Origin of the sequence: Prevotella sp. 20925_1_30 (assembly GCF_041433025.1) — a bacterium.
GTDB classification, from domain to species: domain Bacteria; phylum Bacteroidota; class Bacteroidia; order Bacteroidales; family Bacteroidaceae; genus Prevotella; species Prevotella vespertina.
Genome location: NZ_JAPWAR010000001.1, coordinates 57672 through 173014, shown reverse-complemented (window position 1 = coordinate 173014; position 115343 = coordinate 57672). Strand labels below are relative to the sequence as shown.

Sequence of the window (115343 nt, the reverse complement as noted above, 5' to 3'; positions counted from 1 at the left end):
TATTGCGGTAATTGTCGCCTGCTACCCAATGGTGGTTCTACAAACGACTTATCTAATAAGGTGCTTCAGCGTAAGAAGAAGATGCTTGAAGGGCGCAATATCATGTTTGTAACGTGTAGCAAATGGCTCGAAAAGGAGGCAAGCAAGAGTGCTATTCTTGCTGGACAACAAGTATTTTCAATCCCCAATCCAATTGATACACATGTTTTCCATCCCAAAGATAATAAACAGGCTCGCATAAATGCAGGACTTCCTTTAGACAAGAAAATTATTCTTTTTGCATCACAACGCGTAACAAATGTAAACAAAGGAATATCTTATCTCATTGAAGCCTGCCATAAGTTAGCAAAGGATTATCCAGAGATAGTCAATAAAACAGCCATAGCCATACTAGGTGGTCATGCAGAGAACCTAAGAGAGGAATTCGACTTTGAAGTCTATGAGTTGGGATATATCAACGACACTCAGCGTATTGTAGATGTCTATAATGCTTCTGATGTTTTCGTTTTACCTTCTCTCTCAGAGAATCTACCTAACACCATTATGGAAGCAATGGCGTGTGGTGTACCCTGTGTAGGCTTTAAGGTGGGTGGTATTCCAGAAGAGATTGACCACAAGGTAAATGGTTATGTTGCAAAGTATCGTGATGCTACAGACCTCGCACAAGGACTTCATTGGATTCTAGAAGAAGCCGATTACCAAGACCTCTCCTCATCAGCAATAACAAAGGTACAGCGTAGTTATTCTCAACGTAGCGTCGCTTTGCAATACATTAATATATATAATGAGGCAATGGCCTTTAAGAATTATCGATTATGATTACGTTTTCTGTTGTCACAATAACCTATAACGCAGCTGCTGTCTTACGCCCTACTCTAGACAGCGTATTGATGCAGAACTATCCTCATGTGGAACATCTTATTATTGATGGAGCGTCAACTGATGAGACAATAAGTATTGCCAAAGCTTATCAAAAGCAATCTGATGACGCAGAGAATGGGCATATTGTAAAAATCCAAAGTGAGCCAGACAAGGGACTCTATGATGCAATGAATAAGGGGTTACAACTAGCAACGGGAGACTATATTGTCTTTATGAATGCAGGTGACCGCTTTCCTGATGCAGAGACATTAAATAAGGTAATGTTAGCAGCTGTCGTGGGAGATGGTGAAGAGCATCCAGCTGTCCTCTTTGGAAATACAGATATAATTGATGACAAGGGTAATTTCTTGTATCACCGTCGACTCAGTCCCCCAGAAAGACTTACTTGGCGTTCTTTCCGTCAGGGCATGGTGGTATGCCATCAAGCCTTTTATGCACGTATGGATATTGCTCGCTCTCTTCCTTATGACATATCTTTCCGTTATTCAGCCGATGTTGACTGGTGTATAAGAGTTATGAAAGAGGGGGAACGGCGACACCTTCTTCTACGTAACATACATGCTGTCGTTGCTAATTATATGGAAGAAGGACAAACAACCATTCATCATAAGGATTCTCTCAAAGAGCGTTTTGATGTGATGAACCGCCATTATGGCTTATTAACAACGGTCTTACTCCATGCGTGGTTTGTTGTTCGTAAAGTATTTAAATAGCTTTTCTCCCCCTTTTAAAGGCCTTTAAAGCGTACTATTGTTTGTTAAGGATTATAATTTACAATGCTCATTTATCGTTTAATTAGTAAGTTATAAAACGAAAGACTATGGAACGAATGAAAACGAAACTTATAGTTGTTTTGTCGCTGATAAGTCTATCAGCAACAGCACAAACAGAGTATAGTGGAATTGCAGGCGCATCTCCACATTTGGTTAAAGCACGCCAGAAAGCAGAGGCAAGAGCACACACTGCAACTCCAACAAAGCATCTTACGCCTGCGCCTCAACCATCTTCTGCAACAAAGCCTACTAGCAGCAAGAAGGTAGAAACCGATAGAGTTGAACGAAGAGACTCTGGCGAGACAGAGGTAAAAGATGGTTTGCGGACAATGTCACGTGGCATAGGTCGTGTTGTAAAACGCGAAGTGAAGACTATGGGCGAGGTAACCCGCAAGATAGGAGAAGGTGGTAAGAAGTTCTTTAAGAAGCTCGGTAAAGGCATCTCCGACTCATTCAAGAAAGATAGTACTGACAATCGGTAAGTACTTGCCGTGCTATTCCTTTCAATAAAAATCACACCCACTTTGGGTTACATAAAGCCCTAATTTAGTTTTAATATTAGCTGCTGTCACTTTTAGCACTTATAATATTATTCTGTAATCAGTATGTTGTGCACACGAAAATGATGACAGGAATGACAGCAAATTACAAAAGCTATCCTAATAAAAAACACCTCGTTAGAATAAAATATCTAACGAGGTGTTTTTGTATTATCAATTAATTCGTTTACTTACTAATCTTGAGAATCCATCCTTTGTCTACCTTCGTGTATCGACCTAGACGATTCAAGCGACATAACTTATCAATCGTTACACCATACAACTCAGCAATAGACTCAATAGTCTCACCTTCTTTTACTGAGTGATAGATAATCTGACCAGTACTACTTGTAGCTTCTGTGCGTGGTGTGTGATTAGAGAAATCAGTATTGTAAGCCTTCTCTTGACGAGTAGAAGAACTCTGTCCACGTGTGCCTTGAATGTTTTCACGAGAATAACCAAGGCTTGAAGAAGTACCACGAGCAGCTGTTGCTTGTTCTGACTCTTGTGCTAGTGTACTCTTATGGAACACATAGTAGTCGCCAGTAACATCCTGATGAGCAAAGTCGAAGAATAAAGCTGGGTTCAAAGCAACGCCAGCAAGACGTGTTTCAAAATGCAAGTGAGAACCAGTAGAACGACCAGTATTACCACCTAAAGCAATCGGCTGACCTGCACGAACTGTCTGGTTAATTGAAACAAGCTGTTTTGATAAGTGTCCGTAGATAGTTTCAAGACCATTGTTATGGCGTATTACAACATATTTTCCATAACCATTTGCATCGTACTTAACAACACGAACCTTTCCAGAGAAGGCTGCGCGGATGGTATCACCGATGTAGACTTTAATGTCCATACCTAAGTGGCGACGTCCCCAACGGCGTCCGAAGTTACTCGTAATGACGCGACTAGGAGTTGGCATATGGAATCCGCGGAGGTCAATCTTGTATACATCAGGGAGGTTACCACCCCTATGTGCATAATTGTTATTCCAATCGTTGTAGAGTTCAGATGCTGGTTCTTCAACTTCCTCAGATTCACGTAAGCGACTAATAACCATTGTATCAAGTGCTTTAGCTCGTCTATCAATTGGTGCCTGACGTGCAAGCAAGTCTTGTGCGTTAGCTGTGTGGGCTGTTAGGGCGAATAGAGATGTAAGTGCGAAAGTCCTAACAATTCTTTTAAACATCATAATCAAGTTATTTTATTTCTGTACTATGAAGCCTAAAAAGGCCGGAACAAATTGTTAAGTTCCTATCTCTTGACATGTTGAAAACTTATAACAAAGAATCGAACTAAGTATCAAAAGACTTCGCAAAGATAAGGAAAAAATGACAAAAAGACAACAGGTTAACAGTTTTTATAGGCTGTTTAACAAACGACTTTTATATCTCTTGATTCGTAGATGATATATGTCAAGCCGTTTAGAAGTGCATATTGTGAGAGCTTTCGACAAATTAATTTTAAGAGATCGCAGCCCAGTTTATGTTAGTCTTTCTTAACGCTTTAAGTCTATCCCATAGTAATTTATATTCATTCTTTTGGCAGGTTGGGTCACTGTCAATTATCTTTTGTGCTTCTTCACGTGCCATTTGAACAAGCTGACCATCACGTGCTATATCGGCAATCTTTAAGTCGAAGGCTATACCACTTTGCTGTGTACCTTCTAAATCACCTGGACCTCTTAGCTTCAAATCGGCTTCTGCGATCTCGAAACCATCATTCGTATCACACATAATGTCAATTCGCTTACTCGTTTCCTTTGTGAGTTTGCGATTAGTAACAAGTATACAATAACTCTGTTCGGCACCTCTTCCGACACGCCCGCGCAACTGATGGAGCTGAGAAAGCCCAAAACGCTGTGCATCAAGAATAATCATTACACTCGCATTCGGTACGTTCACACCCACTTCTATCACTGTTGTAGCAACAAGGATTTGCGTTTCTCCACTGACAAACATCTGCATTTCTGCCTCTTTCTCCTTGTCCTTCATCTTACCATGAATCTTACTTAACTTGAAGTCAGGGAATATCTCACACATAGCAGCGTATCCGTCCTCGAGGTTCTTGAGGTCAATTCGCTCACTCTCTTTGATGAGTGGATATACAATATACACCTGTCTGCCAAGCTTTATCTGCTGTCTTATACCCTGATAGAGGCTCGTCATCTGGTCATCATACTTGTGTATCGTCTGTATGGGCTTGCGTCCTGGAGGCAACTCATCGATGATACTCACGTCTAAGTCACCATATATCGTCATGGCAAGGGTACGTGGTATAGGAGTAGCTGTCATTACGAGGATGTGAGGAGGATTGTCACTCTTACTCCATAACTTTGCTCTTTGCTCCACACCAAAGCGATGCTGCTCATCAACAACAGCCATCCCGAGGTTTTGGAATTGCACCTTATCTTCTATGATAGCATGCGTTCCGACAACAATATGTACACTTCCATCCCAAAGCCCAGCAAGTACTTCCTTGCGTTTCTTGCCTTTCACAATGCCAGTCAGCAGTTCTATGCGTAGGTTCATACCCTTGAGAAACTCCTTGATAGTCTGTAGGTGTTGTTCTGCAAGTATCTCCGTCGGTGCCATCATACATGCTTGATAGCCGTTATCGATGGCTATGAGCATAGACATAAGAGCTACGAGCGTCTTACCCGAACCTACATCGCCTTGCAAGAGACGGTTCATTTGTTTGCCAGACATCATATCTGCACGTATTTCATGCATCACTCTCTTCTGTGCACCAGTAAGTTCAAAGGGTAAATTATGCGTGTAGAACCAGTTAAATTGTGCTCCAATACGATTGAAGATATAACCCCTATACTTGCGACGATGGTCACTTGCATAGCGAAGAATATTGAGTTGAACATAGAAGAGTTCCTCAAATTTAAGGCGTACACGTGCTCGCTGCGTATCATCTACCGTCTTTGGATAATGAATCTTACGCATGGCTGCATCACGAGAGATGAGGTGTAAGGGACTAGTAATGAATGAGGGAAGGGTCTCGTCAAGCGGAGTTGTGAGCTTACTAAGCAGTGTTTTCGTTAGTTTCTCCATTGCTCTAGAGGTGATACCAGCCTTTTTCATCTTCTCAGTCGTTATATAGAAAGGTTGCATACCCATGTCATTGAGCTGCAACTGACTGGCATCGTCGATATCAGGATGGCTGAATTGAAAGCGTCCGTTATAGTAGCTTGGCTTCCCAAAGATGATGTATTCCTTATCTAATTGATAGTTTTGATAAATATACTTAGTACCATTGAACCACACAATATCGCATATCCCATGACCATCCGTAGCGTGCGCCACTATTCGTTTTCGACGCTTCCCGACTTCAAACTCCTCGTAGCTTAGTATCTTACACTTCACTTGTACGAAGGGCATATCAGCCGACAACTCAGAGAGAAGATATATCTTTGTGCGGTCAACATACTTGTAGGGGAAATACTCCAAGAGGTCACGATAACTCCAGATGCCAAGTTCTTTGCTTAGAATCTCTTTCCTTTTCGGACCTACACCTGGTAGATACATGATGTCTTGTGATAGTATATCCATGTGTTACAACAACTTTTGAGAATCTCAACACAGCTACTTAAAGCCTCCCCAAGCCCCTCCAAAGGAGGGGATGTAGCCTAACGGAAGCTAACAAGAGAGGCTCTCTTTTGAAACCCCACCCAGCCTCCCCTAAGGGGAGGAGTGCCTAACGGAAATCAGTTTGAATCGTTATGTCCATTTAACAAGAGCCTTTCTTTGATTTAAAGAGGGCGTTTCTTCGATACAAGGAGAGGCTTTTTTCAATACAAGGGAACGCCCTTCTCAAATTGTTCTGATTATAACTTATAATTATGAATCTTGTATTATGAATTACACGTGGGCGTAAGCTTCTGTGGATTCTATTGTTCCGTAAGGAACTCTGTGTCGCCTTTAGGCTTCGTGCCATCCGTGTCTTCTGTGTTAAGAAAAGCCTCCCACCTACCCACCTCCCAATGAAGAGGGGGAGTAAATAGCGTTGTTTGAAAACAAAGAAAGGCTTTTGTTAAATGGGCATAATGCCCCCCACTGGCTCCCGTGAGGCACTCCTCCCCTTGGGGGAGGCTGGGTGGGGTACCGGAATTGAGCCTCTCTTACACCAAAATCTCCGCTACTTTCAGATCGAAGGGGGTAGTGATTTTTATATTCTCACGATTCCCTTCCACCATAGTGACAGCCTGTCCAATGCTTTCAACAACGCTAGCATCATCAGTAAAGCTGGTACTCTCGGGTTGGTTATATGCTTTTTTGAGGAGTTGGATATCAAATACTTGTGGCGTCTGAACCACTCTGTAATCACTTCGCAACACATTCCTCCCCTTATCGGAATCGCCCACAAAGCGCAAGGTGTCTGTCACGGGCAATACAGGAATCACTGCCTTCTCTTTCTCTGCAGCGTCATAACAACGTGAGATAGCCTCGTTTGAGACGAATGGACGCACACCATCATGAATTCCAACGAGCCCTTCTGTATCATTGGGTATCATTGACAAGCCATTACGGCACGACTGGAAGCGACTAGCACCACCATCTGCAAGCTGGTAATCTTCGATGAAATGATATTCTTCACAGAGCTGATTCCAATACTCCTGTTGCTCTTTTGGAAGGACAAGGATGACTTTTAAGTGCTCATCATAGGTATGAAACCTACTGATAGTGTGCATCAGAACAGGCTTACCAGCGATGGGAAGGAATTGCTTAGGCACCTCTGTTCCCATTCGCAAGCCCTTTCCTCCTGCAACGATAATAGCGTATCTTATCATCTTCTGACGATGTTTTAATGCAGAGCAATGAGTTCGTTGATCAACATACCTTCCCTGATTTCGTTCGCTTTCTCTACTGATACGAGTTGTTCTAATAGCTTGAAACCATAAACGAAGGCAGCAGCAGGACCTTTACCTGTTGTCACATTGCCATCAATAGTGCATAATTCCTTGGTGTATTCTGCGCCAGTAAGAAACTTCTCAAAGCCTGGATAGCATGTAGCACGCTTGCCCTTGAGGATTCCCAAAGCACCGAGAACCATCGGTCCAGCACAGATTGCGCCCACACGTTTACCACTCTCCACCTGATGAAGCAGTGCTTTTCCAACACGCGCATCGTCCTTCAAGTTCTGTGCACCAGGCATTCCACCCGGTATCAAGAGCATATCTGCATCATCAATAACGCCTAAGTCTTCTATTTGTAAGTCGGCTTTCACCATCACCCCATGCGATGATTCAACGAGCGGGGAGCCTGTTATGCTCACAGTCTTAACCTCCACGCCACCTCGACGTAGGATATCTACGGGTGCTAATGCCTCTACCTCTTCGAAACCATTAGCCAGAAACTCATACACTTTAGCCATAATTTATTTCGTATTTAAGTCTACAAATCCAATTAAAAACCTTACTTTTGCAGAAGTAAAGTACTTGCAAATATACTAATTATTCGTCGTTTAGTACCGTTTGCAAGGCTAAAAGATATTTAAAAGGTATGTTTTTATGGCTGAGAAGAAACTGAGTTTCGCCATTTTTGGTAGTGCTTCTAAAGCTTTAGAGTCCATTCGGATAAAAGAACTGTTGGGTTATTTGACTCAACACGAGGCTGATATTTACTTAGAGCAAGGCTTCTTTCATGCTTTAGAGAATAAACTTCAGGGGGATTTAAAGATAGCTGGTGTGTTTGAGGGGGTAAACTTTGATGTTGATTACGTTATCTCTCTCGGAGGCGATGGGACGTTCTTAAAGGCGGCAAGTAAGGTTGGTCCGAAGCAAATACCTATCATTGGAGTGAACATGGGACGCTTAGGATTCCTTGCAAGTGTGGTTCCTGATGAGGCAAAAGACATCTTAGATGCTATCTTTGCAGGCAATGCCGAGATTGAAGAACGTGCCGTTATGCAATTAGAAGCACTTGGGGAACCATTGGAGGGATGTCCGTATGCGCTGAATGATATTGCGATTTTGAAACGAGATAACGCTGCGATGATTTCTATTAAGGCAACTATTAATGGTGAATACCTCACCACTTATCTTGCAGATGGACTCGTTATCAGTACGCCAACAGGCTCAACAGCTTACTCATTGTCCGTCGGTGGACCTATTATAGTCCCTCAATCGGACATCTTTAGCATGACTCCTGTTGCTCCTCATAGCCTCAACATTCGTCCAATTGTTATCAGTGACAAGGCCGAGATAACCTTAGAAGTAGAGAGCCGAAGCCACAACTTCTTGGCAGCAGTTGATGGACGATCAGAGAAACTACGTGAGGGTGTGACGCTAAAGATAAGGAAAGCCTCTCATAAAGTGCGTATCGTAAAGCGAAGGGAACAGCATTTCTTCTCCACACTACGCGAGAAACTCATGTGGGGAGCAGATACTCGTAAGTTCTAACGGATTGTTATCATGTCCTAACCACTAACTCTCTTTGTTTGATAAAGACCGAGACATAAACCACAGCTAACGAAAGATTATACAATGATTGATAAGATAAGAAGGCTCTTCCAGATACCTAACACACGCTATACTACTAAGGAGATATTTCATTGGTTATGGCTTGCGTGGCGCGGAAACCATAAGCAGGCAATCCTCAATGCATTGATAGGTCTGCTCAGTGTGGGGGTATCTTTGGCTACAGTATGGGCTGTCCAGAATGCTATCGACGTTGCTTCTCATGTTAAACCAGGCAGTATTTACATCGCTGTTAGTATCATGGGAGGCTTGATTCTATGTGACTTTGCATTGAGTATCGCCTCTGTCTGGGTGCGAAACCTGCTGGGAATAAAGGCGCAGAATAGGATGCAACAGAACATGCTAGACCGTATCTTGCGCTCAGAGTGGCATGGTCGGGAACGTTACCACAGCGGAGATGTATTGAACCGATTGGAACTTGACGTTGCAAATGTCGTCACTTTCCTCACCGAAACCATCCCTAGTTCTATCTCAACATTGGCTATGTTCCTCGGAGCTTTCTGTTACCTCTTAACGATGGATTGGCGACTTGCACTCTTGATTGTCGTCATCATACCATTGTTTGTATTGGTTAGTAAGGTCTATGTTCGTCAAATGAGACGCCTCACAAGGGAGGTTCGTAACTCTGATTCTAAGGTACAAAGTGTACTCCAAGAGACCATTCAACACCGTATGTTGATTAAGACTCTTGAGAGCGACGAGATGATAGTTGGCAAGTTAGAAGGTACACAGAAAGAACTGCGACAGAAGGTTGTTAGCAAGACAAAGTTCTCTGTTTTCTCTAACTTAGTATTGAACTTTGGCTTTGCATTTGGGTATCTGGTCGCCTTCACATGGGCGGCTATTCGTATGTCACTTCATACATTGTCATTTGGCGGAATGACGGCTTTCTTGCAGTTAGTGAATAAGATTCAAAGTCCTGCCCGACAACTAACAAAGCTTGTCCCAGCCTTTGTCTCTGTCTTTACAGCAGCCGAACGACTGATGGAACTAGAGGAGAATCCACTCGAAGAACAGGGTGATCCGATTGAGTTATCATCGCCTTGCGGCATCCGATTGAAGGGTATTAACTATCGTTACGAGGATGGTGATCGGGAGATACTAAGGGACTTGAACTTCGATTTCTACCCTTGTTCGTGTACCGCCATATTGGGTGAAACGGGAGCAGGAAAGACTACTCTCATCAGGATGTTACTGGCATTATTGAAGCCAACAAAGGGCAAGGTCGAGATTTATAATGCGCAGGAAAGTAGAGAACTATCCCCTCTCATGCGTACAAACTTCGTCTATGTACCACAGGGGAACACGCTCTTGAGTGGTACAATACGTGAGAACCTCCTACTTGGAAAGGTAGATGCTACACAAGAAGAGATGGAAGAAGTGTTATGCAAGAGTTGTGCTGATTTCGTGTTCCACTTGCCTCTTGGACTTGATACTCCATGCTCCGAACAAGGCGGCGGATTGAGTGAAGGACAGGCACAACGCATTGCCATTGCCCGTTCCCTACTGCGTAATCGAAGTATAATGATATTCGATGAAGCTACTTCGGCACTAGATCCTGAGACCGAAAAGAAGCTCCTCAAGAACATACTCTCTACACATGATAAGACGGTGATATTCATCACGCACCGTCCAGCAGTTGTGGAGTATTGCGACCAAACACTGACAATTGAAAAAATACAATAGGTCTTGTGTTATTGAAAATAAGATAGTATATTTGCAACATAACCAACAGACCTAATACAAATAAGGTGAAGTAAGAAAACAGCAAGTAGATAAGTAACGATATGAAAAAGATTTTCTTAGCAGCTGCATGTGCGTTCTTTATGGCGGTTCCAGCTGCTCTCGCACAAACAAATGATACCATTCAAGCCGCAATAGACTTGGATGCAAAGTATGCAACTAACATGTTGAAACCAGGTACGAAAGCCCCAGAGTTTACCTTGAGAACCTATGATGGGAGGGATATCAAGCTGAGTCAGTACCGAGGAAGTTATGTTGTTTTAGACTTCTGGGCGAGTTGGTGCCCTGATTGTCGGCGTGATATTCCAGCCATGAAAGCACTCTATGAGCAGTTCCGTGACTATGGTGTGCAATTCGTTGGTATCTCTTTTGATACCGACCGAGAGGCTTGGGCAAAGACATACTGGAATCGTTATCAGATGAATTGGACACAGGTAAGCGAGCTGAAGAAGTTTAGGAAGAATACATTTATCGACAAGTTATATAAGATTGATTGGATTCCTTCGATGTACCTCATCGATCCTAACGGCAAAGTTGTTATGGGAACGGTAGAGATCAACAAGTTAAAAGCGAAGCTAGAGTCCATCGACTTGCAACCAAAGGTTAGTAAGGCGGATGTTCTCCCGACGTTTGAAGGAGGGCAGGAAGCCATCGCCAACTATTTTGCACGCAATCAATACCATAGCATTCAGGCTATTCGTTCGAAGGTACATGCCGAAATGACCGTCTTATTCAACGTCGAAATAGATGGTTCCGTGACGGGTGCTCGTGTCGTAGATGTTAAGAATGTGCAGGGCACAAGTAAGCATTTTATGAAGTTGGATGCGGCTAAGCAGAAGCAAGTACTTGCTAATTGCGTGGAGTTCTACAAGGAGCAAGCGGTTCGATTAACCAATCGCATGGTGGGATGGAAGCCCGCTATGCAGAACGACCGCCCTATACAAGCACGCGTAACAGTGCCTATCATCTTTCAACCCTAACGGCTTTTCAATTCAAGATACAAGCCTCACCCCAAACCCCTCTCCTACAGAGAGGGGCTTTTTTTACCCTTATCTCACCAGTTAAAAGGCGTAGAGTAAGGATTAATAAAAATCATTTTCTATTCTTGCTAATACTCATCTCGTATCTTCTTAACCACAATCTTGGTCTTTAAAAGAGCCTTTTGGGTATCTTCCTGAAGTCTTACAGAAATATTACAAAGGGCTTGTAATACTATTACAGAAGGCTTGGAGAAGTATTACAGAAGCCTTGTAATAACCCTGGAGAGCATAAAGTGCTTCAAAGATTGTCATGAACTCTGATAGAGCTATCAGTTAATAGCAACTTAAAAGACGATTATTTGGAGGCAAACACATTATTGTGTATCTTTGCAACAGGCATATAAAGGAATAGTTATGGATGGTAATTACACATTAAATAGTGGGCGGATTCCGTATTGGAACATCCTTAAAAACCTAAGTGATAACGTTAAGTTGGAACTGATTTCTTTGTTAAGTGACTCGTTACTTCATAGGGAAGTAAAGGCGAAGGATGAGCATTGGGCAGACCAGTTTGCTGGTCTTTGGCGTGATGATAGAACTACAGAAAGCATTATAAAGGACATCCGGACGAGTAGAACTAAGAATAGAGTGATTGAATCATTATAATCTTCTATTAGATAATTATCATTCTTTTGCTTATTAGAACAGATGAGGAAGCCCGTTTATTTATGTGTTGTAATCGCCTTGATAGGCATTAGCTGTTCCAAAGGAAACCGAGTGTTGACGGCGAAGAATACGTCAGAAGCGTATGACTCCGTCGTTATTGAGTCACTTCCAGGCTATGTTATCAATCCTAAATACATTACTTGGATAGTAGATAAACAGGGTCGTTCGTGTAAGTATATACAGCATAATGTATCGGTGAAGGGCAAGGTGAAAGACACAACAGACATAGTTCAGGTTAGTGACGAGCGCAGTTTTCGAGTCAAAGAACTCGTGGATGACATATACGTCACAGGCTCTGCTAAGGATGTGATAGCCGTTAAGAATAACGATTTTTGTACTGATCAAGGGAGCTTATTTGTGACTATCTATTATCCAGGAAAGCATATTCGTCATGAGTACGAATGGGGTAAGACGGATGTAAAATACTCCCCCGAGTTCAAAGAATTAGTACAGTTAATAGGTCTGCAAATGTTTGAGTAGAACAAAGAAAATAAATAAACAAACAGCAAGAAGAGCTTGATTGCCTTCTCGCTGTTTGTTGTTTATGGGCTTAGAAACTGAGTATCATCGCCTGACGATGCCCCAGTGGGATGTCCTTTGTGAGGTCGATTGTCTTGCCAGTCGTGATGTCTGTGGCTGTAGTATGTTGACCAATCACCTCTGCATAACGTGCTATTTCCACCTTATTATCAGCCTTTTTGCCATTGAGAATGGTGAGAACAGTCTTGCCATCAAGCTGTCTTGCGAGCACATAAACACCATGCCAAGGGATGAATTGGGTTTGTTTTCCCTTGCTAATCACCTCATTGTTTTGTCGCCAATGTAGTATTTTTGAAGTCCAATCGAACATGGCGTTCTCTGCAGTTGTGCGCCCTTCACGTGTGAACTTATCGGCTTTATCACCAGGAAAACCACCTGGGAAGTCCTTACGGACATTGCCATCTGTGATCTCCTTCGTACCATTCATGAGTACTTCCGTACCATAGTAAAGTTGCGGAATACGATTCATTGTGAGCAACAAAGCGTAAGCCTGCTTCAGAGCCGTTGTGTCCTTGCCATTGCCAAGGAACCTGTCTGTATCGTGATTCTCGATGAATGCCATCACAGAAGATGGGTTCGTATAGAGGTAATCATAGCACAATGAGTTGTAAATACGGTTCAGTCCCTTCCACCAATCATCGGTTTCTTCGTTCTTCGCAAGCGTTAGCTTATCAAAGAAAGAGAAGTCCATCACCGTCTTCAGATAGCTGTTAATATCAGAGAGCTTGCTGTCCTTCTGCCAAGCAGCTGTGTAAGCAGGTTCTGTAACCCACGTTTCTCCAACGGTATTGAAGTTTGGGTATTCTGCATCCAATGCCTTCATCCATTCAGCCATAGCCTTTCGATCAGCGTAAGGATAGGTATCCATGCGTATTCCATCTATACCCACTGTCTCTATCCACCACATTGAGTTCTGGATAAGATACTTGATAACGTGAGGGTTGCGTTGGTTCAGATCGGGCATGGAAGCGACGAACCAGCCATCAACAGTCTCCCTCATGTCCACCTTACTGGCGTATGGATCGAGCACAGGAGTTAGTTTATAGCTTGTTTGCAAACCATAGTTTGGGTAATTAAACCAGTCCTTTGAGGGCATATCTCGGTTCCATGTGTGATAGTCTCCACAATGGTTAAAGATCATATCCATAACTACTTTCAGTCCTTTCTGATGACATTCAGCAATGAGCTTCTTGTACTCATCGTTTGTACCAAAGCGTGGATCCACCTTATAATAATCGGTTGTTGCATATCCATGATACGTACTATTCTTCCCGTTATCGGCTGGTCTATCGTTCTCCAAAACGGGTGTGAACCATAGAGCTGTTACTCCTAAACGATTGAAATAATCGAGATGCTGACGTATACCTTCTAGGTCTCCTCCATGTCTGAGGCTCGGTTCGTTGCGGTCGCATAGTTGGTCTTGCATACCCTTAACAACGTCATTCTTCGGGTTACCATTAGCAAATCTGTCAGGCATGAGCATATAGAGAACATCCGAGTTATCGAATCCCTTGTGGGCAGCACCAGCCATAGAACGAGCCAAGAGTTGGTACTTTCGTTTGATAACTTTACCATCCTTGCCCTTAAATGAGAGCGTCATCTCACCCGGTTTAGCATCTTTTAGATTGAGATAAACCAGTAAGTAATTAGGCGAATCAAGCCTAACAAGTGAGTCAATACGCACATTCTCATAATCAGTTGATACGTCAGAGAACTTGATATCCTTACCATAAACCATCAACTGAAGTGTTGGGTCTTTCATACCAACAAACCAGTTTTCTGGTTCAATGCGTGTGATATCCACTTTCGATACCGATTGATTCTTAGATACGGACGTACTGTTATGAGCAGTCATAGCTGTTGGAACGATGAATAAAGATAATAAGAATAAGCTGCTCCATAGCCTTCTTGCGGAACAAAGAGCTGCTTTGTTGATTGTTTGTTTTAGGTTCATTGTTATTCGGAAAGCTCCCCAATCCATTGGAAGGATGGGGAGACTTGTTGAAAAGTTATACTTCTGGTACTACATGCTAGCCTCTTCTTGCTAGCAACCCTACCCTTTTAAGGAAGGGAGGAGACGTGTTTAATCATGTAAGATCAATGCCGATTGCGCATCAACCATTACCTCTCCGCCTTCCATCTGACCCAATCCTGCTTCGCTGATATCGCCATTTGCACATACAATCGTGTAGTTCCCTTTAGGGATATTGACGGTTCTTAGACTTGAATTAGCATTGAGTATGACGTAAATATTGTTCCACTTATCACCACCGGCATGGTCTTTTAGACGGAAAGCAACCAAGCAGTCCTGTACTGGAAGGAACTCCAAATGCTTGCGGACAAGGTCTGCATTGCCTAAACGGAAGGCTGGGTGGTTCTTACGAAGACGGATGAGACGACTGTAATATTGGAACACTTGCGGGTAAGCAGTTAGGTTGTTCCAATCCAAGTGATTGATACTGTCAGGTGAATTAAACGAATTGTGAACACCTTTCTTATCGCGTAACATCTCCTCACCAGACAGCATGAAAGGTACGCCTTGAGATGTGAATACAGCCGTTTGAGCCAATTCGTCCAATCGAATTAACGCATCCTTATCATATACCACTTCGGGTATTGAAGCCTTTAAACGGTCTACTAAGCACAAGTCATCATGGCAACTTACGTAAGAGATCATCTGTGTTGGCTCTATTGCGTATGGTTTCTTCGAATAGTTCACCTTGTTGTAATCAACCTGTGGGTGGGCTATCATACCTGCAATACCAGCCTTTATGCTCTCCTCCAAACCTTTCACACCACCCAAGAAGCCAGCTTGGTGATCATCAGAGAATGGTCCACGCAAAGCGTCGCGGATGTCATCAGAGAACGCAGCAATGCCTGGCATTTGTGGAATAGCAGCCTTCATCGCCAGCTTATCATGCGGATAAGCACAAGTTCCAGCGCTCCATCCCTCGCCATAAACGAATATCTCGGGGTCAATAGCATTGAGTTCACGACGGATATCATTCATAGTTTGAATGTCATGAACGCCCATGAGGTCTACACGGAAGCCGTCGATGTGATACTCTTTGACCCAGTATTTCATTGACTCAAGCATAAACTCATGCATAAGCGACTTCTCACTTGCCGTCTCGTTACCACAACCTGAACCATCAGAAGGCGTTCCGTCAGCCTTATAACGATAGTAGGCTTTAGGGAAAGTACGCTCGAAGTTGCTGTTAGCAAGGTCGTAAGTGTGATTATAAACAACGTCAAGAATCACCCTAATACCAGCTTTGTGCAATGCTTGTACCATCTGTTTGAACTCCATGATACGACGAGTTGGCAGACTGGCATCGTATGAGTAACTCCCTTCGGGTACGTTATAATTCAACGGATCATAGCCCCAGTTGTATTGAGGAACATCTGGTTTCGACTCGTCGATAGAGGCAAAGTCGAAAGAAGGAAGAATGTGAATAGCATTCACCCCCAACTTCTTCAAATAGTCAATAGCCTTCTGCTCCGTCAGAGCAAGGTACTTCCCTTTGTTTACAAGACCAGATGACTTATCTATAGAAAAGTCCCGATGATGTAGCTCATATATAATAAGGTCGGCTGGACTCTTCGTCGGAACGCGTCTATCCGAGTCCCATCCAACAGGGTTCGTGTCCCTCATGTCCACCACAGCTCCACGACTACCATTGCAGCCAACAGCCTTTGCGAAGACACCAGGAGTTTCTCCCTTACCAATATCAAAAGTATAGAATTTCCCTTTTAAGTCGCCTTTCACGACCACAGACCATGTATTATCACCACTCTGTGTGAGCTTCACCTTCTTATAAGCCTTACCACCAAGTCCCTCATCATATAGCCTTAGTACAGGTTTTGATGGTGCATTGAGACGGAAGGTTGTAGCCGATGGTGTATAAGACACCTCATCGAATCTCTCTTGTGCAGAAACCCCTTGTGAAAGCATAAAGGAAGCGATAGAAGCAGCCAAATAATACTTTATCTTCATTGTTACGTTAGTATTCTTAATGAATAGTTATAGATGGTTTTATTGATAATAGGCGATTATAACCGCTTGTCAAAGCATCATAATCGCCTAATAGAATTATCTTCCAGCTTGGTTAATCAAGTCAATTACTTGTCCATTAAAGTCCTTGTTCTTCATTAACTCTTCGATACTTACATGCATACGATAGCGCCAGTAGTGCTTAGGATTAGCCGGGATGTTAATGCGTTCGGCGTCAGGATCAGCTAATCGGAGCGTTTCGTCAATACTCATCCAGTCTTGAATGCCTAAGATGCAGAGCATACTTGGTGATGTCAAATGGCGACTAACGATGTCACGAGCAAGCCATCCAGGTAATGGGTGAGGTGCTGGTCCACCACGATGAAGCATACTATTGAAGTAATCCTGCGCCCTTGCCCAGTCTTCATCCCACCATTGTCGAAGTGTAGCCATGTCATGTGTGGAGATAGTACTTACACTTCTGTATGGGTTCTGACCCAAGTGTCCGAATCGAACATGCGGGTCTTTCGGCATACTCTGTATCTCCAAGCTAAGGATACGAAGCTCATTCATTACCCAAGCAACGCAATCAGGCACCATACCTAAGTCCTCGGCACATACCAACATACGTGTTGCATTCACCAACTTAGGCAACTTCTTCATTGCTTCCTGATACCAGAACTGGTTATTGCGACGATAGTAATAATCATTATAAAGCCTGTTGAATACTGCTTTATCACTATCGTAAAGGCTCTCATAGATGAATGCGAACTGCACACTAATGCGTGGATGGAAGCGGTTAGGATCCTTATGATCACGCACAAAGAGCACATCGCTAATCAGAGAATATAGACCATCACGTATCCAAACATCAGTATCTGAGGTCTTACCAGCAAATACCTTTTCCACCTTACGTTGCGTATCGAAGGCTGAACGCATCTTGTATCTGTCACCCCAAATATGCTCAACATACTTTTGACGAACCTCATCTGCATGCTCTCTGAATACACGATCTAGAATCCAATCAGTGATGAATGGCTCGGTAAATAACTCCTCTTGCCAGTGTAAACCATAGCCCTCAATCTCCTCACGACTCATTCCTAACGATGGAGCAAACTGTCCTAACAGACCATGAACAGCACTTATTGGAATCTCCCATATACGGAAGAAGCCTAAGACATGATCGATTCGGTAGGCATCAAAATACTTCGACATATTCTGGAAACGACGTATCCACCACTTGCAACCATCGCTTATCATCTCCTCCCAGTTGTATGTTGGAAAGCCCCAATTCTGCCCATTTACAGAGAAATCATCAGGTGGCGCGCCTGCCTGACCATTAAGATTGAAGTATCGAGGTTGCGTCCACACGTCACATCCATAACGGTTTACTCCGATAGGAATATCGCCTTTCAGGATCACTTTATGCGCCTGTGCATACTCATGAACAGCCTTTAGTTGACTGCTGAGGATATATTGCACGTAATAGAAGAAAGCGACCTCCTTGTATGCTTTCTCCTTTGGTGACGATAGCTGTTTACGCTCAGCTTCATCCCATTGGTTATGGTCGGACCAACGTGAGAAGTCAGCTGTTCCATTCTTATCACGCATGTAGCAATATTGAGCATACGGCACTAACCAGCTCTCTGTATCGATGAAGAAGGCTTTAAAAGCATCACTCGTGAGCACCTTCTGACCCTCTTGTTCGAATAGTAAACGTAGATATTCTGTCTTCGCATCATTGACTCTTTCATAGTCAATCTGCGGTAAGGCGTTAAGTTCTTTACGCAAGGCTTCGAACTTATCACGCTGCTCTTTATCCTTTAAAGCAGGTAAGGCGTTGAGATCAACATACTGCGGATGAAGTGCAAAGATGGATATACAGCTATAAGGATAGGAGTCCGTCCATGTGTGAGTGATGGTTGTATCGTTGATTGGAAGAATCTGTAGTGCACGTTGTTGCGTCAGACTTACCCAGTCAATCATCTTCTTTAGGTCGCCAAAGTCGCCTATTCCGAAGCTAGACTCCGAACGGAGAGAGAAGACAGGGACTAATGTTCCGGCTATGCGAACGGCTGGAAGTGGGAAAAAAGCCTCATCCAACTCATAGACCATGACGTCACCTTCATCCATTGCAGGCAGTTCTACGATACGATTATCGCTGTATTCCCATACGATAGCATCGTTATCTGCTTTGTTCTTAATGAAGAACTTCACTTCTAAACGGCTGCTTGCCAACTTTGCACCATCAATAGTTACCATCCACTCATTGATGTTGTGCTGTGTCATCTTCAGTGCTTTCTTTTCGTTCCAAGCGCCTAATGCTGGTTCAGCACCAATGAGATAGAGTTGATCTTCAGCCCTTAACTGTGGCGCACGCACCTTGAGTGTAACCGATTTGTTGAAGTTGTTGAGTTTAACCTTCTCTTGCTTCTTACCGACAACACAATCAGCAATAGCAGAAGAGTATAGGTATGAATCCTCAGGAATATCATTCCAGTGGTCGTAAACACAATAGTTTAAACCGCGTTCAGCATCGAAGTTCAATCGATGACACATGACGCTCCATTCCTTTCGCTCCTCGTTATCGCCACGAAGAACACTATAGAAGTAATCAATCTGCGTCCCTGGCTTCACGTCCTTACGTACTTCTACGCTCCAGTGATAGCCATCTAAGGTGTGCATCCTGTACTGTGAGGTCTCATTCACCCCGTTGTGTCTCCCTGTAATTATGCTCAAGACAAGTTCTTGACCATAGTAGGTTTGATAGTTTATGTTAAACTGTATGTTCATAGAGTTGGGTAGTTATTTTTCGTCAAAGTTAATAATAATAATGTGAATAAGCAATAGCTCTTTGCATGATTTATATCAATTTATGCGTAATCGTTTGCACTTTCAACCCTAACTTATAGGTTATCACTTGCTTAGTCTCTCATTATTAAGCCTTTACAAGGTATTCTTTGAAAGACAAAGAGGGTGAGAGAAGTACCCCAAAAAACAAAGAACAGCACAAAAGAAGGGATGATTGTGAGAGATAAAGAAGGTGCACTTCTTTAGTTACAAACAAGGAGGTGCAAGAAAGTAAATATTCTTCTCCATTTAAAGAGAGCCTTTCCTTGCCATGAAGAGAGCCTTTCCTTGATACAAAGAGAGGCTCTCTTCCTCCTTAAAAGAGCCTCTTTTAATTTATAACAACAGCTTGTCACAATTAAAGAAAAATATTTGTATCTTTGCACATAACCAATGGATCCATCATAGCCTATGCGCAATCTGAGCTATTATATTGCTTATTTAGACCTTTACAAGGCTGAAATTATAAAAGTAATTCTCTATGTTTTGGTTGGTTATGCATTCTTCTACGATTGCTTAAGGGACACTCGTTCAGAGTACATAGCGTATCTTAAGGAGCAAACCTTCGACTTCAAAGTGGTGTCCTTTAAGTCTTCTAGGGAATATCAAGTAGAGGGTGTCGACCGAGACGGACGCACACGTGTACATGAAATAACGAAGTTCTGGGCAATAACCGATAAAGACCTAAGGGCTGGAAACAGGATTGTGAAGCAGAAAGGAAATACAACTCTTACAATCATCCAACCCGATACTATCCGTCGCTTCCCACTGTCGTTTAGTGATGGAGATGAGGTTTGGTAGGATTGAAAAGTTGTACATTCAAACAAGAAGAAACGACGAGTAATAAAGAACCAGCAATAGGGTTTCTATGCAAGAAACCAAACCTAAAAACCTATTAATATGATTTCTAAAATTGTAAAAACGCTTTTGCCCATCACAGCTTTTAGTTATGTGCAAGGCAATGCCACAACTCCTAAGAAGCAACAGAAGCCTAACATTATATATATAATGTGTGACGATATGGGCTATGGCGACCTCGGTTGCTATGGTCAAAAGTACATCCTTACGCCTAACATAGACCGAATGGCAAAGGAAGGAATGCGCTTCACGCAGGCTTATGCAGGTGCTCCAGTGAGCGCACCATCACGTGCTTGCCTAATGACAGGGCAGCACTCGGGACATACGGAGGTGCGTGGAAACAAGGAATATTGGCAGAATAGCAAGCCTGTTTACTATGGGGAAAACAAAGACTTCAGCGTTGTTGGACAGCATCCATACGACCCTAATCACATTATCTTACCAGAGATAATGAAGGACAATGGCTATCGAACGGGGATGTTCGGTAAGTGGGCAGGAGGTTACGAAGGCTCTGTTTCAACACCTGATAAGCGAGGGGTGGATGATTTCTATGGCTATATTTGTCAATTTCAAGCCCATCTCTATTATCCAAACTTCCTCAACGAATACTATAAAGAACGAGGAGATACAGCGGTGAAACGTGTTGTTTTGACAGAAAACATCAATCATCCAATGTTTGGAGACGAATACTTTAAACGCACGCAATACTCAGCTGACCTCATCCACCAGCATGCCATGGACTGGCTGAAGGCTCAAACGAAGGATAAACCATTCTTTGGAGTATTCACTTATACGCTTCCTCATGCTGAACTTACACAACCAGACGACTCGTTAGTGGCGTTTTATAAGAAGCAGTTCTTCACTGATAAGACGTGGGGAGGGCAAGAAGGCTCACGATATAACGCCGTTGTTCACACGCACGCACAGTTTGCTGCAATGATAACACGCCTTGATTCATACGTAGGAGAGATTCTCAAGCTATTGGATGAGAGGGGACTTGCGGACAACACGCTCGTTATCTTTACCAGTGACAATGGTCCTCATGAGGAAGGTGGGGCTGACCCTTCGTTCTTCAACCGCGATGGAAAGCTAAGAGGTATTAAACGACAATGTTACGAAGGAGGCATCAGAATACCTTTCATAGCTCGCTGGAATGGACATATCAAGGCTGGTGTAGAGAGTAATTTGCCCTTTGCTTTCTATGATCTCATGCCTACTTTTGCAGAAATGGTAGGTGTAAAGGATTATGTACAACGCTATCGCAATAAGAAAAAGACTATCGATTACTTCGATGGAATATCAATTCTTCCTACGCTCATAAACGATGGAATCGGACAAAAGAAGCACCCTTATCTTTATTGGGAGTTCGCTGAAACGGACCAAACAGCTGTTCGAATGGGGGATTGGAAACTGATTACTATTCATGGAATACCACATCTTTACAATCTAGCAAACGACCTTCATGAGGATCATGACATAGCAAATGAGCATCCAGAGATCGTACAGAAGATGATAGAAATTGCTCAGAAAGAGCATACGAATAGTGAACTTTTCCCTGTTACAATGCCTTCATTGGATAAAAGATGACAATTAAGCAAATGTAGACAAGGATAAGTAAGATAAGAAAAGACACATAGACATGAACACAATAGCGCCATTTTCGCACCCTTTATATATCATGCTAAAGCCCGTCGGGGCTTCCTGCAACCTCAGATGTGAGTATTGTTATTATCTTGAAAAGGCGAATCTCTATAAGAATACACCAACTCGCATACTGACAGAAGAGCTGTTAGAGCGATTCACAAAGGAATATATCAATGCCCAAACCATGAATGAAATACTCTTTACATGGCATGGGGGAGAGACGATGATGCGCCCACTATCATTCTTCAAAAAGGCAGTTGAACTGCAACGGAAGTATGCTAACGGGCGCAGAATAAGCAATACTATACAAACAAATGGTACGTTATTGACTGATGAATGGTGTGAGTTCCTACGTGAGAACAACTGGCTTGTTGGTGTATCGATTGATGGTCCACAGGAATTTCACGATGAATACCGACGCACAGCACGCAATGGTCCATCATGGTCAAAGGTTATGATGGGGATTAAACAGCTCCAGAAGCACCACGTGGAATGGAATGCTATGGCTGTAGTAAACGATTTCAATGCTGATTATCCGCTCGACTTCTATCACTTCTTCAAGGAGATTGGATGCCAGTTCATACAGATTTCTCCCATTGTAGAGCGTATCATACAACATAAGGATGGGCGACATCTAGCTACATTAACCGATAAGGAAGAGTTGCCAATAGCAGACTTCTCGGTTACACCAGAGCAGTGGGGAGACTTCTTGTGTGCAATCTTTGATGAGTGGGTACGCAATGATGTGGGGCAAACCTACGTGGAGATATTCGATTGCATATTGGCTAACTGGGTGGGACAAACACCTGGAATCTGTGTGTATGCAAAGGAGTGTGGACATGCTGGAGTAATGGAGTTCAATGGAGATGTGTACTCTTGTGACCACTTTGTGTTCCCTGAATACAAACTTGGTAATGTAAAAGATAAGACATTGATTGATATGCTTTATGGGGAGAAACAACGGCAGTTTAGCAAACTCAAGCATGCCTCGCTCCCACTTCAATGTCGTGAGTGTGAATGGGAATTTGCCTGTCATGGAGAGTGTCCAAAGAACCGATTTATAAAGGATAAGTATGGTAATCCTGGTCTTAACTACCTCTGTAAAGGGTATAAGAAGTTCTTCCAACACATAGCTCCATATATGGACTACATGAAGAACGAACTACTGAATCAACGTCCACCAGCCAATGTCATGAAGGTTGTTGATCAATTGGGTAGAGAGTAAACACACGCATCCCTTAAGACAGAAGAGCCGATACTCTTAACGAGTACCAGCTCTTCTACGTTAGTATTTATGAAAAATTTGAGAGAATATTGAGACCTCACGGCCTCGAGTTGTTTTACTTTTAAATGATTATTTATTGAGAAAGCATAGAAATTGTCTTACTTTGTTATGGATGACACAGATGTCTGTATCTTATGTTGCAAGGTGTCTACCTTTACAGAATCAGCTTTAGCAACGGAAGGACCTTCATGGGGTTTGTCTACGGCAGCAGTACTTGATACTGCACGTGAGGCGTCTTCATCAGAGAAAGCAACTTGCATTGCGTTCCCCAACGTGAGGATAATTGCTACTATAGCAGCAGCCTTAAAGAGTGGCATAAGACGATGACGCATCGTGATGACACGTGCCTTCACAGGCTCATCCTTCTCTATGATCCCCAATACCCTTTGGTCAAAGTCACTGCCCAGTACGCTCTCTTCCTTCTCGTTCTTACTATATGTAAAAAGGTCGCAATAAGGTAGTAAAGCTGCTGGAATGTCCTCTTGAGAGAAGAACGCACGTAGAATCTCCTCTTCTTGAAGAGAAGTTTCACAGCGCCAATAGCGCTCCAGTAACTGTTCAATGTACTTATAATCCATAATTATCTAGTTTCAAATATCTTTGTTTGACCGCCTGTCTTGCTCGGAAGATATTAACCTTCACTTGCTCTTCAGTAATATCCAATATGACAGCTATCTCTTTATAAGATTTACCTTCGAAGTCTCTTAGCTGCATACAGCTTCGTTGTTTCTCAGGAAGTGAATCTACTATTTGTCTAATTAAATTCACCCTGTCAGCTTGAATCATTCGGTCTTGTGGATTAGATGAAGATAATGGTTCTACTCCTTTTACATCTTCTAAAGAGTTGTTATCATTCTCTTTTTTCTTGATGCGATCGAGTGAGAGATTACGACATATCGTCAAGCTAAAAGCTTCAATAGAGTCTATGTCCTCCCAATCAGAGCGACGATTCCAAACCTTTATCAGCGTATCTTGCACTATATCTTCAGCCTCAAACCTGTTGAGTGTGATACGAAGTGCAAGCCGGAAGAGTTGATTCTTCAACGGCAAGATATCATCTCGAAAACTGATATTTTTCATCTTCTCACTATTTAAATGACGATTATATATGACTAAAAGTTACAGAGAATAGTACGAAAGAGTATCTATTTAACCTTTAATAACACATCATTTATGATTATCACCTTATTGTTTACGACAACACAATCTCAATAATCAAGAGTATATTATATTAATAAATCAAAGATTGCAGAGCATACTTTTGTTTCCAACTAAGTATTAAGATTGCATGAAATCGCATTTCTCATTAATTCGCCAAGTATGCTCTACCTCCTCTAGGAAATCATAACCTATTCCAAGTATGTGTAACCATAAAGTCCACTACGATAATTGCTAAGGAATTCCTTACCTTCTTCTAGAGAGATCTTACCTTGTTTAACACTCTTTGTTACCCATATTTCCAATTGGCGAACAAGCTTCTTCGGATTGTACTGAACATATTCCAGAACTTCTTCGACAGTCTCACCATCAAAGATCTGATCGATATGATACCCCCCATCTTTCACTGAAATATGTACAGCATTGGTATCGCCAAAGAGATTATGCATATCACCAAGAATCTCTTGATAAGCCCCGACAAGGAATACACCAAGATAATAAGGCTCATTTGACTTTAACGGATGAACTGGTAGTACATGACTGCTACGCCCCATAGCAACAAAGTTTGATATCTTTCCATCACTATCACAGGTTATATCTTGCAATGTCGCATTACGGCTTGGACGCTCATTGAGACGCTGAATAGGCATCACTGGGAATAATTGGTCTATAGCCCAACTATCTGGAAGAGACTGGAAAAGGGAGAAGTTACAGAAATACTTATCTGCAAGAAGTTTATCCATGTTACGTAACTCATCAGGAACATGCTTCATGTTCTTTGCTAAGTTATTGATTTCATGGCATACACTCCAATACATTGCTTCTATCTCCGCACGAGTACGAAGGTCAACCAAACCATGAGAGAATAATTCTAAGGCTTCTTCACGAATCTGTTCTGCATCATGCCAATCCTCTAACATATTACGAGCATCAAGATTATCCCATATATCATAAAGGTCTTTTACTAGCTGGTGATCGGTCTCTTTTGCTTCAAATTCCTCAGACATCTCTGGTAAAGATGCAGTTTCAAGAACATCAATAATAAGAACCGAATGGTGTGCAGACAAACTTCTACCACTTTCCGTAATGATATTTGGATGTGGAATCTCGCTCTTGTTAGCAGCATCAACAAACGTATAAACGCAATCGTTGACGTATTCTTGAATACTATAATTCACAGAACTCTCACTACTGGATGAACGTGTACCATCATAATCGACTCCAAGTCCACCACCACAATCAACAAAGTCTACGTTATACCCCATCTTCCTCAGGTTCACATAATACTGTGCTGCTTCATTTAGAGCCGTCTGAATACGACGAATCTTTGTTATTTGCGAACCTATATGGAAGTGAATTAGACGCAAACTATCATGTAGACCTTTTGCTTCAAGCGTCTCTAAAGCCTGAAGAAGTTCAGAGGAAGTAAGACCGAATTTCGATGCATCACCACCACTTTCAGCCCATTTTCCAGAGCCACTAGATGCTAATTTTATACGAATACCAAGGTTAGGTTTAACGTTAAGTTTCTTTGCTGCACGTGCAATAAGATCTATCTCGTTGAGCTTCTCAACGACAATAAAGATACGTTTGCCCATCTTTTGCGCCAATAGAGCAAGCTCAATATAACTCTGATCCTTATATCCATTACAGATAATAAGGGAATCACTCTGGCATTGAACAGCAATTACAGCATGTAATTCTGGCTTTGATCCTGCTTCCAAGCCTAAGTTAAACTTACGACCATGAGAGATAATTTCTTCAACAACAGGCTGCATTTGATTCACCTTAATAGGATAGATTATGAAATTCTCAGCTTTGAAGTCATACTCTTTTTTTGCTTTTTCAAAACAAGAAGAAGTCTTTTCAATTCGATTATCAAGAATGTCAGGGAAACGAAGTAACACAGGAGGTGTAACATCGCGTAAGGCTAGTTCATCCATAACATCACGTAAATCAATTTGAGTATTATCTTTACATGGTGTTACATAAACATCACCTTTACTATTAATACCGAAATAAGAAGTACCCCACCCCGATGTGTTGTACAGTTCTGTAGAATCTTCTATCGTCCACTTTTTCATTGTCGTTTCCTAACCCTTGTATATCTTTTTCAAACTATAAATAGAAATTATGAATCTTCACAACTTACCGTTTAACGTCGTATCTAACGCTAACAACTGACAGACACCACCTACAGATATTTGAATCTTCTCATAGTTGTCCATTAAACTAACATCTAATGTATGCTTTGCCTTGGTGTAGAATGGTTCACGTTCTTGCAATTGTCTACAAACAAACTGGCATACCTCCTCAGATTTCTTATTTAATAACAGAGGGCGAACAGACTTTCCCATCTGCAAATGACCATATAACACTTCAGGACTAGCTTTCAGATATATAGTCTCTCCCTGAGTATTCATATAATCCATATTATCAAAGAAACAAGGTGTACCACCTCCACAAGCTAGAATAACATTCTCAAACTCTGCCACCTCATGAAGCATTGCTTTTTCTATCTTTCGGAATCCTTCTTCACCTTTTTCATCGAAAATCTGCTTTATAGATTTTCGCATCCTACTCTCTATATACCAATCTAAATCATAGAAAGGAATGTTCAACTCTTTCGATAAAGCTCGCCCAATAGTAGTCTTTCCAGACCCCATATAACCGATAAGAATGATACGAAGCGGTATGTTTCCAGCCTTGTTATCTGACATACTCACGAAATTTTCATATATCATTACACACTTTCTATGTCGTAAGAAAAAGTGTGATCAACATTATATTATAAAGGAGAGATCAGCTATCTTACTTTTTTCTCTTTGGCTCTGGAGCATTCTTAACAATATCCAAGCATTGTTCGTAAGTCAATTCAGAAGCCTTATCATAAAGAGCTTTCGGCATACGATAATTCTTACCATCATAAGCAACGTATGGACCATAACGCCCATTCATCACCTCCATCTTAGCATCTTCTTCAAAAGTCTTCAAGTGACGCTGTGCTTCTTGTAGACGCTTTTTCTGAATAAGATTGATAGCAGCATCAAGCGTTATTGTTAATGGATCTTCTCCCTTTGGTATTGATGTATATTTTTTATCATGGAGTACATAAGGACCAAAGCGACCTGCTCCAATAACAACATCTGAGCCTTCAAACTGCCCCAATGTACGTGGTAATTTGAACAATTCTAGCGCTTCTTCTAGTGTAATGGTCTCCATACTTTTTCCTGTAGGGAGTTGAGAAAAACGTGGTTTATCCTCATCATCTGCACTACCTATCTGCACAACGGGACCAAAACGACCTATTTTAACAAATACAGGTTTACCACTTTTCGGATCTATTCCTAATTCTCTTTCACCAGCTTTATGTTCAGAGCGAGCATTCATAACCTTCTCAACTTCTGGTTCAAAGTTCTGATAAAAGAGTTTCATCTCTTTATTCCACTCCACTTCACCTGCTGCTATCTTATCAAATTCTTGCTCAACTTTAGCTGTGAAGTTATAGTCCATGATGTCTGGGAAGTTCTCCATTAGAAAGTCGTTAACAACTATACCAATATCAGTTGGAATCAACTTTCCCTTGTCTGCACCAGCCATTTCCTTCTTGCTCTTTGATGTTATTTTCAATCCAAGCAAGGAATCAACAGCATATTTGCGCTCTTCACCTTTACGATCACCTTTCTGAACATATTCACGTTGTTGAATAGTTGAAATTGTTGGAGCATAAGTTGAAGGACGCCCAATACCCAGTTCTTCCAATTTGCGAACCAGACTAGCCTCCGTATAACGATTTGGACCTTGTGAATAACGCTCTGTTGAGACTATTTCACGACGCTCCAACACCTCACCTTCATGTATCACAGGTAAAGCATGTGATAATTCCTCATTCCCCTCTTCATCATCAGTTGACTCAAAATAAACTTTCAAGAACCCCTCAAAAGCAACAACTTCACCGTTTGCAACAAACTGCAAATCAGTTTGAGAAGAACCATCTTCTGAACTCAACGCTATATTAACTGTCGTTTTCTCAATCTGTGCATCAGCCATCTGAGATGCTATAGTTCGTTTCCAAATAAGGTCATAAAGACGTTTCTCTTGACTTGTTCCGTCTATAGAAACATTCTCCATATAAGTAGGGCGAATAGCTTCATGCGCTTCTTGAGCACCCTTACTATGCGTTTGATACACTCTTACTTTACTATACTCTGTGCCATACAAACGTTCTATTTCCGCCTTACTTGTATTAATGGCTAAAGCCGACAAGTTAACACTATCAGTTCTCATGTAAGTGATACGTCCTGCTTCGTACAATCTCTGGGCTATCATCATTGTTTGACTAACCGTAAATCCAAGTTTACGAGCAGCCTCCTGTTGTAAAGTTGATGTAGTAAAAGGTGGAGCTGGTATACGTTTTAATGGTTTCTTCGTAATCGATGAAACCGTAAACTTTGATTGTTTGCACAATTCCAAGAATGCTAAAGCCTCTTCATGCGTCTTAAATCTTTTATTCAGTTCTGTCTTTATCTCGTTCTTTGAGCCATCTTCACTAGTAACAGCGAAGATAGCATTCAGACGATAATAAGGCTCTGGTTGAAAATTTTGAATCTCTCGTTCACGCTCAACAATCAGACGAACGGCAACACTTTGCACACGACCAGCACTCAAAGCAGGCTTTACTTTTCGCCATAAAACTGGTGAAAGACAAAAACCCACTAAACGATCTAACACACGACGAGCCTGCTGTGCATTTACCAAATTCATATCTAAATGACGTGGAGACTCAATAGCCTTGAGTATAGCAGGTTTGGTTATCTCGTGAAAGACTATACGACTCGTATTCTCCTCGTCAAGCCCCAACACTTCACACAAGTGCCAACTAATAGCTTCTCCCTCACGGTCCTCATCGGAAGCCAACCAAATCTTCTTAGCCGCTTTAGCATTCTTCTTCAATTCGCTGACAACCTTCTTCTTCTCTTCTGGAATTTCATAATCAGGATTCAACGTATCGACGTCAATGCTTAGTTCTTTCTTCTTAAGGTCACGAATATGTCCATAAGAAGACATCACTTTATAGTCTTTACCAAGAAACTTTTCTATCGTTTTAGCCTTTGCAGGACTCTCTACTATTACCAGATTCTCTTGCATGATTACTAATTGTACATTTTTTCAAGGACGCAAAAGTACTTAAACTTTTTGCTTACACCTTATATAATAGATAATTTTTCTACTTTTTTAAGTATTCGTCACGCCTTTGAAGAAAATCACGAAGAGCTTGTCGGATGGAACGCAACCCAAATTGTTCTGTATGAACTTCATTCAAAGGGGTCCATATAGCACTTTCTACATCATCCGCAGGACTCAACTTTTCCTCATTTTCAACCTTACAAACAAAGAAAGCATCAAGTGTTGGAATGTCAAAGCCACTATAACGATACTTATTGGGAAGCGAACAGAAATAATACTTCTCCTTAATAACGAGGTTCGTTTCCTCCATTACTTCACGTGCTAAAGCCTCTCCTATCGTTTCACCAATATCACAGAAACCACCAGGAAGATCCAACGTTCCACGTCCAGGATCAAACTTCCTTCGTGTTACTAGCAACTCTCCTTTATCATTCAAAATAAAGGCGGCTACGGCAGAACTAGGATTAAGAAAATATTCAAAGCCGCAACTCTCACAACGTTTACTCTTTTCATTCTGTTCAACAAAATGCTTACTTCCGCATACAGGGCAATACTGAAACTTCTCTAATACGTGCATAAAATGATTATTGGAGATGAATTATTAATTGAGAGAAAACTGATATATCCAATACCAAAAGAACAGTTGTTAACATAAAACTCACAATCATTAAAATACCTTTAGACTCAATGCCTTTTACTTCTTCAATTTGCAAATATACTAAAAACTCTAAACTTCCACTAGTTTAATCCTATATTTTTGTTAACTTTGCGCCAATAGGCTACAAATCTGCTTGTAACCAAGGAGGCATTACCTCCAGCATTAATAAAATTTTGATTATTACATCTTAGCGGATAAGAATCAAATAAACATTATATTAGAATGAAATTAAGAAAACTTTTTCTTGTAGCTGGATTAGCTGCTATTGCAATGTCAATGTCAGCTCAGAGGGCTTTTGATGTTAAACTCTATAATGGTCGTCCACCCTATGACAACGGCGACTCACAGGATACTGCAAAGGTTCGCGTATACCTTCCAATAGAAAAAGAAGCCACTGGGCGTGCTGTTGTCATTTGCCCTGGTGGCGGATACACCTCTCTTTCTATGGATAAAGAAGGTTATGATTGGGGGGAGTTCTTCCAGAATCAAGGTATAGCTGCTATCGTTCTAAAGTATCGTTTACCACATGGTGATCCAAATGTACCTATTTCTGATGCTGAACAAGCAATGAAGTTGGTACGTATGAATGCTACCAGTTGGAAGATTAACCGTAATGACATTGGTATCATGGGATTTTCTGCTGGTGGACATCTTGCAGCAACTATTGCAACATGTAGTCAAGGTGAGGCAAAGCCAAATTTCCAGATTCTTTTCTACCCTGTCATTTCGATGGTAGAAGGCTATGGGCATGAAGGTAGTCGTATCAACTTCTTAGGTAAGCGTCCAAGCAAGCGTGACGAGAAGAAATACAGTGCAGATATGAACGTTAGTCGTGTTACTCCTCGCGCATTCATCGCTCTTAGTGACGATGATGATACTGTTCCACCTGCAAATGGTGTCAACTACTACACAGAACTTTATCGCAATGATGTTCGTGCTTCACTCCATGTTTACCCTGGTGGTGGTCATGGTTGGGGTAGTAAGATTGGTTTCCGTTATCACGAAGAACTAATGATGGATCTCAAGGCATGGTTGAAGAGTTTCTAAACTCTCACCGAACATTATCCATAGAGACAACTGTTAACAACATATTGTTATCTGGAAAAACTTAATTAGCTTATAATTCTTGCGGGGTTGCCTTTACAGAGGTAATTTCGCATTTATTTTTGAACATCGAACTATTAATCTATTAACACTAAGCTTTGAGCCTACTAACACTAACCTTTGAATCGACTAACACTAATCTTTCTGAACTTTGACTATTGAACTTGGAACTTTATACACTTGATGCTGTTCTCCATTTAGCAAAAGACCATAAGGTTAAAACCAGGGGTCAAAGGGTAGAGGGTGAGCCTGCTTTTTTCTTTTCCTGCTGCAAAGATAAGCAGTTTTAGATAGAAAACAATGGGTTTTCGGGGTACAAGACTAACAAGTATTGCAAACAACTATGTAAGGCACTGTATTACAAGAAGATAAAAGTTCAATATTCAATGTTACTATCTAACAATCACACAAATCACAAAATCATAATAAGGAATTTCAATACAAAGAAAGGAGAGTTCATATAATATAATACCTTATTAATAAATAATAATATATAATGTCTTTCATTGGTATCAGTAAATACGAAAAAACCTTAATATGATTTTGTGATTTGTGATTGTGATTACTAATCACACAAATCACAAATCACAAAATCATAATAAGGAATTTCAATACAACGAAAAGGAGAGTTCATATAATATAATACCTTATTAATAAATAATAATATATAATGTCTATTTAAATTATGAGAGAATACGAAAAGAACTAAATGTGATTGTGATTGGTGTGATTTGTGATTTTAGTCTCTAACAATACAAGTATGTTTTTAACTTTACTGTCACTTTTACATTACTCGCTTCTAACATACTCCCAACGAGATACAAAGTTTAAGTTGTGACAGGAATGACATCAACGACAAAAATGAGATTTTTTATTCTCATCATTGTTCTTTATTTATCTTACAAAAAACTAGTGGGGATGCACAAGTATATGTACATCCCCACTAAGATTACTGTCTTTTTTATAATAGTTTCTCTATTTCTTCACTCAAATTCTGTATCTGTGATGGATTTTTTACAACGTTATTACCACGATCAATGAGATAGATGATTGGCATAGTCTGCGCAGGAGCAGTATATGCACGACTGATACCCGAATCATCATAAACGTTGATCCAAGGAAGACTGGCTACTTGTTCTTTCCAGAAATGAGCGTTATTATCGAGAGAAACCATGTATATCTCTAATCCACGATCATGATACTTGTTATAAAGTTCACGCATTTTCATAATATACTCAGTTGATCCCTCAGTCGCAAAGACATGAAAGTCAAGCAGAACAACCTTTCCTTTCAAATCAGTAAGATGATGTTCTACACCTCGATTATCGCGTAATGGCAAATCAATAACGCCCATCTCCTTCGCATCGACCTCTACAGGCTTACTTTGAGCTTGCACAATTCGCTCGTCTTTCATACCCTTGATGGTGATATTATGCAGGTTCTGTGTACGATCCGAACCAGGATAATAAGTGTCCCAACTCGTTGCAACTGCCCCAAACACCTTGTTATCCTTGGCATCCTTAGTAGGATCAAATATCAAACGAGCCTCATTTCCAACAACAATATACTGAAACAGAGCGAAATAACTATAAGCTCGCATTGGCTCCTTGAAGATGTAATTACGTGACACGTCTTGCTTATAACCACTAACAAGAACATTCACTAAAGAGTCGGCAATATCTGGTCGCTCGGCATAAATAGTTTGACACTGAGCTTGTAAGTCAACTTGCTTCAACGCCAACTCTTTTATCTTCTCATTCTCATAAGAACCTTTTACAGAATAATCTGTTGCCATCTGCGGATAAGTAGCTTGCACATTTACCGTTTCAGTAGAGTCTATAGCGATATTAATAATCTGCCCGGCTATACGTAATCGGTAGAACTCTGGGTTATCAACCTTATCTGAAGAGAACGAAAAATTGCCCTTTTCATCGAGTTTTACAGAATCTATTGTAGAGAAACCCTCTAGACCATTATGCTCAAAATAGAGCACAGAATCTTTTGCATTAGCAATTAAGCCATTAACATGAAATTGTTCTCCAGCACAACTAGCAAGCACAATTACCCCCACTGCTATTATTCCTGCAACGAATATTCTTTTAATAGTATGCTTCATTAATTAATAGATATTACGTTTTTAACTTTTAAAGTTTCGTGCAAAGGTAACGTAAATTGATAAAACAGCAAAGCAATTAGTATCAAATATTATCAAAGTGATATATAAAAAACAAAGTATTCTCCCCCTAAACTTCTGACTATTCCATTTTTCTTTCCTACGCCCCATTTCTACCTCACAAGAAACTTTACGTCAATCTACACAACCACCAATAGGTTTAGAAAGAGATATTCTCTTTTAAGCACATAAGGCTATTTTATTTGCTATAGTATTATCCTCTAAGTAAAAGAGCATCAGCCGAAAATAAATAGCTAATTATTTGTCTGTTACATATATAATAGGTAAATTTGCACGGATTAATTTTGAAGGGATGCGTGAAAAGGGACGTTAGAAGGTATCAAACCTTACGTACATATCACTTTTTGTTCCCTAGATGTTGGTCAAAACAATAAGTATTTTTAATTTTAGATGAACGTAATTACGAAAACAGTTCAATTGCCAGATGGAAGAACCATCTCAATTGAAACCGGAAAGGTTGCAAAACAGGCAGACGGAGCCGCAGTGCTCCGCATGGGCAACACAGTACTTCTCGCCACTGTTTGTGCAGCTAAAGAGGCAGTTCCGGGAACAGACTTTATGCCTTTGCAAGTTGATTATCGCGAGCAATATGCTGCAGCAGGACGTTATCCAGGTGGGTTCACCAAACGCGAAGGCAAAGCAAATGACGATGAAATCCTTACTTCACGCCTTGTGGATCGCGTACTTCGCCCACTATTCCCATCAGATTATCACTGCGAAGTTTATGTACAGGTAATGCTGTTATCAGCCGATGGCATTGATCAGCCAGACGCTCTCGCAGGATTTGCAGCATCAGCAGCTTTAGCAGCTTCTGACATCCCTATTGATTATCCTACATCAGAGGTGCGCGTTGCACGTGTTAATGGTGAGTATGTCATTAACCCTACCTTCGAGCAGATGAAACATGCAGACATGGATCTCATGGTGGGTGCCACTAAGGACAACATTATGATGGTTGAGGGTGAGATGGATGAGGTTTCTGAACAAGATCTTATAGGCGCATTGAAGGCAGCACATGAGGCTATCAAACCTATGTGTGAGATGCAGGAAGAGCTTTCTAAGGCATGTGGTACAGACGTGAAACGTGAGTATGACGACGAAATCAATGATGAAGACTTACGCGAACAGGTACGCAAAGAGACATACGATGCTTGCTATGCAGAGGCTCAAAGCGGTGATAACGATAAGAAACATCGTGAGGAAACCTACGAGAAGATTAAGTCTGACTTCATTGAAGCATACGATGCAGCACACACAGACTTAAGTGAAGACGACCTCGAAGAAAAACACGCAGAAATAGAAAGATACTTTGCTGATGTTCAACGTGACTCTATGCGTCGCAGTGTACTTGACACTGGTAAGCGTATGGATGGACGTGCAACGGATGAGATTCGTCCAATATGGTGCGAGGTAGATTCTCTACCAATGCCACACGGAAGCGCTATCTTCCAACGCGGTGAAACGATGTCTTTATCAACTTGTACACTCGGTACCAAGATGGACGAGAAGATGGTTGACAACGTGTTAGATAAGAGCTATCAACGCTTCCTCTTACACTATAACTTCCCTCCATTCTGTACTGGTGAAGCTAAGGCGCAACGTGGTGTTGGTCGTCGTGAGATTGGTCATGGTCACTTGGCATGGCGCGCTTTGAAGGGTCAGATTCCAGCAGATTTTCCATACACTGTACGCTTAGTTAGCCAGATTCTTGAGTCTAATGGTTCTTCTTCTATGGCTACCGTATGTGCAGGAACATTGGCATTGATGGATGCAGGTGTTCCAATGAAGAAGCCTGTATCTGGTATTGCTATGGGCCTTATCAAGAACCCAGGTGAGGACAAATATGCTGTATTGAGCGATATTCTTGGTGATGAGGATCACTTAGGAGATATGGACTTTAAGACTACAGGTACTAAGGATGGTTTGACTGCAACACAGATGGATATCAAGTGTGATGGTCTATCATTCGAAATCTTGGAGAAGGCTTTGATGCAGGCTAAGGCTGGTCGTGAGCATATTCTCAACCTATTGACAGAGACTATCGCAGAGCCACGTCAGGAAATGAAACCACAGGTTCCCCGTATTATCCAATTGGAGATTCCAAAGGAGTTCATCGGTGCTGTGATTGGTCCTGGTGGTAAGATTATCCAGCAGATACAGGAAGAAACAGGTGCTACTATCACTATCGAAGAGACAGAGGGAATTGGTAAGGTACAAGTTTCTGCGCCTAACAAGGATTCTATTGATGCTGCTCTTGGTAAGATTAAGGCAATCGTTGCCGTTCCAGAGATTGGCGAGGTATATGAAGGAACAGTGCGTTCTATCATGCCATACGGTTGCTTTGTAGAGATTCTGCCAGGTAAGGACGGCTTGCTTCACATCTCTGAAATCGACTGGAAGCGTCTTGAGACGGTTGAAGAAGCTGGTATCAAGGAAGGCGACAAGATTAAGGTTAAGTTGCTCGACATCGATCCTAAGACTGGTAAGTACAAGCTTTCTCGTCGTGTATTACTCGAGAAGCCAGAGGGTTATGTAGAGCCTCAACGTCGCCCAAGAGGAGAACGTCGTCCACGTCGTGATGGTGAGCATCGTCATGAAGAGCGTCGTCCACGTCGCGAGAATAACGATGTAGAGAATAACGACTAATCGTTCTTTTGAAATCATACGATAATCCCCCAGGAGTCGATTAATAGCTTACTGGGGGATAAGTTTTTTCTTCTTTCCCTTGCTCATTCCATTTTATCTTTTTACCTTTGCCGCTGTGAAAGAATTAGCAATGACATATCAAGTGAATGAAGTACTGCAAAGAATTATTCGATTCTTTGCATCTTTTTGCACTTTATCTTTGGTCAATCCAAATAATTTGCTAACACACACACACACACTATGCGCACCTAGCGTACAATAACACATTTTTTCTTCTCGCATACGCGCGCGCGAAGCGTGCCGTAACCCCTGTAAACAAAGGACTTCTAGGAGTTTCCTTTGTTCGCTTTTTTATGCCCTTTTGCGAACTCAATTTTAAGCAAAATAAGAACGAAATAACAACTATTTTAATCAATGAAGTAATGAGAAAAAAGCAAGTAAAGAAGAGTTATTCTGCACCAGCGTGCATGATAATTCAAGTCAATGAAGCCACTTATTTGATGGATACGTCTTACCCCAGTCAGCACAGAAAGGCAAACCATGCTACTGGTCCAGCTGCTGCCAAATCAGCAGGCTTATGGAATGATGAAGACGTAGAAGATGAGAGCGCATCTTCATGGGAAGACTAATAGAGAGTTATTAACTAAAAGAACAAAGAAAAGATGAAGCAAACAATGAAACAACATTCATTTACATCACAACTAAAGTCCTTGGCACTCGTATTTGGTGTAGCCTTGGCTTTCGCATCTTGTGCTAACGAGGACGTAGCGCAGAACCCAACTAACCCAAATGATGATAACGACAAGAACCTCACTACCTTCGTTGCAGGTGACGAGACAAAGACCCGCACATCTATGGATTACACTACTGGTGACTTCTATTGGGAGGCTGGCGACTATATCTACGTAAAGGACGACGACGGTACATGGCAGAAGAGCAGCAATGCTCCAACAGAAAAGACGGCATCCTTTAAGTATAAGGTACCTGGAAAGTTTACCGCAAGTGCAAGTTATAAGGTTTATTATCCAGGTAAGAACAGCAGTAACGATCAAGTAAATATCCCAACTGTCCAGACACAAACGGCACCGAATAATACCTCTCATTTTGGCGAATCAGGTGATTGCGGAACTGCAACGGCTACTGGTACTTTAGGAGGAACATTATTTAGTTTCACCCTAAATCATCATGCTGCAGTACTTGTCTTTGAGCCTTATACAACAAATAGTGTATTTCAGCGTTGCTTTCTCACTAAGGTGGAAGTCTTGTCTGATAAAGATATAGCTGGAACTTACACACTTGACGCTACAACAGGAGAGATAAAAGGTACTGGAACAAGCAAGAAGATAGTTCTTAATACTGTAGGTACTGGAAGCTATGCTGATGGTTTTTCACTTAACAGCAGTTCTGCAAATCCAACAATTAATGGAGCTTACATGGTAATTCAGCCAGGTACGCATACTCTTCATATTCGTTATTGGATAAAAGATAAAGTGACTGGGCTTTCTGGTTCAATTACAAAAGTCTTGCCTGCATTTAATTATAAAGGTAACTACTATTATGATTTGGCTGCTAATTTTGATACACGTGTTTATAGTGGACGAAATTATTATGCAGTGGATGCAAAACAAAATTTGTGGTATGAGCATGAATGGGATTCTGCTGACCCTTGGCAACCAACAGCTCTTGGTGAGCTACCACATACCCCAGCAGGCTCTTATCCGTCTATGGAAACTTTTCCTAATTATAGTAGTGATGCAGCTCAAACTCCATTATTTACAGACTCCAGATTCCCCACTTTGAATGGAATTGCATGGTATATCAAAAAAGGAGATCCACGTTGGGATTCTGATGAAATATGGGTTACAATGGGACATATTTATAAAGGTGGTATTTGGCTCAAAAAGAAAAATAATATTTCAGGCTTCAGTAATACAGAAGCTCCAGATGGATTAGGTGATCTACGGAATTACAATTCTATTCCTTATCCTGCAACTCTACCAGAGGTTGTAAATAATACCTTTAATTCAGGTATTCCTCAACTTAACGAAATAGATCAATATTTTTATTTACCAGCATTGGGAGCATACATGGGTGGTAGTTATGGTCCATTGACAGATATTGGAACGAAAGGATATTACCATCTTAATGGACGATATGTAGATGCGTGTGCTCATCATATGGCAGATTATTGTTTATTTGAAGAAGGAAAGGTTGAATTACTGCAGGGCGGTGATCATATAGGATTGATAGCACAGTTTTTTGAATAATAATCTGGTGATATCTATAACATCGTAAATGTATACTTTATGCCTCTGCGGAGTATGATGTAGAATAACGAGTCTCAAAGGTGTTTAACACCTACGGTCAAGGGTGTTTAACACCCTTGGTCAACAGTGTTAAACACCCTTAGGCGACAGTGTTAAACACCCTTGATGAAGAGTCTTAAACACCCTTGGAATGAGGTGCGAACACCAATGAAAGAGTTAGTTTTAATAACATAATTATCAACCATTTAATAGTAAATACTATGGTAGAATTTGAGGTAAAATCAAAGAAGCAAACAATCGGGAAGAAGAAGGGGCAGACAGTGTATTATGCTGTGCCCAAGAGTAACCAACACATGACGCTTGATGCGCTTTGCGACATGATTATGGACGAGACCTCGCTCTCGCGCGGTGACGTGATGAACACGCTTATCACGTTGGGCAAGATGGCGTGCCGATCGTTGAAGATGGGTGCCAGTGTTGACCTCGGCGACCTCGGTTCGCTCCGTGTTTATTTCCCTCCAAAGATGATGGACAATCAGAAAGATGTAACAGCCGCCACGCTGAAGAAACCAAAGATTGTCTTTACTCCTAAGAATAGGATGCGCGATGCTGCAAATGCCGTGGAGGTGTCAGTGGATAATCCAGCTAGGAAGAAAAGTCCCACGCCCGATCCTTCTCCTAAGGACAAGGAGAGTGAAGATCACTCTGGACCAGTGACAGAGGGATAAAGAATAATATCTTTCCAGGGGGTGCATTACTTCGTATAATGCCCCCTGGGAAGTCAATAGATTATGGCTTTGGAGCCTTAAATCGTTTATTAGAGCTAGACGAAGAACACCTCATAAATCCTTTGCTATTCTATTGTTTGCAAATCTTCTCTTTTGTTAATAATCATAAAAGAGAAACCTATTATTTGCTTTGTTACGAAATAACAAATATCTTTGCCACGGAATTTCAAAGGCTTTTAGATGGCTAAGCAAAACCAAAATACGAGACAGATGCTTATTGCATGGCTACTGTTGGCACTCTTCATGTTGCCAATGGTGGTTAAGTCTGTGCATGTATGTCAGGTTGAAACTGAGCTTGCTAACGGTCATCACGCAACAGGACAACAAGGTCAAAGCCACAATCCTGATTCTTGTTCCATCTGTCACTTTACCTTTTTCAACTTTGTAAAAGGTGCGGATGTCTTGCTTGCAACAGCAACCCTTATCTTATTGGGCTTCCTCTTCCTTTTTACGCACATCTCTTATGTACGCCCAGAGGTAGAAGTCACCAGCCTTAGAGCTCCCCCTGTACGCTTTTAAAGGGGACGTTCATAAATGATAATCACTGTTATTAGTCTTCCTGATTATCAACTTATTATCCTTTATTAAGCCCTCTTTCCGTCATCACGACAGGGATTATAGTGTAATATTGCATCCTCTCGTATAGGGGAGAATACGCCTTATTGTAAGTCTATAATCTGTCGTCATGGCGCACAAACACCCTCTTTTATATTGCTTCCAACGCATATAAAGGAGAGCTGAAACAGCATTTTTTATTTAAACATTAGAACAAGTGATAATGAATAAAGCTATTTTAGCTTTCGTTCTATCACCTATTTGTGTGACAGCAGTAGCCGTACAACACACATCAATAGTCGTTCCAGCGAAAGAAAAAAACGACGTTGATAGTAGTATTGTTATGCAAAATGTCACCGTATTAGGCGATCGTCAGAAAGAGACACAAATGTCATCTTCTGTCAATACTGTACGCATTGACAAGTCGTATTTACAGACAAACTTCACGGGAAGTCTCATGCAATCACTCAGTGGAATACCAGGAGTTAAGGCAATGAGTATCGGTTCTGGACAATCGAAACCCACGATACGTGGACTCGGTTTTAATCGAATGGTTGTAACCGAAGATGGCATCAAACATGAAGGACAACAGTGGGGAGATGACCACGGATTAGAGATTGATCAGTTCGCTATCGACCGTATCGAAGTGATTAAAGGACCTGCTGCCCTACTCTATGGATCGGACGCTATTGGTGGAGTTATCAATCTTTACACCAACTTCATACCTACCAAACCATTTGAAGGAAGTGCCTCTCTCTTCACCAGAAGCAATAACGCATCTATTGGAGCAGCAGCCCGTTTGCAAGGAACTGGTAAGCATTTCTATTGGAAAGCAAACGCAACTTACATTGATTATGCCGATTACAAAGTACCAACCAATAGTATTCAGTACTTCTCTTACGACATCCCTCTCTATAAGAAAAGACTTCGTAACACAGCTGGATTAGAGCGTGATGGGAGCGTAACCATTGGTTACAAGCATTATAACTTCCATACTGAGTTGAAGTTTTCTGATACATATTCAAAGAGCGGATTCTTTGCTAATGCACATGGTTTGGAGGTCAGATTGTCAAGCATTGACTATGATAAGTCACGTCGAGACATCGACTTACCCTATCAGAGTGTGAACCATTTTAAGGCAATGAGCCACACTGTTTATCAACATGGTAACCTAGCTCTTGAAGCCAACATAGCCTATCAGAACAACCATAGAAAGGAGCTTGCAGAAGCGGTGTCACATGGTTATATGCCAATTCCTCCACATACCCTTGAGCGTGAATTTAAGAAAGATACCTACACTGCCAACGTCATTATGCGCCTCACGATGGGTGAACGACACACACTGACAACAGGTATCAATAGTGAATATCAGCATAACCGCCGTGCAGGATGGGGCTTTATTATTCCAGACTTCGAGACGAGTTCGTTCGGAGCCTACGCCTTCGACCGCTTTAAAGTGACGAACGACTTGATTTTGAATGCTGGTGTTCGTTATGACCACGTACATACTCACTTGCACAGTTACAACGACTGGTTCAAGACACCAATCAATGCTACTGACTCCGTATATAAGGAACGCTCCATCAATCTTAGCCGTTCTTTCAATAGCTTGACATGGTCAGCTGGTGTAAACTATGCAGTTAAGCAATGGATATTGAAACTCAATATCGGTAAGAGTTTCCGTGTTCCAATACCAAAGGAACTCGGTACAGATGGTGTCAATTATCACATCTTTAGATATGAGAAAGGTAATCCAGACCTCAAACCAGAAGAGTCTTATCAAGTGGATGCAGGTATTCACTGGGGCAATGATCGGCTTTCCGTTCAGTTCGATCCCTACCTCAATTACTTCCCGAACTACATCTACATGAATCCAACTCCCGATTACTACGAAGGCTTACAATGGTATTTTTATACACAAAGTCGTGTGATTCGCTATGGAGCAGAGCTACAATTAAACTGGAAGATACTCCCTTCTCTGAGTACGGAACTAAAGGGTGAGTATCTATATGCCGAACAGTTATCAGGAGCAAAGAAGGGTTACACTCTTCCATTCAGCACTCCTTGGTCAGCAGATGCCACTATCAAGTATGATTTCTGTCGTGAGAAGATTGGTAATGAGGGCTTTGTAGCATTCAACTTGCATGTTACTGGTAGACAAAACAATATAGTTCCACCAGAGAAACAGACGCCAGGTTACTACACTCTAAACCTCACTGCAGGAAAGAATTTCAACCTCGGTAACAAGAAACTACGCATTAATCTCAATGCAGAAAACCTCTTGAACCGAAAGTATTACGACCATACTAGCTTCTATCGACTCATCGATGTGCCTGAACCGGGACGCAATGTAGCATTAATGGTAGGGCTAGACTTCTAAAGAAGAGATAGCACTTAATCTTACAAATTAAATCTGAGATAGTGAAAGGATGAGCGTGGTGGGCAGACATATACACATCTTCTTCCCCCATGACTCCCTTTCCTTAAACATAAACAAACAAGTCATTAAAGACAAGTTATAAGATTACAAATCTAGGCGAAAGCCTTACTTAAAACAATTTACACAATGAAAAAGAAACTATTTATTGGTGCTTTAGCACTCTTAAGCGTGTTTGCAATGGTGTTGACATCATGTGACAACGATGACATCACACCAAGTTCTATTGAATTCAAGGATCCTGAATTTGGTCATGACAACAACAAGATTGGTATCATCGGAGGTGATATTCACCTTGAGTGTGACATTGTCTCAAATGCAAAAATCCGTGTTATCCAAGTTGCATTATTAAAAAATAATAAGCCTGTAACTAGTCAGATCTATGATAATGCTAAGTATGTTGGCGTGTTAAACACCAAGTTCCATGAGCATCTTAAGCTCTCAAACGACCTCGAAGAAGGTGAATATACTTGTATTATTGCTGTTACAACAGTTGATAACACTACTCGTTACATCAGTGAAAAGATTCAGTTAAAGAAAAAGACAGTTGATACGAAGGCACCGAAGATAACCAATCTAAATGTTGACAAGATGACTGCTGCACCTAATGAGAAGCTCACTTTCCAAGCCAACATAGAGACAACTTCAGATATTAAAGAGATTGAGGTTGAGTTCCACGGAGACAAGGAACATGAGATAGAAATCAATGATCTCAATGGTAAAAAAGGTAAGATTACATTTAACAAAGAGCTTGCTGTCCCTGCAGAATGTAAACCAGGTACCTATCACATACACTTCACTGTAAAGGATGTTGATGGTCACGAGACAACCGAAGAGATTGAGGATTTTATCGTAAAATAACCTCCTTATAGTATTCTTCATCAATAACAACAAGAGTAAACAGCACATGTGTCCGCCCTACCCTCCTATGAGGTGGCGGACACATATACCTTACATCTTTTAGAAGAACCAATTAATTAACAACGAACAAACATAAAACAAGAAACTTATGAGAAAGGTTTTATTCGGTTTAACAACTGCTGCAATGCTATTGGGAACAATAGCTTGCACTAATAACGACGACATTATAAAAGACAATCAACTACCAATTATCACTGATCAAGGCATTGTTGCTGTTCCAATGGATTGTAATGTGTTTCAAAGAGGAGGCATTATCCCCTTCCGTTATCGCCTTACTGATAATGACGAACTGGGTAGTTACAACATAGAGATACACAACAACTTCGACCAACACACGCATGGAACACAGGCTCTAGGCTGTTCTATGGATCCAAAGAAGAAGCCTGTAAAGCCTTTCCACTATGATGAAAGTTTCAAGATACCTAGCGGAAGTAAGTCTTTCGATGCTAAGCAAGATATCGAAATACCATCAGATATTGACCCAGGAGACTATCACTTCGTCATTCGAGTTACCGATCAAACAGGCAACCAGCAATTGCGTGCAATGGCTATAAAGATAAAATAAAGGTTAAAAGACTTGCTTCTTTCAAAGAAAATATAATATCTTTGCAGCCCGAGAGTATAAAGATTAATTACAAACTAATGTATAGAAAGTTATGAAAAAAGTAATGTTATTGGTAGCTGCATGCGCAGCTATGGTAGCTTGCAACAATGGCAAGACTACTACAAACGCAGAGAGTAAGGATTCAACAGCGCAGGACTCTGTTGCAGCTGACTCATCAGTTTATGAAGGAATGACACCTGCTGCAGACGTTGCAGGTATCAAGTATCATGTCGCATTAGCGAAAGATTCAACCAATGGCTACAGCGTTTCAGAGGCTTATATGAAGTCTGAAACAGAAGTAGACACCACTTACAGCTACACAGGTAAGTATAAGGTTGTAGAGAAGGATGTTAAGGGTAAGAAGAATACCTACTACCAGTTTGAGTTGGGCAAGGGCAACACTACCAACTTCCTCGTAGTAAATGATTCAACCCTCCGATTAGTTAACTCTGACTTTGAAGAGCCTACTGTTAACAGCAAGGACATGAATTATGACTTGAAGTTGAAGAAGTAATTCCTGTCGACTTAAGGTTTTAAAAGATTAAAGCATAGGCTACATAAGTGGATTCGCAACCATTTGCGCAATCGCTTATGTAGCCTTTTTGCATCCCAGCCAGTCTATCTCCTTCATTTAAGATTAGCGCCTCTCCCCCTCCTCCAGAGGAAGAGGATAGGTTCTAAACACCACTACGAATCATAGACAAACACAATGTTTCTTTTCAAGATAGAGAATAAGTACTATTAAGGAAGTGCTTTCTTCCCATCAAAGAAACGCCCTCTTCACTATAAGGGAACGCCCTTCTTAAATGGAGAAAAGCGTTCCTTTACTAGTCCCCATAGCCACATACCCTTCTTCGAAGGAGCTTGAAAAGGCTTTTACTAGCATTCCCTTAACCTTTCCTCTTCCCTTCTCATTCCTTGAACACACCTATCTTTTTTCTTTATTATGCCCCATGTTAACGTATAAATGCGTATCTTTGCAATGGGAAGAATGGCACATTCGCTACCAGTAGTTCCCTTTTCATCAATCAAAAGACAAAGAATTAACAGTAACAAATAGGTTAAATGGCACTGAACTACATTTGGATAGCGTTCTTCTTCATCGCTTTCATCTTTGGAATCATCTCTCTTCTGATGGGCGACACGACTATATTTGAAAAGATGGTAAAAGCTACTTTTGAATCATCAGAGACCGCTTTTACAACATCCCTGAACCTAACTGGTATCTTAGCATTGTGGTTGGGCATCATGAAGATAGGTGAGCAAGCGGGAGTTGTCAACGTTCTTGCACGCATGTTGAGCCCTTTTCTATCGAAGTTGTTCCCTGATATCCCACGAAATCACCCTGTCATGGGGTCGATCTTCATGAATATTGCGTCCAACATGTTGGGTCTTGACAATGCAGCAACGCCTACCGGACTAAAGGCGATGAGCCAAATGCAAGAACTAAACACGAAGAAAGACACGGCAACAAACCCCATGATCATGTTCTTAGTGCTGAATACTTCAGGACTAACCATCATCCCAACAGCTATTCTTGGCTATCGAAGCATGTACGGGGCAGCCCAACCAACCGACGTATTCATCCCTATCTTATTGGCAACAACCATTGCTACACTGGTTGGAATACTACTTACAGCAGGCTGGCAACGCATTAATATCTTCCAACCCACGCTCCTCTTAGGGCTCATCGGACTGATGGGGTTTGTCGGAGTAGTCATCTGGAGCTTTGGACAAATGGACAAGCAGACCATGGCAACAGTAACTTCTATTGCCTCAAACCTCATCTTGATGACCATTATCGTCCTATTCATTGCTGCCGGACTATTAAAGAAGATCAACGTTTATAACGCTTTCATCGAAGGAGCAAAAGAGGGTTTTCATACGGCAGTACGCATTATTCCTTACTTAGTTGCTATCTTAGTGGCTGTCGGAGTATTCCGTGCTTCAGGTGGTATGGAGCTGATGATGAAAGGTATTAGATGGTTTGTCGAAACCTGCGGACTGGACACTCGATTCGTCGACGCACTCCCTACGGCTCTTATGAAACCTCTTTCAGGTAGCGGGGCACGTGGACTAATGATTGAAGCAATGAAGACATACGGTGCAGACTCATTCGTTGGACGATTAAGTTGTATCTTCCAAGGATCAACAGATACCACCTTCTACATCCTAGCAGTCTACTTCGGTAGTGTGAGCATTAAGTACACACGACATGCAGTAGCCTGTGGATTGCTAGCCGATTTGGCTGGTGTAATAGCTGCAATCGCTATCTGTTATATCTTCTTCTAGTAACCAATATAAGACGATTAGGGGTTACTACTTCTCTAGAAGTATGTGCCTAATAATAAAAACAAGCAATGGCAAATTTAAAATCACTTGCAAAAGACACTGCTATCTATGGCATGAGCAGTATCATCGGAAGGTTCTTAAACTATCTTCTCGTACCCCTTTACACCGCAAAGATTAGTGCGGCGAGCGGAGGATATGGTGTTATCACAAACATATACGCCTATACTGCACTCTTACTCGTCGTTCTTACTTACGGAATGGAGACCACTTTCTTCCGTTACGCCAATAAGAGTGACCAGGATCCAAAGCGTGTCTATTCAACTACATTGACGCTCGTAGGCTTCACATCCCTGCTCTTTATTGCTCTAGTATTCATCTTTATACAGCCCATCTGTAACTTTATGGGCTATTCGGAGCACCCCTCTTACGTATGGGCAATGGCTATCACTGTAGCGATTGATGCGTTCCAGTGCATTCCCTTTGCGTATCTTAGATATAAGAAGCGTCCTATCAAGTTCGCAGCTTTCAAGCTCTTATTCATCGCATTGAATATCATCTTGAACCTTGCTTACTATCTCATATTAGGTGGACATGAGGTGGGTTATGCCTTCTACATCAACTTGGCGTGTACAGGAACTATCACTTTCTGCTTCTGGAGAGAGCTGAAAGACGGATTCTTCGGCAGTGGAAAGCTCTTTGATGTACCTCTCGCTAAGAAGATGCTGTCCTATTCTTGGCCTATCCTCATCCTTGGTATTGCTGGAATACTTAATCAGACGGCAGGTTACATACTCTTTCCTTATGTCTACAAGAATAACGATGCACATACACAACTCGGTATCTTCGGTGCCGCCAGTAAGATTGCTATGATCATGTCAATGATTACGCAGGCCTTCAGATACGCTTATGAACCCTTCGTCTTTGGTAAGTCTCGAGACAAAGACAACAAAGAGACATACGCAAGAGCTATGAAGTTCTTTATCATCTTCACCTTACTTGCCTTCTTAGTGGTAATGGGCTACATGGATATTCTGCGTCACATCATTGGTCGTGACTATTGGATTGGACTGAAGGTCGTACCTATCGTGATGGCTGGCGGTATCATGACGGGCGTTTACTTTAACCTTAGTTTCTGGTATAAGCTCATTGATAAGACCATTTGGGGTGCCTATTTCTCTGGCATTGGATGTGCTGTAATCATTGGTATCAACGTTATCTTCGTACCACGTTATGGTTACATCGCCTGTGCATGGGCTGGTTTCTTAGGCAATGCAACGGCAATGATACTCTCTTACATCGTCGGTCAACGTAAGTATCCCATTGCTTATCCATTGAAGAGTATCTTTGTTTATGTGCTCATCGGTGGTCTTTTCTTTGCGGGAATAACGATTAGCAATGAACGTTTATCCGTTCCTCTCGCCCTTACCATGAACACGATTATCATCTTACTCTTCGTTGCTCACGTCCTTTACCACGATCTTCCACTGATAAAGATACGGAGACATAAGAGTTAAAGAGAGTGTTTGAGGAATGAAACGAACCTAAGAATATCATCAACCAATTATATTAAACATGAAGAAATCAACCTTACTTATTGCTGCGTCATTGGCTTTAAGCAGTCCTTCTATCCATGCTGATGAAGGTATGTGGACGCTCCACAACCTCCCAGATGCAGTCTACGAACAGATGGTGGCAGAGGGTTTTCAGTTGCCATGTGACATGATTTACAACTCACCCAACGCTATTAGCAATTACGTTGTGAGCTTCTCTGGTTACTGTTCTGGCGTTGTCGTATCTCCAGATGGATTGGTCTTCACCAATCACCATTGCGGTTTTAGTGCTATCAATGCCCACTCCACCGTAGAACATGACTATATGAAAGATGGCTTCTATGCGAAGAATTACGTTGAAGAACTACCTAACGAGGACCTCTATGTGTCGTTTATGAAGAAGCAAGAGGACGTTACGGCACGTGTTAATAAGCTCATCGCAGGAAAGAACGCACAGCAGACTGAAGCCATAATAGACTCTCTCACGAATCATCTAACCGACTCCATCAAGGCGATTGATAAGACTTTACACATCAACATTGATCCTTTCTATGAGGGAAATAAGTATTATGCAACAACTTATCAGGACTTCCCTGATGTGCGTCTCGTATTCACTGTACCTAAGAGTATGGGTAAGTTTGGAGGTGAGACAGATAACTGGATGTGGCCGAGACAGACGTGTGACTTCTCTGTATTCCGTATCTACGCAGACCCTAAAACGAATGGTCCTGCAGCCTACTCAAAGGACAATGTGCCTTATCACCCAGCCCATTGGGCACCCGTGAGTATGCAGGGTTACAAGGACAAGGACTTCGCTATGACCATTGGTTACCCTGGTTCAACAAGTCGTTACTTGTCTTCTTATGGTATTCAACAGCGTCGTGACATCGACAATTCAGTACGTGTTCAAGCTCGAGATATCAAACTCGCACTCATGAAGAAGTACATGGATAAGAACGAGAAGACACGTATACAATATGAGAACAGGTACGTCCAGGCTGCGAACTATTGGAAGAACTCCATGGGAATGAACAAGTGTATCGACTCTATCGGACTGATTCGTCAGAAGGCAGAGTACGAAGCTCGCATTCGTGCATGGCTCCAAGAGAAGAATATCCAAGACCCAACTGTAAAGGTTGACTTCGATAAGTTGGCTAAGCTCTATTCGAATAGTAATGATGCAAAACTTGCCAGTATGTATTGGATGGAGTCGTTCTGGAAAACGTCAGAGTTATTCACCAGAGCACTTAACATGGCTCGTGGCTCCCTCAAGGTGTATGGTCCTGCGAACGAACCAAAGAAGCAGTACATGGTATATGAGGATAACCAAGATGAATGGAACCCTGCCCTTGACCAAGAGATGGCGGCTGCCATGCTTAAAAACTATTGTGAGCATGTACCAGATAAGTTCCTTCCTGACTTCTACGAGACCATCAAGACGGAGTTCGGCAACGATTATGAGAAGTACACCAAGTTCGTTTATTCACATAGCAAACTACTCAAGAAAGGTCAAAAGTTCTATCAGAACGAGAAGACACTCAAGGATCCTGGAGTGCTGTTAGGCGTTAGCTTATTGATAAATTATCGTGCCATTCTTGCCGACCTCAGCAATAAGACGGAAGAGATTGACGCTGAAGAGAAGAAGTTGTGTGAGGCTAAAGTACAAATGGAGATGGACTTGCCACATTATAGCGATGCCAATTCCACCATGCGCCTATCGTATGGACAGGTGGGAGGATACATGATTGGAGACTTCAACAGCAACTATTATACAACCGCAGAGAGCATTGTTAAGAAGATGGATGAGGGCTCAAAGATAGAGGACTATCAGGTAGAACCTATCATGAAAGAGCTTATGAGTGCCAAAGACTTCGGTCCTTACACCGACAAGACGACTGGTAAGATGCAACTATGTTTCCTTACTAACAATGATATCACTGGTGGTAACTCTGGTTCCCCGATGTTTGATGGCAAGGGACGACTCATTGGTCTCGCCTTTGATGGCAACTGGGATAGCCTCTCAAGTGACATCAACTTCGACCGTAAACTTGCTCGTTGCATTGGCGTCGACATCCGTTTTGTACTCTATCTCATGGATAAGTGGGGGCATGCTGACCGCCTATTAAAGGAGATCAATCCACAATAAGCACAAGTAAAATCGATTATCTGATGAAGAGAATATCAATCATCAGATAGCGTAACACAAATAACCAAGAGGCTGTATCGGTTCTCTTATCAATACAAACGATTGATAAAAGGATGTGATACAGCCTCTTTTTAGCTATGAACAAACCGCTAGATAGGTATTAAAGCCCAGCTTCTTATTGTGATAACACAGCTTTTCTTCCATCAAAGCGGAGTTTACTCATTATTATTAAGGAGCGTGAGACAGGTTGCTTACTACCAACAAAAAGGATGTGTCTAATCTGACACATCCTCTTTCTCTATGCTTAGTAATTGTCTTTTTCGGTCTGTTCCACCCGCATAACCGCCCAAGGTTCCATTCGAAGCAATGACTCGATGACAAGGAACAAAGAGCATTAAAGGGTTATAACCATTGGCATTCCCGACTGCTCTTACAGCCTTCTCTCGTCCCATTCTTCGAGCTTGTTCGGCATAAGAGAGCGTCGCGCCGTAAGGAATGGTTAATAAGGTCTGCCATGCGAGACGTTGGAAGGGTGTTCCGTCAAAGCCCAATGGTAAGTCAAATGAGCCTCGTTTGCCAGAGAAATAATCGTTTAACTGCCGACAAGCCTCAGCCAATAAGGAATCATCCGAACTATCAACTTCCGTCCAATCATCGCCTATCTTCCTCTCCATAACATCCTCCCACCAGCAATACCTTAGCTTTCCTTCAGCCTCTGCAAGCACGAGTATGCCCAAGGGAGATTGGTAACGACAATAGAACATAACAGCGGACTAAGGTTGATAAGACTTACTTCTTCGGGCGTCTACGTGCCCACCCCTCTTCAGAGAAGTCGGGTTCTTCACCTTTCAACTTTGCTGGTGCACCTTTCATAAGTTCCTTCCAATCGTCCTTCTTGAACTTATGTGCAGCAAACGGAGCGTCATTCTCTGCTTGACGACGCCCACGACCCCTGCGCCCACGATCGTCTTGGCGACCTTCAGTACGGCTTCCATAACCACCATGACTACCAGTAGAACGACCACCAGCCGAGCGTCCGTGCCCTGGCTCATCAGCATCATTACAACGCACTTTACGCCTCTTGTAGACAGCACCATCTAAGGCTTTCATCACCTTCTGGGCGTCTTGTTCAGGCACTTCGATGTAACTTTGCTTAGCAAGAAGGTCTATATGCCCCACTGCCTGGTGCCCATTCATATTCTTATTAATGAACTGCATTACCTCACCAGGATAGAACCCATCATTCTTACCGAGGTTAATAAAGAGTCGCTTAAAGCCTTTCTCTGCCTTACGTGCGCCACGACTGCGTGTTGCTCTGCCCTCACTACGCCCGCTACGACCCTCCTCACGACTGCTGCGAGCCGATGGTTTCTCAATCTCTGGCGCATTCTTATAATAGTCAAGAAAGCGTCCAAAGGTGGACGTAACAATCTTCTTGATCAGATCCTCCTTATCTATATACTCGAACTGGCGGTTGATATCCTCCATGTAAGGTGCTATCTGCTCCTCATCCACATCCGTCTTCAAGATGTTATCCATCGTTTTGAAGAGTTGTTTCTTGCATATCTCTTCAGGCGAAGGAAGCGTTCCATCAATAAATTCCTTACCTATCTCACGTTCAATGTTACGTACCTTATATTTCTCACGAGAGTGGATAATCGAAATGGAAGTACCCTTCTTGCCCGCACGACCTGTACGACCCGAACGGTGGGTATAGTTTTCTATATCGTCAGGAAGCCCATAGTTGATGACATGTGTCAAATCATTCACATCCAATCCACGTGCTGCAACATCGGTCGCAACGAGGATTTGTGTGAGATGCGAGCGGAACTTCTGCATTGTAAGGTCACGTTGTTGCTGTGACAAGTCGCCATGCAACGACTCAGCATTGTATCCGTCTTTAATCAACTTATCGGCTATCTCTTGTGTTTCTACCTTTGTTCTACAGAATACAATGGCGTAGATCTTAGGGTAGAAGTCCACCAATCGCTTCAAAGCAAGGTACTTGTCGCGTGCATTCACCATATAATAGATATGGTTAACGCTCTCTGCTCCTTCGTTACGACTGCCCACAACAATCTCTTTATAGTCGTGCAAGTAACCCTTAGCCACCTTTTCTACATCCCTACTCATCGTTGCAGAGAAGAGAAGAGTATTACGTTCTTCAGGCACACCAGTGAGTATCTCGGTGATACTCTCTTGGAAACCCATGTTCAGCATTTCGTCTGCTTCATCCAAAACAACGTTCCGTACTTGGTCCAAACGAGCCTTTCCACGGTGCATTAAGTCGATTAATCGACCCGGAGTAGCCACAATGATTTGTACACCATGGCGCAACTGATGAATCTGGGTATCGATGGAAGCACCGCCATAAACGGCTGCGATGTGCAGATGAGGGATGTACTTACCGAAGTCCTTGAGGTCATCTGCAATCTGCAAGCATAACTCTCGGGTCGGACTAAGCACTATCGCTTGTGTCGACTTACTGCTTGTATCAATCCGCTGAAGCAGTGGTAAGCCAAAGGCAGCCGTCTTTCCAGTACCAGTCTGCGCTAAGGCGATAACGTCATTTCGATTACCTAATAAATAAGGGATTACTTCTTCTTGTACAGGCATTGGATGTTCAAATCCAAGCTCACTAATGGCACGGCGAATCTCTTCGCTCACGCCCAACTTTTCAAATGTCTTCAAATTCGTTTGTTTATTATTTATTATCCTATAGAAAAGGTAAACTCGCCACCAAACGAACCCACAGAAAGACACTTGCCTGCGCTCTTCTCTTCAACTAAAACACGCAGACTCTCAGGTGGCATGCTACCTTTATGGGGTGCAAAGGTACGCCAAGAAGTTGGATCTTACAAATAAAACAAACTATAAATCAGCCTTCTTAGAGAATAAGAAACAAATAGTTTACGATGTTCACTATATATACTTTGCATAAATATGGACGAACTTTTCTTACTGTTATAAAGTCTAAAAGCAAAAGAATTTACTTATCAGAATGTCCTCTTTTAATACTTTTTTCGTACCTTTGTAACGTCAAATAGAAAAATAGTCGTTATTAAAGTTAATTATTTGAGTTAGTACAGAAGCATACAACTTACGTGAGTAAGTTAGATGTTAAATGAAAGACTTCGCAGGGATGCGAAGTCTTTTTGTTTATTACTAACATCTAATACTTATCTTACTAACACCTAATTAAAATCCTAATAACAGCTAATTAAATCGAAGGAAACTTACTCCTATAGTGCAAAGGAGTATTAGTTAAAAACAAAAATAAACTATTAATCAAAGAAGATTAGTTTATTTAATTCTATTTTTTAGACTATTTTTCATGACAAACAAACATTCTTTCAAACAAAAAGAAGTATCTATCAGATAATAAAATACCCTTTGGTGCAAGGTTAAACATGCTATCAACCATTGCACCAAAGGGTAAATTCTTATCCTACTAGACTGCTGAACTGAAAGATTTACTTGGCTTTCAGTATCAGACGCAGGCTCTGTTTGTAATTCAAATAATTCCAAACCCAGTTTAAGAGAATGAATGTCTTGTTCTTTACTCCTAGAATAGAACGAAGGTGAACTACCAACCACAAGAACCAAGCAGGGAATCCTCCAAACTTTTGACCATTAATCTCTGCAACTGCATGATTGCGCCCAATGGTCGCCATAACACCGAGGTTTTTGTACTTAAATGGCTTTTCTTCCTGTCCTTTCAACTGGTTTTTAAGATTATGTGCAACACATTTTGCCTGTTGCAAAGCCACTTGTGCTAACTGAGGATGACCTAACGGATACTCCTTATCGCCCTCTATCAAACTCTGATCGCCTATAGCATAAACATCTTGTAAGCCCTTCACACGACAGAAACGATCGGTAAGGATTCTACCAGCATGACCTATGCTTTCCTTCGGCAAACCCTCGATAGTGTTCGCACAAATACCACTCACCCAGATAACTGTCTCTGCAGGAATCTCAAGCCCGGCACTTGTTTTCAAGATACCATCCTTATACTCTGTTGCAAACTGCGGCTGACGAATATGCACATGTAGCCCTTTCAAATCGCGCTCAGCCCTTGCAGAGGATGCAGGATCCATTGCCGAAAGAAGTCTATCAGCTGCATTAACAAGATAAATGTGCATCTGTGAGGCCTCAAGATCAGGGTAATCACGCTCCAAAATATTCTTCTTCATCTCGGCTACAGCACCTGCGATCTCCACACCAGAGGCACCTCCACCCACAACAACGATGTTCATAAGAGCTTGTTTGCGTGCAGGATCATCCTCTGTCTCAGCCTTCTCAAGATTACGAAGGATGGTATTACGAAGGCGCATAGCCTCTCCCACCGTCTTCATCGGGAGTGTTGTTGCCTCAATATCCTTGTTTCCAAAGTAGTTTGTCTTCGCTCCTGCAGCCAAAACCAAGTAGTCATAACGTATCTCACCCACTGATGTTTGAATCTTCTTAGCCGCAGTATCCACAGCTTCTACCTTTGCCATGCGGAAGAAGAAATCGTCTTTTCCTTGGAAGATACGGCGGAATGGAAACGAGATACTACTTGGCTCAAGTCCTGCTGATGCCACTTGATAAATTAAAGGAGGGAACTGATGATAGTTATTCTTATCTATCAAGACCACTTGAAAGTCGTTATCAACCAACTTAGATGCCAATTCCAATCCACCTAGTCCACCTCCAACGATAACGACTCTTTGCTTATCTGTATGCGCAATGTTTGCTTTCATTATCCTGCATTATTTATGTTATGTATGTTTGTTAGCTAATTCCTATATTAAAGTAAACAGAGAATATCATGCCACAGCAATCCCTTTTTCAAAGAAAAAAACGTCAAACACCTCTGTTTCATATCTATAAATTCCTATTCGTAAATTAGTTTCGTAAGTTGTTCTTCAACGAATAACTCTTGTGCAACAGCTTGTATCTCCTCTGCCGTAATAGCGTCAATATTACGATAAAGAGCCGTGATGTCCTTCTTCCAACCATAGTGCAAGAAGCCCTTACCGAAGTCGAGTGCAAGGTTCTCACGGTTGTCGCAGGCAATACCAATCTGTCCTTTAATCTGCTGTTTGGCTATTGTTAGCTCTGAATCAGTCAATGGTTTCTCGATGAAATGGTCTAATTCTGCACGTACAAGAGCCATACATTCATCCACGTCTTGTGCGTCACAACCAAAGTAAATACTCCATAATCCAGTTGAAGAATAGCTTACCATCGTACTTTCTACCGTATACACCAGCCCTCTCCGTTCGCGTAATGCAAGGTTCAAACGTGCACTCATACCTGGACCACCTAATATATTATTCAAGAGATAGAGTGCCATTCGCCTTTTGTCATGCACTGCATAGGCACGATTACCAATCATTACATGTGCTTGATGAGTGTGTTTGTCAATCTTAATTGTCTGTGGTTCGTATGCACTCAATACTGGCAATGGCTTCTCCAAATGCTTATCAAGTTCGCCAACCATGGTCACATTTGTGCCATTCTCTTGTGACAAGAGTTGCAGAAGTATGTTGAAATCAACGTTGCCATAGGCAAAGAAGACAGCATTATCAGGTCGGTAATGTTGCTGCGTGAAGTGAAGTGCATCTTTGGTAGTGAACTTTCTCACACGTTCTGACGCCCCTAAGATGTTATGCCCCAATGGATGACCATGAAAGATAAGGTTCTCGAACTCATCATATATCAGTTCAGAAGGGCTGTCGTTATACGATTCTATCTCGTCACAGATGACTTCCACCTCCTTATCAATCTCCCTCTGAGGATAGACACTATGAAAGACTATATCCGTAAGAAGGCTTATCGCCCTTGGAAGATGTTCCTTCAAGATAGCAGAATAATACACCGTATCGGTCTTAGTGGTAAATGCATTCAAATCACCTCCCACCTCCTCAAGACAGTTTATGACGTCTAAAGCGGTGCGACGAGTCGTACCCTTGAATGTAACATGCTCACAGAAATGTGCTATTCCCTCCTCGTTCGACTGCTCATGGGCTGCCCCTGCATTGATTTGGTAGCCACAATAAACCACAGGTGAGGCTGTTTGAAGAGCGATAATACGCAGTCCGTTATCCAAAACTGCCGTTTGATAGTGTATCATAGTGCAAAAGTAAGAAAAAAGAATGATATAGTAAGCGTCTTTGGCGACCAATAAAAAAAGAAGAGAGAAACTTTTTGTAGTCCGCTTAAATTACACTATATTTGCACAACTAAAGTGGAACACAATTGTAATTCACAATCAAATGCGGAAAGTAATAGGTATAGGTGAAACAGTCTTAGACATCATCTTCAAGGATAATAAACCAGTGGAAGCAGTGCCAGGTGGCTCTACCTTCAATGCTATCACTTCATTGGGTCGGTGTGGAGTGGACGTCACGTTCATTTCAGAAGCAGGTAATGACCATGTTGGAGAATACATCATTAAGTTCTTACAAGACAATGGTGTGAATGCTGACAACGTCAGTATATTCCCAGACTCGAAGTCTCCTGTATCATTGGCATTCCTTGATAAGAACAATGATGCCGAATACATCTTTTATAAAGACCACCCTCATGACCAACTAGAGTTTACTTATCCAGATATACAACCCGATGACATCGTACTTTTTGGATCGTATTATGCGGTGAATCCAGTTATACGTCCACAAGTAATGGGACTTCTTGATTATGCTCATTCACGTGGAGCTATCATCTATTATGACGTTAACTTCCGATTAGCACATAAGGATGAGGTCATCAAGATAACACCTAATCTGATAGAGAACCTCGATTATGCTGACATTGTTCGGGGTAGTCATGAGGATTTTGCGACGCTTTATAAAAAGGAGGAAGCCGATAAGGTGTACAATGCAGAGATTTCTTTCTATTGCAAACAATTTGTTTATACACACGGAAGTCAACCTGTAGAGATACGTGGAGGACGTGATTTTAAGAAGTCATACGCTGTTCTTAACACGAATGTTGTTAGTACCATCGGGGCTGGAGATAACTTCAATGCAGGTATTATATTCGGTATCTTGAAACATGGTATTACACGTGCTGACCTCGAAAGGGGCTTAACGGAAGAACAATGGGACAAGGTGATTGAATGTGCCTTAGCCTTCTCTGCTGATTGTTGTAAGGACATCTTCAACTATGTAAGCAAGGAGTTTGGAGAGAAAATGAAGCTCTCTCATTCCTAAAACACACCCGAACAGACCACACTAAACATGATATAAAAATGATAGAAATTGCCAATAAAGTTTATTACGTAGGCGTTAACGATCGGAACAAAGCTCTCTTTGAGGGCTTGTGGCCATTGCCTTACGGTGTTAGTTACAACTCTTATCTCATCGACGATGAGAAGGTTTGCCTTATTGATACCGTTGAGGTAGACTTCTTCGTACAGTTCATTGAAAAACTCCGAGAGGTTTTGGGCGACCGACAGATTGACTATCTCGTCATTAATCACATGGAGCCTGACCACTCTGGATCGTTAGCTCTATTGAAGAAGTACTATCCTAACATACAAGTCATTGGTAACAAGAAGACCTTCGACATGATGTCTGGCTTCTACGGAATCAAAGATAACACCATAGAAGTTAAGAACGGAGAAGAGCTCTCACTAGGTGCTCACACCTTACAGTTCTTTATGACACCTATGGTTCACTGGCCAGAAACAATGATGACATTATGTAAAGGTGAGGTATCTCACCTCTTTACAGGCGATGCTTTCGGCTGTTTTGGTGCATTAAATGGCGGTTTCATCGATCAAGAGATTGATACCGACTGGTGCTGGTTAGAGATGGTTCGCTATTACTCAAACATCGTTGGAAAGTATGGAACACCTGTTCAGAATGCTTTGAAGAAGCTCGCTGGTATTCACATAGACTATATCTGCTCTACACATGGACCTGTTTGGCATAAGTATGTAGATAAAGTTATCAGTTTATATGACCGCATGTCAAAGTATGAAACAGACCCTGGTTTGGTCATCTGCTATGGTACAATGTATGGGAATACCGAACGAATGGCAGAACAAATAGCACGTGCAGCATCTTTAGCAGGCGTTAAGGACATTCGTCTTTATAATGTATCAAAGACGCACCACAGCTACATTCTTCAAGATATCTTCCGCTTCCGTGGTCTCATCGTGGGTGCTCCTACTTACAATGCAGGGCTTTATCACGAGATGGACGTACTACTCCAAGAGGTTGCCAATCGTGACATTAAGAACCATTACATCGGTTGGTTCGGCTCTTACTCATGGGCTTCAAAGGCGGTTGCAGCTATCGGGGAATGGAATGAGAATCATCTCCACTTCGAGAAGGTGGGCGAACCTGTTGAGATGAAGCAGGCTCTCACACCAGAAATCAAGGCTGAATGTGCTCGCTTAGGACGTGAGATGGCTGCTAAGCTATTGGCTGAATAAAACTGATACTCATCCATTGATCTTATAAGAGGTTCGCTAATCACACTTAGCGAACCTTTTTTTAATAGAATAAAAGACGAAGGCAACATTGATATAACACACTCGATTCATGTTTTTTTAGTATCTTTGTACACAAACAAACATAGGTAATTAGATGGAAATAGCAGTATTTTGTTCCGCAAATAACAATATCGCCCCAGACTACTTTCGCTTAACTGAGACGTTGGGAAGATGGATTGGCGAGAATGGGCACACCTTAGTATATGGCGGAGGAAACTCTGGTCTGATGGAATGTATCGGTAAGGCCGTTCATGAAGCTGGTGGGCGAACCATCGGCGTCATCCCACGTATCATGGAGGAAGGGCGCAGAATGAGTGATTACGTTGATGTGGAAATCCCTTGTGAAGACCTCACTGACCGCAAGGCTATCATGATGGAGCGTGCAGATGTGTTCTATGCACTACCAGGAGGAGTAGGTACTCTCGATGAAGTCTTCACTATTATAGCCTCAAACACTATCGGCTATCACCATAAAAAGGTGGTTCTATACAATATGAAAGGCTTTTGGAATAGTCTTATCGCACTATTAGACGACTTACAAAAGCGTAATATGATTCGTGGAAATTATCACGATTTCATCGAGATAAAAGACTTTTAAGAACCATTATTAGACGATCATTATACTTTAAGTTAAACGACAATCCTACTTTAAGTTAAAGCTTAGTTGTACTTTAACTTAAAGGTTCATTGTACTCTAACTTACACGTCAACTGTACTTCAAGTTGCGTGTCAATTCACTCTAATAAATGACTATAAAAAAGTCCCCCTCTCTATTGTTTCACACAATAAAGAGGGGGATTTATCAATCTAATGGTTTACTTTACTTCACAACAATAGTCTTACCATCATGAATGTAAACACCTTTCGAAGGCTTTTGTAGCTTTATTCCTGATAACGTATAATAGTCATCTGAACTATTGCCACACACATTAGTAAGGCTCTTAATACCTTCTGTAACCATCTTCAAAGGCATTACGTTTGTCGTTGCTGACACAAGTGAAGCAGGGAAAGACAAATAAACATCACCCGCAACAAGGCTATTCTGCTGTGCCAAAGAGAAACTCTCACCACTCAAGACATAGTTCTTAATACGAGAACTATTGTCTACTGACTTCGGACCATGCTCTACAACAACCATTGTCCAATACTCCAAAGAAGGTAAGGTAAACGTTACTTTACCGCTACTCTGCGTGAAGTCTAACTCTTGTGGAGCACCACCAAGACGGTCAGGGCTAGCAACCCAAATACGTGCAACAGGCTGCGCATCGTCAAGTACAATCTTCTTATTGTTCAAGACATTAGGCAATGGCATTGTTTCTGACAAGTCGCGAATATTGAAGTTGTCCCTTGAAACATTGCTATAGTTCAACAACTGGATTGTTGTAACATCCCCCTTCTTGGTGCTGTAAGTGTTCACCATGTAAGGCTTAGGTCCTATTGTCTGCTTCTCTGGATGTTCGTTTAGACTTGGATCAGGGTTAGAGAGATCCCAAGCTGCCACTTGCTTGCCATCCATCGTCATACTTACAGTTGTTTCCGCATTGTTATCTCGCAAGTAATTCTCGTATGCTGTAAGGAAATCATAGTAGTGAATGATTGACTTTTGCAGCTTACTTGACATTGGACGAGTGTCATCTGGGAAGTATTCCGTGAACAACATGTGATCTCCACTAAGCTCTATTCTTGATCCACCAAGGGCAAAGATTGTAGCTTCTCCCATCAAAGCACTACTCAAGCGAAGCTCTCCTGGGCGACCATTGCGGCAATGCAAATAGGCAGCGAACACTGTATTAAAGGTGTTCTTACCATTGTTACGACGGTTATCCTGTATGATCTTGCGATAATTCCAGTAGTAGTCGTCACCTCCCCACATCTCATTATAACCAAATTCAACGTTCTTTGTACCCACAATGTTTGGTCCTCCGAAGCTTGAAGCAGCGTTCATCACAAGATACTTATTGTGGTTATCCGCCTTCATGCGGTTGATGAAGTTAGCAAAATAGCCCTCAAAGTCATTCGTGTTACGGCGGTCACCATCAGTATAAACCTTCTTTCCGTTCACTTTCTTACTCTTCAAGTTAACGTAATAAGCATCACGTTGATGACCCAACTGGTCGATGTGATAACCATCAAAGCCAAAGTTCTGATAAACCTTATTAATAGAACCTGCAAGATAGTTTACCCAATTCTGATTACCAGGGTTCATTACGTATATGCTCGGCCAACTACCAAGAGGATACTGATACTGATGGAGATCGTAACCACCACCTTTCTTTTCATGCAAGTCAATCCATCCCCAATCACTGCTAACGCCGTCTTTATCAAGATTGTCAGGTGTTTCTGGTGTGTTGCCATTCATGTTTCCAGTCACACCATATATCAAGTCATAGAACATACACTTGCTTCCTACACCATGCAACTGGTTGATGTAGTTATCTATTGACGACTTATAGACATTACGCAAACCAATATCTTTCCAATGTGTAGAGTCTTGAGGGAATAGAATATGATGTTGCCACTGCCAGTCATAGAACTGAATACCAGTCATGTGATAGCGATTGAGCATAGCAACCTCGCCCTTTACCTTATCTAGCGTCTTGCTTGCATCGTAGTGAGAAACAAATCCATAACGTGGGAAACGACCCCATTCCGTTGAGACATCAATACCTATTGTTGCATAAACATTGTCAGTTGTACCTACTGTAGTATAAACTTCTGCAAGATAACCAGTGAAGTTGTCAGCAGGAACCTTCCATGTCCATGAGGTCTTTCCACTGATATCTGCAGTGGCAACAACCTTATTTCCATGTAGATAACGCACCTTTGCTCCATCTGGGAAAGCATACTTAGTTGTGAAAGTAACAGTGCTATTAGGCTCATAACGTACCTTATCAGTTGTCAAATCAACTGGGTTAGAAAGGTAAGTAAGGTCAGCCTTATGCTGAATCGTTGCATTGTTGGCAATCTCACTAGTTGCTACATGGAGTGCATTGTCGTCATAGTGAGTATCATTATCAGCCAAACGGAGTTGATAAACAGTGTTTGGTGTAGCCTCAATAACGAGTCCAGTACCTGCACCAGCAGTCGTAATAGGAAGCAAGTTGACTGAGTTATTCTCACCAACACCCTTTGCTATATATGCTTTCAAGCCATTCACAGAAGCGAAATCAACTGCAAATTCACTTGAGAAGGTGGCATACTTACTTCTTTGTTGATAGGGGAAGCTATCCTTCACCTTATCTGATATATAAGCAACACCCCTTATGTTTGCCAAAGCAGATGGTTTCACATAGAAGTTGAATTTGTTATCAACACCCGCAAAAGTGTATTGATTAATGCTAGGTTGGTTATCACCTAAATAATAAACAGCCGATAAACGGCTACAACCATTAAAGGTATTGTCATTGAAAGTGGTGATATTACCTGGAATAACAACTGATTCCAATGATGTACAATGGAAGAAACTACCTGTTCCTAAGGCTGTTGCTCGAAGTGGCAAGACCACCTTCTTCAAGTTTTGACAACCTTCAAACGACCATTCTCCAATCTCATTAACACCACTAGGAAGCTCCAAAGTAATAAGTCCCGTCTGCTTAAAGGCATGATCCTTGATAACTTCTAAACGGCTATCAAACTGCACCTGTGTCAAATGTTGGCAATCTTGGAAGGCTTGTCCACCAATCTCTTTCACATTGGCAGGCAACACCAAGGATGTTAACCCAGTGTTGGCAAAGGAACGATAACCAATCGTTTGTAAGGAACCTGACAATGTTACCGATTGAAGATTGGTACAATCAGTGTATTCATAGCCCTGCATATTAGCATTGCTTGACGCATCTGTTACGGAACGAAGGTTCTTACAAGCGTTGAAAGCACTATAACCAATACTGTTAACAGAACTAGGAATAATCACAGATGTAATCGAGTTATTCCCCTGGAAAGCATTATGTTCAATGACTGTGACCGCATAATCATTTTTACCATACCTTACACTGGATGGTATTACAACGTCACCACTGGTAGACTTACCATCCACCAACGTCACAGTCTTATCCGAACTAGTTGTGTATTTAATGCTATTTTGCACAAAATCATCAGCAAACGACGTTGTAAACGATAGTAATGCTGTACACAAAAAAAGTAATCGTTTCAATCTCATTAATTATCCTTTCTCATTAAAACTATGATGAATTACCACCTTATTAAATATAAAAAGCATCGCCACACACTAACCCCTTTAGGCTAGACACGTGGCAATGCCCTTTCAATATAAATTTAGTTCTAATATTTAATCATCCCATAGTGACCTGCGGTTACCCACATATACGTCACCACCTGATGTTACATTCACTCTATCTGAATAGTCATCGTCCATGTCATCAAATACATGTTTCTTACCGAGAGCAGTACCTGGATCTGCTGGAGTATCATCAAATGACAAGTCTAACAAATGCTTCTCTAGCTTTATCTCTACCTGTTCTGTGACAGGACTAACATAGTTCTTTTTCATCGTACAATAACTTTTTTGCCATTCTTAATATATACACCTTTCTCTGTTGGGTTCACTACTCGAACACCTGAAATGGTATAGTAAACATTGTCATCATCAGCCTTACCTGCTGCATCAATGCTTTCGATACCTGTAGCATCGTTGGTCATATTACCATCTTCATCGTCAAGACTTAAGCCGAAGACTACTGACTTTGCTCCTTGAACACCTGTCTCGTTGGTTTCATGAACGTAAGCTCTACCACAGTAGATGGTCTTTGCGTCCTGAGTTAAGTGCAACTTATAATCAGACTGTAGTGTCCAGTTACTCTTACCGTCTGTCTCTGTCTGATAAAGAAGAGTATCTTCGCGAACTGGCATTACCTTGTTATCAGCAAGCTTAGCAACAGCTGACTCTGCGATACGATAGGTGTAAGTAGTACCAGGTGTACCTGCAAGGATAACACCTTCGTTGGCTGCGATTGAAGTAGCCTTTGTCATCTTCAATATCTTCTGAATCTTTGTTGGCTGCGTAACCTTGTATGTGCTCTTACCTACGTAAGCTTCCATAGCATCACGACCATTAGCAGCAACGAAGTCTACAGGGAAGTCGTGGGTGAAAGTAGCATACTTTGTAGCGAGTCTCTGCTCGTAAGTATCCTTCAAGTTGAGTGTATTCCAATCAGTATTTGCCTGATAAGCAGACAACTTACTTGCCTTTACATAGATATTCTTTGGTGTGTTATCGAATGCGTTAGTAGTTAATGTTGCTGGAGTTTCAGCCAAGATATTAACGTAATTCAAGTGTGAACAACCATTGAAAGCGTTAGCCTTTATCTCTGTTACAGTAGATGGAAGAGTGATGAAAGGCAGACTTGTACAACCTGCAAACATGCTTTCTGCCACATAAGTCAATGGCTGAGTAGCTAAAGATGTAGCAGGGAACTCTACGTACTTCAAGCTTTTACAGTCCATGAAAGCCCCTTTACCGATAGTCATATCACCTTTGAGGTGAACACAAGTAAGTCCACTCTCTCGGAAAGCATCAGCACCAAGTGTCTTAACAGAACCCTTGAAGAAGAACTTCTTCAATGCACCAGTAGACCAGAAAGCACCGTCACCGATAGTTTCAACCTTAGTACCATAGTCTACTGTAGCTAAATGATCACAGCTTCGGAAAGCCTGCGCATCAATTGTCTTAAGCTCTGCTGGCAACTTAATAGTAGTCAAAGCAGCACACATATTGAATGCATTTGCACCAATCTTAGTGATGTTATCCCATGCACCTGGCTGCCCAGGAATACCTTTGATAGTTGTTAGTTGACCACAAGCCCAGAATGTATTTGCAGGAATTTCAGTTACTGCTGCAGGCCATTCAACAGATGTTAAAGGTGTCCCCCAGAACACACCTGTGTCCATCTTCTTGATTCTTGAGAGGTCAACAGACGTCAAATCATCACAGATATAGAAGCAGTTATCGCCTAACTCCTCTACTGATTGAGGAATTTGAGACCATGTGATTTTATCGCAATCCCAGAATGCGCAGCTGTTTAAACGCTTTGGTTTATAACCATTCCAATTGATAGTTGCTAAGTTCTTACAGTTCTTGAAGGTGAAACTTGGCAAGTTGTCTGAAATATAACTACTTGGGAATGTGAAAGAGGTAAGCGACTCACAGCCTTCAAACACACCACCGTCGCTAGAGTTAGGATTATTTTCACCTAAGTAAGTAACCGAATTAGGAAGCGTGATAGACGCCAACTTCTTACAGTTTAAGAATGCATGTGAGTCAATCTCCTTCAACTGAGAAGTATTATCAGTAGCACCCTCAATGACAAATTCAGTCATGTTTACACACTCATCAAAACAACGTGATTCGATGTGCTCGACTGTCTTTGGGATTGTAATTTTAGTAATCTGGCTTGTAACACCAGAGCTTGCTGCACGGAAAAGGTTAGCACGAAGCATGGTAACCTTATAAGTAGCATTACCCTGAAGTACTCCATTGTAAGTAACAGCAGCTGTTACAGTTTCAGGAATAGTAATCTCTCCTACCTTACGAATGGCATTAAACTGCGCATCAGCCAAAGCCGCATTCTTCTTTGCATCAGTGCTCAAATCAGTCAAAGCAGTCCAACCACAGAACTCAACAGTGTTGTCCTGTGAGGAAACACCCGCGAAATTCTGGATACTAAACAGCATACCATTGTTGACGAACAGGTTGGCTCTTCGCTCATCATCTGTTGGTTGAGAGTCTGCAAAACATCCTAGTGAGATGATTGCAAACAACGCCAGAAGTAATTTTCTCTTCATTTGTTTTAAATTTTAATTTTAAGTTTTCTTGGTGATTGATAGGCACGCATTGGCTGGATGTCGTGTGATAAATAAATGTTTAAATGATTATTACATCCTAGAAAATAGTCCTCTTTGTACCCTTGATCACATGTCAACTTTTTATAACATTAATAGTTCTCTCGCTTTTTTTACGTGTGCAAAGTTACAAAAAGATATGCTTATATTAAATATACCTATTGTATTGATACAAATGCTTCAAAGGGTATAATAACTGATTATTAAGTACTTAGCAATTTCTAAAAGCCAGATTTTATAAGTATAACATAATGTTATTAGACCTATTACCAAGTGTTTTTTAGCTAAAATCAAATACTTTTATGAATGAGATATTAAACTATCTTCACAGGTTAAACACTATATTTCTAAGAAAAACAATTGACAAGTAAGGCTTATAGAAAAGGCTTACAAGAACGCTTCTAGTGGTATTTACAATAATGAAAGAGCATATTTAAAATGGCTAAAGAATATCGTTTCTATCTCTAAAGATACTCTTTTGAACAAGAAAATAGTCTAAAAGTTGCTTTAAAACAAACCAATCTTCTAATAAAATTAGATTATTTTTTATAACGTATGAGCGTTTACACGATGATTACTGATGGTTTACACTATAAGAAAGGGGCATGTTTCATTCGACTAAGAGGCATTAAATTAACCGATGAAAAGGGACAAAAAGAATATCGCCACAACCCTTTTACATATAATAAGAGTTGTGGCGATTATCTAAATTATCAAATGTTAGATACGATTAAAGCCTCATCACCTGTTCATCAAACTTATCAGGACATAATGATTTAAGGCGCACACGCGAGCGATAAGCATAGACAGTAGCCTTGGAACAACGCAGGAACGAACAGATCAACTCGTTTTCCTTCACACCAAGACGTATGAGTGCAAAGATACGCAAGTCGGTTGATAGACGTCTTGATTGCTTCGGTATGATTTGCTCATCAGGCTTTAGTAAGGCATTAAAGTCTTCTACAAAGTTGGGGAAAAGCCCAAGGAACGTTTCATCAAAGTTAGCATAGAAGGACTCTAACTCTCGATCGACAAACTCTTGTGACTTGAGTGTTTCCATCAGTTCTGCACGTTTGCCAGCAGAGAAAAGTCGATAGATATGCTTGCGATAAGTATCGAGTTTATCAATATACATTGAACATTGGCTAAGGAATCGAGTGATGTATTCGTCCTTAATATGGTTCGATTCCTTGAGTTGCTCATTAGTTGTTGAGAGGAGCTTACGGGTTTCTTTCAACTCTTTGAGGCGACGATTAATATAGAATATCATCACAATGAGGAATACAGACAACAGACTGATAAGTATCAATCCTATTGTTAACCAAAGTGTTCGAGAGGCGCTCTCACGCTCGTGCGACTTCTGAATAACAGGCCAAACATCAGCCATTGCGATTGTACGTTGACGTGCATTACAGAAGACGGCATCGTCCAAAGCTCGCCCCATATAGGCGTAGGCGCGCTTGTTATCGCCCTCTTCAAAGAGAAGGGTAGCCAATTCCTGTAACGCAAGATATTCCTTAACGGAGTTGTGAATATCGGAGATTGCGGCTGCAATGAGGAACTTCTTTTGTTCATCAACCTCTTTCTGGCGTCTGTATATCTCTGCTAATGAGTAGGCAACAAAGCCCATCTGCCTGTCGTAAGGCTTTAACTTGGCATAAGCCTCAAGTAGTATCTGCTTCGCCTGTTCGTCTTGATGATGGTTAACAAACTTCTCTGCACGTGACCAAATATCCACTCTTGTACCATGGTCAACGATAGAATCGTTGCAAACTTCAGCTAGTTGGGTGTATTGTTTGCGTTGCCATGGAGTTAAGGCAGCATCGGCAAGGTTGTCATAGAGCGTCTTTCGTGTTGAAAAATAGTAAAAGGAAAGACTCGGCACAAGCTCATCTCGTTGAATAGATTCAACTAAGTCACTTGCATCCTTGAGCTGTCCACCTTTTATAAATAGGTAGGCAAGATTGAGTTTAGCGTCCCCTATATCTCTTTTATTGTTCATCTGCTTAGCCAGTTGTAGCTTCTTTTCAGCGTAGACAATGGCTGAGTCGACGGAATAAGAGATGTATAAGTTGAAGAGTTTATCGGTCAAGTCGTATCTTTTCTGCTTTGTTTTGGCAGCATGAAATTGCTTTTTTACCTTCTCAATATTATGTTCAAACTGCTTATCATACTGTCCCGAAGCAGCAAGAACCTTATCAAGGTCATCTAGTGTAGGCGCATACAACTGTGCTTTCATAAGCGAGGTAACACATAAGAATGCACCTAAGATAAAGATTCTTCTCATTCTCATCACGATTAATTTGGGCTTAAAATCTCTCATTAATATATATACGTAGCATTCGAGTATTTAGTATGTTTGGGTTAAAAAAGTTTGCTTTTTTATGAGAATTAGTCTATCAGAAAGGGGAGAAAAAGGCAAGTCGCAACACTTATGTCAGCATGAAGTCAGTCCCAAGAAAACTGCATAAGTCATGCGACTTGCTATTATTTAGCTACACTTCAATGTGTATTCACCCTCCTTAAAGAGCCTTGATACTGATGGCAAAACCACCTCCGCGAGCCTCTTGTAACTTAAGGACATCACCCTTCTTAACGCTACGCTTTGTGATAGTATACGCCTTTGGATTCTTCTCATAATCGGCATCCTTAGCATCAGCATAGATGGTTGCTTCATATTTGCGACCCTTGTCTAAGAAGTCTAACTTGATGTTGCTCGTGTGAGCAGCAAGTCCCGTCTTACCTCCAACGAACCAGTTATTGGTGCCTTTAGCCTTTCTTGCAACTGTAATATAGCGTGCAGGTTCTGCCTCAAGATAACGACTATCGTCCCAGTCAACGGCTACATCCTTAATAAACTGGAATGCATCGTTGTACTTCTGATAGTTCTCTGGAAGGTCGGCAGCCATCTGCAATGGACTATACATGGTTAGGTAAAGAGCGAGCTGGCCAACGAGTGTGGTGTGAACCCAGCTCTTGTTGCTGCACCAAGTAGACAGTTGAGTCTCTAAAATACCAGGAGTGTAATCCATAGGACCGCCCTGTAAGCGTGTGAAAGGCAATATCACAGTGTGGTTGGGGTCGCTTCCTCCGAACGCTTCGTACTCTGTTCCACGTGCAGACTCATTGCCCACCATGTTCGGATAAGTACGACAAAGACCTGTAGGACGCGTTGCCTCATGTGCATTCACCATGATATGATGCTTTGCCGCCTCCTTAATTACGTGCATGTAGTGGTTGTTCATTGATTGAGAATAGTGATGGTCACCACGTGGAATGATGTCTCCGACATATCCAGTCTTTACTGCATCATAACCGTATTTATTCATCAGGTTGAGCGCATCCTCTAAGTGTCTCTCATAGTTAAGAGCACTTGAAGAGGTCTCATGGTGCATCATCAGCTTCACACCCTTCGAATGGGCGTACTCGTTAAGAGCCTTTATATCAAAGTCAGGATAGGGAGTTACGAAGTCAAACACATCTTGTTTCCAGTGTCCGAACCAGTCTTCCCAACCGATGTTCCAGCCTTCTACCAACACTTGGTCCAATCCGTTCGCTGCAGCAAAGTCTATATACTTCTTCACGTTGGCTGTGTTTGCAGGGTGATGACCGTTTGGTTTGGCATGAGCATAGTCTGTTTGACCGAGCTTAACAGAGTTGAAATCATCGGTGTAAGCCCATGACTTACCACCAGCAATCATTTCCCACCATACACCACAATACTTAGTTGGATGAATCCAAGAGGTATCTTCAATCTTACATGGTTCATTGAGATTGAGAATCAAGTTGCTTGCTAACATATCACGAGCATCATCGCTCACCATGACCGTACGCCAAGGTGTTGTGCAAGGTGTCTGCATGAAGCCTTTCAAACCAGTTGCATCTGGAGTCAACCAAGACTCAAACACCATGTTCTTATCATCCAAGTTAAGGTGCATCGTAGCGTAGTTCTCACATGCAGCCTCATGTATATTAATGTAGAGACCATCGTTTGACTTCATCTGTAAAGAGGTCTGAACGCCCGTTTCAGAGAACACTCCTACAGAAGAGTTACTCCAATTCACAGCATCATGGAAACGTGAGCGTATCTCAGAGAGCTTGCTCTCTTGCGTCTCTTGCTCTTGTGTGTCATAGTCTCCAGGGAGCCACCATGCAGTGTGATCACCAGCCATTGCGAATTGCGTGTGTTCCTCTTTTATAACGAAGTAATTTAACTCTTTCTGTTGTGGGAACTCATAACGCAAGCCCATTCCATCGTCATAAACACGGAAACGAATGATGATGTCACGCTTACTACTAGGTTGGTTAAGGTCTACCTCAAGCTCGTTATAATGGTTACGAATCGTTGAAGTTTCTCCCCAAACAGGTTTCCATGTCTCGTCAAAGGTGGTTGTCTTTGTGCTAGTTGTCTGAAAACCATCCATCAAACTAGTCTCATCCATCCCCTTACTAGCGTGCTTGTCCTTTGCTAGTTCTAGACCAAGATGAGACGGTTTAACGACTTCCTTACCTTTGTAAGTCATCTCATAAGTTGGCACACCATTTCCTGTAAGTGAGAACTTAACAGCAATCTTACCATTAGGAGACGTAACCGTCTGCGCAGAAGCAAGGTTTGCCATACCCATCAAAAGCCCCATAAGGGCAATATTGAATCTCTTCATTGTTTTGTTAAAAGTATTAATTGGATTTTAATTTTTAATTATCTTTACTTGCAAAGATAGCTAAAAAAGTGAATAAAAGGTTCTTTGAGTAGTTGATAAGTAGACAATTTCGACAAGTATTATCGTTTAAGACATTAGCAATCAAGTCTTTGAATGAAGATAATAATTATATTAAGTAGATATCTCTTAATTGATAGTAAAGTATTATCTTTGCAGTCAGAAGAGATTAAAAGATGCGCAAATTACTTTTATACATATCCTTACTAGCATTGCCAACAGGTCTCTTTGCTGACAATGACACACAACATTTACAAGAGCAGTTAGACCTTCTCTTGAGTCATCAAACAGCTCATATTAAAAGGAAAAATGAGACTATTAACCGAATAAAAAAAGGACTTCTCACAGAAGAAAAGACCTTAAAACGATTGCAGACATACGACTTGCTTTATCAAGAATACTATGTTTTCCAATTTGATTCAGCAATGACTTACCTCGACAAAGGCATTGACTTAGCAAAGGAAACAGCGAATACATATTATTATAACAGCAATGTCATTCATAAAGCGGAGCTTCTTTCTATCGGCGGATTATACAATGAGGCTATAGAAACCATAAGTTTAGTGGATACAACAGCGCTGGATAGAACACAAAAGTTCGATTTTTACCTCTCTCTCTTCCGTATTCATACTTATTGGGCAGACTTTTGTAATGACCAGAAATACGCTCCCATCCATCGTGAGAAGGCTAAGCAGGCATTGATTAAAGCAATGGATTATTGCGATGAAACCGCAAGAACCTACGAATACTACTATGGGGAATATTGCGTGTTTGTACTTAACGACCCCAAGAAAGCACGTTCTCATTATCTAAAAGCAGCTAGCCTCTTACCCACCGACTCACGATTTTATGCTATGGCATGCTTTGCCTTGTCAGGAAGCTACGCCAATGAAGGGCGAACGGATCAGCAAGAAAGGTATCTTCTATTGTCCAGTATTGCTGATGCTGAGAACTGTACGATGGAGAATTACGCCTTACAAACGCTTGCCATGTACATCTTTGAGCATGATAAAAACCGAATTGATCGAGCACAGGAGTATATTCAAAAGTCACTTGAAGATGCTCGTTTCTATAACAACAGACTACGTATTATAGAGATATCTAATAAGTTACCAGTCATTGTCAACAGCTATCAACAGACATTAAACACGCGTAATCGGGTGCAGATGATTGCTATCATTGCCATCTCATTGCTCCTAATTTTCCTACTCGTAGCCATCACGTATATTGTAAAACAGACCAAACGACTGCGTTTACAACAGCGAGAATTACAAAAGAACAATGATAGTTTGTCGGAACTTAACACTCGACAGAAAGGCTTAAACACACAGTTACATAAGCTAAATGCCCTATTAATAGACACAAATCGCAAACGGGAAGGATTGGCAAAGCTATATATTGACCTTTGCGCAAAGTACATTACAAGACTAAAACAGCAACAGACGCTGGTAAAAAGGAAGATAAAAGCAAACCAAACAAGCGAACTCTTGAGTCAACTCTCATCTGGTCGGCTGTCCGAAGAGGATGCAGCTACATTCCTTTCACGCTTTGACAAGGCATTTCTAGACCTCTATCCAACATTCACAAAGGAGCTAAACGCATTACTAAAAGCGGACTATCAGATAAAAAACGCCCATTCCAACGAGCTAACAACAGACCAACGTATCATGGCTCTCATACGCCTTGGCGTAAAAGAGAGTGCCGAGATAGCTGATTTACTGTTCTATTCTCCACAGACAATATACAACTATCGCTCTGCACTTAAAGCCAAAGCCATCGATAAAACGAACTTTGAAGCAGAAGTATCGAAACTTTGTAGCGTCATTGGAAACAACTAATAAGAAACAACAAATTAATTAACAACATTATTATTATTCACTTTAAAACAAAAAGTATGACGACAAAAAGTATTAAAACAGTGGTTAGCTTGCTAGTAGCAGCAACCCTCATGAGTTCTTGTGTAGGTTCATTTGCCTTGTTCAACAAGCTTGCGCAGTGGAATAAACACGCCACTAAGTCTAAGTTCATCAATGAGATTATCTTCTTAGTAATATCTCCTGCATACGCATTCTGCGGTATGGCAGATACGTTAGTACTCAACTCTATTGAGTTCTGGACTGGTGATAACCCTGTTGCCAATCGCGTTGGTAAGGTTCGAAACATCAAGGGTGACGATGGCTTAATGTACGCTGTTAAGTACTTGGAGAATGGTTATGAGATCACAAAACCCGATGGTCAGGTCTATTACTTCACGTACAATAAGCAAGAGAACACATGGTATATGAATGCAGAAGGCAAAGAACAAAAGGTGATCCAGTTTAATGGTAATGGTTCTGTTAAGGCTTTCTTGAATAATGGTTTGACTGTTGATGTAACGCCAGATGCATCTGGTTTGTTAGAAGTTCAGCAGGCTCAAGCTGGTACAACATACTTCATGGCAAGACGATAAGTCGATTGTCTCGGTTGTATCAACATACACTATCATAGTATCCATTAGCCACTTTCCCCTCAAGGGATGGCTAGATGGTTTTTCAAGAGAGGCTCTCTTGAGACTAAAGAAAGGCTCTTCTCCATGCAAGGAAACGCCCTTGTTAAATGGAGAAGACGCCTTTCTCTCTTTTTATATACGCATAGAACGGGGAATTAAAACCGACGATCTATCTTACAACAAACTTCTTTCCACCACGGATATAGATACCCGGTGCGAGCTGCGCATCCTTTGGCATACGCGCTCCTTGTAGGTTATAAACGTTTTCATCATCACTCTTTACAACATTAAGAGTTGATATTCCTGCTGTTGCATCATATACATATAGCATTGGAGAAAGGTTCCCAGAGCTTGCTGGTTTATATGCTCCAAACGACTTATATTGCGTTGAGTACTGTACGACGTGACCATCAGAACTTGTGATAACAAATGTTCCGTCAGCATTTGGAGTGACTGTCCATATAGTTGCCTTATCGGTTGAATTGACTACATTAAAGTTCTTATGCGTACCATCCTGATAGAAGTAACGACCACTAGCATCCTTGATGTAGTAACCTCCCGCAGCCTGTTCCAATGTAAAGAATAGGTTTTCATCGGAAGTAAAGACAACCTCTTTCTTAGTTGTTACTACTGATCCATTTAGATAACCATAGCCCTTTTTGCCCTGAACGGTCTGACCGGCAAAGAGGTTCTCACCTACCTTCACAACAAGAAGGAACTGTGTATTAACAACAGGAACAGCCGTTGCTTTCACAAAAGACTTACTCTCTTTGGGAGTTACTTGATCGTCTTCTCCACCCCCAGGAGTACCTGGCTCTTCACTTGGATTAGTTGGTGTGACGATTGCACCAGTATAACGTGCATCGTCAGAAGCCGTCGTTATAGATAGATCGGGGTTGAAAGCAACATCCACACTATCACCCCAAACATATTCAGCAAGGTTTGGATAGTCGATAAAGAGGTTACGGTTATTCTGTATCTTGGCTGCTGCATTGTTGCGATCAATCTCTTGTTGGTCTACACGATCTTGCTTGCTCCACTTGAGGTAGAGCTTATAAGCCCACTCCCTAAGCGTTGGCCAGCTGTTATTCTCAAGGCTTTGTAAGCCTACGTTCACCCATTTTAGGTGCTGATAAGTGGTTGCCATGTACAGATAACTGCGTGCGAACTCACCTTTGAAACGATTGCCTGGCTCCCACATCTTGATGAGTTGTCCATCTGCATAGCCTGTTCCTACCTTATCATAGCCTTCTCCAGCAGGCTTAGTAACCTTTACAACTACACCCATCGGGTAGTTGCTCTTATCGCTGTTAGCCTTTGCATCAGATGGATAGAGGTTATAAAGGTCGCACCAAGCATCATTCTTCTCTTTTCCCCACCAGCTCTTTGGGAACGAGTGTTCGATGTTCATGTCTGCAATAGCTACTCCGCTGTGGTCGACGAAGTAGAACTTCTTATCGCTATAACGGTTGTAGCATTCCTTGGTTTGAGGGTCACGATCGGTGTACCAAAAGCCCCACCATGTGCCTTTGTTACCACGGCCATACTTCAAGACAGTCTTTTTGTCCATCAGAGTGTGCAGTGCACTCTTTAGTTGCTCCTTCTTTAGTCCTTTTAAAGAAGCGGCATACTGTTTAAGACTTTGGCGATCGATGGCATTCGCCGACATAGAGAGTCCTATCAATGTCGTGGCGACGACCATTTTAAATAACCTGTTCATAGTTCTTATTGGTTTATTTTGATGAATAATGATAAATACTTTTTTACGAGGAGATCAACGTTGTTTATCACTCACACCTTCGCACATAAGAGTAAGAGATGATTGTTATTTGCATCGGTAGTAGCGAAGAGATAATCTGTTCCTCCTTCTTTTATCTTGAGTTTCTTACGCAAGTCTGCAACGCTCATAGGGAAGTTGCGCACGGCAAGATTAGCTTTCTTGATAGCTGATAAGGTGCGACGTAACTCCTTCTTATTGAATGATGAGACAGCAACAAGGCGGAAACTACGACCCGGGAAGTGCTCTATAAGACTATTGGAGACAAATAAATGAGAATTTACACTTAGTGCAGAAACCTCATAACGACGACTGATTAGGGCAAAGCAACCCGCTTTCATCAGTGAAGCATTAGGCTCATAGAGATATTGACCAGCTGTAGGTGCGGTTGAAAGAATGCTCGGTAAGATGCCTGCTGTATCTTCTTCATAATAGGAAACGACCTCACCATCATTCATGCAAACAATGCGGAGTTTAGGTATTGAGCCCATTGTAGTGTCTGCCTGGGGCTCTTCTTTCTGCAAAACAATCAATAACTCCTTACATTCATTGCGTACAGAGAGGATGTGAACCTCACGTACAACGTTGCCAATAACGTTTAGTTCGTTTACAGCTCGGTGCCAATCAAGCATTGGCGAGAGCTTCAGAACAATGGTGTCTGCCTTCTCTAGGAGTTCCTTCTCTAGTGTCAACACATCAGGAGAACAATCTTCTATCAATACAGTCTTGCCCCCTTGCTCGTTACGACGTGCTGGATCGAGGAAGATAACATTGACTGGTTGCATTTGATGGAGGTATTCTGTACTATCTGTATTGACCACTTCTACGTGACTCAAACCTAACACCTTGAAGTTATGTTGTGCTACCTTGCATAGCTGTTCTTGCTGTTCTACGTAGGTGGAATGGGCGAAGTTGCGTGCTATAAATGAGAAGTCGACACCAAAACCACCCGTGAGATCAACAAAGTGAGTAGATGAAGAAGGTGCATGAGAGGCACTCAGTTCCTCTAATAAGTTAGCTTTATACAATGCGGTCTGCTCACTTGAGCACTGCTCCATAGATAGATGTGGCGGATAGATAATATCCTCTTGTGCAGCCCATGAGGGCAACTTGGTGTGCGCCTTCAGCCATCCTGTAAGCTGATTAAGCAAGAAGGGCATATCAATGTCAGGATAGTTATGCGCTTGAAGAGCTAAGAGTCTCACGCCAGTACCATCTCCGAGTGAAGAAGGAAATGGTATGTTATGCTTATTGAGGGTTTCTCGCACGTATCTCGGAAGTGGAAACTCTCCTTGTTGTAGCGTATTCCTTTGCTGTTTTACCATCTCTTTTTGTTCTTACTTATACACCTTTTCCTTTCCATCTAACAATAGCCAATGATACTATCTACTCCCCTCTCCATTCGGAGAGGGGCTGGGGGTGAGGCTTGTTGGGGCTTTTGTTGAGGCATCTCTACCTAACCACTCTCAAGTTACTCTTCGCCCATTCCCTCGTACAAAGGTTGAAGTGCCACCATTCAGTGCGTATTGGCATGAAGCCAGCAGCGGTCATAACCTCTCGAAGTAACCGTCGGTTGGCAAGTGCCTCACGTGAGATAATACCCCGTTCAAGTAATCCTTGTTCCTTATCTATATGACTTGCAGCACCCATGTGATCAACCTTTGCTCCCATAGGGATTGTGTCTATATGGCAACGTGCAGCCCCCTCACGCCATGTGGCATCGTTCCATGAAGCCTTACAAATACTAATATCCACTGCCATTCCATAGTTGTGCATACCTCCACCATGCGCTGGGTTGGACACATAGAAGTATTTGGATGTGTTCTTCACGGCATCCCACATCGTCTGCTGAACGCTCATTGGGCGTGTAGCATCAAATATACATAAACTCAAATCAGGTCTGCGACGCTTCAATTCAGCTTGTGCCTTACGCAGAGCCTCCGCACAACGAGAGAGGACATAAGCGTCACGAAGATCGTGATAGAGCTGTCGATTACAGAAGTTATCGGTGCGTGCATACATTAAAGCGACCTTTATTGAGGGCACGACACGCTTAATATTCACCAAACCTTGCCTCTCCATGGATTGACCAGCAGCCAAGCGACGATCCGTAGCAGGCTTCTGTGCATATATAGAAGTGGTGGAAAGGAATAGTGCGAGTAGTGCGTAATAGATTTGCTTCATTCTGTTCTTCTCTTTTAATAACCATTGACAAGAATAAAAACAAGGGCAGGTTCTATTCTTTCTTACAACCATGATGGATTGAAGGAATACATAGAACTTGCCCTGTTGTTATTTCTATCACTGTGGAAATAGCGTTTATATCTTATTTCAAAGCAGCTTTCTTTTGTTTTACATAGTCACCGAATACACGGTCGAGTTCAGCTCTTTGCTCAGAGTCGAGTGTATCATTGGCTTGAATAAGTCCACGATAATAACTCTTGATTGCCTTCGATAACTTCGCTTGATCGGCTGAGTTCTTATCAAAGATGTTATCCAAATCGTGATAGAGAGCGGGTTTCATTGTGTTGAGGAAAGCGAGTTTCCCTGTCATTGGAGCCGCATTATGGGTGCTATCGTTGGTCTGCTCGTTAGGAGTAGTGACCTTTACGCTATCTTCGGGAGCTGTCTCCTCATCCGACTTAAAGACAGATGAGACATCTATCTTGCCCATTTGATTGAGCAAAGCACCACCATAATTATATGTCAGAATGCCCAGAACAATCACAAGCACCGCAATCACAGCCACCATAACGGTGCCTTTACCTATTGTAGGCATGGTGAATGACGACCCTTCATGATTGAGATCGGTTAGGAACTCATCGATGTTTGTATAACGATCACTGCGCTTGAAGGCACAACAACGCTTAATCACATCACTATAAGCAAGCGTTAGCCCCATCACTTTCATTATCGTTCCGAGCGAATAGATATCAGCTGTTCCGTCGGCAGTCATGGTTTCGTCTTTCAGTTCTGGCGCCATGAAGCGGGTTGTGTCAGCGGTTGCTTTAACGTCATCAAGCGACAATACACTGAAATCAATCAACTTCACGTAATTGCCTTGAGCGGTGATAAGAATATTAGAAGGCTTGAGGTTGCGATGAGCGATACCCTGATTATGAGCATATCGGAGCGCATCTGCTATCTGATTTACAATAGCTATCTTCTCATCGTCAGTGTGTTGTTCTTTAAGATAAGCCTGCAATGTGCGACCTTCTACAAACTCCTCCTCTATACAAAGCCCATAGCCGTCAACTTCCACAAGTCCTTGATAACGCACAATACCCGTGTGGTTCAATCGTTGACATTGTTTGAACTCACGCTTCAAGGCATTTCTTAGTAGCGTTCGCTTACTATTCTCTTCCTTTAAACCTTTGAGGATGACTGTCTGTTCGCCCTTACGACATTTCACAATTAGGCTATATCCGTGTGAAGGAATAACCTCGTAATCTGTGTAACTAGCTTTCAAAGGAGCCTCAGCTATCAATGAAGACTGGTTGGATGTATTGTTCTTATCTGTCATGAATATCTATCGCACTTAAATAACTTAATATGTATCTCTGTGCGCAAAATTAGCAAAAAAAATTGATATAGGGCATAGTTACAGGCTTTTAAGCATAAATAGATGTTAAGCTGGTAAGCATCAGTAGCAATATTGGACAGCATCAGATAGAACCCTACGGCTTATTTTGTATCCAATCATTACCAGCTCTTCTCATTAGCAAGATATACTCTGATGTGCCTTTTGCGATACTAGATGAAATACTTACCTTTGCGCTGCAATTAGGTAGCAAATAATTAACAGAATTATAATTAAGCAATGGAAAAGAAAGTAATCATCCTCACTGGAGCAAGTAGTGGTATAGGTTATCAGACGGCAGAGATGCTTGCGAAGCAAGGACATATAGTATATGGTGCAGCACGAAGAGTTGAGAAGATGGATGCACTAAAGCAGTTCGGTGTGAAGACATTGCAGATGGATGTAACCATAGAAGAGAGTGTTAATAAAGCTGTTGATACTGTTATCGCAGCTGAAGGGCGCATTGACGTATTGGTCAACAATGCTGGCTATGGTTCGTTTGGAGCCATTGAGGATGTTAGCATAGCGGAGGCACGCAAGCAATTCGACGTTAATCTCTTTGGTGTTGCTATGTTAACGAAGAAGGTATTACCCCACATGCGCAAGCAACATAGCGGTACAATCATCAACATCAGTTCGATGGGCGGGCGTCTGACTCTCTATTTCGGTGCATGGTATCATGCGACTAAGTATGCCCTTGAAGCATTCAGCGATGCTTTGAGAATGGAGACGAAAGGATTCGGAATCAACGTTGCTATCATCGAACCGGGTGGCATTAAGACGCCTTGGGGCTTCATTGCTGCCGACCACTTAGAGGAGAGCTCAAAGGGAGGAGCATACGAGGAACAGGCAAAGAAGGTGGCTGAAGGTCTGCGTAAGCTGTATAGTGGTAACATGATGAGCAGCCCTGAAGTAATTGCAAAGGTTATCAGTCGTGCCACAAATGCACGTCACCCAAAGGCACGATATCTCATTGGTTTTGGTGCGAAACCCCTCGTCTTCTTACATACAATATTACCAACTCGCTGGTTTGATTTCATTATGATGCACATAAGCTAGGCAGGAGTAAAAATCAGCATAAGTACTATATACGCCACGTTGTGGGCTTATCTCACTCAGTATCATCCTTATGATACTGGAGTATCATACGTGTGATACTCGATTATCATGTGCGTGATACTCGATTGTATCGTACGTTACAATTCATTCTATAGTAATGTTACAACTCTTTATACAGCGCATTACAATGCATTGGAAGTGCGTCATCTGATGGTTTCAGAGCTGTTTCAATCCTATTATATAACGAAAGAGGATATGTCCAGGAAGCCCCGACATATCCTCTTAATTATGTTTGCGTTAGTGATTTACTAACGATTGTCTCGAATTAATCAGCAAACTTTGCCTTGATGAATTCACGATTCAAACGAGCGATATTAGCAATCTTCTCGTTCTTAGGACATACTGCCTCGCAAGCACGTGTGTTGGTACAGTTACCGAAACCAACCTCATCCATCTTAGCTACCATAGCCTTTGCACGCTTTGCAGCCTCAGGCTTACCCTGTGGCAAGAGAGCCAACTGACTAACCTTAGATGATACGAAGAGCATAGCAGAACCGTTCTTACAAGCTGCAACACAAGCACCACAACCGATACATGTTGCGCAGTCCATTGCCTCATCAGCATTGTCCTTAGAGATAAGAATAGCGTTAGCATCCTGTGCCTGACCTGTGCGGATTGTTGTGTAACCACCAGCCTGGATAATCTTATCGAATGCTGTGCGGTCTACCATACAGTCCTTGATAACAGGGAAACCAGCCGAACGCCATGGCTCAACAGTGATCACATCACCATCGTTGAAACGGCGCATGTAGAGCTGACAAGTTGTTGCACCACGCTCTGTCTTACCATGTGGAGTACCATTGATATAGAGTGAACACATACCGCAAATACCCTCGCGGCAGTCGTGATCGAAGACGAATGGTTCATCACCAGCCTCTATCAACTCCTCATTAAGGATGTCGAGCATCTCAAGGAAAGAGGTGTCATCTGGGATATTCTTCATCTCATGTGTATCGAAATGACCCTGATCTTGTGGGCCGTTCTGCTTCCAATACTTAATTGTGAATGATATATTCTTTGCCATTGTGTTATGTTTTAGTTGACAAGTAAACAAGTTGTGAAGTAAACAAGTTATTTGTTCAAAGTCTTAATCAAAGACGTTAGCATCCTAATTATGCCTTGGGTCTTATCGCATAGTTGCTGTGCAAGTTCTGTCGAGATATACCCTAAGTCTTTCGATAGAATCAATTGAGTTTCTAACTCACACGCAGAACCTAATGCTATACTAAGGAATCTCTCAGTTTCACGAGTATGGATTCTGCCATAGCCTTCTGCTATGTTCGAGGGAATTGATACAACGGCTCTACGCATTTGGGAAGCTAATCCAAATAGTTCTTCCCGTGGATATGTCTTTGTTGCCTTATATACTTCTAAGACAAGTTCCATTGCTTTCTGCCAGACGATCAAATCCTTGTGAGTATTCATCGACCTTGTTTGTATTACATCTTGTATATTGTCTGTATTATACTAATGGAATATGTTTAAGGCAGAACAAGCTAACAACTTGTCAACTTGTCCTCCCGTCAACTCGTCAACTAGTTTTTATAATTACGTGTTTGTACCTTGATTGCCTCATACTCGAGAGGTTCCTTGATGAGTTCTGGGGTCTTGGTGTCATCACCCTGATACTCCCAGCAGCCAACATAGAAGAAGTTCTCGTCGTCACGCTTAGCCTCACCTTCCTCAGTCTGGTGCTCCTCACGGAAGTGACCACCACAACTCTCCTCACGATGCAATGCATCATAAGCTACGAGCTCACCCATAAGGATGAAGTCACGGAGGTGAATTGCCTTGTCAAGCTCGACATTCAAGCCTTCCTTCTTACCAGGAATAAAGAGGTTAGAGTTGAACTCCTCACGAAGAGCCTTCAACTGCTTAAGACCTTCCTCAAGACCTTCCTTGGTACGACCCATACCTACATACTCCCACATAATGTGTCCGAGTTCCTTGTGGAGTGAGTCAACAGAACGCTTACCCTGGATACCCATCAAACGATCTGTCTCAGCCATAACAGCCTTCTCAGCCTCATCAAACTCAGGACGGTCGGTTGGAACCTTTGCCCAGAGTGCCTGATCAGCAAGGTAGTTCTGAATAGTATATGGCAATACAAAGTAACCATCAGCAAGACCCTGCATCAAAGCAGAAGCACCAAGACGGTTAGCTCCGTGGTCAGAGAAGTTACACTCACCAATAGAGAACAGACCAGGAACGGTTGTCATCAGCTCATAGTCAACCCAGATACCACCCATTGTGTAGTGGATAGCAGGGAAGATCATCATTGGATTGTAGTACTTCACGCCGTTAATCTCATTTGCCAACTCACCAGGGTTGACGTCTGTAATCTCCTCATACATATCGAAGAGGTTACCATAACGCTGAAGAATTGTATCGATACCAAGGCGGTTGATAGACTCAGAGAAGTCGAGGAACACAGCAAGACCAGTGTTGTTAACACCGAAGCCATGGTCGCAACGCTCCTTAGCAGCACGTGATGCAACGTCACGAGGTACGAGGTTACCGAAGGCAGGGTAACGACGCTCCAAGTAGTAGTCGCGATCTTCTTCTGGAATATCAGAGCCCTTCTTTGTACCAGCCTGCAATGCCTTAGCATCTTCGAGCTTCTTAGGAACCCAGATACGACCATCATTACGCAGAGACTCTGACATCAATGTCAACTTAGACTGCTTGTCGCCGTGTACAGGGATACAGGTTGGGTGGATCTGAACGTAAGATGGGTTAGCCATGTAAGCACCCTTACGATAGCACTGAACAGCGGCTGTACAGTTACAACCCATAGCGTTGGTTGAAAGGAAGTAAGTGTTACCATAGCCACCAGTTGCTATAACAACTGCGTTTGCAGTGAAGCGCTCTAGCTTACCAGTTACGAGGTTCTTAGCAATGATACCACGTGCATGACCGTCAACGATAACGACGTCTTCCATCTCATAACGTGTATAGAGCTTTACCTTACCAGCCTGAATCTGTGCACTTAATGATGAGTATGCACCAAGCAACAACTGCTGACCTGTCTGTCCCTTAGCATAGAAGGTACGGCTTACCTGAGCACCACCAAAGGAACGATTAGCCAACATACCACCATACTCACGAGCGAATGGCACGCCCTGAGCAACGCACTGGTCGATGATGTCGTTAGACACTTCTGCCAAACGATAAACGTTAGCTTCACGTGCACGATAGTCACCACCTTTCACTGTATCATAGAACAAACGGTAAACAGAGTCACCATCATTCTGATAGTTCTTAGCAGCATTGATACCACCTTGTGCAGCGATTGAGTGTGCACGACGAGGTGAGTCTTGGATGCAGAAGTTATATACGTTGAAGCCCATCTCACCGAGAGAAGCGGCAGCACTGGCACCAGCCAGACCTGTACCAACAACGATAACATCCAGTTTCAGTTTATTCTTTGGGTTAACCAAACGCTGATGTGCCTTGTAGTTAGTCCACTTCTCGGCTACAGGACCTGCTGGTATTTTGGAATCTAATATCTTTGTCATGATTGTTTTGAATTTAGTTTTCAATTTAGATACTTAACTATGCAAGGCTAGGAGCACATCCGAAAGCGAATGCGAGTACTACAATAAGGAAGCACAACATCAATAATGTCACATAGACAAGACCGATTACCTTCCAACGATTGAACCATACTTTACCATTGACACCTACTGTTTGCATAGCACTCCAGAAGCCGTGTGAGAGGTGGAACCACAATGCGCAAATCCAGATAACATACAATACTACGTAGATAGGATTGGCAAATGTGTCCTGAATGAACGCAAAGCCATCAGATGGGTGATGTGCTACTGTCATGCCAACAAGCTCTGCAAACATCATGTTATACCAGAAGTTGAACAAGTGAAGAGCGATACCAAGTAAGATGATGATACCCAATACGAGCATGTTCTGGCTTGCCCACTCCACCTTTGCAGGCTTTTCTGTGACTGCATAACGGTTGTCGCCACGTGCACGGCGGTTCTGTGCTGTAAGGATGAATGCGTAAACAATGTGACAAACAGCCAATGCGCCAAGACCTACTGTTGCAACAACTGCATACCAGTTAGCACCTAATAGCTCACAAATCATATTGTAGGCACTACCTGAGAAGAGCGCTACAAGATTCATACAGCAGTGGAACGTCATGAATAGAATAAGGGCTATACCCGTCACGGACATAATCACCTTTCTACCAATAGATGAATTGATTAACCACATAAATGTTTTGATTTTAAATATTTAAACTGTTAGAATTATTACTTCTAATGGTTATTAGGCAGAAAGATAATAATTAACTCCCACCTCAAAGCTATCTTTCACCCTCAGAGATACCAAAAAGTTGGTATGCTACTGGGGCTATTTTGCTGCAAAAGTACTATATTTTAATGATTTAACAAAGCTATTTCATCAAAATATATAGTATTTAGACTTAAAATAAGGAAACGCTATCTATCCTAATAAATGAGGATAGATTAAAAACGAGAAAAAGCTCTTCTCAGAGCTAGCTTTTCGCTGTTTTTATTCCTTTCAACCATTCCTTCTTCCCGACGAAATACTTTGATTATTTTATAACAACCATCTGCTATCTAAGAGACGAACTTTAGCTATCTCCTTAACCACAACACCCTATCTTGCAAAGAAGCCTTTTTAAATACGGAAAATAAACTAAAAACTAAGACATAAGAGACTAAAAACAAACTAAAAATAGATTATTTTTCCTACCAAGCATTCGTTACCTCCTATTGAACAGAGTGTTTTTAACCTTTTAAAGAGTACTCTTTTCCTATTTAGAAGGCTCACTCTCCCCCTCTTTTCGTTGCATACTTTGCTTGAGGGAATCGTTCCTCTGATCCAATAGCGTTTGTCTATAAGCCTTTAAAATAGGGTCTTCATGGTCTTCAACTCCATCCATCTTCTTGAAAATCTTACGTAGTTGCTCCACGTGCTGTTTGTCTCTTCGGTATCTCCTATCGAGCATTAAACCTATATCAAACTCGCTTCTCTTACACTTCGGACGCTTTTCTAAGATGTCACGTTTCGGCATTTTCTCCAGCAAGGCACGCCCATCTGTAGTTTGCCGACCCGTCACGATAACCTCATCCAAGTAATGTTCTGCAGGATAAAGAAAGACAGTATCACGTAGAATCTCGGCTCTAAACAATTTCTCGGGGACATACCCTTTCTTGCTGAAAGTGGCTGTTTGGAACGTATCGGGTAGGTTGATTAGTCCTTGCCAAGTGGTCATTCCGAGGTTACGACCATCCACTTTAACCAGCACATCACGTATGGGAAAGTGTGTAGCAGCATCACAAACCAACGTCTTCTGGGCATGTGCTACCATGGAAGATACCGACAATAACCACAGCAATAAAGCCATGATACGAATGTTATCATAGTTCCTTTCCATGTGAGGAACCTGTATCGCCGAGTATAACCTATCCATAGCTGTTATTCGTTAATAGTCTGTTTAGATGTGAGAAGTACCTCATCTTCTCTGCTGCAAATCTATATAAAAGTTTCCATTTGCGCTTTCCTTTGTTGATAATTTTTGGTTAATTACAAAGGATACTAACATTATTTAAAGTAAAGATAAGCGTTTTTGAGAATGTTATAAATCCTATCTTACGAATAAAAAGACTCGTTTGTCTGCAAGTCCCAATCGGTTTCAGACAAACGAGTCGTGTGTTATTTCGACCAATAAAGTACGTTCTTTATCGTGCTCTCATTGCGTTGAGAACAGCAAGAACCATTACACCAACATCTGCAAAGACGGCTAATCCCATACTTGCAAAGCCACAGGTGGCAAGGAGCAAGACTGCCACTTTTATGCTAATAGCGAACCATGCGTTCTCTTTCGCTATGAAGATGGTGCGGCGGGAGAGCCTGATTGCAAGCGAGATTTTCGATGGTTTGTCATCCATGAGGATAACATCTGCGGCTTCAATAGCGGCATCGCTACCCAAAGCACCCATCGCTATCCCCACGTCGGCACGTGCTAGTACAGGTGCATCGTTGATTCCGTCACCCACAAAAGCAAGTGTTCCGTTCTCATTCTTATCGCTCAACAGCTGTTCAACACGTGCGACCTTATCAGCTGGGAGTAGCTCGGCATGATAATCCGTTACGCCTGTTTCTGTGGCAACTTGGCGTGCAGCATCTTCCTTATCACCTGTCAGCATGACCGTGCGAGTCACTCCTAAGGTCTTTAAAGAGCTGATTGCCTCACGTGCGTCAGCCTTCAGTTTATCAGAGATAAGGATGTGTCCAGCATAAACACCATTGATGGCAACATGCACGATAGTACCTACATGATTCTTACAACGGCTACATACGGGGGTTGAAAGCCCTAATGTTTTCATCATTTTGTCGTTACCAACACTGACAACTCGCCCATTGATCATTGCAGAAACGCCTTGTCCAGCCGTCTCATGCACGTTTTCTATACAGCAATTATCAGCCTCATGGGGATAAGCCTGTCGTAAGGCGAGAGCAATGGGATGGCTTGAATAACGCTCAACATGCGCTGCGAGGTGTAGTAACTCTTGTTCCGAACAGTTGTCAGGATGCACTGCCTCCACCTCAAAAGTGCCGTGTGTCAATGTTCCAGTCTTATCAAATACGATGGTCTGAAGCCTTGCCAAGGCATCCATATAGTTGCCTCCTTTGATAAGAATACCCTTATGTGAGGCACCACCAATACCTGCGAAGAAGGTTAATGGGATGGAAATCACCAGTGCGCAAGGGCAACTAACAACCAAGAAGGTTAATGCTCTGTATAGCCAAGTAGCAAAGGCTGGGGCATAACTATCGTAGAAGAAAGGTGGAATAAGTGCCAGTGCAAGGGCAGAAATGACCACGATTGGCGTATAGACACGTGCAAATCGGCGGATAAATGACTCACTTCTCGACTTGTTATTACCTGCGTCTTCCACCAACTGGATAATCTTTGCAGCTGTAGACTGGCTGTAGGACTTGTCGACACGGAGCCTCAGAACGCCCGAGAGATTGACACATCCAGAGATAACAGCGTCTCCTTCTTGCACATCTCGTGGTAGACTCTCACCCGTAAGGGCTACAGTATTAAGACTGGAAGTGCCTTCAAGGATCGTACCATCAAGTGGAATCTTCTCTCCCGGCTTAACGATTACGATGTCACCAACGCTTACCTCTTCTGGACTAACCGCCTCAATGCGCCCGTTCCGTTCGATGTTTGCAGTGTCAGGGCGTATGTCCATCAACTCTGTTATCGAATCTCTTGCCTTGTCCTCGGCGTAGTCTTCGAACAACTCACCCAACTGGAAGAACAGCATCACAAACACTGCTTCAACGAATTGAGGCTCTGCTCCAGGCAAGAAACCAATGAGTAAGGCTCCTATCGTTGCTAATGCCATCAGGAAGTCTTCGTCAAATGGATCCAAATCCATGATTCCTTCCACTGCTTCTGACAATACATCGTAACCAATGAGGAGGTAAGGAATGAGATAAACAAGCAGTACCTGCCACATAGCAAGTCCTGCATAATGCTCCACGAGCCACGCTCCTGCAAGCAGGATAGCGGTGAGAATGATGCGTAATAACTTCTTATTCATAGCTAAAAATATGTTACTTGATTAATATTCTGCCGCAAAGTTAAGCATAAACTTTCGCAACCCAGTTGCAAAGATGCCACTTCTTTTTATAGAAATAGGCGTTTTCTCTTTCACTTTTTTGTTACCTTTGCAGGCATGAAGATAGGTTCGATTGATTTAGGAGAGCGTCCTTTATTCCTTGCACCGATGGAAGATGTGACCGACATAGGCTTTCGGAAGATGTGTAAGAGATATGGGGCAGCAATGGTATATACCGAGTTTGTGTCGGCAGATGCAATCATTCGGAGTATCAAGTCGACGCTTTCTAAGATGGTGATAGACGATAGCGAGCGTCCTGTAGGCATACAGATCTATGGTAGGGATGTAGCTTCTATGGTTGAAGCAGCCAAGATTGTGGAGCAAGTAAAGCCTGACGTGATAGATATCAACTTTGGTTGTCCAGTGAAGAAGGTGGCAAACAAGGGGGCAGGATCGGGTATGTTGAAGAATATCCCACTGCTGTTAGAGATCACAAGAGAGGTTGTTAAGGCTGTAAATGTACCTGTTACGGTAAAGACAAGACTAGGTTGGGACACCGAACACCTCATCATTACCGACCTGGCAGAGCAACTGCAAGATTGCGGCATACAAGCATTAACGATTCACGGGCGCACTCGTTCGCAGATGTACACAGGTCAGGCGGACTGGACACTCATAGGAGAAGTGAAGAAGAACACGCGTATTAAGATTCCAATCATTGGTAACGGGGATGTGACGAATCGCTTAGAAGCAAGCGAGAAGTTCGATACTTACGGCGTGGATGCCGTTATGATTGGTCGAGCAACATTCGGTTGCCCCTGGATCTTCAGCCCAAAAGCAGATGAGATAAGCCTCGATGAGAAGATAGATGTACTAGAGGAAATGCTCAAGATCAATGTTGAACGCATTGATGAATACCGTGGTATCTTGCATACAAGACGCCACCTTGCGGCTTCACCGATATTTAAAGGCATTCCAGACTTCAAGCAGATGCGTATCTCTATGCTACGTGCTACGAAGGTGGACGAACTCTTGTCAATTCTTGAAGATTGTCGGGAGCGTTTGAGAGAATAGGTTAGCTTTATTACTGATAAAGGTAAATTAAAAAGGGATTAAACGTTAGCTTTATACGTTCAATCCCTTTTCTTTTGCACCAGATACGGCTTATATGTGTTCTTGCTTTAATACTTCTCCATCCAAGTTATAGGCTGTGAAGACACCATGCTCGTATGTCATAAACGTTGGAACATTGCCTCCTTTAGGGAAGGTAATCGATCCTAAGTTGCAGACCAGAGCATCCTCTTGATGTGTTAACTCCCACAGATGCGTGTGTCCATATACAATGGCATCAATGTTACCTACGGGCATCTTCTCCTTATTATATATGTGTCCGTGGGTGAGGAAGAGCCGTTTTCCTTCATCAACGAGCATGATATAGTCTGCCATCAAGGGGAACTTCAGGAGCATTTGGTCAACTTCTGCATCGCAATTACCCCTTACTGCGATTATATCTTGTGCTCTTTTATTCAATACTTCAACGATCCCTTTGGCATTAATACCCTCTGGAATAGAGTTGCGCGGACCATAGTTTAGGATGTCACCAAGGATACATAACATATCACACTGCTCTCGATCATAGAATTGCAACACCTTCTCTAGGGTCGGCAAACAGCCGTGGATGTCTGATACAAATAGATATTTCATGTTCTTTCTGTTGTTTGTTTCTAAGGCAAAGGTACTGCAATTCATTCAGAAAATATCGTTCCTTACGATTTAGTTCACCATCTTCTGCATTTTTCAAGATTATTGTTTATATTTGCAACAACAACTATCTATTACTACTACTATGGATGTGAAGGATGTATTCGAACTACGCCGACAGGGGCGAACAGAGGATGCTTATGCTGCAATCTTACCTTTGTATGCTGCTCACAAGGGGCATTATACAACGATAGCCATGTTTTGGGTGGGTGTAGATATGATGCGTTTGCGGTATCAACAACGCCGTTTAGAGGAGGCATATAAGATCTTTAAGAGTCTAATGAGGCTTTATCCCACAATGAAAGACACTGATTTAAAGGGACAGAGTGCAATGATGAGGGCTGCAATACAGGTCTTCGAGCACAACAATAGTTTCTCAATACTCGACTTCATAACGCATTGGAACATCGCACGCCTTACTGATGATGATTGGAAAGGGACGCAGCATGAAGGCTTTGTGACGCCCTCCACGGGGATGAGGATTGTAGGGAAAGTGTTCAAGGAAGTAGCTGCTAATCCTACTGTCGATATGGCTTTACGGGCTGCCCCCATCCTTGCTGAAGCATTGAAACATAGTCCTTATAACCGAGATAACCAACGTTACAAGGCTATCATCTACCAGATTATGGGCAAGAAGGACAAAGCCATCAATGTTTATCGGCATTTGATAAGTAGGTCGAAGAAGTCAAATGAGTTCCAAGAGTTGGCTAACCTCATTGAGGATGAGCGTTATAAGATAGCCTTATTATGCAAGGCTATCACATTACAGAGGGATGAGAAGTTCCGACAACGCCTGCGTTTCACGCTTGCCGAATTGTTGTTTAGACAGGATAAAGCCCGTGCGCGTTACGAACTAGACAAGTGCCTTGAAGCAAGGCGACAGGCTGGTTACACCATCACATGGGCTATGCAGAATCTTGCAGCTAGTTTGTCAGAAGTTAATCCAGTATCTGATGCAGCTGAAAAAGCCTTTTATCGGGAGCAAGAGATTGTGGTGAAAGAATTAATCTTGTAGAGATTTTGCTTCTCCAAACACCGCCCATTATACCCCTTCTAGCCCTCTTCAAAGGGAAGAATAACTAATAGAAATCGGACAGGAAAGGACTCTTTTATTCTTTGCTGACACCTTTTTATCACGTAAAACACGGATTATACAGACTAATCTAGATACTTGGAAAATCTAAAGAAACAAGAGGAGACATAGGAGGTGAAACTCTTTAGTAATGCAAGATTCATTATCTAACACTCAAAATAACAATTCATTCTGCAGAAGATAGCCGTTTACACGATTGAGGAATGTCCTTTTCTTGTCAGAAATAATCGCATTGATGAATGGGAAGTAAGCATGTTCAAAACAAGATAAAACGCCCTTGAGTTACATAGGCAATACTTGTTTATATTTGAAAGAACGATTAATTACATCAAAAACTAATCTAAAAATATATAATTAACAGATTAATAATATTATAAAAATAGTTTATTTTTTCTTTATCGAGAGGTTTTCTGCTGGAGAAATAAGTATCGGTTATTATTTAACAGAGCGTTTAGACAAAGATAGAAAGGGCTTTCATGGAAGAAAGAAAAGCTCTGCGTGAAGAACAAAGGAGACCAGAGGGAAAAGCAAAAAGGTTGTTTCAAGGCAATAACTAATAGGTTAATATGCGTTGAAACAACCTTTCTTATTATAAGAATAAGACACTCTCATTACCTTGATTAAATAGCAAGTCGAGTACACTTAAGTTCGGTTGAAATCCGTACTTCTGCTGATAAACCTGATAGTAAGTACGTGGTTTGAACTCGTCATCACGCCCTGGATGCTTCGGGCGAATCGTTTCTCGGAAATCAATCACGCCCTCTGAGGGTTCCAGCTCATAGCTATCTGTGCGCCTCATACAGGGCATTATGTCGATAAGCTCGCACATCTTCAACGTGATCTCCCAATTGAAATCATAGAGAAAGACCCACTTTCGTTCAAAGAAAGGGCGTATATCGTCCTCATAATACTCGAAGAATGGACTCTCCCCGTAGGCTGATTGCAATGCATACCAGTGCTGATGACGCCAGTTGGCATGGTCACTAATGCGCACATCTCTCATCTCGCACTTCGCTCCCTCAAACTTCTCCACAGGGATGGAGAGCGTTTGTAGTCCGTTGGTAGCTGCTATCACACATCTATTTCGATAGGTTTGCTTCACGAAATGGTCGTGTTGCTCTATCAAACAAGTATCATATCTATTCAGCTTCTGATACCATTGAACGGGACCAAAGTAGGTCGAAGAGAGAAGTGCAGACGCCATTCCTTACTTGATATTATCAACCCAGTTGAACAGACGATGCCAACGGATGCCACCGAAACCCTTACGATCTGGATCGCTAGACCACCATATAAAGATAGGCTTACCCACGATATGATCTTCTGGAACAAAGCCCCAGTAACGACTGTCGGCAGAGTTATGACGGTTGTCACCCATCATCCAGTAGTAGTCCATCTTGAATGTGTAACGCGTTGCAGGGCGTCCGTTGATATAGATCTTGCCGTTCTTTACCTGCAAATCGTTCTTCTCGTAAACCTTAATACAGCGTTCGTAAATAGGGAGGTTATTGAGGGTGAGGGTGATAGACTTACCCTTTGCAGGAATCCAGATAGGCCCGTAATTATCACGAGTCCAGCCTGTGAAAGCATTCAATGGATAGTAAGGACCAGAGTAGATGTCCTTATCTGTGACAAGACGAATAGCCTTGATGAGTCCTAAACGCTTCATTTCTGCAGCGGCTCTCTTGGTTAATGGCATGTAACCATCATACTCCAAGGCAGCGTTGTTGAGTACTATTCCTCTGCTGATATCACTTCCGTGCAGGTTTGTAAGGGTCTGAACGTCCTCATTACTAATCTCTAATTCCTTGCGAAGGTCATCATACTGAGCACCGAGAAGGTCAGCTGTTGTGATGTTATTGAGCTTTACCAAATAGGTATATTGTACCTTTTCTGGTTCCTTGTTAGGCTTGCCATCAAGATAAATAATCCTATTCTTGATTTGAAGAGTTTGTCCAGGAAGGCCCACACAACGCTTTACAAAGTTCTCACGGCGGTCAGTTGGACGCCAATCCAATGCCCCATAAGTTCCCACATTATTAATAATGTAGTTCCGACCAACAGTGTAAGCATTATCATAAAAGGCACGTTGTTGAGCAATACTCATCTGATTCAACTTGATGTTCGGATGCTGTTGTGCCAATGTATTCTCGCCTAATGTGTAGACAGTTTGATAATAGTCTTGACCTTGATAGTTCGGTTCGCTCATAATCGTGTCACCTGCTGGATAATTAAAGACAACGATGTCGTTCAATTCAACCTTGCCCAATCCCTTTACACGGCGATAGTCCCACTGCGGCCAAGAAATGTAACTCTTCGTATTGATAATAGGGAGAGTATGCTGTGTCAAAGGCATTGTCAATGGTGTTTCCGGTATACGAGGACCATAGCTGACCTTCGATACAAAGAGGTAATCACCAGTAAGTAGTGACTTCTCAAGAGACGATGATGGGATGACATAGTTTTGAAAGAAAAAGAGGTTAATGAAGTACACTGCGACCAAAGCAAACACTAGTGCATCCACCCAACCCATAATGAATCGGACTGGACCCTCAGCCTCTTTCCACCACTGCCAACGTATCTTCTTGGTGATATAATAGTCGTAGATGAATGGTACAACGACTAATCCCCACCAGCTTCCAACCCATAGTAGGAATAGAAGATATAGAACAGTAACACTAATAAACTTCGCCCATTGCTTCTTAGGATCTAGGGCTGCTTTTTCCTTATCTATCATATCTTGAAATACAGTTAGAACTTAAATAAGTCGCTTGTAGTCAATAGACCGGTATGGTCTTTGGTATATTCTGCTGCTAAGACAGCACCCAATGCAAATCCTTGTCGACTATGAGCATCATGCGTAATGGTTATCTTGTCTGCATCAGAGTCATAACTGATACTATGAATACCAGGCACCTCGTCGCGTCGAATAGATGCAATAGGTAGTTCGTTAGGAGCCACGTCGTTCGTACCAGACTCTGTACCATCTGCATTGTGCTGAAAGCCCTTCACCCACTTATCCTTTCGATCGATACAGTCGATGATATCCTCTGCCAATGTGATAGCAGTACCTGATGGAGCATCGAGCTTATGCACATGATGCACCTCTTCCATTGCTACATTGTACTGTGGAAAACCATTCATAATCTTTGCTAAATAGCGGTTTACAGCAGAGAAAATGGCTACTCCTATAGAGAAGTTACTTGCCCAGAACAATGTCTGACCGCCCTCTGTACAAAGGCGTTCTACCTCTTCCTTATGGTCATTCATCCAACCAGTTGAACCGCTGACAACCTTGACATTGTGTGCGAAGGCACGCTTATAATTGCCGAAAGCTGCCGTAGGGTTGGTGAACTCAATGGCTACATCTGCAGACGAGAAAGCCGGTGAGTCGAAGTCATCGGGATTGTTTACATCTATAATACTAACGATTTCGTGGCCACGTTCGAGGGCTATTTGTTCTATCATGTGCCCCATCTTACCATAGCCAATCAGTGCTATCTTCATAATTAATACGTATTAAAAACAATGCAAAGGTAGCTGATTTACGACATAAAACAAAATTACTTCACTTATTTTAAGTAAGGTATAAGCAAGCAAAAGATAAAAAATAAGCATGCAGGAAAGGCTTTATAATCAAAAAATTCGTATATTTGTCCTCTGTTAATAAGCCACGAATCTATGATGGAACAGCTCATCCACTATGTATGGAAGCATAAGTTATTTCCTTTAAAGGGACTTCAGACTACCGATGGTCAAGCCATTGAAGTTATCGACCCAGGGCTTCCTAACCGCAACGCAGGTCCCGACTTCTTCAATGCAAAGGTGAAGATTGGTGGGACGTTATGGGTGGGCAATGTGGAGATACACCTCCGTTCGTCTGATTGGTACCTGCATCATCATGACAGAGACCCACATTATGATAATGTAATACTACATGTTGCAGAGTCAATCGACCTTTCCGTCAAGACCAGCCGAGGCGATTATCCACCGCAAATGAGGCTTGCTATCCCAGAAACAGTGCGTGAGCATTATCAAGAACTACTATCAACCGATGATTACCCAGCTTGTTACAGGATTATACCCAACCTCTCCAAGCTCATGATTCATGCGTGGATGAATGCCTTACAAGCTGAACGTTTAGAGCAGAAAGCACATGCCATCACGGAGAGACTGCAATCATGTAATGGCTCTTGGGAGCTTGCTTACTTCGTAACCTTAGCCCGAAACTATGGTTTCAGCATAAATGGTGATGCCTTCGAAACGTGGGCGAAGGTTCTTCCCTTGCATGACGTCGGTCATCATAGGGATGACTTAATGCAAGTGGAAGCCTTCTTCTTAGGTCAAGCAGGTCTACTCGAGCTAGACACGATACCTAAGCGTTATCAGCAGGAAGCACTCAATGATGCTTATTATCAGCGTCTGAAGACGGAGTATCAATATCTCTCTCATAAGTTCCAGTTACATCCAATGGATGCAAACCTGTGGCGATTCCTACGATTAAGACCGCAGAATTTCCCCCACATACGCATCTCTCAGTTAGCAAACCTCTATTACGAGCAGCGTTCGGGACTATCTTGTCTATTAGAGTGTGAAACTATCAAGCAGGCACGCGAGCTTCTTTCGACACAAGTAACAGCCTATTGGGAGACGCATTATATGTTTGGTATTGAGAGTAAAAGGAGTGAGAAACGACTGACAAAAGCCTCGTTAGACCTGCAGATTATCAACACGGTCATCCCCATTCTATTTGCTTATGGCAAGCACAAAAGCAATGAGAAACTTTGCGAACGTGCCTTCGACTTCCTTGAAGCACTAAAGGCTGAACACAACCACATTGTCCAGATGTGGGAAAAAGTGGGTCTATCAGTGGAGACGGCGGGTGACTCTCAAGCACTCATACAGCTCAAGAAAGAGTATTGCGACCCCAAAGACTGCCTCAGATGCAGGATAGGTTACGAGTATCTAAAGGCTCAATCCGTATCTAACCCAACAATGGGTGAGATGGAGAAGGGCGATATTTCAAACAATAGAAACTAATTAATTATCAAATAATAAAGCCTCATCAAGTATATTGCAAAGCATTACCCATAAGGCATAACCATTGCTTATACTGACGAGACAACACGCTCACATAATAATGAAGACTAATTACATCTTTGAAACAAGGATGGAGGTTCGTGATTACGAATGCGACATTCAAGGGATAGTTAATAATGCCAATTACTTGCATTATACCGAACATACACGTCATAGATTCCTCCGTTCGCTAGGCGTGAGTTTCTCTGCTCTACACGAGAAAGGCGTTGACGCGGTCGTTGCTAGAATGCAACTGACATACAAAGTGCCACTGACTTGCGATGATGAAATCATCTCTCGCATGGGACTCAAGAAGCAGGGGCTACGCTGGGTGTTCTCTCATGACCTCTTCCGAGCTAGTGATGAGCGCCTGTGTTTCCATGCAGATGTTGACCTGGTAGTGCTTATCAATGGGCGATTAGGCTCTAGTCCTGACTATGACGAGGCGTTCGCCAAGGTCTTAGAAACTGATGCGTAGTTTCGACATCCAACTCTTATCCCAGACAAAAGAGGGATAAGAGTTGCACTATAAACCTCTAATTCGATAAGAAAAACTAATCATTATGGAAGCACTCAACGCCATTCTTCTATCCCGCCTAACTCGTTTTCACCTCCGTGAGATAGCCGAATTATATCGCAGGGCTGGCTCTGCAACAGCAGTAATAGAGCATAAGAACGATATTCGAGAGATTCTCCCAGATGCGTCAAAACAACTTGTTGAAGCACTCAAGGATGTGGATCATCTTCGTGCAAGGGCAGAACAAGAATTGAATTATTGCCAGCAACATGACATCCAAACGCTTTGTATGAATGATGAAGATTATCCACAGCGGTTGAGAGAATGTGTGGATGCCCCTCTCCTACTCTACTTTAAAGGTAATACAAAGCTCAACGCAAGACAGACCATCAACCTCGTTGGAACACGGCATTGCACTCCTTATGGGCAAGACATCATCCGTTTATTTATCAAAGAATTGAAGGCTCTGTGCCCAGATGTGCTTATCTTTAGTGGACTAGCATACGGGGTGGATATCCATTCACACCGAGCTGCACTGGAGAATGGCTTTGATACGGTTGGAGTATTGGCTCACGGGCTGGACGATCTTTACCCTCGTGGACATCAAGAGACTGCCCTCAAAATGATAAAACAGGGTGGTTTGCTCACTGAATACATGACACATACACAGCCCGTAGCCCGTAACTTCGTGCAACGCAACCGCATTGTGGCTGGTTGCTCGGACGCAACTATCCTCATAGAATCGGCTGCTAAGGGTGGAGGACTTATCACTTGTGGGATTGCCCGCAGCTATGGTCGTGAGGTATTTGCCGTTCCTGGAGCTATTGGAGCTACTTATAGCGAAGGCTGCAACAATCTTATTAGAGATAACGGGGCAGCCCTCATCACTTCAGCAACCGATTTTGTGAAGGCGATGGGATGGGATGATGAACAGAAACTAGTGCTTGCACAACAACAAGGAATCGAACGGGAACTTTTCCCTGATTTGTCGCCAGAGGAAGAGCGGATTGTTCGTACCTTACAAAGTAACAATGACTTACAGATAAATATGCTATCCGTACAAACAGACATAGCCATCTCACGCCTCACTGGTATTCTATTCTCTTTAGAGATGAAAGGTATCATTCGGACTATGGCTGGCGGTTGTTATCATCTCATGGCATAAACAAGTGAAATAAAGAAGAGCCTCTTCTCGATTGAAAGAGAGCCTTTCTTCCTATCGAAGAGAGCCTCTCTTCGATGTAAGAAGGGCGTTTCCTTTATTCTAGAAATACGATTGTCCGATTGAAAAAGATTTGTTCGATGCTGACAACTAGGAACATCCTTTCCCTCAGAAGGAACTTCGAATGACCTCAGCCAATCAGTTAAAAGATACGTTAAATTTGCCTATCTACCTTTTTTTTAGTACTTTTGCACGTTTAAGAAAAGGAATATAACGAATATAGAATAATATAATGTCATCGATTCAAATCAAGAGAGTAGAGACGAAGAAAGACCTCAAAAGGTTTATAGAGTTCCATTACGATCTCTACAAAGGGAACCCTTATGATGTGCCCAATCTCTATAGTGACGAAGTAAATACACTATCAAAAAACAAGAACGCTGCCTTTGACTTTTGCGAAGCAGAGTATTATCTTGCCTTAAAAGAAGGGAAGATTGTTGGTCGTGTGGCTGCTATCATCAACCATAAAGCAAACGAGAAATGGAAGAAGAAGGACGTTCGCTTTGGTTGGATTGACTTCATTGATGATATTGAAGTATCGCGTGCTTTGTTTGAAGCTGTTGAGGAGTATGGTCGAAAGAAAGGTATGGATGACATCGTTGGACCGCTTGGCTTCACCGATATGGATCCTGAAGGAATGTTGACCTGGGGCTTCGATAAGCTGGGAACAATGGCAACCATCTATAATTATGAGTATTATCCACAACACATGGAGAAGCTCGGTGGATGGGAGAAGGACAACGATTACGTTGAATACTACCTCGTGGTGCCAGAGAAATCACCTGAGAAATATACGAAGATAGCCGAGATGGTGGAGAAAAGATACAATCTCCACGTGCGCAAACTGACGAAGAAAGACATCTTCCAAGGCGGTTATGGCAAGAAACTCTTCGACCTCATCAATCTCACATACAGTGATCTTTATGGGTTCTCGGAGCTTACTGATCGTCAAATTGACCAATATGTCAAGATGTACTTCCCATTCGCTGACCTCAACCTCGTCACTGTTATTGAGGATGGAAACAAAGACAACCAACTCGCCGGACTAGGAATTACAATCCCATCGTTGAGTCATGCACTTCAAAAGTGCCGTCGCGGACGTCTGTTCCCATTTGGTTGGTGGCACTTACTACGTGCTATTAAGTTCCATAAGACCGATGGTGTGGATCTTCTCTTGATGGGTTTTCTACCCGAGTATAGGTCTAAAGGAGCCAATGCACTGCTCTTTGCAGACCTTATCCCACGTTACGTCGACTACGGATTCAAGTGGGGTGAGACGCAAGTAGAGATGGAGAGTAACGAAGGAGTGCAGAGTCAGTGGGGACCACTAGACCCTATTAACCATAAGAAGAGGCGTTGCTATAGAAGAAGTCTTACCCTCGCACCTGTTACAAGGGCAGAGGGAAATGAATAATTCGATATTCTGTCCTTTCGTCTCGGTATAACAGTTATTGTTTAGTAATACATTAATTTTAGAATAATTAAGTAGCTTCTATCTGACAAAAGAGTGTATGTTCCTTTGCTCACACATGGTAACATACAACTCTTCTCTCCGTTCTGAGAGGGATTGAAAGTGAGCTTTTAATATTTATGGACGAATTAGTTAAACCCGTAGAATACACCGATGACAACATCCGACACCTATCGGATATGGAACATGTGCGTACCCGTCCGGGCATGTACATCGGTCGTTTAGGTGATGGAAAGTTGCCCGAGGATGGTATCTATGTGCTTTTAAAGGAAGTCATAGACAACTCTATCGATGAATTTAAGATGAATGCGGGCGATAGAATAGAGATAGATATCGAGGACAACCTGCGTGTTAGTGTGCGTGACTATGGTCGTGGTATTCCACAGGGAAAGCTCGTAGAGGCGGTATCAGTGTTGAATACGGGTGGTAAGTACGACTCTAAGGCATTCAAGAAGAGTGTCGGATTGAACGGAGTCGGTGTCAAGGCTGTTAATGCACTTAGTTCGCACTTCGAGGTGAAGAGCTTCCGTGAGGGTAAGGTACGTGCGCTCTCGTTTGAAAAAGGTAATCTTCAAAGTGATAAAACAAAGAAGACTAACGATGAGAGTGGTACTTACATCTACTTTGAACCTGATAACACGCTATTCAAAAACTACTCTTTCCATGATGACATAGTCGAGGAGATGCTCCGCAATTACACATATCTTAATACGGGGCTAACCATCATGTACAATGGTAGACGCATATTGAGTAGGCATGGACTAAAGGACTTGCTGACGGATAACATGACGGGAGATCCATTGTATCCTATCGTTCACATGAAGGGAGAGGATATTGAGATAGCTTTCACACACACCAATCAATATGGCGAGGAGTACTACTCCTTCGTGAATGGTCAGCATACAACGCAGGGCGGAACACATCAAACTGCATTCAAAGAGCATATTGCCAAGACCATTAAAGAGTTCTTCGGCAAGTATGAATATGGTGACATTCGTAACGGATTAGTGGCTGCTATCGCTGTAAACGTTGAGGAACCTGTGTTTGAATCACAGACTAAGATCAAGTTAGGTTCAACCCTTATGGCTCCCGATGGAGAAACTATTAATAAGTACGTAGGCGACTTTATTAAGACAAATGTCGATAATTACCTTCACATACACAAGGAGGATTTCACCGACATATTGGAGAGTAAGATCAAAGAAACCGAACGGGAACGTAAGGCAATGGCTGGTGTAACGAAGCTGGCACGCGAGAGAGCGAAGAAAGCCAACCTCCATAACCGTAAGTTACGTGACTGTCGTGTACACTATTGTGACGTGAAGAACGATCGAAAGGAGGAGAGTTCTATCTTTATAACAGAGGGTGATTCGGCCAGCGGAAGTATCACTAAGAGTCGTGATGTCAACACACAAGCTGTCTTCTCATTGCGTGGTAAGCCGCTTAACTGCTTCGGTCTGACGAAGAAGGTAGTGTATGAGAATGAGGAGTTCAACCTTCTTCAGGCTGCACTCGATATTGAGGACGGACTCGATTCACTCCGATATAATAAGGTGATAGTGGCTACGGATGCCGATGTCGACGGTATGCACATTCGCTTACTGATAATCACTTTCTTCCTTCAGTTCTTCCCTGAGCTAATAAAGAAAGGGCATGTATATGTCCTTCAGACGCCCCTCTTCCGTGTTCGCAACCGTCGAACAAAAATCAAGGACAAGCAGGTTATTGCTGATGCCGACGCCCGTCGTGCGAAAGGAGAGAAGAAGAACGACTTTATCACACGCTACTGCTACTCTGAAGAGGAGCGTGTGGCAGCTATCAACGAGCTAGGCCCAGAACCAGAGATAACACGATTCAAAGGTCTTGGAGAGATTTCCCCTGATGAGTTCGCACACTTTATAGGACCCGACATGCGCCTTGAGCAGGTCACACTCCATAAGAATGATCAAGTTGCAAAGTTGCTTGAGTACTATATGGGAAAGAACACTATGGAGCGTCAAAACTTCATCATTGATAACCTCGTTATCGAAGAGGACTTGCCTGAAGAGCAAGGGGAGATGTAAAGGAGGGCTTTGTCATAAAGCTAACTTACTTTCTTCTCGGTTCTAAAGCATAGTCGATAGGAGCTTTCAAATCAGTCGACTGATTTTTTAAAACACTCGACTAATTTTCCAAATCAGTCGAGTGTTCTCTTAAAGGAGACGTTAGTTCTATTAGAATAAGCCGTCTACTTGCTCTGCAATCCTCATGAACATGCTATTAAATAAGCAACAACAAATCATAACAACAACAAGATAGAAAGACAAGTGCAGGGACTCGAACACTATTCCCTTGCGTTTTCTTTCAACGAAATAGAATTTCATTAATTTACAATAATAGTCTATGAAAAGGTATATCTATCTTTCACTCCTTTGCTTCTTTAGCTTTTTACCATTGTCAGCGCAGCTTAAGAGCGACTCACCCTTGCGTAAGTTGCAGATAGCAGAGATGGCTATCACTAACTTCTATGTGGATTCTGTGAATGAACAGAAGCTCTCGGAAGATGCCATAAGAGGAATGTTAAAGGGCTTAGACCCGCACTCCACTTATACAGATGCTAAGGAAACGAAGGCAATGAATGAGCCTTTACAGGGCGACTTCGAGGGTATTGGCATCCAATTTAACATGATTGAGGACACGTTAGTGGTGATTCAACCCATCGTGAATGGCCCTTCTCAGAAGGTGGGAATCCTTGCGGGCGACCGTATCGTCAGTGTGAACGACTCTACAATAGCTGGAGTAAAGATGCCACGTATCGACATCATGAAGATGCTACGTGGTAAGAAGGGTACGAAGGTGAAGTTGGGTATTGTGCGTCGTGGCGTAAATAATATCCTAACATTCGTCGTCACGCGTGACAAGATACCAGTCCATACACTCAACGCAGCCTATATGATTCGCCCAACTGTGGGTTACATCTGCTTAGAGAGCTTTGGTATGAAGACTCACGAGGAGTTCATGGATGCCGTAAGGGGGCTTGAGAAGCAAGGTATGAAGAGCCTGATACTCGACTTACAAGACAATGGTGGCGGTTATCTTCAGGCTGCCGTACAGATTGCCAATGAGTTCCTAAAGGATAACGAGATGATTGTCTATACCGAAGGACGCAATGTGCGACGCCAGAACTACAAGGCTATTGGCAATGGAAGACTACAAAAGATGCGCGTTTATGTACTTGTGAATGAGTTCACAGCATCGGCTGCAGAGATTGTTACAGGGGCTATTCAAGACAATGACCGAGGCACAGTTGTTGGGCGCAGAACCTTTGGCAAGGGGCTTGTTCAGCGTCCGTTCGACTTCCCTGATGGTAGTATGATGCGCTTGACTATCGCTCATTATTATACACCAAGCGGTCGTTGTATTCAGAAACCATACAAGAAAGGCGACTTGAAAGACTATGAGATGGATCTTGAGAAACGCCTGAAACATGGTGAACTAACCAATCCTGATAGTATTCACTTTGATACTTCTCAGAAGTTCTACACGCTTCGCAACCATCGAGTAGTATATGGTGGCGGCGGTATTATGCCCGATTACTTCGTGCCTTTAGATACAACTAAATACACGAAATATCATCGTCTCTTGGCTGCTAAGAACATCATTATGAATGCTTATCTGAAGTATGTTGATGCAAACAGAACAACGTTGAAAGACCTTTATAAGTCATTTGACACCTTCAATAAGAATTACGTAGTGCCACAATCATTGCTTGACACGATCATAGCAGAGGGCAAGAAAGAGAAGGTGGAACCAAAGGATAAAGCAGAATTAACAGCTACCATGCCTTATATCAAGGTTCAATTAAAAGCACTTGTGGCACGTGACCTATGGGATATGAACGAATACTACCGTGTTTGGAATGAACAGAGTGACATTGTGAATAAGGCTGTTAAACTCGCAAGTGATAAAGAATAAGGAGTGAAGTAAGATTCTCCTATTCTATAAAAGGGGAAAAGGACTTGCTCAATAAGCATTATCCTTTTCCCCTTTTATCGTGTATGCGCTATATTAATAAGGTGTATCACCCTCCAGAAACAGAACCTTATCTTATAAACGAAACACCTTCTTCGGATTCCATCTGACGTAACAATGCAAGTGCCTTATTCTCGTTCTCTTCCATTATCTCACGTTCGCCTGGTCCTTTGTCATTGATTCCACAGAGATGAAGTATGCCATGTATGATAACACGAAACAGCTCTTCTTCATACAACTTACCAAATAGTTCAGCATTGGAACGCACTGTATCGAGTGAAATTACAAGATCGCCATTGAGTACATCACCCTCATCATAGTCGAAGGTAATAACATCCGTATAATAATCATGCCCCAAGTAGTCATTGTTTACTTCGAGTATCTTCTCATCATCAACAAACATATAACCTATTTCTCCGACCTTCCTTCCGTAGGTAGCAGCGACTGCTTTAATCCAACGAGAAGTATCACGTTTCCTGATTTTAGGCATCTTTACGCCTTCTGCACTATATGTAATCATTTGCTTCAGTTGTTTTTCTATTCTTGTTAATACCCCTTTGGAAGGAACTCCGATATATCTCTACCAAAGTGTTGAAGCTCTCTCACCATACTAGAACTAATGCTTGACAGCTGCGGTTCAGCATAGAGAAAGATGGTTTCAACGCCTGACAATAATCTATTCACATCAGCTTGCTCCAGTTCATATTCGAAGTCTTTCACACTGCGAACACCTTTTATAATATATGTCGCTTGCTCTCTACGAGCGAAATCGATGGTTAAGTCGCTATATGCTTTTACTTCTATCTTTGGCTCATCAGCATAGAGACGCTTGATACGGTTCACTCGCTCTTCTGCATCCAACATACACTTCTTCCGCTCATTCACCCCAACACCAATGATAATATGGTCGAAGAGCGGTAAAGCACGGCGTACAATAGAGTCGTGCCCAATAGTAAATGGATCAAAACTACCAACAAAGAGTCCTTTATTCATCTATTATCTCCCACCTAATCTTCTGTGCCAACATCTCCAAAAGAGCATTATCAGCAGCAGGAATACTTATTGTTCTATTCATGTTTACCTCCTTGTTTCTACCGCAAATATAGTTTATTTCCATTAGAAAACCAAATAGATAACAACTTTCTTATTGGTCGAATAATCCAGGCTGGAGCGGGTTGTCATGAAAAGAGTTGCGCCCTAAATGGTCATAAGCAAGCTGAGTTGCAACACGCCCACGTGGTGTTCTCTTGATGAAACCTTCCATAATCAAGAATGGTTCGTACACCTCCTCAACCGTTCCGGCATCCTCACCTATGGCAGTAGCAATGGTTGATACGCCAACAGGACCACCTCTGAACTTGTCAATAATGGTAAGTAGTATCTTGTTATCTATCTCATCTAAGCCATATTGATCAATGTTTAATGACTGCAAGGACATCATTGCTATTTCTGGAGTTATCGTTCCATTGCCCTTCACTTGAGCGAAATCTCTCACACGCCGAAGCAATGAGTTACAGATACGAGGCGTCCCACGCGAACGTCGAGAAATCTCAACAGCTGCCTCATCAACGATTGGAACCTTCAAAAGATACGCCGATCTCTTGATAATACGTTGTATTGTTTCGGGGTCATAATACTCTAAATGCAGGTTAATACCAAACCTCGCGCGAAGCGGAGCAGTAAGAAGTCCACTGCGAGTAGTGGCTCCGACGAGTGTAAAAGGGTTCAGATCAATCTGTATGGAACGTGCAGAAGGACCCTTATCAATCATTATATCGATGCGATAGTCCTCCATTGCAGAGTATAAATACTCTTCAACGACAGGCGAAAGACGATGAATTTCATCAATAAAGAGCACGTCGTTGGGTTCTAATGACGTCAGAATACCAGCCAAATCACCTGGTTTATCAAGCACTGGACCAGAAGTTATCTTAAAGCCAACGCCTAACTCGTTTGCAATGATATTACTCAACGTCGTCTTACCCAGTCCTGGTGGACCATGCAAGAGCGTATGATCGAGTGGTTCTCCCCTGTACTTCGCTGCTTCAACGAACACTCGAAGGTTCTCAACAACCTTCTGCTGTCCACTAAAGTCATCGAATTTCAATGGGCGGAGAGCGTTCTCAAAGTCTTTCTCAGCCGATGAGAGCCTCTCTTCATGTATATCAAAATCTTCCGACATGTTATCTTTCTATTTTAGAAAAAAAGAGTACTTGCGAACGTGTCAAACATCCTTATGTAGGGACAAAACGGCTCGTTCAATATCTATTGAGTGTTTGTAAGATTCCAGTTATATACTCTTTATCAAATTGGATATATGACCTATGCTCTTTACAAGTGCTATTTATTTTCTGCAAAGGTAGTGTATTTTTTCCGTGCAGATGCTTTGTTTCGGAAAATTTATCTAAATTTGCAACATGAACTAACGCTTTATCCTTATACGTATGATCAACAGAATGAATAAGAAACTACTTTATCGTGAGATCCTCGACTACATCATGATAGCCGCAGGAATGCTCTTTTACGCAATCGGTTGGACTATCTTTCTATTGCCCAACCACATTGGCAATGGTGGTGTAGCAGGTTTTGCATCTATCATCTATTGGGGAAATGGAATCCCAGTAAGCTGGACTTACTTCTGTCTGAACGCTATTTTACTAGCTGTGGCACTAAAGGTTCTCGGCTTAAAGTTCTGTATTCGCACCATTTATGGTGTAGTAGTTCTTACCATCCTAGTGAATGTCTTGAGCCAAGCCTTCCCTCATCCAATGCTCTTGCATGGGCAACCTTTCATGTCAGCAATCATCGGAGCAGTCTTTTGTGGCGTTGGTCTTGCTTTCGGACTATCGTATAATGGAAGTTCAGGTGGCTCCGATATCGTTGCAGCTATCGTCAACAAGTATCGCGATATATCGTTAGGTCGGGTCATCCTATTGGTTGATATGACGATCGTAACAGGTAGTTACGTCGTTCTTCACAGTTGGGAGCAAGTGATTTATGGCTATGTAAACCTCATTATAACGTCCTTCGTACTTGATCAAGTCATCAATTCAAGTCGCAGATCAGTGCAGTTCTTGATTATTTCTGAGCGTTATAAGGAAATATGCGATATGATATCTCAAGACCAACCTCACCGCACCAGCACCATTATTGACGCTAAGGGGTATTATACGGGGCATGACCTGAAAGTAGTGATCGTGGTTACACGCCAGCGAGAAGCCTCTTACGTTTATCGTATGATAGATGAGATTGACCCTGACGCATTCGTTACACAGAGTCAAGTAATGGGCGTTTTCGGTAAGGGATTCGATAAGTTTAAGGTGAAACGTAAGGCGCATAAGGAACAGACACCAACGACGATTTAGATTGAATATGGCATACATCTCAAATTGAGAAGATTATAATAGGATATGAAGAGAGGCTTTCTTTGATGTAAAGAAAGCCTCTCTTCATGTCAAAGAAACGCCCTTCTCGGATGGAGAAGAGCGTTTCTTTGTTTTCGTTCTTATCGTTCTTGCTTACGAAGCACAACTTCGTTACACGCTAACTACCCTTTCCCTCTATATACCCCAACCGACTTCCGTTAGGCACTCCTCCCCTTTTGGGGAGGTTGGGTGGGGCTTTCTTTTACAGCTTCAAAGCCGCTTTGACACCCGCCTCAACGTCCTTCATATCCGCAGTAGGCTCAAACCGATCTATGACGTGACCGTCTCTATCAACGAGGAACTTCGTGAAGTTCCACTTGATACTAGGGTCTTTTGTATAGTTAGGATTGTCTGCTTTAAACTTTTCATCTAGGTATTTACCAATCTGAGTGGTCGTATCAAAACCCTTAAAAGGCTGTTGCGCCTTAAGGTAAGTGTACAAGGGAGACTCGCTCTTACCATTTACTATGATCTTAGCAAACTGTGGGAACGTAATGCCATAAGTACCCGTACAGAAAGAGTGGATGTCCTTGAGCGATCCAGGTGCTTGTGCTCCAAACTGGTTACAAGGGAAGTCTAAGATGACAAAACCACGATCTTTATAAGTGTCATAGAGCTTTTGTAACGCCTCATATTGCGGTGTGAAGCCGCACTTTGTGGCTGTGTTTACAATGAGTAACACCTTTCCTTTGTACTCTTTCAACTTGATGGTCTTCTCATTGCCATCCTTTACACTGAACTTATAAACGTTCTTCTGCGCCATAATAGGCAATGCCATCAACGCAATAATAACTAATGATAATAGTCTTTTCATACTCTTTTATTACACATCCAAGCCACATCTCCTTCGAAACTCATCGAGTAGCAGCAATGAATGTGGATGTTCTTTTATAATAACTTTATTAATTCTTCCATTCCTTCACTAGCCCCCTTTTGAATGTGAATGACGTGTCCAGCACTCCCAGCAGGGGCGTTATCAGGGTCGATGAGATAGATGGGGACACCTGGACGAACATATCTCACGAGCCCTGCCGCAGGGTAGACATTCAGCGAAGTACCGATGATGACGAACACATCTGCTTGTGCAGCTTCCTCCATAGCAGGCTCTATCATGGGTACAGCCTCACCAAAGAAGACAATGAAAGGACGCTCCAGAGAGCCATCACCAGCCAGTGTTCCAGGGGCTACCTCACAATCCTCTGGGGGCAACTCTCTTATATATCTCGAGTCATAAGGGTCGTTACTTGAGCACACCTTAGATAGTTCGCCATGCAAATGAATAACCTTCTTCGACCCTGCCTTCTCGTGTAGATTATCCACATTCTGCGTGATAACAACCACATCGTAAGCCTTTTCTAGTTCCTTAATCAGCTGATGCCCCTTATTAGGCAATGCTGTGTAAAGTTTCCTTCGGAGCTTATTATAGAAGTTGTTAACCAATGTTGGGTTTGCTTCCCAGCCTTCGTGTGAGGCTACTTGCTCAACGGGATAATCTTCCCAAAGCCCATCGTTACCACGAAAAGTCTTGAAGCCGCTTTCGACAGACATACCTGCACCCGTTAAGAATACTACTTTCTTCATACGACCTTACATTTGTTTCTATTCCACAAATTTAGTTATTTTAATTCGATTAATGTGATTCAATACCTTAAAAAATAGTATCTTTGCACATTAATAATAAATAACTTCAAGAACTAAAATGGATAAATTAAGCTATGCACTGGGCATCGGTATCGGTTCCCAACTCGCTGGTATGGGAGCGAAGGGATTAAATATCGACGATTTCGCACAGGCTGTTAAAGATGTAATATCAGGCACTCCTTTGAAGGTTAATAACGCTGAGGCACAATCCTTAGTACAGGCTTTCTTCCAGGAACAAGAGGAAAAGCAACGTGCTGCGGCGGCTGAGGCTGGAAAGGTAGCAAAGGCTGCTGGTGAGTCATTCTTGGCTGATAACGCAAAGAAAGAGGGCGTGGTTGTATTGCCTTCAGGTCTTCAGTACCAAGTACTAAAGGAGGGTAACGGTAAGAAACCAAGCGCAACTGACCAGGTGAAGTGCCACTATGAGGGTACACTTATCGATGGGACGATCTTTGATAGCTCCTATCAACGTAACGAACCAGCCACTTTTGGACTCAACCAAGTCATTGCTGGATGGACAGAAGGCGTACAGTTGATGTCGGAAGGGGCTAAGTATCGCTTCTTCATACCTTACAATCTCGCTTATGGAGAGCGTGGCGCAGGTGCACAGATACCACCATTTGCAGCCCTTGTATTCGATGTTGAATTACTCAAAGTATTATAAATTAATATCTGCTAGGGCGTTATAAGTACTCTTAATAACTTATGATAGCCCTACAGAACATGTATTAATGCCTAAAAATTAAACAATAAAATAAATGAAGAAAGTTTATCTTTTAGCCGCAATGGCTATGGCAGCTGTAGGCTTCACAGCCTGTGGCAACTCTGCTCCTAAGGAGGATTTGAAGTCTGATGTAGACTCTTTAAGCTACGCATTCGGCGTAGATCAGGGTCAAAGTGTTAAACAGTATCTACAGCAGATGCAGATTGATACCGCTTACATCGACGAGTTCATCAAGGGTATGAATGATGGTGTTCAGGGTGCAGACGACAAGAAGAAGGCTGCTTATAACGCTGGTATCGGTGTTGGACAGCAGATGAATATGGTCATTAAACAGCAGATTAACCGCCAGATCTTTGGTGATGATTCAACCAAGACTATCTCTCTGAAGAACTTCTTGGCAGGCTTTGCTGCAAGTGCAAAGGGCAAGAATCAGAAGATGACAGTTGAGCAGGCTCGTAACATAGAGCAGACTACTTCAAAGGCAATTCAGATGAAGAACGCTGAGAAGACATATGGTCCTAACAAGAAGAAGAGCGATGCTTACATGGCTGCTAATGCAAAGAAACCAGGCGTAAAGACCATTGCGCAGGGTGTACAGATTAAAGAACTTAAGGCTGGAAATGGCGCTGTTCCAAAGGCTTCTGATGTAGTGAAAATCAACTATGTTGGTAAGACTATCGAGGGCAAGGTATTTGATCAACGTAATGATGCAACTATGCCTGTAGGTGGTGTAATACCTGGTTTTACAGCTGCATTGACCACTATGCCAGTTGGTTCTAAGTGGGAGATTACAATCCCTTATAGTGCTGCTTATGGTGCGCAACAGCCTAGCCCAGACATCAAACCATTCTCAACACTTGTGTTCACTGTTGAGTTGTTGGGTATTGAGAAGGCTCCACAAGGTCAGCCAGGTATGCCTGCTGGTATGCCAGAGCAGGTTAGCGGTAAGCCAGCAAAGTAATTCCAAGACATCTTAAGATAATAAATAAGGAGGGTCAGGTGCATAGCCTGACCTTCTTTCAATCATCTCCTTTTAAGTAAACAATCATCTCTTATAGAATAGGGAATTATACACACTAGTATAATCAATTATACACACGAGTATAATCAGTTATACAGACGTGTATAATCAGTTGGAAACACGAGTCCAATCAAGCAACGTCTATTGGAGAGGGAAACATCTTTAATTAAACAAATATTGGTTATGAAGAAAGTAATCATGCTGGCTCTGCTTATTGCGGCAGGCTCAGCTTTTAACACAGCAAGCGCTCAGAGTAAGAAAAAAGATAAGAAGAACAAAGCTACAACAGAGTGTTCAGAGGCTTGCAAGACGGCACCTATCGTATTGAAGAGTGCTGCCGATTCATTGAGTTACGCAACAGGTATGACCATGTCAAACGGCTTAGACGCCTATCTTGAGCAACAATTCGGTATAACAAAGGAGTTAATGCCCGACTTCATCAGGGGCTTGAAGGAAGGAATCAGCAAACGCAAGGATGCGAACTTCGCTGCTTATGGAGTAGGAATAGCCGTTAGTCGCCAGATAGAAAGCCGTTTGCTCCCGAATATGGTTAGTCAATTCGAAGAGTCAAAGAGCCCAGTTAACACAGAGATACTATATAGTGGAATCGTAGCAGCTATGTCCAAGGACACGACAATGATGTCATCAACAACTGCAGCAAAGCTCTTTGAAGCAAAAGAAATGGCTATCAAACAGCAAAAAGAGGCTGAAGCAAAGGCTAAAGCGGCTGAGAACAAAGCAAAGAACGAGGCTTTCATGGCTGAAAATAAGGCTAAAGAAGGGGTCGTAACGCTCCCAAGTGGCTTGCAATATCGCATTATTAAGAAGGGTACAGGCGCCATTCCAAAGGCTACTGACGATGTTCAGGTAATCTATGAAGGCAAGACTATCGACGGAAAGGTATTCGATTCAACTGCAAGACATGGTAGCGAGTTCGACACCTTCAACGTTGGTGGGCTCATCAAGGGCTGGACTGAGGCTTTACAACTTATGCCCGTAGGTTCTAAGTGGGAAATCTTTATCCCTTACAACTTGGCTTATGGTGAGCGTGGAGCAGGTCGCGACATCGCTCCTTATTCAACTCTTATCTTCACATTGGAGCTTAAAGACATTGATGGAGTGCATGTGGTAAAAGCTTCACAGCCGACTCCCTCTAAGGAGACAGAAGCTAAGAAGGCTGTAAAGCCAGCTAAGAAGAATACAACAAAAGCAGGCAAATAAATAGACTGATCGCTTTTATTGAATTAAACAAACGTAAGCTAATGGACGAAGAAAAACCTTACTATTAGCTTCTATATAGACAAAATGCACCCAAGAGGTGCATTTTGTTTGTCATTTTGTTGCCTATTCAATAATTATTATCTACTTTTGCTCTACTTCAAATAAGCGTTTTCAACAACATAACAAATCAAGTATATCAATAGAAAGAGATGGAGAAAGTAGATCGATTAGACAAGAAGATCTTAAGCATTCTATCGCAGAATGCACGTATGCCATTCAAAGATGTAGCCGCACAATGCGGTGTTTCGCGTGCTGCAATACATCAACGTGTACAACACCTCATCGAGAATGGAGCTATCACGGGGAGTGGTTTTGATGTCAACCCAAAGAGCTTGGGCTATACAACTTGTACTTACATCGGGCTCAACCTAGAACGTGGTTCTATGTATAAAAAGGTAGTTGAGCGTCTTAGTGCCATCCCCGAGGTGGTGGAATGTCACTTCACAACTGGTCCATATACCATCCTTTTAAAGCTATATGCACGTGATAATGAGCAATTAATGGACCTCCTTAACAACCAACTACAGGGCATTCCAGGGGTTGTATCAACGGAGACTCTCATCTCATTAGAGCAGAGTATCAAGCGTGAAATACCAATTACAGAAGAACTATAAGCCTGCTTTAGACTTGATAACAACGATATAACGAATTATAGAACATAGAGCGGAAAGATGAAATACGACCTTCAGTCGCATCTTGACAAGGTGTATGCGACTTACCCCGAGGCAAAGCGTCTGCCGATAATAGGTATCACGACCAACTTTACAGAGCGTGATGCCACATTAAGAGACGTCTATTATAAACAAGTAGTAACCGCTGGTGGCATTCCAATACTCATCCCGCCAGTCGCTGATAAGGATGTTCTTGTCAACACACTAGACCATCTTGATGGACTACTATTGACTGGTGGTGCTGATATTAACCCACTTTGGGTAGGTGAAGAGCCCTCTACTCATCTCCATGGTATCAATGCTGAGCGTGATCAAGCCGAACTCATGCTTACCAGATTAGCCTTCAATCGCCAGATACCTATGCTGGGTATCTGTCGAGGAATACAAACACTTGCTGCTGCCTTGGGTGGTTCTGTACAACAGGATATCTATGAGGATTATATCAGAACAGATGCTACTGTTGAGAAGAAATTAGCTAAGGATAAAACAATCACAACCTTCCATGCTGCAACCATCAAGCATTCTCAAGACGCAGAACGCAGTGAGAGGACGCATAGCGTTACGATTAACAAGTCATCAATACTCTATGCTCTCTACAAGGAAGAGCGCATCTACGTCAATTCCTTCCATCATCAAGCTGTCAAAACACCCGGTAAACGCTTTCGAGTAACGGCTGTTGCACCTGATGGAGTTATCGAGGCAATGGAGAGCACAGAGTTTAAACCCATCATGGGAGTGCAGTGGCACCCTGAGTGTTTGGGTGAGGATGGAGGCAAACTATTCCTTTGGTTGGTCACACAAGCTAACAACTTCTATATCGCCAAGCAGCTTCATAAGCGTGTACTAACCCTCGACACGCACTGCGACACACCGATGTTCTTCCCTCAAGGAGTGCGGTTCGATCAACGCGACCCACGCATTCTCTACGACCTTCATAAGATGACAGAAGGACATCAAGATGCCGTAACGATGGCTGCTTATCTGCCACAACCAAAGATTGGAGAGAGCTTCTCTTCTAAGATTGATGTCGCTGGATTGAAGCATTACAACCCTACTCTCTCTAAGGCTCTCGACCATCTTTCTCCAGCGGTATATGCCGATCTCATCTTCGACAAGATAGAGGAGATTGTGAAGCAGAACCAGCGTTACATCAGTATAGCTCGTACTCCTTCCGACCTCTACGAAGACAAGCGCAAGGGGCGCAAGAGTATTATGTTTGCCATAGAGAATGGCTTAGCTTTGGAGCATAAGATCGAGAACATCAAGCACTTCGCACAACGAGGTGTGGTTTACATCACGCTTTGTCACAACGGAGATAACGATATTTGTGACTCGGCACGAGGCTGTAATACGCATGGAGGAGTTAGTAAGTTTGGTGAGGAAGTCATAAGAGAGATGAATCGAAATGGTATCATGGTCGACTTGAGTCATGGGGGTGAGAAGAGCTTTTATGACGCTCTTGACATCAGTACACAGCCGATTGTCTGCAGTCATTCCAATAGCAAGGCTCTATGCGACGTTCCCCGTAACCTCACTGACGATCAGATGCGTGCTCTGGCAAAGAAGGGCGGTGTTGCACATATAACTATGTATCATGGATTCCTCAAGAAGGACGGTGAGGCAACCATTATGGACGCTATTGCTCACCTCGAACATGCCATTGATATCATGGGTATTGACCATGTAGGAATAGGCACCGACTTCGATGGTGATGGTACGATAAGGGGCTTAGCTGATGCCAGCGAGATGATTAACTTCACCTTACAACTATTGCGTCGAAAGTATAGCGAACGTGATATTGAGAAGATATGGGGTGGTAACTGGCTGCGTGTCATGGCTCGTGTGCAGAGTGTAAGATAGTTTTTTTGATTACAATAAACAATGATGAAAACAAAAATAAGGATTCTTTTAGGGTGCATCCTAGCCCTCACTCTGACGAGCGTAGCCTATGGATGCAAAGGAAAAGCAAGTAATAACAATGCGACATCGGATGCTGATACTGCTACAACAGCGCATCCTATTGGTCCAAAGTTCAATTCCGACTCTGCTTACGCATACACTGCTGCGCAATGCGAGTTCGGTCCTCGCACCATGAACTCTACTGCCCATGAGCAATGCGGCAAGTGGATTGTGGAGCAATTCAAGCGTTTTGGATGTGAAGTTGAGGAACAAAAGGCAGACTTAAAGGGCTATGACGGAACAGTTCTAAAGTCTACTAACATCATAGCCAGGCTCAACCCACAGGCAAAGAAACGTGTTCTTCTCTGCGCACACTGGGATAGTAGACCTTGGGCAGACAATGATCCAGACTCTACCAACCACCGTAAACCAGTCATGGCAGCCAACGATGGCGCTAGTGGAGTTGCTGTTATGCTTGAGATTGCACGCCAGTTACAGGCAGATAAGAAGTTTACTATGGGTGTAGACTTCGTCTGTTTCGATGCCGAGGATTGGGGAGTTCCACAGTGGGAGACCAACTACAAGGACACAGGAGACAGCTGGGCACTCGGTGCGCAGTACTATTCTCTGCACTTCCCAGGCAAGATTAAGCCCGAATATGGCATTCTCTTGGACATGGTAGGCGGTGAAGGTGCGCAGTTCTATCGTGAAGGAATGTCGCAGCAATACGCTAATAACATTGTTGAGAAGGTGTGGGCAGCAGCAAAGTCAGCTGGTTTTGGCTCTTACTTCCCTGATTCTCCAGGTGGAATGATTACTGATGACCATATTCCAGTGAACCAGAATGCAGGCATACCAACGATAGATATTATCCCATACTACCCTGATTGCGCACAGAGCAGCTTTGGTCCTACGTGGCACACCATCAATGATACGATGGAACACATTGATAAGAATACACTGCAGGCAGTGGGTCAGACCATCATTCAAGTTCTATATACTAAATAAGAGAAAGAAGTTTTTTCCATATAAGGCTAGCTCTTTGAGTCATCTCAAAGACGCTAGCCTTCTTTAGTTTCAGAGGTCTTCTATCCTAGCAAAAGGTGTTCTCAAGAAGATAGAAGACTACTTTTCATGACACAAAATCATGCTTTGCACAGCCCTCCCTACCCACTTCTATCCTCTAGGAAACTTCCCCTTACCTTCTAAAAGAACCTGATGTAAAGTGGGAAAAAGCGTTTATCAGACATAAAAATAGACTAAAAATGATAGCTTAATAGATTAAAAGCGAAAATAAAATAATCTATTTTTCAAATTTAATAAGTCTCTTCTGCTGTATAGCTAAGTGTATTCAGGGGAATAGTTAAGGCTTGCCACTATAATTGACCAGCCTCAACTTGCAGTACAATACGCTCTACAAGGCGATCAGCTCCTTGTGGATCGTAACGCTTCTTTAGGCTACTTCCAAACGCCCAAGCGAACGCTTGATAGAAACCGGCACGAACAGGACCAAGGAAAGCTTGCACCAGTTCGTAGGAAGTAGAGTTACATTCGCGGTCAATGAGTTTGATGAGTAACTTGCCTTGAGTGAATGTTAACTTCTTCATGCGAGGCTTATATGTATTCCAAATCTCCTTTTCCACACGCTTCATGTGCGCATCTCTTTCCTTCTTTGTAGGGATAGTTTCGAGGTAAGCACCCGTCTCGAGAATAATTTGATGACACTCTTTAGCAATAGGAAGAACCTTCTTGATGTTATAAACCAAGCGATAATATGCCGTTTCCTGAGCCTTATCTTTGAACTCCATAGGCGGAAATACATACACATTACTTGTCCTTACGTATTGAATACTATCGCTTCCTACCTTCGCTTTACCGATGTGTACCATCGGAACAAACGTCGGAGAGTTCATGTCAACAACACGATCTTCAGGGTTAATATGGTCTTGTGCCATTGCAGCCGAAGCAAAGGCAAACAGCGACAAAAGCGTGAAAAGTTTTCTTATTAATCTCATACTATGGGCAAAAGTAGCATTTATTTCTGAAGACGAATAGGTTTTTAATATTATTTTGTCATTTTCCTTAGATTCTTATTACATGCTAAGTAACGAAGAATCAACCAACTGCTTTCATTGAGTCTATCGACTCTATAGGGAATGAATTGGCATATCCATGTAACGAATTAACACTCCGAATGCCATTCATCGAACCTCATCTCTCCACAAGGAAACGGAAGGACAGACTGTCATAATGTAACTTTTACCATAGGAAAAACGCCTTGTTGGCTTCGACAGATTACTTTGTGATACTAAAGATTGTTAATTCCTTGACTTTTATTCACCCTCTTCTCTGCATGTATGGATATTTTTCCTACATTTGTGAAAACAATTCTATACGCAGAAAACAATGGTTCTGATAAGGTTATAATAGTAGTAATTGCAGAACTAAAATCTACCTTGACACTTATTCCATAGGTGCTCGTGTGGGAGAAGAAACTATCAATAATGAAACTAAGAAGCGTGAAAAAGACCTTATTTTGCACCTTGCTCTTGGCTTTGTCGTTGGGAGCAACAGCGCAAGACAATACTGGCTACGGTGCTAATGATGACCAATTCAAATCATTAGCAGAGGAGGTTGTGAAGCTAAAGAAGTCCAATGACAAGTTTAATGTGTACTTCAACTATGCTGCAAGTGCGCAACTTGACCAAGAGGCAAGCAAAGATTGGAGTTCACACTTTGCCAACAGACAACTAAGAATAGAGGTTAAAGGTCATCTAACAGACCAACTCTACTACCGCTTCCGACACCATTTAAACAAGTCGAATGGTGCTACCAGCGAGGATAACTTTGCTAAAGCGACCGACTTAATGATGCTTGGTTATAAGGTTTCGGACGCTTGGAGGGTTGAAGTAGGTAAGATGGGGCAGATATGGGGAGGCTTCGAATATGATGAAAATCCGCTGTTTATCTATCAATACTCCGATTTCCTCTCACAGATGGACATCTTTGTTGCTGGTGTGACAGTGGCTTACACCCCTACTCCAACGCAGGAGTTTGCCTTTGAGG

The 115343-nt window shown here is 42.2% G+C and carries 89 protein-coding genes (2 of these 89 cut by a window edge); 46 read left to right on the top strand and 43 right to left on the bottom strand.

What is annotated here, in order from left to right; all coding sequences use genetic code 11:
• From O3603_RS00670 to O3603_RS00660, 3 genes are all read left to right on the top strand, one after another.
• On the top strand, window positions 1-819 hold the 3' portion of the coding sequence (locus O3603_RS00670; protein WP_371519579.1) for a glycosyltransferase family 4 protein. It extends 456 nt beyond the left edge of the window; the window shows 819 of its 1275 coding nt (coding positions 457-1275); the start codon falls outside the window, past its left edge; the stop codon is at window positions 817-819.
• On the top strand, window positions 816-1595 hold the full coding sequence (locus O3603_RS00665; protein ID WP_371519577.1) for a glycosyltransferase family 2 protein: 780 nt from the start codon (window positions 816-818) through the stop codon (window positions 1593-1595). The genes O3603_RS00670 and O3603_RS00665 overlap by 4 nt, the downstream gene beginning before the upstream one ends.
• A gap of 107 nt (window positions 1596-1702) precedes the next feature.
• Entirely contained in the window at window positions 1703-2137 is a 435-nt protein-coding gene (locus O3603_RS00660) for a hypothetical protein (RefSeq protein WP_371519575.1), read from the top strand.
• A gap of 244 nt (window positions 2138-2381) precedes the next feature.
• On the opposite strand, the gene O3603_RS00655 is transcribed toward O3603_RS00660, so the two are convergent.
• The 4 genes from O3603_RS00655 to O3603_RS00640 all read right to left on the bottom strand — a co-directional run bounded on the left by O3603_RS00655 (window position 2382) and on the right by O3603_RS00640 (window position 7576).
• Window positions 2382-3386, bottom strand: coding sequence for a peptidoglycan DD-metalloendopeptidase family protein (locus O3603_RS00655; RefSeq protein WP_009435490.1), 1005 nt, complete (start codon window positions 3384-3386; stop codon window positions 2382-2384).
• Between the two features lie 271 nt (window positions 3387-3657).
• Window positions 3658-5754, bottom strand: coding sequence for an ATP-dependent DNA helicase RecG (gene recG / locus O3603_RS00650; protein WP_371519573.1), 2097 nt, complete (start codon window positions 5752-5754; stop codon window positions 3658-3660).
• 569 nt (window positions 5755-6323) lie between these two features.
• A complete protein-coding gene (locus O3603_RS00645; RefSeq protein WP_371519570.1) occupies window positions 6324-6992 on the bottom strand; it encodes a 2-C-methyl-D-erythritol 4-phosphate cytidylyltransferase in 669 nt (222 codons plus the stop codon).
• 14 nt (window positions 6993-7006) lie between these two features.
• Window positions 7007-7576 (bottom strand): DJ-1 family glyoxalase III, encoded by a 570-nt coding sequence (locus O3603_RS00640; RefSeq protein WP_004382885.1) that lies wholly within the window; start codon window positions 7574-7576, stop codon window positions 7007-7009.
• A 136-nt stretch (window positions 7577-7712) separates the two neighbouring features.
• On the opposite strand from O3603_RS00640, the gene O3603_RS00635 reads away from it, so the two are divergent.
• The 5 genes from O3603_RS00635 (at window position 7713) to O3603_RS00615 (ending at window position 12610) form a co-directional block, all read left to right on the top strand.
• Entirely contained in the window at window positions 7713-8603 is an 891-nt protein-coding gene (locus O3603_RS00635; protein ID WP_311453419.1) for an NAD kinase, read from the top strand.
• Window positions 8604-8687: 84 nt separating this feature from the next.
• Window positions 8688-10367 (top strand): ABC transporter ATP-binding protein, encoded by a 1680-nt coding sequence (locus O3603_RS00630; protein WP_155714945.1) that lies wholly within the window; start codon window positions 8688-8690, stop codon window positions 10365-10367.
• 101 nt (window positions 10368-10468) lie between these two features.
• Window positions 10469-11404, top strand: coding sequence for a redoxin domain-containing protein (locus tag O3603_RS00625; protein ID WP_371519567.1), 936 nt, complete (start codon window positions 10469-10471; stop codon window positions 11402-11404).
• A gap of 414 nt (window positions 11405-11818) precedes the next feature.
• On the top strand, window positions 11819-12070 hold the full coding sequence (locus O3603_RS00620) for a hypothetical protein (RefSeq protein ID WP_287315268.1): 252 nt from the start codon (window positions 11819-11821) through the stop codon (window positions 12068-12070).
• A 42-nt stretch (window positions 12071-12112) separates the two neighbouring features.
• Window positions 12113-12610: a structural protein VP3 gene (locus tag O3603_RS00615; protein ID WP_371519564.1), complete on the top strand. Its 498-nt coding sequence runs from the start codon at window positions 12113-12115 to the stop codon at window positions 12608-12610.
• A gap of 70 nt (window positions 12611-12680) precedes the next feature.
• Here the strand turns inward: O3603_RS00615 and O3603_RS00610 are convergent, their stop codons facing one another.
• The 3 genes from O3603_RS00610 to O3603_RS00600 all read right to left on the bottom strand — a co-directional run bounded on the left by O3603_RS00610 (window position 12681) and on the right by O3603_RS00600 (window position 19457).
• A complete protein-coding gene (locus O3603_RS00610) occupies window positions 12681-14624 on the bottom strand; it encodes a glycoside hydrolase family 13 protein (RefSeq protein ID WP_371519561.1) in 1944 nt (647 codons plus the stop codon).
• A gap of 129 nt (window positions 14625-14753) precedes the next feature.
• Window positions 14754-16667, bottom strand: coding sequence for a type I pullulanase (pulA, locus tag O3603_RS00605; protein ID WP_371519558.1), 1914 nt, complete (start codon window positions 16665-16667; stop codon window positions 14754-14756).
• Window positions 16668-16763: 96 nt separating this feature from the next.
• Window positions 16764-19457, bottom strand: a complete 2694-nt coding sequence (locus O3603_RS00600; RefSeq protein ID WP_371519556.1) for a 4-alpha-glucanotransferase — start codon at window positions 19455-19457, stop codon at window positions 16764-16766.
• Window positions 19458-19925: 468 nt separating this feature from the next.
• Here O3603_RS00600 and O3603_RS00595 point away from each other — a divergent pair, with 468 nt between their 5' ends.
• From O3603_RS00595 to O3603_RS00585, 3 genes are all read left to right on the top strand, one after another.
• Window positions 19926-20315 carry a hypothetical protein gene (locus tag O3603_RS00595; RefSeq protein WP_287315272.1) on the top strand — a complete coding sequence of 130 codons (390 nt, stop codon included), beginning with the start codon at window positions 19926-19928 and terminating at the stop codon, window positions 20313-20315.
• 99 nt (window positions 20316-20414) lie between these two features.
• On the top strand, window positions 20415-21959 hold the full coding sequence (locus O3603_RS00590) for an arylsulfatase (RefSeq protein ID WP_371519553.1): 1545 nt from the start codon (window positions 20415-20417) through the stop codon (window positions 21957-21959).
• Between the two features lie 52 nt (window positions 21960-22011).
• Window positions 22012-23241 (top strand): anaerobic sulfatase-maturation protein, encoded by a 1230-nt coding sequence (locus tag O3603_RS00585; protein ID WP_371519552.1) that lies wholly within the window; start codon window positions 22012-22014, stop codon window positions 23239-23241.
• Window positions 23242-23399: 158 nt separating this feature from the next.
• Here O3603_RS00585 and O3603_RS00580 read toward each other — a convergent pair whose 3' ends face one another.
• The 6 genes from O3603_RS00580 to O3603_RS00555 form a co-directional block, all read right to left on the bottom strand.
• The gene (locus O3603_RS00580; protein WP_371519549.1) at window positions 23400-23879 is read right to left on the bottom strand and encodes a pyruvate ferredoxin oxidoreductase; all 480 of its coding nucleotides are present in this window, start codon (window positions 23877-23879) and stop codon (window positions 23400-23402) included.
• Window positions 23869-24381, bottom strand: a complete 513-nt coding sequence (locus tag O3603_RS00575) for an RNA polymerase sigma factor (RefSeq protein ID WP_009435466.1) — start codon at window positions 24379-24381, stop codon at window positions 23869-23871. The genes O3603_RS00580 and O3603_RS00575 overlap by 11 nt, the downstream gene beginning before the upstream one ends.
• A gap of 269 nt (window positions 24382-24650) precedes the next feature.
• Entirely contained in the window at window positions 24651-26543 is a 1893-nt protein-coding gene (speA, locus tag O3603_RS00570; RefSeq protein WP_371519547.1) for a biosynthetic arginine decarboxylase, read from the bottom strand.
• A 57-nt stretch (window positions 26544-26600) separates the two neighbouring features.
• A complete protein-coding gene (locus tag O3603_RS00565; protein ID WP_314866782.1) occupies window positions 26601-27179 on the bottom strand; it encodes a shikimate kinase in 579 nt (192 codons plus the stop codon).
• A 91-nt stretch (window positions 27180-27270) separates the two neighbouring features.
• On the bottom strand, window positions 27271-29607 hold the full coding sequence (gene topA, locus O3603_RS00560; protein ID WP_371519544.1) for a type I DNA topoisomerase: 2337 nt from the start codon (window positions 29605-29607) through the stop codon (window positions 27271-27273).
• Between the two features lie 79 nt (window positions 29608-29686).
• Entirely contained in the window at window positions 29687-30223 is a 537-nt protein-coding gene (locus tag O3603_RS00555) for an NUDIX domain-containing protein (protein ID WP_311453408.1), read from the bottom strand.
• A 303-nt stretch (window positions 30224-30526) separates the two neighbouring features.
• On the opposite strand from O3603_RS00555, the gene O3603_RS00550 reads away from it, so the two are divergent.
• On the top strand, window positions 30527-31351 hold the full coding sequence (locus O3603_RS00550) for an alpha/beta hydrolase (protein WP_371519541.1): 825 nt from the start codon (window positions 30527-30529) through the stop codon (window positions 31349-31351).
• Between the two features lie 1018 nt (window positions 31352-32369).
• Here O3603_RS00550 and O3603_RS00545 read toward each other — a convergent pair.
• Window positions 32370-33524, bottom strand: a complete 1155-nt coding sequence (locus tag O3603_RS00545) for a DUF4369 domain-containing protein (protein ID WP_371519539.1) — start codon at window positions 33522-33524, stop codon at window positions 32370-32372.
• 468 nt (window positions 33525-33992) lie between these two features.
• Between O3603_RS00545 and pnp the strand changes: the two genes are divergently transcribed.
• From pnp to O3603_RS00485, 12 genes are all read left to right on the top strand, one after another.
• Window positions 33993-36248, top strand: a complete 2256-nt coding sequence (pnp, locus tag O3603_RS00540) for a polyribonucleotide nucleotidyltransferase (RefSeq protein ID WP_371519536.1) — start codon at window positions 33993-33995, stop codon at window positions 36246-36248.
• Between the two features lie 422 nt (window positions 36249-36670).
• Window positions 36671-36877, top strand: a complete 207-nt coding sequence (locus O3603_RS00535; protein WP_371519534.1) for a hypothetical protein — start codon at window positions 36671-36673, stop codon at window positions 36875-36877.
• A 33-nt stretch (window positions 36878-36910) separates the two neighbouring features.
• Window positions 36911-38515: a fimbrillin family protein gene (locus O3603_RS00530; protein ID WP_371519532.1), complete on the top strand. Its 1605-nt coding sequence runs from the start codon at window positions 36911-36913 to the stop codon at window positions 38513-38515.
• Between the two features lie 260 nt (window positions 38516-38775).
• Window positions 38776-39243, top strand: coding sequence for an HU family DNA-binding protein (locus O3603_RS00525; RefSeq protein ID WP_371519530.1), 468 nt, complete (start codon window positions 38776-38778; stop codon window positions 39241-39243).
• 240 nt (window positions 39244-39483) lie between these two features.
• Window positions 39484-39822, top strand: coding sequence for a hypothetical protein (locus tag O3603_RS00520; RefSeq protein WP_155714962.1), 339 nt, complete (start codon window positions 39484-39486; stop codon window positions 39820-39822).
• A gap of 259 nt (window positions 39823-40081) precedes the next feature.
• Window positions 40082-42238 carry a TonB-dependent receptor gene (locus O3603_RS00515; RefSeq protein ID WP_371519527.1) on the top strand — a complete coding sequence of 719 codons (2157 nt, stop codon included), beginning with the start codon at window positions 40082-40084 and terminating at the stop codon, window positions 42236-42238.
• A 186-nt stretch (window positions 42239-42424) separates the two neighbouring features.
• On the top strand, window positions 42425-43156 hold the full coding sequence (locus tag O3603_RS00510; protein ID WP_371519525.1) for a DUF4625 domain-containing protein: 732 nt from the start codon (window positions 42425-42427) through the stop codon (window positions 43154-43156).
• 148 nt (window positions 43157-43304) lie between these two features.
• Window positions 43305-43781: a DUF4625 domain-containing protein gene (locus tag O3603_RS00505; RefSeq protein ID WP_371519522.1), complete on the top strand. Its 477-nt coding sequence runs from the start codon at window positions 43305-43307 to the stop codon at window positions 43779-43781.
• Window positions 43782-43872: 91 nt separating this feature from the next.
• Complete coding sequence (locus O3603_RS00500) at window positions 43873-44334, top strand: copper resistance protein NlpE N-terminal domain-containing protein (RefSeq protein ID WP_287315284.1); 462 nt, start codon at window positions 43873-43875, stop codon at window positions 44332-44334.
• Window positions 44335-44885: 551 nt separating this feature from the next.
• Window positions 44886-46112, top strand: coding sequence for a nucleoside recognition domain-containing protein (locus O3603_RS00495; protein ID WP_009435459.1), 1227 nt, complete (start codon window positions 44886-44888; stop codon window positions 46110-46112).
• A gap of 68 nt (window positions 46113-46180) precedes the next feature.
• Window positions 46181-47626, top strand: coding sequence for an oligosaccharide flippase family protein (locus O3603_RS00490; RefSeq protein ID WP_315440525.1), 1446 nt, complete (start codon window positions 46181-46183; stop codon window positions 47624-47626).
• Window positions 47627-47684: 58 nt separating this feature from the next.
• The gene (locus O3603_RS00485) at window positions 47685-49808 is read left to right on the top strand and encodes a S46 family peptidase (RefSeq protein ID WP_371519519.1); all 2124 of its coding nucleotides are present in this window, start codon (window positions 47685-47687) and stop codon (window positions 49806-49808) included.
• A gap of 275 nt (window positions 49809-50083) precedes the next feature.
• Here the strand turns inward: O3603_RS00485 and O3603_RS00480 are convergent, their stop codons facing one another.
• The 4 genes from O3603_RS00480 to O3603_RS00465 all read right to left on the bottom strand — a co-directional run bounded on the left by O3603_RS00480 (window position 50084) and on the right by O3603_RS00465 (window position 55929).
• Complete coding sequence (locus O3603_RS00480; RefSeq protein WP_315440527.1) at window positions 50084-50572, bottom strand: methylated-DNA--[protein]-cysteine S-methyltransferase; 489 nt, start codon at window positions 50570-50572, stop codon at window positions 50084-50086.
• 25 nt (window positions 50573-50597) lie between these two features.
• Window positions 50598-52499, bottom strand: coding sequence for a DEAD/DEAH box helicase (locus O3603_RS00475; RefSeq protein WP_371519516.1), 1902 nt, complete (start codon window positions 52497-52499; stop codon window positions 50598-50600).
• A gap of 782 nt (window positions 52500-53281) precedes the next feature.
• Window positions 53282-54553, bottom strand: coding sequence for an NAD(P)/FAD-dependent oxidoreductase (locus O3603_RS00470; RefSeq protein WP_371519512.1), 1272 nt, complete (start codon window positions 54551-54553; stop codon window positions 53282-53284).
• A gap of 134 nt (window positions 54554-54687) precedes the next feature.
• Window positions 54688-55929 (bottom strand): M16 family metallopeptidase, encoded by a 1242-nt coding sequence (locus O3603_RS00465; RefSeq protein WP_371519509.1) that lies wholly within the window; start codon window positions 55927-55929, stop codon window positions 54688-54690.
• A gap of 142 nt (window positions 55930-56071) precedes the next feature.
• Here O3603_RS00465 and O3603_RS00460 point away from each other — a divergent pair, with 142 nt between their 5' ends.
• From O3603_RS00460 to O3603_RS00450, 3 genes are all read left to right on the top strand, one after another.
• Window positions 56072-57010 (top strand): carbohydrate kinase, encoded by a 939-nt coding sequence (locus O3603_RS00460; RefSeq protein WP_273540396.1) that lies wholly within the window; start codon window positions 56072-56074, stop codon window positions 57008-57010.
• A gap of 38 nt (window positions 57011-57048) precedes the next feature.
• Window positions 57049-58239 (top strand): FprA family A-type flavoprotein, encoded by a 1191-nt coding sequence (locus O3603_RS00455; protein WP_155714974.1) that lies wholly within the window; start codon window positions 57049-57051, stop codon window positions 58237-58239.
• A 154-nt stretch (window positions 58240-58393) separates the two neighbouring features.
• Window positions 58394-58897, top strand: coding sequence for a TIGR00730 family Rossman fold protein (locus tag O3603_RS00450; RefSeq protein WP_371519506.1), 504 nt, complete (start codon window positions 58394-58396; stop codon window positions 58895-58897).
• 222 nt (window positions 58898-59119) lie between these two features.
• Here O3603_RS00450 and O3603_RS00445 read toward each other — a convergent pair whose 3' ends face one another.
• The 5 genes from O3603_RS00445 to O3603_RS00425 form a co-directional block, all read right to left on the bottom strand.
• Window positions 59120-62458 carry a glycoside hydrolase family 66 protein gene (locus O3603_RS00445; RefSeq protein WP_371519504.1) on the bottom strand — a complete coding sequence of 1113 codons (3339 nt, stop codon included), beginning with the start codon at window positions 62456-62458 and terminating at the stop codon, window positions 59120-59122.
• 129 nt (window positions 62459-62587) lie between these two features.
• Window positions 62588-62809 carry a hypothetical protein gene (locus tag O3603_RS00440; RefSeq protein ID WP_009435550.1) on the bottom strand — a complete coding sequence of 74 codons (222 nt, stop codon included), beginning with the start codon at window positions 62807-62809 and terminating at the stop codon, window positions 62588-62590.
• On the bottom strand, window positions 62806-65100 hold the full coding sequence (locus O3603_RS00435) for a leucine-rich repeat domain-containing protein (RefSeq protein ID WP_371519501.1): 2295 nt from the start codon (window positions 65098-65100) through the stop codon (window positions 62806-62808). Before O3603_RS00435 ends, O3603_RS00440 begins: the two co-directional genes overlap by 4 nt.
• A gap of 787 nt (window positions 65101-65887) precedes the next feature.
• Window positions 65888-67444: a DUF6377 domain-containing protein gene (locus O3603_RS00430; RefSeq protein ID WP_371519499.1), complete on the bottom strand. Its 1557-nt coding sequence runs from the start codon at window positions 67442-67444 to the stop codon at window positions 65888-65890.
• A 235-nt stretch (window positions 67445-67679) separates the two neighbouring features.
• Window positions 67680-69818, bottom strand: coding sequence for a glycoside hydrolase family 97 protein (locus O3603_RS00425; protein WP_371519496.1), 2139 nt, complete (start codon window positions 69816-69818; stop codon window positions 67680-67682).
• 233 nt (window positions 69819-70051) lie between these two features.
• Between O3603_RS00425 and O3603_RS00420 the strand changes: the two genes are divergently transcribed.
• Both O3603_RS00420 and O3603_RS00415 read left to right on the top strand, forming a co-directional pair.
• Window positions 70052-71713 (top strand): DUF6377 domain-containing protein, encoded by a 1662-nt coding sequence (locus O3603_RS00420; protein WP_371519493.1) that lies wholly within the window; start codon window positions 70052-70054, stop codon window positions 71711-71713.
• Between the two features lie 56 nt (window positions 71714-71769).
• Window positions 71770-72324, top strand: a complete 555-nt coding sequence (locus tag O3603_RS00415) for a DUF3332 domain-containing protein (RefSeq protein WP_371519490.1) — start codon at window positions 71770-71772, stop codon at window positions 72322-72324.
• 208 nt (window positions 72325-72532) lie between these two features.
• Here the strand turns inward: O3603_RS00415 and O3603_RS00410 are convergent, their stop codons facing one another.
• From O3603_RS00410 to O3603_RS00395, 4 genes are all read right to left on the bottom strand, one after another.
• Window positions 72533-74083 carry an endonuclease I family protein gene (locus O3603_RS00410; RefSeq protein WP_371519487.1) on the bottom strand — a complete coding sequence of 517 codons (1551 nt, stop codon included), beginning with the start codon at window positions 74081-74083 and terminating at the stop codon, window positions 72533-72535.
• 71 nt (window positions 74084-74154) lie between these two features.
• A complete protein-coding gene (locus tag O3603_RS00405) occupies window positions 74155-75465 on the bottom strand; it encodes an RsmD family RNA methyltransferase (RefSeq protein WP_371519484.1) in 1311 nt (436 codons plus the stop codon).
• A gap of 127 nt (window positions 75466-75592) precedes the next feature.
• Entirely contained in the window at window positions 75593-76324 is a 732-nt protein-coding gene (locus O3603_RS00400; RefSeq protein ID WP_371519481.1) for a M15 family metallopeptidase, read from the bottom strand.
• 142 nt (window positions 76325-76466) lie between these two features.
• A complete protein-coding gene (locus O3603_RS00395; protein WP_371519479.1) occupies window positions 76467-77663 on the bottom strand; it encodes a serine/threonine-protein kinase in 1197 nt (398 codons plus the stop codon).
• A 297-nt stretch (window positions 77664-77960) separates the two neighbouring features.
• Here O3603_RS00395 and O3603_RS00390 point away from each other — a divergent pair, with 297 nt between their 5' ends.
• Window positions 77961-78779 carry an oxidoreductase gene (locus O3603_RS00390; RefSeq protein WP_371519476.1) on the top strand — a complete coding sequence of 273 codons (819 nt, stop codon included), beginning with the start codon at window positions 77961-77963 and terminating at the stop codon, window positions 78777-78779.
• Window positions 78780-79104: 325 nt separating this feature from the next.
• On the opposite strand, the gene O3603_RS00385 is transcribed toward O3603_RS00390, so the two are convergent.
• From O3603_RS00385 to O3603_RS00360, 6 genes are all read right to left on the bottom strand, one after another.
• Complete coding sequence (locus O3603_RS00385; protein ID WP_009435456.1) at window positions 79105-79863, bottom strand: succinate dehydrogenase/fumarate reductase iron-sulfur subunit; 759 nt, start codon at window positions 79861-79863, stop codon at window positions 79105-79107.
• A gap of 47 nt (window positions 79864-79910) precedes the next feature.
• Window positions 79911-80264, bottom strand: a complete 354-nt coding sequence (locus O3603_RS00380; protein WP_004358894.1) for a four helix bundle protein — start codon at window positions 80262-80264, stop codon at window positions 79911-79913.
• A 110-nt stretch (window positions 80265-80374) separates the two neighbouring features.
• Window positions 80375-82357: a fumarate reductase/succinate dehydrogenase flavoprotein subunit gene (locus O3603_RS00375; protein WP_371519474.1), complete on the bottom strand. Its 1983-nt coding sequence runs from the start codon at window positions 82355-82357 to the stop codon at window positions 80375-80377.
• 37 nt (window positions 82358-82394) lie between these two features.
• Window positions 82395-83072, bottom strand: a complete 678-nt coding sequence (locus O3603_RS00370; RefSeq protein WP_371519472.1) for a succinate dehydrogenase/fumarate reductase cytochrome b subunit — start codon at window positions 83070-83072, stop codon at window positions 82395-82397.
• A 565-nt stretch (window positions 83073-83637) separates the two neighbouring features.
• Window positions 83638-84297, bottom strand: a complete 660-nt coding sequence (locus O3603_RS00365; protein WP_371519469.1) for a hypothetical protein — start codon at window positions 84295-84297, stop codon at window positions 83638-83640.
• Between the two features lie 268 nt (window positions 84298-84565).
• On the bottom strand, window positions 84566-86443 hold the full coding sequence (locus O3603_RS00360; RefSeq protein ID WP_371519466.1) for a heavy metal translocating P-type ATPase: 1878 nt from the start codon (window positions 86441-86443) through the stop codon (window positions 84566-84568).
• Window positions 86444-86578: 135 nt separating this feature from the next.
• On the opposite strand from O3603_RS00360, the gene dusB reads away from it, so the two are divergent.
• Window positions 86579-87535 (top strand): tRNA dihydrouridine synthase DusB, encoded by a 957-nt coding sequence (dusB, locus tag O3603_RS00355; RefSeq protein ID WP_371519464.1) that lies wholly within the window; start codon window positions 86579-86581, stop codon window positions 87533-87535.
• 90 nt (window positions 87536-87625) lie between these two features.
• On the opposite strand, the gene yfcE is transcribed toward dusB, so the two are convergent.
• Window positions 87626-88165 (bottom strand): phosphodiesterase, encoded by a 540-nt coding sequence (gene yfcE / locus O3603_RS00350; protein WP_036895586.1) that lies wholly within the window; start codon window positions 88163-88165, stop codon window positions 87626-87628.
• Window positions 88166-88307: 142 nt separating this feature from the next.
• Between yfcE and O3603_RS00345 the strand changes: the two genes are divergently transcribed.
• Window positions 88308-89237 carry a lipopolysaccharide assembly protein LapB gene (locus tag O3603_RS00345; RefSeq protein WP_273540757.1) on the top strand — a complete coding sequence of 310 codons (930 nt, stop codon included), beginning with the start codon at window positions 88308-88310 and terminating at the stop codon, window positions 89235-89237.
• Between the two features lie 667 nt (window positions 89238-89904).
• Here O3603_RS00345 and O3603_RS00340 read toward each other — a convergent pair.
• Genes O3603_RS00340 through dapB form a run of 3 tightly spaced genes read right to left on the bottom strand, consistent with a single transcriptional unit; the run spans window position 89905 to window position 92822 of the window.
• Complete coding sequence (locus O3603_RS00340) at window positions 89905-90519, bottom strand: WbqC family protein (protein WP_273540742.1); 615 nt, start codon at window positions 90517-90519, stop codon at window positions 89905-89907.
• 3 nt (window positions 90520-90522) lie between these two features.
• Window positions 90523-92052 carry a signal peptidase I gene (gene lepB / locus O3603_RS00335; protein ID WP_371519460.1) on the bottom strand — a complete coding sequence of 510 codons (1530 nt, stop codon included), beginning with the start codon at window positions 92050-92052 and terminating at the stop codon, window positions 90523-90525.
• A gap of 14 nt (window positions 92053-92066) precedes the next feature.
• Window positions 92067-92822, bottom strand: coding sequence for a 4-hydroxy-tetrahydrodipicolinate reductase (gene dapB, locus O3603_RS00330; RefSeq protein WP_009435539.1), 756 nt, complete (start codon window positions 92820-92822; stop codon window positions 92067-92069).
• A 174-nt stretch (window positions 92823-92996) separates the two neighbouring features.
• Here dapB and O3603_RS00325 point away from each other — a divergent pair, with 174 nt between their 5' ends.
• The 6 genes from O3603_RS00325 to O3603_RS00300 all read left to right on the top strand — a co-directional run bounded on the left by O3603_RS00325 (window position 92997) and on the right by O3603_RS00300 (window position 101558).
• Entirely contained in the window at window positions 92997-94355 is a 1359-nt protein-coding gene (locus tag O3603_RS00325) for a DUF2851 family protein (RefSeq protein ID WP_371519455.1), read from the top strand.
• 100 nt (window positions 94356-94455) lie between these two features.
• Entirely contained in the window at window positions 94456-94872 is a 417-nt protein-coding gene (locus O3603_RS00320) for a thioesterase family protein (protein WP_004383025.1), read from the top strand.
• An 85-nt stretch (window positions 94873-94957) separates the two neighbouring features.
• Window positions 94958-96076, top strand: coding sequence for a DNA-processing protein DprA (dprA, locus tag O3603_RS00315; RefSeq protein WP_371519452.1), 1119 nt, complete (start codon window positions 94958-94960; stop codon window positions 96074-96076).
• Window positions 96077-96365: 289 nt separating this feature from the next.
• On the top strand, window positions 96366-97547 hold the full coding sequence (locus tag O3603_RS00310; protein WP_371519450.1) for an N-acetyltransferase: 1182 nt from the start codon (window positions 96366-96368) through the stop codon (window positions 97545-97547).
• A gap of 176 nt (window positions 97548-97723) precedes the next feature.
• Entirely contained in the window at window positions 97724-99667 is a 1944-nt protein-coding gene (locus O3603_RS00305; protein WP_009435465.1) for a DNA topoisomerase IV subunit B, read from the top strand.
• Window positions 99668-99986: 319 nt separating this feature from the next.
• Window positions 99987-101558 carry a S41 family peptidase gene (locus O3603_RS00300; RefSeq protein WP_371519446.1) on the top strand — a complete coding sequence of 524 codons (1572 nt, stop codon included), beginning with the start codon at window positions 99987-99989 and terminating at the stop codon, window positions 101556-101558.
• Between the two features lie 127 nt (window positions 101559-101685).
• Here the strand turns inward: O3603_RS00300 and ybeY are convergent, their stop codons facing one another.
• From ybeY to ruvB, 3 genes are all read right to left on the bottom strand, one after another.
• Window positions 101686-102135 (bottom strand): rRNA maturation RNase YbeY, encoded by a 450-nt coding sequence (gene ybeY / locus O3603_RS00295; RefSeq protein WP_288953137.1) that lies wholly within the window; start codon window positions 102133-102135, stop codon window positions 101686-101688.
• Window positions 102136-102161: 26 nt separating this feature from the next.
• On the bottom strand, window positions 102162-102608 hold the full coding sequence (gene coaD / locus O3603_RS00290) for a pantetheine-phosphate adenylyltransferase (RefSeq protein WP_371519443.1): 447 nt from the start codon (window positions 102606-102608) through the stop codon (window positions 102162-102164).
• Window positions 102609-102759: 151 nt separating this feature from the next.
• A complete protein-coding gene (ruvB, locus tag O3603_RS00285; RefSeq protein WP_273540331.1) occupies window positions 102760-103797 on the bottom strand; it encodes a Holliday junction branch migration DNA helicase RuvB in 1038 nt (345 codons plus the stop codon).
• 262 nt (window positions 103798-104059) lie between these two features.
• Here ruvB and O3603_RS00280 point away from each other — a divergent pair, with 262 nt between their 5' ends.
• Window positions 104060-104980, top strand: coding sequence for a YitT family protein (locus O3603_RS00280; protein WP_009435416.1), 921 nt, complete (start codon window positions 104060-104062; stop codon window positions 104978-104980).
• 262 nt (window positions 104981-105242) lie between these two features.
• Here the strand turns inward: O3603_RS00280 and O3603_RS00275 are convergent, their stop codons facing one another.
• Entirely contained in the window at window positions 105243-105854 is a 612-nt protein-coding gene (locus O3603_RS00275) for a glutathione peroxidase (protein ID WP_371519440.1), read from the bottom strand.
• Between the two features lie 74 nt (window positions 105855-105928).
• Window positions 105929-106621, bottom strand: a complete 693-nt coding sequence (locus O3603_RS00270; RefSeq protein ID WP_009435489.1) for an NAD-dependent deacylase — start codon at window positions 106619-106621, stop codon at window positions 105929-105931.
• 118 nt (window positions 106622-106739) lie between these two features.
• Here O3603_RS00270 and O3603_RS00265 point away from each other — a divergent pair, with 118 nt between their 5' ends.
• The 6 genes from O3603_RS00265 to O3603_RS00240 all read left to right on the top strand — a co-directional run bounded on the left by O3603_RS00265 (window position 106740) and on the right by O3603_RS00240 (window position 113285).
• Entirely contained in the window at window positions 106740-107345 is a 606-nt protein-coding gene (locus O3603_RS00265) for an FKBP-type peptidyl-prolyl cis-trans isomerase (RefSeq protein ID WP_371519438.1), read from the top strand.
• A 94-nt stretch (window positions 107346-107439) separates the two neighbouring features.
• Complete coding sequence (locus O3603_RS00260) at window positions 107440-108366, top strand: FKBP-type peptidyl-prolyl cis-trans isomerase (protein ID WP_371519435.1); 927 nt, start codon at window positions 107440-107442, stop codon at window positions 108364-108366.
• Between the two features lie 243 nt (window positions 108367-108609).
• Window positions 108610-109647 carry an FKBP-type peptidyl-prolyl cis-trans isomerase gene (locus O3603_RS00255; RefSeq protein WP_371519432.1) on the top strand — a complete coding sequence of 346 codons (1038 nt, stop codon included), beginning with the start codon at window positions 108610-108612 and terminating at the stop codon, window positions 109645-109647.
• 209 nt (window positions 109648-109856) lie between these two features.
• Window positions 109857-110321 carry an Lrp/AsnC family transcriptional regulator gene (locus O3603_RS00250; protein ID WP_004383014.1) on the top strand — a complete coding sequence of 155 codons (465 nt, stop codon included), beginning with the start codon at window positions 109857-109859 and terminating at the stop codon, window positions 110319-110321.
• Between the two features lie 57 nt (window positions 110322-110378).
• The gene (locus tag O3603_RS00245; RefSeq protein ID WP_371519430.1) at window positions 110379-112238 is read left to right on the top strand and encodes a membrane dipeptidase; all 1860 of its coding nucleotides are present in this window, start codon (window positions 110379-110381) and stop codon (window positions 112236-112238) included.
• Window positions 112239-112262: 24 nt separating this feature from the next.
• Window positions 112263-113285 (top strand): M28 family peptidase, encoded by a 1023-nt coding sequence (locus tag O3603_RS00240; RefSeq protein ID WP_314519630.1) that lies wholly within the window; start codon window positions 112263-112265, stop codon window positions 113283-113285.
• A gap of 368 nt (window positions 113286-113653) precedes the next feature.
• On the opposite strand, the gene O3603_RS00235 is transcribed toward O3603_RS00240, so the two are convergent.
• A complete protein-coding gene (locus tag O3603_RS00235; protein WP_199879762.1) occupies window positions 113654-114292 on the bottom strand; it encodes a DUF4294 domain-containing protein in 639 nt (212 codons plus the stop codon).
• A gap of 504 nt (window positions 114293-114796) precedes the next feature.
• On the opposite strand from O3603_RS00235, the gene O3603_RS00230 reads away from it, so the two are divergent.
• Window positions 114797-115343, top strand: partial view of a porin gene (locus O3603_RS00230; protein ID WP_371519697.1) — the 5' portion only. It continues 662 nt past the right edge of the window; the window shows 547 of its 1209 coding nt (coding positions 1-547); it begins with the start codon at window positions 114797-114799; its stop codon lies beyond the right edge, outside the window.

Bases quoted from the DNA above. Each gene is read 5' to 3' on its own strand.
- O3603_RS00435 (WP_371519501.1), bottom strand. From the start codon at position 65,100: ATGAAGAGAAAATTACTTCTGGCGTTGTTTGCAATCATCTCACTAGGA.
- O3603_RS00265 (WP_371519438.1), top strand. From the start codon at position 106,740: ATGGATAAATTAAGCTATGCACTGGGCATCGGTATCGGTTCCCAACTC.
- pulA (WP_371519558.1), bottom strand. From the start codon at position 16,667: ATGAAGATAAAGTATTATTTGGCTGCTTCTATCGCTTCCTTTATGCTT.
- dapB (WP_009435539.1), bottom strand. From the start codon at position 92,822: ATGAAGATAGCACTGATTGGCTATGGTAAGATGGGGCACATGATAGAA.
- O3603_RS00620 (WP_287315268.1), top strand. From the start codon at position 11,819: ATGGATGGTAATTACACATTAAATAGTGGGCGGATTCCGTATTGGAAC.
- O3603_RS00585 (WP_371519552.1), top strand. From the start codon at position 22,012: ATGAACACAATAGCGCCATTTTCGCACCCTTTATATATCATGCTAAAG.
- O3603_RS00510 (WP_371519525.1), top strand. From the start codon at position 42,425: ATGAAAAAGAAACTATTTATTGGTGCTTTAGCACTCTTAAGCGTGTTT.
- O3603_RS00505 (WP_371519522.1), top strand. From the start codon at position 43,305: ATGAGAAAGGTTTTATTCGGTTTAACAACTGCTGCAATGCTATTGGGA.
- O3603_RS00490 (WP_315440525.1), top strand. From the start codon at position 46,181: ATGGCAAATTTAAAATCACTTGCAAAAGACACTGCTATCTATGGCATG.
- O3603_RS00630 (WP_155714945.1), top strand. From the start codon at position 8,688: ATGATTGATAAGATAAGAAGGCTCTTCCAGATACCTAACACACGCTAT.
- O3603_RS00625 (WP_371519567.1), top strand. From the start codon at position 10,469: ATGAAAAAGATTTTCTTAGCAGCTGCATGTGCGTTCTTTATGGCGGTT.
- O3603_RS00455 (WP_155714974.1), top strand. From the start codon at position 57,049: ATGATAGAAATTGCCAATAAAGTTTATTACGTAGGCGTTAACGATCGG.
- O3603_RS00535 (WP_371519534.1), top strand. From the start codon at position 36,671: ATGAGAAAAAAGCAAGTAAAGAAGAGTTATTCTGCACCAGCGTGCATG.
- recG (WP_371519573.1), bottom strand. From the start codon at position 5,754: ATGGATATACTATCACAAGACATCATGTATCTACCAGGTGTAGGTCCG.
- O3603_RS00445 (WP_371519504.1), bottom strand. From the start codon at position 62,458: ATGAGATTGAAACGATTACTTTTTTTGTGTACAGCATTACTATCGTTT.
- O3603_RS00495 (WP_009435459.1), top strand. From the start codon at position 44,886: ATGGCACTGAACTACATTTGGATAGCGTTCTTCTTCATCGCTTTCATC.
- O3603_RS00555 (WP_311453408.1), bottom strand. From the start codon at position 30,223: ATGCACGTATTAGAGAAGTTTCAGTATTGCCCTGTATGCGGAAGTAAG.
- O3603_RS00280 (WP_009435416.1), top strand. From the start codon at position 104,060: ATGATCAACAGAATGAATAAGAAACTACTTTATCGTGAGATCCTCGAC.
- O3603_RS00500 (WP_287315284.1), top strand. From the start codon at position 43,873: ATGAAAAAAGTAATGTTATTGGTAGCTGCATGCGCAGCTATGGTAGCT.
- dusB (WP_371519464.1), top strand. From the start codon at position 86,579: ATGAAGATAGGTTCGATTGATTTAGGAGAGCGTCCTTTATTCCTTGCA.
- pnp (WP_371519536.1), top strand. From the start codon at position 33,993: ATGAACGTAATTACGAAAACAGTTCAATTGCCAGATGGAAGAACCATC.
- O3603_RS00470 (WP_371519512.1), bottom strand. From the start codon at position 54,553: ATGAAAGCAAACATTGCGCATACAGATAAGCAAAGAGTCGTTATCGTT.
- O3603_RS00645 (WP_371519570.1), bottom strand. From the start codon at position 6,992: ATGATAAGATACGCTATTATCGTTGCAGGAGGAAAGGGCTTGCGAATG.
- O3603_RS00245 (WP_371519430.1), top strand. From the start codon at position 110,379: ATGAAATACGACCTTCAGTCGCATCTTGACAAGGTGTATGCGACTTAC.
- O3603_RS00310 (WP_371519450.1), top strand. From the start codon at position 96,366: ATGTCATCGATTCAAATCAAGAGAGTAGAGACGAAGAAAGACCTCAAA.
- O3603_RS00545 (WP_371519539.1), bottom strand. From the start codon at position 33,524: ATGAAGCATACTATTAAAAGAATATTCGTTGCAGGAATAATAGCAGTG.
- O3603_RS00600 (WP_371519556.1), bottom strand. From the start codon at position 19,457: ATGAACATACAGTTTAACATAAACTATCAAACCTACTATGGTCAAGAA.
- O3603_RS00420 (WP_371519493.1), top strand. From the start codon at position 70,052: ATGCGCAAATTACTTTTATACATATCCTTACTAGCATTGCCAACAGGT.
- O3603_RS00380 (WP_004358894.1), bottom strand. From the start codon at position 80,264: ATGAATACTCACAAGGATTTGATCGTCTGGCAGAAAGCAATGGAACTT.
- O3603_RS00365 (WP_371519469.1), bottom strand. From the start codon at position 84,297: ATGGATAGGTTATACTCGGCGATACAGGTTCCTCACATGGAAAGGAAC.
- O3603_RS00465 (WP_371519509.1), bottom strand. From the start codon at position 55,929: ATGATACACTATCAAACGGCAGTTTTGGATAACGGACTGCGTATTATC.
- O3603_RS00565 (WP_314866782.1), bottom strand. From the start codon at position 27,179: ATGTCAGATAACAAGGCTGGAAACATACCGCTTCGTATCATTCTTATC.
- O3603_RS00395 (WP_371519479.1), bottom strand. From the start codon at position 77,663: ATGACAGATAAGAACAATACATCCAACCAGTCTTCATTGATAGCTGAG.
- O3603_RS00410 (WP_371519487.1), bottom strand. From the start codon at position 74,083: ATGAACAGGTTATTTAAAATGGTCGTCGCCACGACATTGATAGGACTC.
- O3603_RS00515 (WP_371519527.1), top strand. From the start codon at position 40,082: ATGAATAAAGCTATTTTAGCTTTCGTTCTATCACCTATTTGTGTGACA.
- O3603_RS00440 (WP_009435550.1), bottom strand. From the start codon at position 62,809: ATGAAAAAGAACTATGTTAGTCCTGTCACAGAACAGGTAGAGATAAAG.
- O3603_RS00390 (WP_371519476.1), top strand. From the start codon at position 77,961: ATGGAAAAGAAAGTAATCATCCTCACTGGAGCAAGTAGTGGTATAGGT.
- ybeY (WP_288953137.1), bottom strand. From the start codon at position 102,135: ATGATTACATATAGTGCAGAAGGCGTAAAGATGCCTAAAATCAGGAAA.
- O3603_RS00635 (WP_311453419.1), top strand. From the start codon at position 7,713: ATGGCTGAGAAGAAACTGAGTTTCGCCATTTTTGGTAGTGCTTCTAAA.
- yfcE (WP_036895586.1), bottom strand. From the start codon at position 88,165: ATGAAATATCTATTTGTATCAGACATCCACGGCTGTTTGCCGACCCTA.
- O3603_RS00325 (WP_371519455.1), top strand. From the start codon at position 92,997: ATGATGGAACAGCTCATCCACTATGTATGGAAGCATAAGTTATTTCCT.
- O3603_RS00525 (WP_371519530.1), top strand. From the start codon at position 38,776: ATGGTAGAATTTGAGGTAAAATCAAAGAAGCAAACAATCGGGAAGAAG.
- O3603_RS00520 (WP_155714962.1), top strand. From the start codon at position 39,484: ATGGCTAAGCAAAACCAAAATACGAGACAGATGCTTATTGCATGGCTA.
- O3603_RS00360 (WP_371519466.1), bottom strand. From the start codon at position 86,443: ATGAATAAGAAGTTATTACGCATCATTCTCACCGCTATCCTGCTTGCA.
- O3603_RS00595 (WP_287315272.1), top strand. From the start codon at position 19,926: ATGCGCAATCTGAGCTATTATATTGCTTATTTAGACCTTTACAAGGCT.
- O3603_RS00610 (WP_371519561.1), bottom strand. From the start codon at position 14,624: ATGAACCTAAAACAAACAATCAACAAAGCAGCTCTTTGTTCCGCAAGA.
- O3603_RS00270 (WP_009435489.1), bottom strand. From the start codon at position 106,621: ATGAAGAAAGTAGTATTCTTAACGGGTGCAGGTATGTCTGTCGAAAGC.
- O3603_RS00425 (WP_371519496.1), bottom strand. From the start codon at position 69,818: ATGAAGAGATTCAATATTGCCCTTATGGGGCTTTTGATGGGTATGGCA.
- O3603_RS00260 (WP_371519435.1), top strand. From the start codon at position 107,440: ATGAAGAAAGTTTATCTTTTAGCCGCAATGGCTATGGCAGCTGTAGGC.
- O3603_RS00660 (WP_371519575.1), top strand. From the start codon at position 1,703: ATGGAACGAATGAAAACGAAACTTATAGTTGTTTTGTCGCTGATAAGT.
- O3603_RS00405 (WP_371519484.1), bottom strand. From the start codon at position 75,465: ATGGTAAAACAGCAAAGGAATACGCTACAACAAGGAGAGTTTCCACTT.
- O3603_RS00305 (WP_009435465.1), top strand. From the start codon at position 97,724: ATGGACGAATTAGTTAAACCCGTAGAATACACCGATGACAACATCCGA.
- ruvB (WP_273540331.1), bottom strand. From the start codon at position 103,797: ATGTCGGAAGATTTTGATATACATGAAGAGAGGCTCTCATCGGCTGAG.
- O3603_RS00530 (WP_371519532.1), top strand. From the start codon at position 36,911: ATGAAGCAAACAATGAAACAACATTCATTTACATCACAACTAAAGTCC.
- O3603_RS00580 (WP_371519549.1), bottom strand. From the start codon at position 23,879: ATGGATTATAAGTACATTGAACAGTTACTGGAGCGCTATTGGCGCTGT.
- coaD (WP_371519443.1), bottom strand. From the start codon at position 102,608: ATGAATAAAGGACTCTTTGTTGGTAGTTTTGATCCATTTACTATTGGG.
- O3603_RS00415 (WP_371519490.1), top strand. From the start codon at position 71,770: ATGACGACAAAAAGTATTAAAACAGTGGTTAGCTTGCTAGTAGCAGCA.
- O3603_RS00400 (WP_371519481.1), bottom strand. From the start codon at position 76,324: ATGAAGCAAATCTATTACGCACTACTCGCACTATTCCTTTCCACCACT.
- O3603_RS00655 (WP_009435490.1), bottom strand. From the start codon at position 3,386: ATGATGTTTAAAAGAATTGTTAGGACTTTCGCACTTACATCTCTATTC.
- O3603_RS00590 (WP_371519553.1), top strand. From the start codon at position 20,415: ATGATTTCTAAAATTGTAAAAACGCTTTTGCCCATCACAGCTTTTAGT.
- O3603_RS00255 (WP_371519432.1), top strand. From the start codon at position 108,610: ATGAAGAAAGTAATCATGCTGGCTCTGCTTATTGCGGCAGGCTCAGCT.
- O3603_RS00275 (WP_371519440.1), bottom strand. From the start codon at position 105,854: ATGAAAAGACTATTATCATTAGTTATTATTGCGTTGATGGCATTGCCT.
- O3603_RS00640 (WP_004382885.1), bottom strand. From the start codon at position 7,576: ATGGCTAAAGTGTATGAGTTTCTGGCTAATGGTTTCGAAGAGGTAGAG.
- speA (WP_371519547.1), bottom strand. From the start codon at position 26,543: ATGAAAAAGTGGACGATAGAAGATTCTACAGAACTGTACAACACATCG.
- O3603_RS00370 (WP_371519472.1), bottom strand. From the start codon at position 83,072: ATGTGGTTAATCAATTCATCTATTGGTAGAAAGGTGATTATGTCCGTG.
- O3603_RS00345 (WP_273540757.1), top strand. From the start codon at position 88,308: ATGGATGTGAAGGATGTATTCGAACTACGCCGACAGGGGCGAACAGAG.
- lepB (WP_371519460.1), bottom strand. From the start codon at position 92,052: ATGATAGATAAGGAAAAAGCAGCCCTAGATCCTAAGAAGCAATGGGCG.
- topA (WP_371519544.1), bottom strand. From the start codon at position 29,607: ATGCAAGAGAATCTGGTAATAGTAGAGAGTCCTGCAAAGGCTAAAACG.
- O3603_RS00460 (WP_273540396.1), top strand. From the start codon at position 56,072: ATGCGGAAAGTAATAGGTATAGGTGAAACAGTCTTAGACATCATCTTC.
- dprA (WP_371519452.1), top strand. From the start codon at position 94,958: ATGGAAGCACTCAACGCCATTCTTCTATCCCGCCTAACTCGTTTTCAC.
- O3603_RS00300 (WP_371519446.1), top strand. From the start codon at position 99,987: ATGAAAAGGTATATCTATCTTTCACTCCTTTGCTTCTTTAGCTTTTTA.
- O3603_RS00385 (WP_009435456.1), bottom strand. From the start codon at position 79,863: ATGGCAAAGAATATATCATTCACAATTAAGTATTGGAAGCAGAACGGC.
- O3603_RS00250 (WP_004383014.1), top strand. From the start codon at position 109,857: ATGGAGAAAGTAGATCGATTAGACAAGAAGATCTTAAGCATTCTATCG.
- O3603_RS00340 (WP_273540742.1), bottom strand. From the start codon at position 90,519: ATGGCGTCTGCACTTCTCTCTTCGACCTACTTTGGTCCCGTTCAATGG.
- O3603_RS00450 (WP_371519506.1), top strand. From the start codon at position 58,394: ATGGAAATAGCAGTATTTTGTTCCGCAAATAACAATATCGCCCCAGAC.
- O3603_RS00320 (WP_004383025.1), top strand. From the start codon at position 94,456: ATGAAGACTAATTACATCTTTGAAACAAGGATGGAGGTTCGTGATTAC.
- O3603_RS00480 (WP_315440527.1), bottom strand. From the start codon at position 50,572: ATGTTCTATTGTCGTTACCAATCTCCCTTGGGCATACTCGTGCTTGCA.
- O3603_RS00665 (WP_371519577.1), top strand. From the start codon at position 816: ATGATTACGTTTTCTGTTGTCACAATAACCTATAACGCAGCTGCTGTC.
- O3603_RS00615 (WP_371519564.1), top strand. From the start codon at position 12,113: ATGAGGAAGCCCGTTTATTTATGTGTTGTAATCGCCTTGATAGGCATT.
- O3603_RS00430 (WP_371519499.1), bottom strand. From the start codon at position 67,444: ATGAGAAGAATCTTTATCTTAGGTGCATTCTTATGTGTTACCTCGCTT.
- O3603_RS00575 (WP_009435466.1), bottom strand. From the start codon at position 24,381: ATGAAAAATATCAGTTTTCGAGATGATATCTTGCCGTTGAAGAATCAA.
- O3603_RS00235 (WP_199879762.1), bottom strand. From the start codon at position 114,292: ATGAGATTAATAAGAAAACTTTTCACGCTTTTGTCGCTGTTTGCCTTT.
- O3603_RS00485 (WP_371519519.1), top strand. From the start codon at position 47,685: ATGAAGAAATCAACCTTACTTATTGCTGCGTCATTGGCTTTAAGCAGT.
- O3603_RS00240 (WP_314519630.1), top strand. From the start codon at position 112,263: ATGAAAACAAAAATAAGGATTCTTTTAGGGTGCATCCTAGCCCTCACT.
- O3603_RS00550 (WP_371519541.1), top strand. From the start codon at position 30,527: ATGAAATTAAGAAAACTTTTTCTTGTAGCTGGATTAGCTGCTATTGCA.
- O3603_RS00375 (WP_371519474.1), bottom strand. From the start codon at position 82,357: ATGACAAAGATATTAGATTCCAAAATACCAGCAGGTCCTGTAGCCGAG.